The sequence below is a fragment of the Pseudomonas sp. P4_C3 genome (genome assembly GCF_056402075.1).
The window spans coordinates 1-102,980 of the sequence record NZ_JBFUIC010000003.1; the positions used below are offsets into that span (position 1 = coordinate 1).

88 protein-coding genes and 1 pseudogene are annotated in these 102,980 nt (G+C 59.7%); 52 read left to right on the forward strand and 37 right to left on the reverse strand.

The genetic code is table 11. The annotated features are described in order from the left end of the window. The 5 genes from AC1DVH_RS01235 to AC1DVH_RS01255 form a co-directional block, all read left to right on the forward strand. Window positions 1-773: CS1-pili formation C-terminal domain-containing protein (locus AC1DVH_RS01235; protein ID WP_477752301.1), on the forward strand; the 773-nt coding region annotated here is incomplete at its 5' end. 37 nt (window positions 774-810) lie between these two features. After that, complete coding sequence (locus AC1DVH_RS01240) at window positions 811-2,046, forward strand: hypothetical protein (RefSeq protein WP_477752302.1); 1,236 nt, start codon at window positions 811-813, stop codon at window positions 2,044-2,046. A 60-nt stretch (window positions 2,047-2,106) separates the two neighbouring features. Further along, window positions 2,107-2,850: a molecular chaperone gene (locus AC1DVH_RS01245; RefSeq protein WP_477752303.1), complete on the forward strand. Its 744-nt coding sequence runs from the start codon at window positions 2,107-2,109 to the stop codon at window positions 2,848-2,850. Between the two features lie 54 nt (window positions 2,851-2,904). Next, on the forward strand, window positions 2,905-3,381 hold the full coding sequence (locus AC1DVH_RS01250; RefSeq protein ID WP_477752304.1) for a CS1 type fimbrial major subunit: 477 nt from the start codon (window positions 2,905-2,907) through the stop codon (window positions 3,379-3,381). 268 nt (window positions 3,382-3,649) lie between these two features. Beyond that, the gene (locus AC1DVH_RS01255) at window positions 3,650-4,699 is read left to right on the forward strand and encodes a hypothetical protein (protein WP_477752305.1); all 1,050 of its coding nucleotides are present in this window, start codon (window positions 3,650-3,652) and stop codon (window positions 4,697-4,699) included. 597 nt (window positions 4,700-5,296) lie between these two features. On the opposite strand, the gene AC1DVH_RS01260 is transcribed toward AC1DVH_RS01255, so the two are convergent. Together AC1DVH_RS01260 and AC1DVH_RS01265 are read right to left on the reverse strand one after the other, a co-directional pair. Continuing rightward, the gene (locus tag AC1DVH_RS01260) at window positions 5,297-6,079 is read right to left on the reverse strand and encodes a siderophore-interacting protein (protein WP_477752306.1); all 783 of its coding nucleotides are present in this window, start codon (window positions 6,077-6,079) and stop codon (window positions 5,297-5,299) included. Continuing rightward, window positions 6,076-6,651: a PadR family transcriptional regulator gene (locus AC1DVH_RS01265; protein ID WP_477752307.1), complete on the reverse strand. Its 576-nt coding sequence runs from the start codon at window positions 6,649-6,651 to the stop codon at window positions 6,076-6,078. The genes AC1DVH_RS01260 and AC1DVH_RS01265 overlap by 4 nt, the downstream gene beginning before the upstream one ends. Window positions 6,652-7,164: 513 nt before the next feature. Between AC1DVH_RS01265 and AC1DVH_RS01270 the strand changes: the two genes are divergently transcribed. The 6 genes from AC1DVH_RS01270 (at window position 7,165) to AC1DVH_RS01295 (ending at window position 14,079) form a co-directional block, all read left to right on the forward strand. Further along, on the forward strand, window positions 7,165-7,656 hold the full coding sequence (locus tag AC1DVH_RS01270; RefSeq protein ID WP_477752308.1) for a CS1 type fimbrial major subunit: 492 nt from the start codon (window positions 7,165-7,167) through the stop codon (window positions 7,654-7,656). A gap of 109 nt (window positions 7,657-7,765) precedes the next feature. Beyond that, entirely contained in the window at window positions 7,766-10,291 is a 2,526-nt protein-coding gene (locus AC1DVH_RS01275; protein ID WP_477752309.1) for a CS1-pili formation C-terminal domain-containing protein, read from the forward strand. Further along, window positions 10,237-11,508: a hypothetical protein gene (locus AC1DVH_RS01280; protein ID WP_477752310.1), complete on the forward strand. Its 1,272-nt coding sequence runs from the start codon at window positions 10,237-10,239 to the stop codon at window positions 11,506-11,508. The genes AC1DVH_RS01275 and AC1DVH_RS01280 overlap by 55 nt, the downstream gene beginning before the upstream one ends. 44 nt (window positions 11,509-11,552) lie before the next feature. Further along, on the forward strand, window positions 11,553-12,296 hold the full coding sequence (locus AC1DVH_RS01285) for a molecular chaperone (RefSeq protein ID WP_477752311.1): 744 nt from the start codon (window positions 11,553-11,555) through the stop codon (window positions 12,294-12,296). 32 nt (window positions 12,297-12,328) lie between these two features. Further along, a complete protein-coding gene (locus AC1DVH_RS01290) occupies window positions 12,329-12,823 on the forward strand; it encodes a CS1 type fimbrial major subunit (protein WP_477752312.1) in 495 nt (164 codons plus the stop codon). Window positions 12,824-12,858: 35 nt separating this feature from the next. Further along, window positions 12,859-14,079, forward strand: a complete 1,221-nt coding sequence (locus tag AC1DVH_RS01295; protein ID WP_477752313.1) for a hypothetical protein — start codon at window positions 12,859-12,861, stop codon at window positions 14,077-14,079. Window positions 14,080-14,148: 69 nt separating this feature from the next. Here the strand turns inward: AC1DVH_RS01295 and AC1DVH_RS01300 are convergent, their stop codons facing one another. Both AC1DVH_RS01300 and AC1DVH_RS01305 read right to left on the reverse strand, forming a co-directional pair. Then, window positions 14,149-19,068, reverse strand: a complete 4,920-nt coding sequence (locus tag AC1DVH_RS01300; RefSeq protein ID WP_477752314.1) for an NEL-type E3 ubiquitin ligase domain-containing protein — start codon at window positions 19,066-19,068, stop codon at window positions 14,149-14,151. A gap of 165 nt (window positions 19,069-19,233) precedes the next feature. After that, window positions 19,234-22,344, reverse strand: a complete 3,111-nt coding sequence (locus AC1DVH_RS01305; RefSeq protein ID WP_477752315.1) for a transglycosylase domain-containing protein — start codon at window positions 22,342-22,344, stop codon at window positions 19,234-19,236. A 549-nt stretch (window positions 22,345-22,893) separates the two neighbouring features. Here AC1DVH_RS01305 and AC1DVH_RS01310 point away from each other — a divergent pair. Beyond that, window positions 22,894-24,315: an amino acid permease gene (locus tag AC1DVH_RS01310; protein WP_477752316.1), complete on the forward strand. Its 1,422-nt coding sequence runs from the start codon at window positions 22,894-22,896 to the stop codon at window positions 24,313-24,315. Window positions 24,316-24,404: 89 nt separating this feature from the next. Here the strand turns inward: AC1DVH_RS01310 and AC1DVH_RS01315 are convergent, their stop codons facing one another. Continuing rightward, window positions 24,405-25,565 (reverse strand): OpgC family protein, encoded by a 1,161-nt coding sequence (locus AC1DVH_RS01315; RefSeq protein ID WP_477752317.1) that lies wholly within the window; start codon window positions 25,563-25,565, stop codon window positions 24,405-24,407. A 244-nt stretch (window positions 25,566-25,809) separates the two neighbouring features. Between AC1DVH_RS01315 and AC1DVH_RS01320 the strand changes: the two genes are divergently transcribed. The 6 genes from AC1DVH_RS01320 to AC1DVH_RS01345 all read left to right on the forward strand — a co-directional run bounded on the left by AC1DVH_RS01320 (window position 25,810) and on the right by AC1DVH_RS01345 (window position 31,660). Then, window positions 25,810-26,184, forward strand: coding sequence for a GtrA family protein (locus tag AC1DVH_RS01320; RefSeq protein ID WP_477752318.1), 375 nt, complete (start codon window positions 25,810-25,812; stop codon window positions 26,182-26,184). Beyond that, window positions 26,181-27,122: a glycosyltransferase family 2 protein gene (locus AC1DVH_RS01325; protein WP_477752319.1), complete on the forward strand. Its 942-nt coding sequence runs from the start codon at window positions 26,181-26,183 to the stop codon at window positions 27,120-27,122. Before AC1DVH_RS01320 ends, AC1DVH_RS01325 begins: the two co-directional genes overlap by 4 nt. Before the next feature lies 1 nt (window position 27,123). Further along, the gene (locus tag AC1DVH_RS01330) at window positions 27,124-28,632 is read left to right on the forward strand and encodes a glucosyltransferase domain-containing protein (RefSeq protein ID WP_477752320.1); all 1,509 of its coding nucleotides are present in this window, start codon (window positions 27,124-27,126) and stop codon (window positions 28,630-28,632) included. 147 nt (window positions 28,633-28,779) lie between these two features. Further along, window positions 28,780-29,154 carry a GtrA family protein gene (locus AC1DVH_RS01335; protein ID WP_477752321.1) on the forward strand — a complete coding sequence of 125 codons (375 nt, stop codon included), beginning with the start codon at window positions 28,780-28,782 and terminating at the stop codon, window positions 29,152-29,154. Then, complete coding sequence (locus AC1DVH_RS01340) at window positions 29,151-30,116, forward strand: glycosyltransferase family 2 protein (RefSeq protein ID WP_477752322.1); 966 nt, start codon at window positions 29,151-29,153, stop codon at window positions 30,114-30,116. The genes AC1DVH_RS01335 and AC1DVH_RS01340 overlap by 4 nt, the downstream gene beginning before the upstream one ends. Before the next feature lie 5 nt (window positions 30,117-30,121). Then, a complete protein-coding gene (locus AC1DVH_RS01345; RefSeq protein ID WP_477752378.1) occupies window positions 30,122-31,660 on the forward strand; it encodes a glycosyltransferase family 39 protein in 1,539 nt (512 codons plus the stop codon). Window positions 31,661-31,693: 33 nt separating this feature from the next. Here AC1DVH_RS01345 and AC1DVH_RS01350 read toward each other — a convergent pair whose 3' ends face one another. Together AC1DVH_RS01350 and AC1DVH_RS01355 are read right to left on the reverse strand one after the other, a co-directional pair. Continuing rightward, window positions 31,694-33,313: an FMN-binding glutamate synthase family protein gene (locus AC1DVH_RS01350; protein WP_477752323.1), complete on the reverse strand. Its 1,620-nt coding sequence runs from the start codon at window positions 33,311-33,313 to the stop codon at window positions 31,694-31,696. 102 nt (window positions 33,314-33,415) lie between these two features. Further along, the gene (locus AC1DVH_RS01355) at window positions 33,416-34,216 is read right to left on the reverse strand and encodes a helix-turn-helix transcriptional regulator (RefSeq protein WP_477752324.1); all 801 of its coding nucleotides are present in this window, start codon (window positions 34,214-34,216) and stop codon (window positions 33,416-33,418) included. Between the two features lie 124 nt (window positions 34,217-34,340). Between AC1DVH_RS01355 and AC1DVH_RS01360 the strand changes: the two genes are divergently transcribed. From AC1DVH_RS01360 to AC1DVH_RS01380, 5 genes are all read left to right on the forward strand, one after another. Next, the gene (locus tag AC1DVH_RS01360) at window positions 34,341-35,162 is read left to right on the forward strand and encodes a carbon-nitrogen hydrolase family protein (protein ID WP_477752325.1); all 822 of its coding nucleotides are present in this window, start codon (window positions 34,341-34,343) and stop codon (window positions 35,160-35,162) included. Between the two features lie 254 nt (window positions 35,163-35,416). Beyond that, on the forward strand, window positions 35,417-36,742 hold the full coding sequence (locus AC1DVH_RS01365; protein ID WP_477752326.1) for an APC family permease: 1,326 nt from the start codon (window positions 35,417-35,419) through the stop codon (window positions 36,740-36,742). Between the two features lie 153 nt (window positions 36,743-36,895). After that, complete coding sequence (locus tag AC1DVH_RS01370) at window positions 36,896-37,330, forward strand: NUDIX hydrolase (RefSeq protein ID WP_477752327.1); 435 nt, start codon at window positions 36,896-36,898, stop codon at window positions 37,328-37,330. A gap of 23 nt (window positions 37,331-37,353) precedes the next feature. Then, window positions 37,354-37,992 (forward strand): LysE family translocator, encoded by a 639-nt coding sequence (locus AC1DVH_RS01375; protein ID WP_477752328.1) that lies wholly within the window; start codon window positions 37,354-37,356, stop codon window positions 37,990-37,992. Between the two features lie 2 nt (window positions 37,993-37,994). Next, window positions 37,995-38,492 carry an N-acetyltransferase family protein gene (locus AC1DVH_RS01380; protein WP_477752329.1) on the forward strand — a complete coding sequence of 166 codons (498 nt, stop codon included), beginning with the start codon at window positions 37,995-37,997 and terminating at the stop codon, window positions 38,490-38,492. A gap of 34 nt (window positions 38,493-38,526) precedes the next feature. On the opposite strand, the gene metR is transcribed toward AC1DVH_RS01380, so the two are convergent. Next, a complete protein-coding gene (gene metR, locus AC1DVH_RS01385) occupies window positions 38,527-39,444 on the reverse strand; it encodes a transcriptional regulator MetR (protein WP_007985733.1) in 918 nt (305 codons plus the stop codon). A gap of 313 nt (window positions 39,445-39,757) precedes the next feature. Here metR and AC1DVH_RS01390 point away from each other — a divergent pair, with 313 nt between their 5' ends. After that, window positions 39,758-40,792 (forward strand): alpha/beta fold hydrolase, encoded by a 1,035-nt coding sequence (locus AC1DVH_RS01390; RefSeq protein WP_477752330.1) that lies wholly within the window; start codon window positions 39,758-39,760, stop codon window positions 40,790-40,792. Between the two features lie 68 nt (window positions 40,793-40,860). Here AC1DVH_RS01390 and aauR read toward each other — a convergent pair whose 3' ends face one another. From aauR to AC1DVH_RS01425, 7 genes are all read right to left on the reverse strand, one after another. Next, window positions 40,861-42,189 carry a two-component response regulator AauR gene (aauR, locus tag AC1DVH_RS01395; protein WP_477752331.1) on the reverse strand — a complete coding sequence of 443 codons (1,329 nt, stop codon included), beginning with the start codon at window positions 42,187-42,189 and terminating at the stop codon, window positions 40,861-40,863. After that, entirely contained in the window at window positions 42,186-44,087 is a 1,902-nt protein-coding gene (aauS, locus tag AC1DVH_RS01400) for a two-component sensor histidine kinase AauS (protein ID WP_477752332.1), read from the reverse strand. Before aauS ends, aauR begins: the two co-directional genes overlap by 4 nt. 168 nt (window positions 44,088-44,255) lie before the next feature. Further along, the gene (locus AC1DVH_RS01405; RefSeq protein WP_477752333.1) at window positions 44,256-44,990 is read right to left on the reverse strand and encodes an amino acid ABC transporter ATP-binding protein; all 735 of its coding nucleotides are present in this window, start codon (window positions 44,988-44,990) and stop codon (window positions 44,256-44,258) included. Continuing rightward, on the reverse strand, window positions 44,987-45,658 hold the full coding sequence (locus AC1DVH_RS01410) for an amino acid ABC transporter permease (protein WP_477752334.1): 672 nt from the start codon (window positions 45,656-45,658) through the stop codon (window positions 44,987-44,989). Before AC1DVH_RS01410 ends, AC1DVH_RS01405 begins: the two co-directional genes overlap by 4 nt. Beyond that, complete coding sequence (locus AC1DVH_RS01415; RefSeq protein ID WP_477752335.1) at window positions 45,658-46,404, reverse strand: amino acid ABC transporter permease; 747 nt, start codon at window positions 46,402-46,404, stop codon at window positions 45,658-45,660. The genes AC1DVH_RS01410 and AC1DVH_RS01415 overlap by 1 nt, the downstream gene beginning before the upstream one ends. 193 nt (window positions 46,405-46,597) lie before the next feature. Further along, a complete protein-coding gene (locus tag AC1DVH_RS01420) occupies window positions 46,598-47,512 on the reverse strand; it encodes a glutamate/aspartate ABC transporter substrate-binding protein (protein WP_477752336.1) in 915 nt (304 codons plus the stop codon). A gap of 276 nt (window positions 47,513-47,788) precedes the next feature. Beyond that, the gene (locus AC1DVH_RS01425; RefSeq protein ID WP_477752337.1) at window positions 47,789-49,417 is read right to left on the reverse strand and encodes a glucan biosynthesis protein D; all 1,629 of its coding nucleotides are present in this window, start codon (window positions 49,415-49,417) and stop codon (window positions 47,789-47,791) included. A 418-nt stretch (window positions 49,418-49,835) separates the two neighbouring features. Between AC1DVH_RS01425 and AC1DVH_RS01430 the strand changes: the two genes are divergently transcribed. Next, window positions 49,836-50,021 (forward strand): hypothetical protein, encoded by a 186-nt coding sequence (locus AC1DVH_RS01430; RefSeq protein WP_477752338.1) that lies wholly within the window; start codon window positions 49,836-49,838, stop codon window positions 50,019-50,021. Between the two features lie 37 nt (window positions 50,022-50,058). On the opposite strand, the gene AC1DVH_RS01435 is transcribed toward AC1DVH_RS01430, so the two are convergent. The 10 genes from AC1DVH_RS01435 to AC1DVH_RS01480 form a co-directional block, all read right to left on the reverse strand. After that, the gene (locus AC1DVH_RS01435; RefSeq protein ID WP_082562882.1) at window positions 50,059-50,349 is read right to left on the reverse strand and encodes a type II toxin-antitoxin system RelE/ParE family toxin; all 291 of its coding nucleotides are present in this window, start codon (window positions 50,347-50,349) and stop codon (window positions 50,059-50,061) included. Then, window positions 50,327-50,575 (reverse strand): CopG family ribbon-helix-helix protein, encoded by a 249-nt coding sequence (locus AC1DVH_RS01440; RefSeq protein WP_056721085.1) that lies wholly within the window; start codon window positions 50,573-50,575, stop codon window positions 50,327-50,329. Before AC1DVH_RS01440 ends, AC1DVH_RS01435 begins: the two co-directional genes overlap by 23 nt. A gap of 262 nt (window positions 50,576-50,837) precedes the next feature. Further along, a complete protein-coding gene (locus tag AC1DVH_RS01445; protein WP_477752339.1) occupies window positions 50,838-52,322 on the reverse strand; it encodes an APC family permease in 1,485 nt (494 codons plus the stop codon). Between the two features lie 228 nt (window positions 52,323-52,550). Beyond that, entirely contained in the window at window positions 52,551-53,975 is a 1,425-nt protein-coding gene (locus tag AC1DVH_RS01450) for a gamma-aminobutyraldehyde dehydrogenase (RefSeq protein ID WP_477752340.1), read from the reverse strand. Between the two features lie 169 nt (window positions 53,976-54,144). Next, the gene (locus tag AC1DVH_RS01455) at window positions 54,145-54,969 is read right to left on the reverse strand and encodes an ABC transporter permease (protein ID WP_477752341.1); all 825 of its coding nucleotides are present in this window, start codon (window positions 54,967-54,969) and stop codon (window positions 54,145-54,147) included. Beyond that, window positions 54,959-55,906, reverse strand: coding sequence for an ABC transporter permease (locus AC1DVH_RS01460; RefSeq protein ID WP_477752342.1), 948 nt, complete (start codon window positions 55,904-55,906; stop codon window positions 54,959-54,961). Before AC1DVH_RS01460 ends, AC1DVH_RS01455 begins: the two co-directional genes overlap by 11 nt. Before the next feature lies 1 nt (window position 55,907). Beyond that, window positions 55,908-56,945, reverse strand: a complete 1,038-nt coding sequence (locus AC1DVH_RS01465; protein WP_477752343.1) for an ABC transporter ATP-binding protein — start codon at window positions 56,943-56,945, stop codon at window positions 55,908-55,910. Between the two features lie 217 nt (window positions 56,946-57,162). Beyond that, window positions 57,163-58,314, reverse strand: a complete 1,152-nt coding sequence (ydcS, locus tag AC1DVH_RS01470) for a putative ABC transporter substrate-binding protein YdcS (protein WP_477752344.1) — start codon at window positions 58,312-58,314, stop codon at window positions 57,163-57,165. 84 nt (window positions 58,315-58,398) lie between these two features. After that, the gene (locus tag AC1DVH_RS01475) at window positions 58,399-59,898 is read right to left on the reverse strand and encodes a gamma-aminobutyraldehyde dehydrogenase (protein ID WP_477752345.1); all 1,500 of its coding nucleotides are present in this window, start codon (window positions 59,896-59,898) and stop codon (window positions 58,399-58,401) included. 105 nt (window positions 59,899-60,003) lie between these two features. Continuing rightward, entirely contained in the window at window positions 60,004-60,918 is a 915-nt protein-coding gene (locus AC1DVH_RS01480) for a LysR family transcriptional regulator (protein WP_477752346.1), read from the reverse strand. 194 nt (window positions 60,919-61,112) lie between these two features. On the opposite strand from AC1DVH_RS01480, the gene AC1DVH_RS01485 reads away from it, so the two are divergent. The 15 genes from AC1DVH_RS01485 (at window position 61,113) to AC1DVH_RS01555 (ending at window position 77,683) form a co-directional block, all read left to right on the forward strand. Beyond that, window positions 61,113-61,805 carry a tellurite resistance TerB family protein gene (locus AC1DVH_RS01485; protein WP_477752347.1) on the forward strand — a complete coding sequence of 231 codons (693 nt, stop codon included), beginning with the start codon at window positions 61,113-61,115 and terminating at the stop codon, window positions 61,803-61,805. A 288-nt stretch (window positions 61,806-62,093) separates the two neighbouring features. Beyond that, entirely contained in the window at window positions 62,094-63,716 is a 1,623-nt protein-coding gene (locus AC1DVH_RS01490; protein ID WP_477752348.1) for a methyl-accepting chemotaxis protein, read from the forward strand. Then, entirely contained in the window at window positions 63,716-64,252 is a 537-nt protein-coding gene (locus AC1DVH_RS01495) for a chemotaxis protein CheW (protein ID WP_477752349.1), read from the forward strand. The genes AC1DVH_RS01490 and AC1DVH_RS01495 overlap by 1 nt, the downstream gene beginning before the upstream one ends. Next, window positions 64,249-65,538 (forward strand): CheR family methyltransferase, encoded by a 1,290-nt coding sequence (locus tag AC1DVH_RS01500; RefSeq protein WP_477752350.1) that lies wholly within the window; start codon window positions 64,249-64,251, stop codon window positions 65,536-65,538. Before AC1DVH_RS01495 ends, AC1DVH_RS01500 begins: the two co-directional genes overlap by 4 nt. Then, window positions 65,535-66,215, forward strand: coding sequence for a chemotaxis protein CheW (locus AC1DVH_RS01505; RefSeq protein WP_477752351.1), 681 nt, complete (start codon window positions 65,535-65,537; stop codon window positions 66,213-66,215). Before AC1DVH_RS01500 ends, AC1DVH_RS01505 begins: the two co-directional genes overlap by 4 nt. Continuing rightward, a complete protein-coding gene (locus AC1DVH_RS01510) occupies window positions 66,212-68,491 on the forward strand; it encodes a response regulator (RefSeq protein ID WP_477752352.1) in 2,280 nt (759 codons plus the stop codon). Before AC1DVH_RS01505 ends, AC1DVH_RS01510 begins: the two co-directional genes overlap by 4 nt. After that, window positions 68,488-69,498 (forward strand): chemotaxis-specific protein-glutamate methyltransferase CheB, encoded by a 1,011-nt coding sequence (cheB, locus tag AC1DVH_RS01515; RefSeq protein ID WP_477752353.1) that lies wholly within the window; start codon window positions 68,488-68,490, stop codon window positions 69,496-69,498. Before AC1DVH_RS01510 ends, cheB begins: the two co-directional genes overlap by 4 nt. A 48-nt stretch (window positions 69,499-69,546) precedes the next feature. Beyond that, entirely contained in the window at window positions 69,547-70,548 is a 1,002-nt protein-coding gene (locus AC1DVH_RS01520; RefSeq protein WP_477752354.1) for a diguanylate cyclase domain-containing protein, read from the forward strand. 245 nt (window positions 70,549-70,793) lie between these two features. Further along, window positions 70,794-71,889, forward strand: a protein-coding gene (prfB, locus tag AC1DVH_RS01525; protein WP_185754790.1) for a peptide chain release factor 2 whose coding sequence is annotated in 2 segments (ribosomal slippage) — window positions 70,794-70,865 and window positions 70,867-71,889 — 1,095 coding nt in all. Because the reading frame shifts where the segments join, the coding sequence is not laid out codon by codon here. 94 nt (window positions 71,890-71,983) lie between these two features. Beyond that, window positions 71,984-73,486: a lysine--tRNA ligase gene (gene lysS / locus AC1DVH_RS01530; protein ID WP_477752355.1), complete on the forward strand. Its 1,503-nt coding sequence runs from the start codon at window positions 71,984-71,986 to the stop codon at window positions 73,484-73,486. Between the two features lie 98 nt (window positions 73,487-73,584). Beyond that, window positions 73,585-74,301, forward strand: a complete 717-nt coding sequence (locus tag AC1DVH_RS01535) for a TetR/AcrR family transcriptional regulator (RefSeq protein WP_046041074.1) — start codon at window positions 73,585-73,587, stop codon at window positions 74,299-74,301. Window positions 74,302-74,414: 113 nt separating this feature from the next. Next, on the forward strand, window positions 74,415-74,969 hold the full coding sequence (locus AC1DVH_RS01540) for a hypothetical protein (protein ID WP_477752356.1): 555 nt from the start codon (window positions 74,415-74,417) through the stop codon (window positions 74,967-74,969). Window positions 74,970-75,001: 32 nt separating this feature from the next. Then, entirely contained in the window at window positions 75,002-76,279 is a 1,278-nt protein-coding gene (locus AC1DVH_RS01545) for a flavohemoglobin expression-modulating QEGLA motif protein (RefSeq protein ID WP_477752357.1), read from the forward strand. Window positions 76,280-76,442: 163 nt separating this feature from the next. Continuing rightward, window positions 76,443-77,357 (forward strand): alpha/beta hydrolase, encoded by a 915-nt coding sequence (locus AC1DVH_RS01550; protein ID WP_477752358.1) that lies wholly within the window; start codon window positions 76,443-76,445, stop codon window positions 77,355-77,357. Then, window positions 77,354-77,683, forward strand: a complete 330-nt coding sequence (locus tag AC1DVH_RS01555; protein WP_477752359.1) for a hypothetical protein — start codon at window positions 77,354-77,356, stop codon at window positions 77,681-77,683. Before AC1DVH_RS01550 ends, AC1DVH_RS01555 begins: the two co-directional genes overlap by 4 nt. 138 nt (window positions 77,684-77,821) lie before the next feature. Here the strand turns inward: AC1DVH_RS01555 and lptF are convergent, their stop codons facing one another. The 3 genes from lptF to AC1DVH_RS01570 all read right to left on the reverse strand — a co-directional run bounded on the left by lptF (window position 77,822) and on the right by AC1DVH_RS01570 (window position 79,695). After that, entirely contained in the window at window positions 77,822-78,619 is a 798-nt protein-coding gene (lptF, locus tag AC1DVH_RS01560) for a lipotoxin F family OmpA-related lipoprotein LptF (protein ID WP_477752360.1), read from the reverse strand. Between the two features lie 45 nt (window positions 78,620-78,664). Beyond that, entirely contained in the window at window positions 78,665-79,078 is a 414-nt protein-coding gene (locus tag AC1DVH_RS01565) for a DUF4398 domain-containing protein (protein ID WP_223458323.1), read from the reverse strand. 272 nt (window positions 79,079-79,350) lie between these two features. Further along, window positions 79,351-79,695, reverse strand: coding sequence for a pilin assembly protein (locus tag AC1DVH_RS01570; protein WP_414873990.1), 345 nt, complete (start codon window positions 79,693-79,695; stop codon window positions 79,351-79,353). A gap of 200 nt (window positions 79,696-79,895) precedes the next feature. On the opposite strand from AC1DVH_RS01570, the gene ppc reads away from it, so the two are divergent. From ppc to AC1DVH_RS01600, 6 genes are all read left to right on the forward strand, one after another. Then, entirely contained in the window at window positions 79,896-82,526 is a 2,631-nt protein-coding gene (gene ppc / locus AC1DVH_RS01575) for a phosphoenolpyruvate carboxylase (protein ID WP_477752361.1), read from the forward strand. A 288-nt stretch (window positions 82,527-82,814) separates the two neighbouring features. Continuing rightward, window positions 82,815-83,462, forward strand: coding sequence for an adenylate kinase (gene adk / locus AC1DVH_RS01580; RefSeq protein ID WP_477752362.1), 648 nt, complete (start codon window positions 82,815-82,817; stop codon window positions 83,460-83,462). A gap of 93 nt (window positions 83,463-83,555) precedes the next feature. After that, the gene (gene tsaB, locus AC1DVH_RS01585) at window positions 83,556-84,230 is read left to right on the forward strand and encodes a tRNA (adenosine(37)-N6)-threonylcarbamoyltransferase complex dimerization subunit type 1 TsaB (RefSeq protein WP_477752363.1); all 675 of its coding nucleotides are present in this window, start codon (window positions 83,556-83,558) and stop codon (window positions 84,228-84,230) included. A 232-nt stretch (window positions 84,231-84,462) separates the two neighbouring features. Then, window positions 84,463-84,768 carry a hypothetical protein gene (locus AC1DVH_RS01590; protein WP_477752364.1) on the forward strand — a complete coding sequence of 102 codons (306 nt, stop codon included), beginning with the start codon at window positions 84,463-84,465 and terminating at the stop codon, window positions 84,766-84,768. After that, window positions 84,768-85,628, forward strand: coding sequence for a DUF72 domain-containing protein (locus AC1DVH_RS01595; protein ID WP_477752365.1), 861 nt, complete (start codon window positions 84,768-84,770; stop codon window positions 85,626-85,628). The genes AC1DVH_RS01590 and AC1DVH_RS01595 overlap by 1 nt, the downstream gene beginning before the upstream one ends. A gap of 33 nt (window positions 85,629-85,661) precedes the next feature. Then, window positions 85,662-86,483 carry an isocitrate lyase/PEP mutase family protein gene (locus AC1DVH_RS01600; RefSeq protein ID WP_477752366.1) on the forward strand — a complete coding sequence of 274 codons (822 nt, stop codon included), beginning with the start codon at window positions 85,662-85,664 and terminating at the stop codon, window positions 86,481-86,483. Window positions 86,484-86,511: 28 nt separating this feature from the next. On the opposite strand, the gene AC1DVH_RS01605 is transcribed toward AC1DVH_RS01600, so the two are convergent. Further along, complete coding sequence (locus AC1DVH_RS01605) at window positions 86,512-87,132, reverse strand: energy transducer TonB (protein WP_477752367.1); 621 nt, start codon at window positions 87,130-87,132, stop codon at window positions 86,512-86,514. A 93-nt stretch (window positions 87,133-87,225) separates the two neighbouring features. Between AC1DVH_RS01605 and AC1DVH_RS01610 the strand changes: the two genes are divergently transcribed. Continuing rightward, a complete protein-coding gene (locus AC1DVH_RS01610) occupies window positions 87,226-88,008 on the forward strand; it encodes a class I SAM-dependent methyltransferase (RefSeq protein WP_477752368.1) in 783 nt (260 codons plus the stop codon). Window positions 88,009-88,130: 122 nt separating this feature from the next. Here AC1DVH_RS01610 and AC1DVH_RS01615 read toward each other — a convergent pair whose 3' ends face one another. Then, the gene (locus tag AC1DVH_RS01615; RefSeq protein WP_477752369.1) at window positions 88,131-88,769 is read right to left on the reverse strand and encodes a TetR/AcrR family transcriptional regulator; all 639 of its coding nucleotides are present in this window, start codon (window positions 88,767-88,769) and stop codon (window positions 88,131-88,133) included. A gap of 93 nt (window positions 88,770-88,862) precedes the next feature. Here AC1DVH_RS01615 and AC1DVH_RS01620 point away from each other — a divergent pair, with 93 nt between their 5' ends. From AC1DVH_RS01620 to AC1DVH_RS01635, 4 genes and pseudogenes are all read left to right on the forward strand, one after another. Next, complete coding sequence (locus tag AC1DVH_RS01620) at window positions 88,863-89,963, forward strand: efflux RND transporter periplasmic adaptor subunit (protein ID WP_477752370.1); 1,101 nt, start codon at window positions 88,863-88,865, stop codon at window positions 89,961-89,963. Between the two features lie 6 nt (window positions 89,964-89,969). After that, a complete protein-coding gene (locus AC1DVH_RS01625; RefSeq protein WP_477752371.1) occupies window positions 89,970-93,035 on the forward strand; it encodes an efflux RND transporter permease subunit in 3,066 nt (1,021 codons plus the stop codon). A gap of 813 nt (window positions 93,036-93,848) precedes the next feature. Further along, window positions 93,849-94,130, forward strand: coding sequence for a DUF6124 family protein (locus AC1DVH_RS01630; RefSeq protein WP_477752372.1), 282 nt, complete (start codon window positions 93,849-93,851; stop codon window positions 94,128-94,130). Between the two features lie 143 nt (window positions 94,131-94,273). Beyond that, a pseudogene (locus AC1DVH_RS01635) lies at window positions 94,274-95,620 on the forward strand (Fic family protein). A gap of 45 nt (window positions 95,621-95,665) precedes the next feature. On the opposite strand, the gene AC1DVH_RS01640 reads toward AC1DVH_RS01635, so the two are convergent. From AC1DVH_RS01640 to plsB, 4 genes are all read right to left on the reverse strand, one after another. Further along, on the reverse strand, window positions 95,666-96,355 hold the full coding sequence (locus AC1DVH_RS01640) for a DUF4197 domain-containing protein (protein ID WP_477752373.1): 690 nt from the start codon (window positions 96,353-96,355) through the stop codon (window positions 95,666-95,668). A gap of 27 nt (window positions 96,356-96,382) precedes the next feature. Continuing rightward, window positions 96,383-96,781, reverse strand: coding sequence for a YbaY family lipoprotein (locus tag AC1DVH_RS01645; RefSeq protein ID WP_477752374.1), 399 nt, complete (start codon window positions 96,779-96,781; stop codon window positions 96,383-96,385). 133 nt (window positions 96,782-96,914) lie between these two features. Next, window positions 96,915-97,256 (reverse strand): YbaY family lipoprotein, encoded by a 342-nt coding sequence (locus AC1DVH_RS01650; protein WP_477752375.1) that lies wholly within the window; start codon window positions 97,254-97,256, stop codon window positions 96,915-96,917. A 168-nt stretch (window positions 97,257-97,424) separates the two neighbouring features. Beyond that, window positions 97,425-99,917, reverse strand: a complete 2,493-nt coding sequence (gene plsB, locus AC1DVH_RS01655; protein WP_477752376.1) for a glycerol-3-phosphate 1-O-acyltransferase PlsB — start codon at window positions 99,915-99,917, stop codon at window positions 97,425-97,427. 236 nt (window positions 99,918-100,153) lie between these two features. Between plsB and AC1DVH_RS01660 the strand changes: the two genes are divergently transcribed. After that, the gene (locus AC1DVH_RS01660; RefSeq protein WP_007954750.1) at window positions 100,154-100,363 is read left to right on the forward strand and encodes a cold shock domain-containing protein; all 210 of its coding nucleotides are present in this window, start codon (window positions 100,154-100,156) and stop codon (window positions 100,361-100,363) included. A 135-nt stretch (window positions 100,364-100,498) separates the two neighbouring features. On the opposite strand, the gene AC1DVH_RS01665 is transcribed toward AC1DVH_RS01660, so the two are convergent. The 3 genes from AC1DVH_RS01665 to dapE all read right to left on the reverse strand — a co-directional run bounded on the left by AC1DVH_RS01665 (window position 100,499) and on the right by dapE (window position 102,918). After that, complete coding sequence (locus AC1DVH_RS01665) at window positions 100,499-100,876, reverse strand: hypothetical protein (protein WP_204930192.1); 378 nt, start codon at window positions 100,874-100,876, stop codon at window positions 100,499-100,501. Window positions 100,877-100,957: 81 nt separating this feature from the next. Then, window positions 100,958-101,767 carry a putative RNA methyltransferase gene (locus AC1DVH_RS01670; protein ID WP_477752377.1) on the reverse strand — a complete coding sequence of 270 codons (810 nt, stop codon included), beginning with the start codon at window positions 101,765-101,767 and terminating at the stop codon, window positions 100,958-100,960. Next, window positions 101,767-102,918: a succinyl-diaminopimelate desuccinylase gene (dapE, locus tag AC1DVH_RS01675; RefSeq protein WP_223458812.1), complete on the reverse strand. Its 1,152-nt coding sequence runs from the start codon at window positions 102,916-102,918 to the stop codon at window positions 101,767-101,769. The genes AC1DVH_RS01670 and dapE overlap by 1 nt, the downstream gene beginning before the upstream one ends. Window positions 102,919-102,980 lie beyond the last annotated feature (62 nt).

The window sequence follows — 102,980 nt, forward strand, 5'->3', positions numbered from 1 at the left end:
ACCGAAAAGACCTGCAGGACCATGTGCTGCAAAGCGTGTCGGCCACCGCGATTACCGACACTTACGGCATCGGCCTTTCCAGTCAGGCGAACTTCCAGACCGAAGCCATCAACGGCGATGCCTTCGTCCAGCGATCGTCGTTCAACGGCAACTACACCGGCGGATTGAACCTGGACAGCACCGTTGCCGTGGGCGGCCAGCACGTCGTCATGACCAGCCAGCATCAAGGCAGCGGTGCCGGGATGATCATCGACGTCGAGTCCGACCTCGATGAAATTGCCCTGCGCGCCGACGACTTGAGCGGCGGCAGCGCCAGCTTGCGGCCGGGGCGCAACTTCATCCCGATCACTGCCTACAAGAGCAGTTCGGTGAGCTTCGACTTTGAAGGCAACCACCCGCCAGCGGCCAGTATCCAGCCGGCCCGCACCAGCTATCACCTGAACAAGGGTGGCGTGGACTACCGCAAAATCACCATCAGCAAAACCCTGACCGTGCTCGGCCGTCTGGTCGACCCCCAGGGCAAACCGCTCAAGGGCCACCACATCATCAACCACGCCAGCCGCGGGGTCAGTGAAGTGGACGGGTTCTTCTCCATGGAAATGAAGGCCGGTTCGCCGACCCTGGAAGTGCGTTATGGCAATCAGTTGTTGTGCCAGTTCCGGCTAGACCCGAACAGTGCGCGCAATGAGAACGATGTGTTGATGATCGGGGATTTGCGCTGTACGCCGGATACCTTGGCGGATGCAACTTATAAGGCCGAGGCAGCGGGTTGAGCCTTTATAAAATGGACAAGTACGGGATGTTCAAAAAATGTTGATCCGATTGACGCTACTGTGTTTGGGGTTGGGGCTCTTTGTCGCGCCGGTTGGTGCTGAAGTTGTACGACTGAGTGCTGAGTTCAAACCGGACCCGTCGAAACCTAATAGTAATGAATTCAAGAATACGACACCGAATAGTGGGTTTTGCGAGAAGTTTGAAGTCGATTGCAAGCGATGGCAGATCTTCAGCATCGGTACCCTGATCGAACTGCATGCTGATCGCGCGATTCCTGCCAGGCATACCGATCCCCGTCAAGGCGCGATGTTTAATGTACCCGCAGGTTGGAAAGATGTTCCCGTCTTTGACACACACGGTATGGAGTCAGGCGTGGTGCAGGTACGAATCGCCGGCATCGGCGGGCAATACCGGCTGAGTGAGAGGGTTCAGCAGCTGATTGGTAGAGAACTCCCCGCTTATCCCGCTCACTATGCGCTTTGGCGGGAAAATAGCTGGGAGAACGCCCCGAGACCCTGCGGCTACGGGCCAGGGAGCGACTTTGATGACTGGAGTTCTACCTTCTTCTGGACCACTCCAGTTGAAGGCGTGTGCTCAAAGCAGGCGGCCTATGACATCCCGGAGTTTTCCTATAAGAATTTCGACTTCGCGTACCAACTGCGGACCCCCAACCCGTTGAAAATGGCACCGGGCGTCTATACGGCAACGACACTTTATACCGTTGGCCCGGGGGCGGACTTCGACATGGGGAATATCATGCAGCCCACGGACGGCGCTATTCAACTCGACTTCACCCTGACGGTCGATCACGTATTCAATATAGAAATTCCACCGGGCGGCAATGAAGTCGTCTTGGTGCCGCAGGGCGGTTGGCAAGCATGGCTGAATCAAGGCCGAAGACCAACGCGGTTGTTTCGCGATCAAACCTTCAATATCTGGACCTCTGCACCGTTCAAGATGAGCATGGAGTGTGAGCATTACACGGCCAACAGTACCTGCGCTTTACAGGACGATAAAAACAATCAAGTGCCGGTGGATGTATCGGTGAGTTTACCCAGCGGTTTGAGCGACGCTGAACGGCAATCGGTAAGCCGCCGCCGATTACGGGTAGACGGTGTGGGGACCGAAAGATTCGAGCCCGCTCAGTATGTCGATCGCAAACCCGGAACCTTGCACTTTGAAGTGGGCAAAGGTGCCGTGGAAGAGATGTTGCAGCGCGACAGTCTTCGCTATTCAGGCGACATCACGGTTATTTGGGATTCACAAATTTAATCGGCACTTGAGCCGCAGCGTCTCGTGCCCGCTGTCTTTTAATGAATGAGGTTAAGGAATATGAAACGCCTGTTGGCATTGTTCGGTTTTTGTCTGCTTTCTCAAGCGGCTCAAGCCGGGCCGCAGATCAATGTCGGGGTGGTGTACGACTACCTCGATGGCGATAAAAGCATCTATCTGAAACGGGTCTTCAATGGTGGCGACAGCACCGCCTTCGTCAAGGTCAATATCCTCGAGATCGTCTATGACGCCGATGGCAAGGCACGGGAAATCCCGCTGACCTCTCAGGCCGACGCCAGCGCCCGTGATGGCTTGATGGCCAGTCCGGCCAGGTTGATCGTGCCGGCCAATGGCATGCAGGGTACGCGGTTGTTGTACATGGGCGAGCGCGATAAAGAGCGTTACTTCCGCGTGCGCTTCGTTCCGGTAGTCCCGGAGAAAGAAGATGAGTTCGCGGTGTCCACCGAAGAACGCGAAGACTATAAAAAAGGCCTGTCGGCCGGCGTTAACGTACTGGCTGGCTACGGCACAGTGTTTTTCGTGCGACCCATGGAGACCCGCTTTGACAGCGTGATCGATAACGGCACGGGCAACTATCAGATCCGCAACAACGGCAACACGGTGGTGGTGATCGATGAGTTCAAGGACTGTTCAGTGAAAAGCGAGCAGGAGTGCCAACCCACTACCAAACATCACATTCTTTCCGGTCGGACTTTCCAGTTCGATAAACAGCCAGGCCGTGAGTACCRCTTCAATCTGGTTGAGGGCACACAGACCAAGAGCCTGCGCGTGGCAGGGAAATAACAGTGAAGGCGCTCTTGACCTCAACCCAATGGCCTGCAAGCAACGGTGAAGAAAATGCTTCGTAAATTAGTCATGACGACCGTGTTGGTGATGACATCGGCGTTGGGGCCTGTGGCATTGGCCGCACGCTTCGTCGAGCAGTTTGAAGTGTCGGTCACCATTCCGACGGCGACCTTTTATGTACTGCCTGTCGATCCGCAACTGCTTGAGCGCGAACAGCGCTTGAACTGGAACCCGGTCACTTCAACGCTCAGCCCGCTGCGCGCCAACTTTGATGTGAAGAATATCGATGGCGGGATATCGGCGCGCCTGAGTGAACGGGCGTACTTGTCCAATGGCCGTGACGAGATCGACTTGAACGTGGCCTTCAACAAAATCCCCCTGACGATGGACAGCCAACCGGTGGTGGACGACGCCCGGCCGGGCCGCCGGGTGATGCTGGAAATCGCTGCACTGGAAGGCCCGGACGRCTTCAAGGCCGGCGACTACCACGGCACCGTGCATATGATTTTCGAGGCGATGAGCCCTTGAAACAGGCTCGTCGTTCTTTTAGAGGGTTTTAGTGATGGTCTTTGTAAATAGCTTGAATGCTTGGGGCAGGCGAGTGCGATGGGGTGTTTGTGGTCTGTTGTTGGCACATGCCATGCCGTTATACGCAGGTTCCGTAGAGGTCACGGCGCTATTTCGCCCTGATCCGGGCAACCCAATGGTCAATCGGTTTGAAAATACCACGCCCAACCGGGGAAGCTGTGCCGCTAGCGCGGCTTACTGCAAGTCCCTTGGCATATCCAGCTTGATCATGCCCCTGTACTTCAAAACCGAAGTGCCGATTCTGGCCGGGCACAGCGAGCGTCAGGGACCGATGGTCAAGCTTCCCGCCAACTGGCGAACATTGGACGTTGTGCATCAAACAACCGGCGAAACCCGACCATTGAAGGTGCGCATGGCAGCACTCGGTGCCACGTACAGAACGCCTGTGCCCCTTGTCGATATTGTTGGCCCAGGCACCAGCTGGTACGAAATGAACCGCACACTCTGGGGCGGTAGCGCGGCCAAGGATGCCAGGGCCCCCTGTTTATCCACTACGGTTAATCACCAGACCAGCGCCACCGGTGGCTTTTTTTTCTGGCAGACGCCTGTCGAAGCGGCGTGCCCGCTGCAATCGGCATACGACATTCCGGCGGGATTCCAATTCAACGAGGCCGGCCTGGGTATTTTGACCTTTGGCTACCAGATCGAGACCCCCGATCCCTTGGGCATGCCATCGGGGATCTATACCGGCAAGATTGCCTACACGGCCGGGCCGAATATGGACATCGACATGGGGGATGTACTGCTACCTAACGATCCACTGTTGGAAATCAACTTCACTCTGACCGTGGAACACACGCTAAAAGTCGAAATCCCGCCCGGTGGCAACCGTATCCAATTGGAACCCCAGGGCGGCTGGCAAGCCTGGCTCAATCAGGGCCGCAAACCCACGCGGTTGTTCCGCGACCAGACCTTCAACCTCTCGGCCAGTTCACGCTTCAAGATGCAGCTCGAGTGTGGCACGGGCCAGATTGACGATACCTGCGTCATGCAAAACGCCGCCGGTGACCAAGTGCCGCTGGAGGTACTGGTGAGTTTGCCCAACGGCCTGACGAACACCGATGGCGGCGCGGTCAACCGCTTGCCGCTAAAGGTCAGCGGCGCGGGGACCGAGCTGTTTCAACCTTCCTTCTATGTCAACCGACGACCTGGCACCTTGCATTTCGAAGTGCAAAGGGAAGGTGTGGAAGAAATGCTCAAGCGCGAGGGCGATACCTGGTCGGGCACGGTGTCGGTGGTTTGGGATTCGGAAGTGTGAATCGCTTTCCATGACTTGTGCCGGGCGTTCAATAACTCCGTATGGTCAGGTGGGAATCATGTTTCCTGGAAAAAATATAATGGAGCGACAATGAGCCTCAGGTTCGTGCTGATGACTGCACTGGGTTGGTTCTCTGCCGTAACTCGAGACGCTCTCAAGCAACGTCCGGACCTTCCCTCCTATTGGCATGCCCGACTGATTGAATACTCGATAGGAAATGCGCTTGATGGCCGAAGAAATGAAAGTGACGCCGCACGCTTGAGTTTTCTCAGGTTGGCTCAAGCGGTCACCAATGCGCTGCGCTTTTGTCTGCTGGAAATGCCAGGCACGATCCCTCAGCGACTGGCAAAACCGAGAGTCCAGGTTCCTGCCAGACGGCAGCGAAGTTACCCAAGGCTGGTGAAACCCAGGCCAGCCAAATACCCTAAAAAAAGGTACTTCACGGAATTCCGGGGAACACATATAACGAAATATCCGTAGGAGCTGCCGAAGGCTGCGATCTTTTTGATCTTRATCTTCAGCAATCTCCAGATCGCAAAAGCAAGATCAAAAGATCGTCCGAACGCGGCCCGARCCTTCGGACGATCTTTTTAGGCATCACTCCTCGTCGCTGTCATCCAGCCGCCAATAGCCGACGGCTTTGACGAATTGTTCGTTCAAGCTGTGCTCATCGAGCAACACCCGACGAATCTGCCGCGACACTTTGCTCTCGGTCGCCACCCACGCGTACAGGCTGCCGGCTGGCACCTGGATCTGGCGCACGGTGGTCAGCAGATTGTCCTTGCCACCTTCACGCAGCACCCAGATCACATTGACCTCGGCCGCACTCTGCAGCACTTGCTGCTCCTTGCCGTTTTCCACTTCCACGATCACCAACGCACGACGGTTGGCCGCCAGGCCTTCCAGGCGCCGGGCGATGGCGGGCAGGGCGGTTTCGTCGCCGATCAGTAAATAGCTGTCGAAGATGTCTGGCACGATCATCGAACCCCGTGGCCCGCCGATGTGCAGGAACTGCCCGGGTTTTGCCTGCTCGGCCCAGGTCGAGGCCGGGCCGTCGCCGTGCAGCACGAAGTCGATGTCCAACTCTAGGGTGTTCAGGTCATAGCGGCGCGGGGTGTAGTCGCGCATCTCAGGCAGCGGACCGTTGTCCTTGCCAGCACCCAGCACCAGGGTTTCCAGCGCCGCAGCTTGCTCGGCGTTCTGCGGGAACAACAGTTTGACGTGATCGTCCGTGCCCAGGCTGACGAAGCCTGCCAGTTCAGGCCCGCCCAAGGTAATCCGGCGCATGCGCGGGGTCAGGTCGACCACGCGCAACACTTCCAGGCGACGGCGTTTGATTTCGTGCATGACACGGGCAATGGCGGTAATCACTTCAGTCATTCGGCGTTCTCCTGAACGGGTTGAACGGCAGGGCCGTCGACGATGGCTTTGGCGGTGTTGTTGAGCAAGTCGCGTACACGCAGGATTTCTTCCGGACTCCAGCGGCCATGGTGCATTTGCAGGGCGTGGCGCAGGTTGTGCACCGCCTCGTGGATTTCGGCCGGGCGATCATGGCCGCGCAGCGAACGTTTGCTCACATCGATGCGCATCCGCACGCCGTCCAGTGCAACGGCTTGCTCCTGCAAGGAAAGACGTCCGGTGTCGGTGATTGTGTAGCGTTTTTTTCCGCCTACGGCGTCACCCTGGATCAGTTCGCTTTCTTCAAGGAACGTCAGCGTCGGGTAAATCACACCGGGACTGGGACTGTAGGCGCCATCGAACATCCCTTCGATCTGGCGGATCAGGTCATAGCCGTGGCAGGGCTGCTCGGCGATCAGCGCCAGCAGCAGCAGTTTCAGATCGCCGGGGGCAAATACCCGTGGGCCGCGGCCACCGCGTTCGCGGCCGGGGCGCTTCTCGAAGCCGTCGCGGCCGTCACCGTGTTCGCGATGGGGGGAATGATGGTCTCTCATTTCGTCTTCTCTCGTCGTGTTTAGATACAACTTAAGATATATCTTAATTCTGGATCAAGACGTTTTCCGTACGAGGCGACCTCATGCCGACGAGCGGTGGCGTAGTAGAATGTGTGGAATCCATCGAAAAAACCCTACCGCCTGCCTCTCTTTCTACGACACCCGGCTATTCAAGAATTTTAAAGTTATTACTCTAAAGTTTTTTGAACTTATATTCTAAAGGCGTAAAAATCMCCATGTTAATTGGCTAGAACTGCTGTCTGGTTTTTTCAATAAAACTGTATGTAGGTCGCAACTTACAGTCATCGTTTTGTATTTTTATTTTTTGCGGTTTTGTCTTTCTGGTCATGAGGTTGTTTAACTACGAGCTCATAGGAAGTTGCCTGCTTACTTTCCAGAGCGGTAAGTCGATCATGCCCCGGCGTTGAAAGAACACAGCCACCGGACTTTACGGCTATGAGCTGTCTGAACTTTCAATGAACCGAACCTTTAAAAGAAAACAGGTACTGAATGATGTTCAAGAAATTTGCAATCGCTGCCCCACTGGCTGTTCTGGCTCTCCAATCCTCCATGGCTCTCGCCGCGGGCGAGGCTGCTCACTCGATCAATCTCATCGCTCACGTGCCAACCAATGGCTTCTATGTAGTGCCAACCGACCCTGATCTGGTCAACAAGGATCAGGACATGAGCTTCCAGCCAGCCACTGGCAAGATGGGAGAAGTTAATGGTTTCTTCGACGTGCGCAACAATAATGGCTCGGTTCACGCCAGCCTGGAAAGTGCACCTAAATTGATCTCCGGTGCTCAGTCGATTGATTTGAAAGTCGAGTTCAATAACAAGGAGTTGACGCTCACTCCACAAATGGTCGTGGGGGAATCCGAGTCCGACGCGAACTACCGCGCGCCGCTGAAAATCACTGCCAAGGGCACAACCTTCCAGCCGGGCGACTACACCGGTGTGGTCGCAATGACCTTCGACGCCGTTGCTCCGGTCGGCACGCCTTGATCGAGCTTCAAGGCAACAAACGCTAACTGCTCAAGTGGCGTTAACCGGCGGACAACCTGACCGGCCTGTCCGCCGGACTCCAACCCGTTCGTAACCAGAGTAAGAGTTCATGTTCCCGATGACACCCATCGCGGCTGCGCTTGCGCTGTTGTTTTGTGCCAGTGCAGCGGCGGCTCCCGTTTCTTCCGCCGGTACGACACCGCGAAGTCTGTTGGCCCAGGCCAAAGGCCTGCCGGCAGATTTCGAGGAGCATTTCTTTGATGTGCCTCTGGCTGTTCGGGTGGAACTCGATCAGCAACCGCTGGGGGAGGCCATGGTGGTGTTATCTCGTGATGATCGCATCACGTTGCTTGAATTTACCGACACCAGCGAAAACCGCTTCGGCCCCGCCGAGCGGGAAAAGTGGGCCAGTTATCTCAAGCCAGGCGTGCCGCTGGGCACGTGCACCGGTTCGTGTCCGGATCAAGTGTTGGCCGTGCATTACAACCTGGAAAACTCCCTCGTCTCGATCCTCACCGAAAACGCTGAGCGCGACGTCGAGGCCAAGCGTTATTACGAACAGCCCGATGGCGGCAGCAGCGGTCTGATGGTGCGCAACCAGCTCAATCTCAACGGTGGCCAGCAACAGGATCTGGGCGGTCGCTTCGGTCTTGAAGCCAGCGCCAGCCTGGGCAACTGGAGCCAGACATTCAACATGCAACTGGCCCGTCTTGGCGGTCCGGATGACAAGCTTTATCACGCAGTCCATGAGCTTTACACCCAGCGCGAATTGCAAGGCAGTTTCTTTCGTCTGGGTTATTTCACCCCCAATTCCGAAGGATTGACCCGCCAGCCGCGCACGTTCGGCACCAGTCCCGACACCGCTGTCGGCGTCATGTATGGCAGCTCCGACAGCCTCGCCATCAACAGTCCGATGCCCAGCGTCTATCCGATCTACGTCACGGCCAACCGCCAGGGCTCGGTGGAAATCTATCGCGACGGTCTGTTGATCAATACCCAGGCGATGCCCGCCGGTTTGCAGACCCTCGACACTCGGCCGCTGCCGGGGGGGATCTATGAAGTCGAAGTGCGCCTGATCGAGGACGGCCAGATCACCTCGAGCACTCAAGAGTTGGTGTACAAGCCCAACAACTGGCGCAACCTCGACGAGCGCTGGCGCTACAACCTGTTCGCCGGGGAAGAAAGCAAACTGTTGAGCAATTGGAATCAGCAATCCAGCGGCAGCACCACGGCCGGGGCCTCGATCAATTATCTGGCACACCCACGGGTCATCCTGGGGCTGTCGGCGCGCCAGGTTCGCGAAAAACTGCAATACGGCAGTTCCGTCGACTGGACCCTGGCCAATCAGCTCAGCCTGTACGCCAACGTCTACCAGACGCAGGACCACGGCACCGGTCTGGACCTGCAAAGTCTCTATAACTATGGCGCCGGCAGCGTGGTGATCAGCCACAACCGTAGCTGGCTGGACACCACCAATCTTTACGAAACCCTGCCGGATGGCACCCGGGTGCGCCAACGCAATGTGTTCGTCGGTGAGACCAGCAACTCCTCGCTGGCACTCAATCATCGACTCAGCAGCAAAAGCACGATCAATGCCCGGGTATCCCACAGCGAGGGCAACGTCGAAGGCGTCGGCCTCGATTTGGGCTGGAACCAGCGCACCAACCTGTTTGGCAGCGATGGCAACTGGCGGCTGTCGTTGTTCGATCGGCCAGGCAGTTTCAGCAGCGGTAATGACCGCAATCGCGGCGTCGACTTGAGCGTCAACCTGGCACTCGGCGCACCTGGGCAGCAGATCACCGGCAGTATCGGTTCGCGCACGGCCCGGGACGGTGGTCGCGACAACAACGCCTCCATTGGCTGGCGCAAAGACCTGAAAGACCATGTGCTGCAAAACGTCTCTGTGACGGCGCTCACCGATACCTACGGCGTCGGCGTTTCCAGCCTCGCCAACTTTCGTACCGACGCGATCAATGGTGATGGTTTCGTTCAGCGTTCGTCCTTCAACGGCAATTTTACCGGCGGCCTCAACCTGGACAGTACCCTGGTCCTCGGCGGCCAGCAGATGGTGTTGACCAGCCAGCATGAGATGCGCGGTGCCGGACTGATTGTCGATGTGGAGTCGGACATCGACGACATTGCCCTGCGCGCCGACGACTATAGCGGCGGCAGCGCGGCACTGAAGCCGGGACGCAACTTCATCCCGATCACCGCGTACCAGAACAGCTCGGTGAGTTTCGATTTCGAAGGCAACCATGTGCCGGCGGCCACCATCGAACCGGCCCGCACCCGTTATCACCTGAACAAGGGTGGGGTCGAGTACCGCAAGGTGCGGGTGATGAAAACCCTGACCGTGCTGGGCCGGCTGGTCGATTCGCAAGGGCAGCCGCTCAAGGGGCACCACGTGATCAACCACGCCAGTCGTGGCGTGACAGAGGTCGATGGTTTCTTCTCGATGGAAATGAACGCCGGTTCGCCGACGCTGGAAGTGCGTCAGGGCAACCAGTTGCTGTGCCAGTTCCGTCTTGAGGCCGACCGGCATCGCAGCGAAAACAATGTGCTGATGATCGGTGACCTGCGATGTACGCCGGACACCTTGGCCGATATCACCTTCACCGAGCAGAAGGCGGGTTAATCGTGAAAGCAATATTGAACGGGTTAGCTTTGCTGGCGGCGCTGAACCTGTCGATGACGGAGGCGGCGAATCGCGAGATCAGGGCCTTGTTCCAGCCCGACCCGTCGCAGCCGAACAATAACGTGTTCATCAACAAGACCCCGAACAGTGGCTATTGCGCGTCGCATCCGAGCCAATGTGCCATCACCAGGATGTTCAGCATCCAGATTCCTGTTCGGTTCGATTCCACACGCCCCATCATGCCTGGCGACCACATGGCGTTGAAGGTACCGGCCAACTGGCGACAACTGTCGGTCACCAATCGGGATACTCAGGAGACGGAAATCGTCGAGGTGCGCATCATTGGCATCGGCTCAAATTTTATCTTGAGTGATTCGGCCGCCAATCTTGTGGGTGTAACAGGCATCCTCGAAGGACATCAGAAGCTGTGGAACGGCGGCAGTTGGGTCTATGCGCCAGCGCCCTGTCAGTACAGCGGCGTCGGTTACTACAGTCCCACCAGCTATTCATTTTTCTGGAAAGCACCGGTCGAATCGGCCTGCACCAAAGTAGCGGCGTACCAAATTCCATCGATGTACTTCGATAAAGTCGATTTCGCCTATGAGCTGCGCACCCCGAATCCGTTGGGTATGTCGTCCGGGCTGTACACCGGCTCGTTGTCATACACCCTCGGCCCTGGTGGAGATTTCCAGATGGGTTCGATGATGACCCCGGATGACGGCAGCCTGACCCTGGATTTTGTACTGGATGTGCAACACACCCTGAAAGTCGACCTGCCACCGGGTGGAAACAAGGTGGCGCTGGAACCCGAAGGCGGCTGGAACCGCTGGATCGAAAGCGGTCGCCAGCCGACGAGGATCTACCGCGATCAGGCCTTCTTCATCTCGGCGTCTTCGCGCTTCAGCGTGATGATGCAGTGCGATTCGCTGGGCGGTACTCGATGTTATCTGCGCGGCGAGAACGGCAACAGCACACAGGTGGAAACCAGGCTCAGCCTGCCCGCGGGCATCATCGGTCCCGGCAATGGCCCGGTCAATCATGTCTCGCTGATGAATAACGTTTGGATAGGCCCTTTTCAGCCTGGTCATTATCTGGATCGCAAGCCAGGTTCGCTGCGTTTCGAGATGCCGCGGGACGCGATCGACTTTCTGATACGCCCCGGCTTCAGCGGCACGCTCAAGGGCAATATCACCATCATCTGGGATTCGGAAGTGTGAGCGTCCGGCCCTCCATTTTGTTTAATTTTTTTGGGATTGAAGACATGACACGTCTGTTTTTGCTGTCGATGCTCAGTGTGTTTTGCATGGCGGCGAACGCTGGGCCGCAAATCAATGTCGGCACTGTTTATGACTATCTGGATGGCGACAAAAGCACTTACCTGAAGCGGGTCTTCAACAGCGGTGACAGCACCGCGTTCGTCAAGGTCAACGTATTGGAGATCGTGTATGAGGCTGACGGTACGTCTCGGGAAATTCCGGTCGAGACCTCCGCTGACAAGGCATCGCGCAATGGCCTGATGGCCAGCCCCGCGCGACTGATCGTGCCGGCACAGGGTATGCAGGGCACTCGCCTGCTGTACATGGGCGAACGTGACCGCGAACGTTATTTTCGCGTGCGTTTCGTGCCGGTGGTACCGGAAAAGGAGGACGAATTCGTGGTCAGCGGCGAAGAGCGTGAGGACTACAAAAAGACCCTGAGCGCCGGCGTCAATGTCATGACCGGGTTCGGCACGATCTTCTTCGTGCGGCCCAAAGACGCACGTTTCGAGACAGCCATCACTGAAACCGACAGCCGTTATGAACTGCGCAACAACGGCAACTCGGTGCTCGTCATCGATGAATTCAAAAACTGTTCGTTGAGCAAGGAGAGCGATTGTGGAGCCACCACCAAACACCATGTTCTGGCGGGCAAATCTTTCGGCTTCGACAAGGAAAAGGGCCGTGAATACCGTTTCAAGCTGCTCGAAGGCGAACGTAAACAGGACTTGAAGGTAGTGAGCCGCTAACGGCTGTTTCATTGGCGGGATAGGTAATGAATATGAGCAAGCAATGCGCCGTCGTCGTACTGATGGCAATCACTGGACTGACGAGCACCATCAGTTGGGCCGCTCGCGAAGAGCACACGTTCGAAGTATCGCTGACGGTTCCGAGTCGGGCTTTTTACATCATTCCGTCCGAACCGGACTGGATTCACCGGGCGCAGCCACTGCTCTGGAGCTACCCCACATCAACCTTGGGCAGCCTGCGAAAGAACTTCGACGTGCGCCACGACACCAGCGCGATTGAAGCGCGCCTGGAAAGCGTCCCCTACCTGTCGAATGGCAGGCCGGACGACAATATTGCACTGCGGGTCAGGTTCAACGGCGTTGAACTGAGTTCTGTCCTGCGTCAGGTCGTGTCCCGGGAAGAAGCCGCAACGGGCAAGCGAGTGGCGCTGGAGATCGACCCGGTAAAACCGCTCGGGGGATACCGCGCGGGTGATTACGCCGGCAACGTTTTGCTGCTGTTCAACGCCAGGGCGCCAGGAGAATGAAGCTTGTGGCATCGAATCAATCGGGAATGACACGAATGGAAAGTTTTAAAAAATTCACCGGCAAACTGGCGTTGTTGATGACGCTGTGCGTGACCTCGGCGGAGGCGGCGAATCAGGAGATCCGCGCGTTGTTCCAGCCTGATCCGGCGCAACCGAACAGGAACGTGTTCATCAACAAGACACCCAATAGCGGCTATTGCGCGATCCATCCAACCGAATGCGCCGCCACCGGGATGTCCAGTATCCAGGTGCCGATTCGTTTCAATTCCACTGGCCCCATCTGGGCCGGTATCTCGGGTGTGGGGGTAAAAACGCCTGCCGATTGGCGGCGTTTCCCGGTCACCAATCGCGATACCCAGGAAACAGAAACCGTCGAAATACGCATCACCGGCATGGGTTCAAGATATTCCCTGAGTGATTCAGCCGCCAGTCTGGTGGGGGTGACAGACATACTTGAAGGTCACCAAAAGCTCTGGACCAGCGGCAGTTGGGTTTACGCAGCCCCGCCTTGTCTGTACAGCGGTGTAGGAAGCTACAGCGACAGGGCCTATCGTTTTTTCTGGAAGACGCCAGTGCAAGCGGCGTGTACCAAGGTGGCCGCTTTCAACATTCCAGGAGGCATGACGTTCGAGTACTTCGATTTTGCCTATGAGCTGCGCACGCCCAATCCCTTGGGTATGTCGAGCGGGCTTTACACCGGGTCGATGACGTATACCGTCGGGCAGGGTGGAGACTTCGATATGGGCTCAATGGTGCCGGACCAAACTTCGCTGTACCTCCATTTCGTGCTGGATGTTCAGCACACGCTCAAGGTCGATCTGCCACCGGGTGGGAACAAGGTGACGCTGCAGCCCGAAGGCGGCTGGCAACCCTGGATCGAGAGCGGTCGCAAGCCGACCCGCATCTACGCCGACCAACTGTTTTACATCTCGGCTTCGTCGAGCTTCAGGGTCATGTTGCAGTGCATTGGGGGCGGGTTTGTATGCGATTTGCGGAGTCCGACGAACAATCGCGCCAGAGTGCACACAAAACTCAGCTTGCCCGTCGGGATCGACGGTCACAACGGGCCGGTCAAGGAAGTTTTACTTCAACCCAACGCCTGGCTGGGACCCTTCCAGCCAGGGTTATATGTGGATCGAAAAGAGGGTTCACTGCGTTTCGAGATGACCCAGGACTCCATCGACTTTTTGTTCCGTCCCGGATTCAGTGACACGTTCAGCGGCAACATCACCGTTCTCTGGGACTCGGATGTGTAACGCTCGGTAAAAAAAAAGCCAGGCTCCTGAAGACAAGGCACGCCAGGACTACAGGAGCCGGTTACCCGTTTACAGCGCGTATTTATCCAGCAGCATCCGGGTCAGGCTTCGTCCCAATTGCAGTTTATCATCGGCCAGCGTGTTGATGCTTTCCGAGTAGGCCTGCTCGTTGATTTCGCCGGTTTCCCTGCGTTGCTCGAGAAGTCGCAGCTTTTCATCGAACGCCCGATCATTCGAACGGAATCTCAGGTCATAGGTTTCATGCAGGTACTTCTCCCAGAACAGCTGTTGGAGCATGGCGTCAAGCAAACCGTCCCCTTCCTCCAGCGCCAGCACGGTGGTGTACGCCTGTTCGATGGCATTGTCGCTCACGGCCGCGATATTGCGATAAAGCATGCCCTCCGATTGCCACGGCAAGCCAAGGCGCGAAGCCAGACGAGTCTGATACGCCAGGTAAATTTCCACTTCTTCGGCCCTGCTCGGACGTGACAGTGCATCGGCCCGGGCGATGTCATTGACCCGTTGCAAGCGCGCGGCACCCTTGCTCAGGCTCACCAGCCGGGTTTCCAGTTCGGCGGCATTGGTCGAATAGGTATACGCCTGGGACGCAAGCGCCTGCACGCCCATATTGTTGAAAACTTCGGAGCTGGCATCGGCACAGGTGGTGGGTTGCTCGGCGGTCTGAAACAGTTTTTCGCGCAGTGGCGTATCCAGATCCACCGCATCGATCAGTTCCCAGACACGACGGGACAAGGCTGCGCGGGTAGCGCCACCGGCTCTGAAGTCGGCCGAATGCGTCAGGCTGTCGATGATTCTGAAGAAGCCTTCGCTGTTCGGCTCGTTCATCAGATTGTCCCAGGCATCCGCTCTGTAAGTCCCCAAGCCAGGCGAGTTCGCACCCCAAAGCGAGGAGTCATCATCGACCGGCCATTTGGCGCGCGCATTGGCGGCCAGAGGGGCGTAGATGTTCTGGCGCGGCAAGCCCACTGAATCGCGGTATTGGAACAGGATCTGGCGTTGAATATCGTCCAGGGATTCGATATCCAGCCGTGCGCGCGCCACTACTGATGCTTGCCTTGACCCGTTGACGACATTGGGTACGGTCTTGATCGGATTTCCCCGCAGGTCAAGAAAGAACCCCTTTGGACGCTGTTTGCTCAGCAGTCCGTCTGGCCAGGTATCGATGTCGGTGTTTGAAAGATTAAGCACTTTCAGGCGTGGCATGCGCTCGACATTGGGCGCCTGGCGCAGCGGGTTGTGATCGAGCCGCAGGGTCTGCAGGCGTGTCAGATGTTGCAGTTGCTCGACGGCCTCGGTGTTCAGCGCAATATGATTGCCGCTCAGACGCAGGGTTTCGAGCAGGTGCATGCTGGCCACATTGTCCGGCAAGCGGGTCAGCTGACAGCGACGTGCGCTGAGATGGCGTAGCTGGGTAAAGCTTTTCAATAATCCCTTGGAGCCGGACGTAAATGCCATCTCGTCCAGGTTCAAGGTGCTGATCTGTTCGAGGTACGGGCGGATGTCTGGCAATGTCTTCCACCATGGCTCCAGGTTGAAACTCAGGAGCTCAGTGGATAGGTCCAGTGCATAACCCTTGTCGAAGTGAATGCTGCGTTCATCGAACACCAGGGTTTTTCGCTGGAAGCATTCCATCAGGCGATTAGCGATGAAAGTGATTTCCCTGGGCGGTAGGAGCGTATTGTCGGGCTCGAACGGCGTGTGCTTTATCTTCCATGCGTCAAGGATGTTTTCCAGCTCTGTGAGTTCTCGTTCCAGGTTGCTTATCAATTGAACAGGGTCGCTGCCCGAAGGCATGGAACGAATGAAGTTGTCGACCTCATGTTCACGCAGGTGCGGGTACAGATTTTGCACCCGTTGCTCAACGGTCACTGGCTGTCTGGAAAATCCGGGGCCGCATAACAGCAGGCTCGTGTCCAGCTCCGCCACCGGCCGGATGGAAGGCTCCAGCAAGAGCGTGCGGCGTTCGGCCGGTGCCATGGTCTTGGCCATTATCCATTGCTTGAAGGCTTGTCCCTGGCCCAATCCATAACCTATTGATCGGCGTGCCTGCTCCGGTAAGGCGCGCAGCAGCGCTTCATGAAAGTCGACAGCATCGGAAAGCGGGCGATGTTGACCGTCAACCACCTCATACCGGCCGTCTCCGACGCGTATTAGCAGGCGTACGTGAGTGGCATCGTCTGGACCGACACTGCAACGCAAAGGACCATCGGCGGTGCCGTCACGTATTTCCACGCGTAGATCGCCCAAGGCTGCGCTGTTGAATCGCAGCGCGTTGAGCACCAGGCGCTCGGTGTCGGCGGTCAATCGTTCGGCCTGGAAAAAGCCCTCGCTGGCGCGTGTCGAGCGGGTTTCAAAAGCACATTCGCGGACGCGGCTCTTGAGATCCAGTGGGAGGCGTTGCTGTGTGTCGACGATGCGCAGATCGTCTTGCCGGGCATTGGCGACAAGGCGTTCGGCGATGATCGTCGGCAGTTCAGGGTATTGCCGCTGCATGACCTGAACGCGTCGATCGGTACTGCGTGCGCGAGAGCGATAAATGAAATCCGCGACGTTGGTCTTGCGCCCTTCGACCTGGTCGGCCAGGCGATCACGCAGGCGCTGTACCTTCGCTTGCCTGGAGAGTCCCGGTCCGACCAGCGCTTCGAGCTGTGGTTCATCGAGAAACCTGACGACCCGCTCCGTCAGCCTGCCGGCCATCACGTCCGCCAGCCCGATATCCAGCGTCCGTTCCGGTCGGGCATTGGCGTTGCCGTACAGGCGGGAGGGGCCGAGCAGGTCGGATCGTTCATACACCCTCAAGGCATGGTCGGACGGCCAGCCCGGCAGTTCGGTGATCAGTTGCTCGAACCAGTGCGATGACGGGTCTATCGGGCTTCCCGAACGAATCTGCGTGGTCGTGGCGGCGACATCTTCCATCGCCCTGAAGCGGTTTACCGTGTCTTCCAGCAATAGTGGCGGCTCGGCGTTTTCGACGTGCATGCGCCGCAGCGCGTCTTCTTCGGTGCCGCTGATCAAGCGGATGTTTTCCAGTTGCCGTGAGCTCAAGCCATCGGTCATATGCCCCAGCCGTTGCATCAGCTTCGGGCTCTCCCAGGTCAACGGGTTTTCACCTTCATGGCGCCAGGCGCCACGACCGTTATGGGCCAGTTTCGGTGCATAGGCTTCGGGGCGGGTAGGGTGTTCAAGCCGATACTGCGTGGTTTGCGGATCTTTGCGGGTCACATAGTGGCGACCCTCCAAAGGAAGGATGGCCCGGCCTTGATGGCGATGCRGGCCCAGCCGGTCGGGCCTGGAATCTGTTGGCAGCGACAGGTCTGGATGGGCGTAGGGCTCKATATCCGGGTGCCACAAGCGGGTTTCACCGGTGGGCAAGCTCACCGGTTGCAGGCCCTCGACCCATGTAGAAACCTTGAGCCGGAACGCATCGGCGATGCTCGCCCCGGCGGCAAACGCAGCCAGTTGAACCACGTCCGTCAGGACCCCCACAACGTGATCCGCTGCTTCTGCCCATAGTCCCTCGGCCAGGTCCACAGCGCCTTCAATGACATCACTGGTCAGTTGATACGCCGTGTAGGCCAGCATGAGTTCGCCCAGCCCAGGAACGAATGGCGTGGCGATCAACAGGGCAACATTGAAAATATCGGAGACTATTTTCTTGAAGTTGTCCCACCAGGCCCACCGGGCATTGCGATCGGTATCGGCGGTCGACACGGCGATGTCCCGAGCGTCATTGAGAATCTTGTTCAGTTTGTTTTGATAAAGATGTACCCAGAGTTCGCCCGTGATCGGCGCAATCTCGAAATTCAATTGCGGGTTATCGATCGGCACATCCCGCCAGCTTGGGCCCGGATCGAACGTTTCCTTTCGATGCCATTTGACCTCGAACAGACGTTGTTGCAGCCCGCCGAAGAAATGCCCGCGTTGCGAATGGTCAATGAACCGGCTGAAGAACTGGCGGTACGTCATCCCGGTGGAAGCGATCAGCGCGTCGTCGCGCAACTGCCGCGTCAATTCGTTCATGAACGCGACGGTCGAGGGGTATTGCTTGAGTGGGTGCTCTGGATCCTGCGGCACATAAGCGATCACTGGCATCACCTCGCGCGATTGCTCAAGGTCCGCAGTGATCAGCACGATGCCGGTCAAGCGGTTGTCGAGAATGGACAGGTCGGCAAATTGCACCGGCTTGCCTTTCCAGGTGGTGTTGCGCTGGCCCTCCAGCATTTCAATGACCCTGTCGCGGGCATCGGCGTCGATATCGCCGGCCATCGTCGCCTGTTCCACGGCGGCTCTGAAAGCGGCTTTCTCGCTTTCAACGATACGGCTTTGGAGCCAATACTTTGCAAGGCGATCACGAGATAGCAACTGTTCTTCCAGGTATCGGGTGTAGCGGGCGCCGATGTCCAGCTCACGGCACAACGCCTGAAACCTTGCGATGGAGAGCTTGTGTTTGATGGGCAAGACATCGAACTGACCACGCTGATCGGGTTGGCTGATGTAATCCGAGTCCGGTTCGCAGGTTTCGCCAAGCGCGAAGTTGTGCAGTGCGGCGTCGATCAGCGAAACAGTGCGGGTGACGACACCCCCGGACGTATCGATGACATACCAGGGCCGTTCTTTAGGCAGGTAAAGATGCAGATATGTTTTTTTAACGTCGACATCGATATCCAGTTTCTTCAGCGCATCGGCGAGTATGGGCTCGGCAAATTCATAAGCGTTTTGCAACTGGTCGAGAAACCGATCCACCTTGTTGCGGGAAGACCAGAGTTCGAGGCTGGCTTTTTGTAAGCGGGATTGATTGAGCGCGGTGGCTGTCTTGATCCAGGGCGCGGGCGCTTTTTCGGCGCGGCCCAGTTCCCGGACATTTCGCAATGAAGTGCTTTGAAAGACCGGATGAATCCGGCTCTTGATGAATTCGTAGTGCCGGCCTTTATGGTCGGTTGTCGACGTACTTCCTTGTAAGTCAGGCATGTTGTTAATAAACCTTGAGCGTTAATGTGAGTCACCAGCCTAACGCCCAGGGCCCAAAGTAAAAGCCGCGATTTCTGTTGCTTGATCAGCGCCTGCACCGCTAATGCATTGGAATTATCCATGCCGAAAATAATTAATTACCACCTGTGCAGCGTAATGGTTCTGTCAACGCCGCGCGACTTCAGTCGGCAAGCAACCTGTTTTGCTGCCGGGTTGCAGGTATGGCATGAGAATCGGTGCCATGCCTTTGAGTACCTGCACCGGCAACGCCGAGGTGAACTTGAAGGCTTCGGCCGTGCGCCCGGGCACGAATGCGGTCAAGGTACCGAAGTGTGAATCGCCAATGTAGAAGACAAACGTCGCCGTCCGGTTGATGGATTTGGAGCTCAGAATCCGCCCGCCTGAACCAATGGCTTCAATGCGGTTGTCCCCTGTGCCCGTTTTGCCACCCATGGCCAACGGTTTGCCATCCGGCGTTACAAAACTGCCGGACACCCGTTTCGCCGTACCGGCATCCACCACTTGCGACAAGGCTTCGCGCATGGCCGTGGCGACTTCGGACGGCATGACCCGTTTGCCGACGTTCGGGTCATTGATCAATTTGGTTTCATACGGTGTGTTGGCTGCGAAGTGCAAGCTGTCGATACGCAGGGTCGGCATGCGCACACCGTCGTTGAGGATGGTGCCGATCAGTTCCGCCAATGCTGCCGGACGGTCGCCGGAGCTGCCGATGGCGGTCGCCAGCGAGGGCACGAGGTGATCGAATGGGTAGCCGACTTTCTGCCAGCGCTGGTGAATGTCGAGGAATGCTTCGATCTCCAGCATGGTGCGGATGCGACTGTCGCGGGCACCCTTGTGCCGGCTTTTGAACAGCCAGCTGTAGACCTCCTGGCGCTCGAACTGGCTGGCTTTGACGATTTCACCCCACTTGGCGTCGGGGTGATTGAGCAGGTAGCCCATCAGCCACAGGTCCAGCGGGTGAACCTTGGCGATGAAGCCCTGGTCCGGCAAGTCGTAGGAGCCAGGGCCGTAGGCTTCGTAGAGCCGTACGAGACGTTCGTCAGTGAGTTTTTCCGTGAGCTTGGCGCCGGTGAGGTGCGAGCGCACGAAGGCGTTGAAGCTTGCCTGACTGGCCCGTGGCAGCAGGTAGCGGTGCACGGCGGCCATGCGGATCGGGGTCGGGCGCATGCTGTCGAGGAAGGTCTCGAGCCGGTCCTGGGTGTCCTTGTTCTTGTACTTCTTCCAGAACTTGAGCAGGAACGAAGTGCCCTCGCTGTCGGCGAATTCGGCCAGGTATTCCTGGCGCCGCGGGTCGCGGTCGTCCTTGAGCAGTTCGGCACTGCTGTTCGGGCCGGAGTAGGTGGTGTAGCGCACCAGGTCACGCATCAGGCGGATGAACGGCAGGTTGATCGACTCGCGCAGGGCGTCGCGCAGTGTCGGTATGCGGCCGTTGTCTTCCTTGCGGAAGTTGTGGAACACATGCAGGCCGCCCCCGGTGAAAAACGCCTCGCCGGGGCTGGCGGAGTATTTGCGGTCCAGGGCTGCGCCGAGCATTTTTTGCAGGTCGCGGTCCTTGTTTTCGATCAGGTAATCGACCGCCCAGCGGCTCAGGCGGTCCTGCTCCGGCACGTCGACTTTCTTCAGTTCAGGGACGGCCATGCCAGCGTATTTGTCGTGCAGCTCGGAGATGATTTGCAGGTAGGTGGTCAGCACGCGCATTTTCGCGGTGGAGCCCAGCTCCAGTTTGCTGCCTTCGTTGATGTCGAATGGCTGGTCGGTGCTGTCGGTCTGCACCCGTACCCGCGAACCGTCCGGGGTCAGTTCGAACAGGGTGAAGCTGTAGCGCACCTGGGTGGTGCTGGTGGTGGTCAGAAGGCGTTCGCCGATCAGGCCGATTTGCGTGGCAAAAGCGGGGTCGGCGAGTTTTTTCAGGTACTCGGTGGCCTCGGTTTGCAACTCGCCTTGCAGGGTGCTGGTGGCGGACAGATCGAGGCGGTCGAGGTCATACAGTGGGCGATTGAGCATGCCGGCCAGACGGCTGCGCGCGACACTGATGCCCTTGTTGGTTTCAATCGGCTGAATGGTCGGCTGGGTGGCCCAGTCGCGGTAGGTCAATTTGCTGGCCAGGGCGGCGGCGGCGAGCTGGGCGTCGATCACACTGTTTTGCGCCAGCAGGCGAATATGGCTGTCGGTGAGGTCGGCCAGTTCATCGTGACCCTTGGTCAGGTAATGCGAGGGGCGGCGCTGGGCAATCATCAGCGACAGCATTTCACGCAGGGCCAGGCCTTTTTCCGCCATGGTTTTTGGATCGGTCGCAGTGCTGGTCAGGACTTCGTTGGCCTTGCTGAAGTCGGAGCCATACCACACGCGCAAGCCTTCAGCCATGCCATGCACTTCACCGTGGCCCGGTACGGCCGACAGCGGCACGCTGTTGAGGTAGTCGCGAACCACGTTCTGCCGGGCTTCGAGGGTTTGTGGCCCGGCCTGATAGGCGCGTACGGTGGCGGAAATCATCTGGCGAATTTTTTCCGCGCCATTGACCGTCAAGCCATCGGGGGAGTGTCGGTACTTTTCCAGTTGCGTGGCCAGGGTACTGCCACCAGCGGATTGACCGGGCACGTGCAATATCTTGGCCACCTGGGACCACGCCGCCATACCGAACCGTGGCCAGTCCACCGCCGGGTTGGCCAGGGGTTGTTTGGGGTCCAGCAGGAAGCGGTTCTCGATGAACAACAGGCTGTTGACCACCACCGGCGGGATCGAGGCAAAGGTTGAATAAAGCTGCTGCGGGTAGTTGTACTGGTACAGCGGCGCAGCGCGGCAATCGGTGATCGACAGCCCGGCCTGGATTTTCTCGGCATAAGGCACGAACAGGCCTTTGTCGCTGTACTTCAACAGCGCCGGAGAAAAGCGGGTTTGCGCCTCAACGACGAAATCGCGCTTGATCAAGCGCGGCAGGAATTCATCCAGCGAGCTGTAGCCCAGGCGCCGATCGAACGGACCGTCGCCCGGATAGCGAATCGCATCGCTGGGGCCGGGTTTGAGCTCATAGTTCAGGGACGCGGCGTATTTGCTGACTTCCCGGGCCTGGAACTTCGAGGTACGCATTTCCCTCGCAGCCGCCAGCCCCACGACAATCGCGATAATCAACAGCAATAGCCAGAACGCTCCCCATCCGTGTCTGGAACGACGGGGTTTTTCAGGTGGCGGCGCTTCATCCTCACGTTCAGTCGGAACCTCGGTTTTACTCGAATCGGTTTGCCACAAAGCGCCCATAGTCGACTGATCCATTCACGCAGATTGATCGGACTTCACTGAAGCTTAGACGGTGGTTGGCGAAGGTGAAAAAAATGTGAGGGGCAAAATGATGCACGGACTCACCACTAACTGGGCCGGATGGAGCCATTGTGGCGAGGGGGCAAGCCCCCTCGCCACAGTTGTGATAGCAACTGGAGACGGGTGGTGGTCTGTAATGGCTGGAGTAGAGCCTTTCTAAGGTAAATACGGCTTTGGTAGGGGCATGGCGATGCACCATTGTTGTGCAATACTCCGCGCCATTTAAATGGTGGAAATTCCTACAAGATCCAGGTGAAGCCTCTCCAAAAGTCGCATTATTGCCGGGGTTTATGGCTGAATTTAGTGGTTTATAGAGTGAATATCTCTGTCGTCAGCTTTTTATACTGCACGACCCGCTGATCTTGCAGGTTTTGTCCTGCAGGACGGTTCTGCTTACAAAGCAGACCCGGTTACGCGAAGCAGCTGGCTTATCGGTCGGGGGCTTCAACGCTCAGCGGTCATATCCAACAACAAGATGAGGTACCCCTTATGCCCGTAGGCAATCACCAGCCCAACGGCGAGACCGCTCAGGGCGGTCCGCTTAAACGTGAACTCGGCGAGCGGCATATTCGCCTGATGGCACTCGGTGCCTGTATCGGCGTCGGTCTGTTCCTCGGTTCAGCCAAGGCCATCCAAATGGCCGGCCCCGCCATCATGCTGTCCTACATCATCGGCGGTCTGGCGATCCTGGTGATCATGCGTGCCCTCGGCGAGATGGCCGTGCACAATCCGGTCGCCGGCTCGTTCAGCCGTTACGCCCAAGACTACCTCGGCCCGCTGGCGGGCTTTCTGACCGGCTGGAACTACTGGTTCCTGTGGCTGGTGACCTGCGTCGCGGAAATCACTGCCGTGGCGGTGTACATGGGCATCTGGTTCCCCGATGTACCGCGCTGGATCTGGGCGCTCGCTGCGTTGATAAGCATGGGCTCGATCAATCTGATCGCGGTCAAGGCCTTCGGTGAATTCGAGTTCTGGTTTGCCCTGATCAAGATCGTCACCATCATTGCGATGGTATTCGGCGGCATCGGCATCATCGCCTTCGGTTTCGGCAACGACGGCGTGGCCCTGGGGATTTCCAACCTGTGGACCCACGGCGGCTTCATGCCCAACGGCATAACTGGCGTGCTGATGTCGCTGCAAATGGTGATGTTCGCCTACCTGGGTGTGGAGATGATCGGCCTGACCGCCGGTGAAGCGAAGAACCCGCAAAAGACCATCCCCAATGCCATCGGCTCGGTGTTCTGGCGGATTCTGCTGTTCTATGTCGGCGCGTTGTTCGTGATCCTGTCGATCTACCCGTGGAACGAAATCGGTACCCAAGGCAGTCCGTTCGTGATGACCTTCGAGCGTCTGGGCATCAAGACCGCCGCCGGCATCATCAACTTCGTGGTGATCACCGCGGCACTGTCGTCCTGCAACGGCGGCATCTTCAGCACCGGGCGCATGCTCTACAGCCTGGCGCAGAACGGCCAGGCCCCGGCGGGGTTCGCCAAGACCTCGAGCAACGGCGTGCCGCGGCGTGCGCTGCTGCTGTCGATCTTCGCCTTGCTGTTGGGCGTGCTGCTGAACTACCTGGTACCGGAGAAGGTCTTTGTCTGGGTGACGTCCATCGCCACCTTCGGCGCGATCTGGACCTGGGTGATGATCCTGTTGGCCCAGCTCAAATTCCGCAAAGGCCTGAGCGCAAGCGAAGCGGCTGGCCTGAAATACCGTATGTGGCTGTACCCGGTCAGCTCTTATCTGGCGCTGGCGTTCCTGGTGCTGGTGGTCGGCCTGATGGCGTACTTCCCGGACACCCGCGTGGCGCTGTATGTGGGACCTGCGTTCCTGGTGCTGCTGACGGTGCTGTTCTACATGTTCAAGCTGCAACCGACGAATGTTTCGCAAGGTGCGGTGCGTTCGGTTTCGTAAGTTGTAATGCCTGAAAGACAAAAGCCCCGGTCGAAATGATCGGGGCTTTTTGGTTTTGAAGATCAACAGATCGCAGCCTGCGGCAGCTCCTACAGGGGAATGCGGTCTGATTTTGTAGGAGCTGCCGCAGGCTGCGATCTTTTGATTGTCTGGTTCAAACGCTTGTTGAACTCAAGCCAGGTCGCCAGCAGTGCCATCAACCCGGCACCCACCAGCGCCGTGAAAATCTGCATGGCAACAGCGTCGTCGGTCAGCGCGTTGACCATGTCCGCCAAAGGCGCCAGCAGCACGCCCAGACAGAAAATCTCCAGCGAGAAACGGCCCATTCGGCAACTTTGCTGCGCGAGCCAGTTTTGCGTCCATCCGCTGTCGGGAATCAGTTTCGCGGTGACGTAGGCCAGTGCGAGGAAATGCAGCAGGCGCACGGGGGACAGGTCGGTCTTGCTGATGGGGTACAGCAGGTTCTTCAGGCTCGCTGGCACCACGGCATCGTGTAGCTCTGGCCAACGCCACAGGACGGTCATCACGCCCGCGGTCACTACGTACAGCGCCGCACTGACAAACAACGGCTGGCGTAGCAGCGGGCGAGTGTCGGGCAGGCGCGGGCGCTGGCTGTGAATCGCAGCGGCACCGCCGAGTACGAACAGCAATTGCCAGGCAACCGGGTTGAAATACCACACGCCGTCCTTGATGGCGGCCAGGTTCCAGCCCGCCAGTGGCACCATCAGATACAGCGCCAATGACATCGCGACCACCACCCAGGCCTTGCGCACCAGTACGGGCAGTACCAGGGGCAAACCTGCCAATAGCACGATGTACAGCGGCAACGGGTCCATCAGGTTCGGCTTGAAGCGCAACAACAGTTCATCGATCAGGGCCTGCTGCGGGTTGCTGATGAAGTGATGCATGCCCATTTCCTCCACCAGGTCCCGTGTTTCCACATGGCTGTTGGCGAAAAACACAATGCCCATCAGCATCGCCAGCAGGAAGATATGCACCACGTAGAGCACCCATGCCCGGCGCAGGATTTTCACGCAGGCGATCAGAAAGCCTTCGCGCGCCAGGACTTTGCCGTACGCCAATACGGACGCGAAACCTGCCAGAAACACGAAAACCTCGGCCGCATCGCTGAAACCGAAGTTGCGCAGGGTGATTTGTCCCAAAGGGTTGTGAGGCACGTGATCCCAAAAGATGAAGATCAGTGCCAGACCACGAAAAAAGTCGATCCGGTGATCGCGTGCTAACGTCATGACAGCTGGCTCGTAACAGCGGGTGAAAATGGGATTGGCCGCGGGCGCAAAGGCCTCGCGTCCAAGCGGCGGCGCGCAGGGTGGACTGATTCGCGGGCAATTGCAAAACCGGGCTATTACCGAATGTCTCGGGCGTTGCCCCAAGGCTCAACCGCTGGTCAGAAAGGTCCAAAAACCTGCGATTTGTGACAGTAGACAGGCTCAAATACTAATGAGTGCAACGTTCTAAAAACGGGAGTCTCACATGAGACTGTTGTGGAAAGGGCTGTCCAGTTACACGGTGATCGGGGTCGCCAACACCCTGATTCACTGGCAGGTCTTTTTCCTGCTGAGCATGGCGGCCGGACTCAGTCAGGCGTTCAGCAATCTGGCAGCCTTCTGCGTGGCTGCGTCGTTTTCCTTCTACATGAACGCGCAATTTACCTTCGCCGCCAGTGCCTCGGTCGGCGGTTATCTGTTGTTTGTTTCGGGCATGGGGGCGTTGAGCCTGGGTGTCGGCCATCTGGGCGACGTCTGGCGATTGCACGGTTTGCTCACCGTGGCCCTGTTTTCGGCATTGAGCCTGGTGTTCGGCTTCCTGTATTCCAAATACGTGGTGTTTCGCGAGCGTGATCGATGAAAATCTCCCTCATTGTCCCGGTGTTCAACGAAGAACAGTCAATCAATCTGTTTTATCAGGCGGTGCGACGGGAGTTGAAGCTCAGCGGTGCCGAAGTCGAGATCGTGTTCATCAACGACGGCAGCTCCGACCGCACGGCCGAACAGGCTACGGCACTGGCCAAGGCGGATGATCAGGTCATGCTGATCAATTTCTCGCGCAACTTCGGTAAGGAGCCGGCACTGTTTGCCGGCCTGGAACACGCCAGCGGCGATGCCGTGATTCCCATGGATGTCGACCTGCAGGACCCGATCAGTGTCATCCCGTTATTGGTCGAGCAGTGGCAAAAGGGCGCCGATGTGGTACTCGCCAAGCGCCGCAATCGGGACGTCGACGGCTACCTCAGGCGTCACAGTGCGTCGATTTTCTACCACGTGCTCAATCGCATCGCCTAYACCCGCATCGAGGAAAACGTCGGGGACTTCCGGYTGATGGATCGCAAGGTGGTCGACGTSATCCGGTCCCTGCCCGAGCAYCAGTTGTTCATGAAAGGTGTGTTGTCGTGGGCCGGGTTCAACACCGTGGTGGTGGAGTTCGAGCGGGCAGGAAGGGTGGCGGGGAGCAGCAAGTTCAATGKCTGGAAGCTGTGGAACCTGGCSCTGGAAGGCGTGACCTCGTTCAGCACCGTGCCCCTGCGCTTGTGGACTTACGTCGGTGGCGGCATTTCGATTTTCGCGGTGCTCTATGCGGTGTACATGGTGCTGGACAAGATTTTCTTCGGCAACAACGTTCCCGGTTATCCGTCGCTGATGACGGCGATACTGTTTCTCGGCGGCGTGCAACTGATCGGCATCGGCATCCTCGGCGAATACATCGGYCGTATCTATATCGAGGCCAAGCACCGGCCGCGCTACGTGATCAAGGACATCGTCGGCGGTAAAGACTGGGGCGGGCGCTAGCATGGGCCGGTTCAACGACTTCCTCGTTCGCGAGCTCAGCCGGCATCAGGTCTGGCGGTTTTTTCTGTTCGCGACCTTCTTGTATATCCTGCCATTGATCCTCGCGGACTTCCCCTACATCGATGACAACTGGCGCTCGCTGGCGGCGGGCATGGCCTGGGCTGAACAGGGGCGACTGTTCGCTCAGCTGTTCTACAACGCCCTGACTTTCAGCCATGCCGCGCCGAACATCTTTCCCTTGCCCTTGTTGATCGCCACGCTGGCCATGGCGTCGGTGCTGACCAGCCTGACGTTCCATTACTTCCGCCAGCCCAGCGTCGCTTGCTGCCTGGTGCTGTTGCCGCTCTGGTACAACCCGTTCTTCCTGCAGAACCTGTCTTATCAATACGACGGTCCCGCGACGGCCCTGAGCCTGGTGGCGGTGATCTATGCGATCACCTTTCGTCACCCGTGGCGCAGCGTGCAGTGGCTGGTGCCGTCGTTCCTGATCGCACTGGCGCTGGGGTTGTATCAGATCAGCCTGAATGTGTTCCTGGGCCTGTGTTGCCTGGAGTTGCTCAGGGCCGCCAACGATAAAACCACCCCGGTGCCGTGGCGCGACCTGCTGGGCTGGAAAGCCGCCCAACTGATCCTCGGTGGGTTGATCTACAGCGTCAGTGCAGGTCCGTTCATGGACTCCAATCGCACATTGCTGCTCAATTGGTCGGCGCATCCTCTATTGCAGATCCAGATCAACATTGCCCGGGTCCTGGAAAAAGTCGTGCTGCTGTTCAGTAGTGGATGGCTCTGGGTATTCGGCGGGTTGCTGCTGTTGGCGATAGCCGGGGCGGTGCGGCTGGGACTGAACGTAGCGGCGCGTCAGGACGGTGGCCCGAAGAAACTGTTGATCGGCCTGATGTGTTTGCTGACATTGCCGGTGGTGACGCTGCTGGTGTCCGGAGTCGCGTTGTTTTTCCGCGACTTCAACGAAGGCGCCCGCACCTTGATGGGCTTTGCCGTGCTGCTGGTGCTGTTGTGCTATTTGAGTCATCTGGCGCTGGCGTCGATCCATGAACGACTGCCACTGTTGTTGATCATTCCGCTGCTGGCGATGTTGTCGCTGTCGTTCGCCTATGGCCGGGTGCTGACCGTGCAGAAAACCTTTGCGTCCACGGCGCTGGCCAGCCTTGCGTACGACATCGCCAGCCATCAGTCGCTGCGCGAGGCCAGGCGGATCTACATCTCGGTGAGTTATTCCGACTACTGGTTAGTGGCGGCAGCTGGCTCATTCAAGCAGCTGCCGGTGCTGCACTACTTGCTCAATACCGACTATTACATGCTGGCCGAGAATCTGCCGAAAGCGGGGATCACCAACGTGGTGGCGGAGCGGGAGCGGCGCAACGCGACGCGGGTGGGTTATCAGGGCTATCCGCCGCTGGTGGACAGCCAGTTCTACCGGATTTACCTGATCGGTGATTACGGTTTTATCGTGATGAAGGAGCCGACCCCGAGCAAAACGCTACGTTGGTGAATCTGAAGGGTCGTGAAAAGTGTCGACATCGTCAGCATTGCCGCTGGTCTGAAATCCTTGCCAACCTGTTATTTCTGTCAGTAGACCGCTGTTGAGGTATCACTTAGCTTGAGTCCACCTGTAACAGGGATATTGGCGGGAGCCGGCATGAAAGCTTTGTGGAAGGGATTTTCTACCTATGCGGTGATCGGGCTGGTCAATACGTTCATTCATTGGCAGGTTTTTTTTGTACTCGTCAATGCTGCCGAGTTGACCCAAACCACCAGTAATTTTGCGGCGTTTTGTGCCGCTGCGTCATTCTCCTTCTATGCGAATGCCCTTTATACATTTGATGCAAAGGTATCGATATTGCGATACCTGCTGTTTGTTTGCGTCATGGGTGTATTGAGTTTCGGCGTCGGTTTTCTTGCTGATCAGTGGCGTATTCATGGACTGCTGACTGTCACCACGTTTTCGTTGTTGAGCCTGTTTTGCGGGTTCTTGTTTTCGAGCTTCGTAGGGTTTTGCGAGCGCAAGGCATGAAGGTTTCGCTGATTGTCCCTGTGTTCAATGAAGAGCAGGCTATCGGGGTGTTCTATCAGGCCGTGCGTCATGATCCGAGTTTGCGCGAACACCGCATTGAAATCGTGTTTATCAATGATGGCAGTACTGACGGAACATCCGATCTGGCCCATACGATTGCCTTGGTTGACACCGATGTGGTGGTGATCAGTTTCTCGCGCAACTTCGGTAAGGAACCTGCCTTGTTTGCCGGGTTGGAACATGCAACGGGCGATGCCCTAATTCCCATGGATGTGGATCTGCAGGACCCAATCTGTGTCATCTCGCGGCTCATCGAAGAGTGGATCAATGGGGCTGACGTGGTGCTGGCAAAACGACGAAACCGTTTGACCGACAGCTATTTCAAACGTCAATTCGCGAGCCTGTTCTATCGACTACTCAACCAGATTGCATCGACCCGCATCGAGGAAAATGTTGGCGACTTTCGCTTGATGGATAGAAAAGTCGTTGAGGTCATCAAGAGCCTTCCGGAACAGCAGTTATTCATGAAAGGTGTGCTGTCATGGGCAGGGTTCAACACAAAAGTCATTGAGTACGATCGCGCTCCACGGGTGGCTGGAAAAAGTAAGTTCAATTTCTGGAAGCTATGGAATCTGGCACTTGAGGGCATCACTTCGTTCAGTACTGTACCGTTGCGCGTGTGGTCCTACATCGGCGGTATCATCTCCCTGATAGCGCTTTTGTATGCGACTTACATGGTTCTGGACAAGGTGCTGTTTGGCAATAACGTGCCGGGGTACCCGTCTCTGATGACCGCCATTTTGTTTTTGGGGGGCGTACAGCTGATTGGTATTGGCATTCTGGGTGAATACATCGGGCGTATTTACATGGAGTCCAAGCATCGGCCCCGGTATGTGATCAAGGAAATCACCAGAAGTAGTAACGAGCCGGTAGATCGAGCTTCACTGGAGAAGATTACGTGAGTGCGATGGATCGCTTGGTCGATGTTCATGTGAGACGGCAAGCCCTGGTTATCTACAGTCCGGTTTTCATGTTGGTGACCCTGGCCCTTATCGTTCGCCTTCACGGAATTTCAGTACCGGTGATCTGGTATGACGAAGCTTATAGCCTGCTCTTGAGCGAACGTTCGCCAGCGTTGATCTGGTCTACTACGGCGGGTGATGTTCACCCTCCGCTTTACTACTTGATTCTCCATTACTGGACGATGGTGTTTGGCAACGGCGTGTTTTCTGCTCGGAGCCTGAGTACGCTGGCCGATATCGGCACACTGGTGCTGTGTATCAAACTGATGAGTCTGATTGCTACGCGCAGGGCGGCTTTGATCGCCGGTGTGTTACTGGTGTTGCTGCCGATATCGGTGCGTTACAGCCAGGAAGCACGCATGTACGCCTTGCTCGGATTCTGGCTGATGGCCGCCACGGTCGCGTTGGTGTGTTGGAGCCGGCAACCGCATCTCAAACGTTACCCTGTGATGTATGTGCTGCTGATGACAGCGGCTTTTTACACGCACTACTTCGCGGCGTTGTGTGTCCTGGTGCATTGGTTGTATTGGTCGGGGGTGGGGAGTGACGAACCGGTCTTGTTTTCGGTTCGAAAGTGGTTGCTGGTCAATGTCACGATTGTCGTACTGTATTTGCCCTGGCTTCCGAATTTCATTCACCAGACCTCAGGGATGAAAGGCCTCGAATGGATACCACCTACCACGTGGGATATGTTGCCTGGCCTCGTCTCGCAATACACGGTGATGATATCGGCGTCTGAGGGTGGTTTGTGGGTATCGCTGATTATTTCGGCGTTGATGATCATCTGCGCGGTGATGGCATTGCGTTTATGGCGCAGTGATCGACGAGTAATCTTGCTGTTGATTGGTTACTTCTTTGTACCGGTCATCACGTTATTTCTTCTGTCATGGGTTGCCCCACTCTTCTATCCCCGATATTTGGTGTTTACCGCAGTCAGTTTGCCCCTGATCGTCGCGGTTATGTTGGATCGTTTGGCTGAGCGCTCATCTGTTGTTGCGGTCGTTTGCCTGAGTGTTTTTATTGCGGCGGAAGTACATGGGGTATTGAAGGTATATCCGAAGCCAAAGGAATTGAGCGCTGGCTACAGCCAAACATCAGGCAGGCTGGACATTGTGGCGAATGGCCTCAAGCATTACGTCGAGAGCGGTGACGAGATTGTCGTGGACGGATTGTTCTGGTATTTGCCGTTTACTTATTACAACACCACGGGAATTCAGCCGAGGCTTTACATTTCCAGGTCACCAGCAGGTGAGCTGGAAGGCCCCGGCGATTTTGGCGGCTGGCTCCTTATCCCCTCGCGCAAAGACTGGATTTTTTTCAACGATCTTTCAGCATTGAGTCCCGCCTCTAAAAGAGTCTGGTGGATAACGCTTAAGCCCCGCCCGGAAAATGTTATGAAGTTTCCCTCAGAGTGGACGCAGAAACTGACGCTCAAGGGAGGGGCAGTCGAGGCGCGCCTCTTTATACTCGGCGGCGAGCGCTGAAGTCGTCCCAATCCTTCAGCGCTGGAGCCAACGTCAGGCGGCCGCTATTTCACTGGGCTCGAAACTGTCCGCCCGCGCCATCTGCCACATCCGTGAGTAAAACTCGCCATTCACCTCACCGGTCAGCAACTCGCCTGGCTTGAGGAACACGTGCAACTGCGAGAACAGCTTGATCTCGGTCGCCGACATGCGTCGTACCAGGTGCTTGGCCGACAACTGCGACGGATGTTCGAGGCCGGCGGCGGCGAGCATTTCCGCCAGGGCCTTGAGGGTGTTGCGGTGGAAGTTGAACACGCGCTGGGCCTTGTCCGGTACCACCAGCGCGCGCTGGCGCAGGGTGTCCTGGGTGGCGACGCCGGTCGGGCATTTGTTGGTGTGGCAGCTCTGCGACTGGATGCAGCCGATGGCGAACATGAAGCCGCGCGCCGAGTTGGCCCAGTCGGCGCCGATGGCCAGCACGCTGGCGATGTCGAAGGCGCTGACGATCTTGCCGCTGGCGCCGAGCTTGATCTTGTCCCGCAGGTTCAGGCCCACCAGGGTGTTGTGCACGAACAGCAGGCCTTCGCGCATCGGCACGCCGATGTGGTCGGTGAACTCCACGGGTGCGGCGCCGGTGCCACCTTCCTTGCCGTCAACGACGATGAAGTCTGGGAGGATGCCAGTCTCCAGCATGGCCTTGGCGATGCCCATGAACTCCCACGGATGGCCGAGGCAGAACTTGAAGCCCACCGGTTTGCCACCGGACAACTCACGCAGTTGCGCGATGAAATGCATCATTTCGATCGGCGTGGAAAACGCGCTGTGACGCGATGGCGACACGCAATCTTCACCCATCAGGATGCCGCGGGTTTCGGCGATTTCCTTGGTGACCTTGTGCTTGGGCAGGATGCCGCCATGGCCAGGCTTGGCGCCCTGGCTCATCTTGATTTCGATCATCCGCACTTGCGGCGTCCGGGCTTGCGCCGCGAAGCGTTCCGGGTCGAAGCGACCGTCGCTGGTGCGGCAGCCAAAGTAACCGCTACCCAGTTCCCAGGTCAGGTCGCCACCGTTTTCCCGGTGATAGGGGCTGATGCTGCCTTCGCCGGTGTCATGGGCGAAATTGCCGAGCTTCGCGCCCTGGTTCAGCGCGCGGATGGCGTTGGCGCTGAGGGAACCAAAACTCATGGCCGAGATATTGAACACCGACGCCGAATACGGCTGGGTGCACTGTGGGCCACCGACTGTCACCCGGAAACTGCTCGGGTCGCTCAACGGCGCCGGGCGCATGGAGTGGCCGATGAATTCGAAACCCGACTGATACACGTCAATCAGCGTGCCGAAGGGTTTGTCGGCGGTTTCGTTCTTGGCCCGGGAATAGACCAGCGAGCGCTGGGCGCGGGAGAAGGGCAGGGCGTCGCTGTCGGACTCGAGCAGGTACTGGCGGATTTCCGGGCGGATGCCTTCGACCAGGTAGCGGATATTGCCGAGGATCGGGTAATTGCGGCGCACCGCGTGGGGGCTTTGCAGCAGATCGAACAGGCCGATCAGGCTGAGGACAGCGGTGACGGCGGTGATCGGCCAGAGCCAGTCGTATTCAAGAAACGGCAGGCTGGCGAGAGAGAAGATCACGCAGACGGCAAAGAAGGCGTAGCGGCTCAGGAGTGACAGGCTCATACGGTTTCCTTGGGTTCGGACTCGGGTTTAAAGATCGCAGCCTTCGGCAGCTCCTACAAGGGAATGCGATCCATGTAGGAGCTGCCGAAGGCTGCGATCTTTTCAGGCATTTTGTGCCTGCAGAAAAATCGAAAACAGCTCGGACTGGGACTTGATCCCCAGCTTGCTGTACATGTGTTTCTTGTGGACTTTCACGGTTTCGACCGAGATTTCCAGCTTTCGAGCGATTTCTTTACTGGAGCAACCGCTGAGCATCAAACGCCCGACATCCAGCTCCCGGGCCGTCAACTGCGCGCCTTTGAGTTGCTGCACCGAGGCCTCCAACTGTACCCGCCAATCAGCTTGCGGTGGTGCGGGGGCCAGGGCCACGACTTCGTTGATTTCATAGGGTAGACGCTGGCGCAACAGGCCGAGCACCCACGGCTGGATCAACGACAACAAGGCGATCTGCTGGCCGCTGAAGCGCTGCGTGCTGCCCAGGGACAGGCACAGCGTGCGGTCCCCTTCGAGCTGACAATTGAACTGGATTTCATCGGCCACCACATTCAGACGAAAGTAGCGCTGGTAATACTCGGTCAGCTCGAAGTGCTCCGGGGCCACTTCGGACAGGCGATACAACCCGGTGCGCGATTGCTCGCGGCAGGCGATGTAGAACGGGTCGAGCAGGTACAGCCCACGCAGGTAATCCTGGAACAGTTGATCAGGGCTGCCGTCCTCGCCGGGGCACTCGGCAAACACCTGCGGGCGCTGGTCGGCGCTGAAAAGCAGGGCCACCCAGCTGTCGAAGGACACGTACTGGTCCAGCAACCGGACAAGCTGGGTCCAGAAATTAGGCTTGTCCAGGGCGTCGATCAGTTGCCCCACCGAGCGGTGCCAGGCGATGTCGTCCAACGAGAGTGCCATGCATCTACCCCTATCGTGTTACCCCAGCGGCGTAATTCCCCGCCCGGTTGCTTGCTGCGCATACTGGCGCACAGACACCGACCGGGCAATCTTTCTGCCGCCCGGCCCATGACAAGGAATACCCATGAAGGTCGAACTCGCCCAATTGGCAGGCCGTGACAACGACACGGCCTACAACCTCGAACGCACCCTGGCGGCGATGGCTGCGTGCGCAGCCGACACGCAGCTGATCCTGTTCCCCGAAGGCCACTTGATGGGCTTCCCTTCGGCCGAGTCCGTGGCCGAGGTGGCCGAGGCGCTGGACGGCCCGTCCGTCAGTGCGGTAATCGCCGCCGCCCGCGAGCGCAATATTGCCGTGGCCATCGGCATGGCCGAGAACGACAACGGCCGTTTCTACAACACCACGCTGCTGATCACTCCTGAAGGCATCGCGCTGAAGTACCGCAAGACTCACTTATGGGCCTCGGATCGCGGTGTCTACGAGGCGGGCGATCGCTACGCCACCTGCCTGTGGAACGGCGTGCGCGTGGGCCTGCTGATTTGCTACGACATCGAATTCCCCGAAAGCGCCCGCGCCCTGGCGCAGCTGGGCGCCGAACTGTTGATCGTCACCAACGGTAACATGGACCCGTACGGCCCGACCCACCGCACCGCGATCATGGCCCGCGCCCAGGAAAACCAGGCGTTTGCGCTGATGGTCAACCGGGTGGAAGAGGGTGACGGTGGCTTGTTGTTTGCTGGCGGCAGCGCATTGGTCGATCCGCTGGGCACCTTGTTGTTCGAAGCAGGACGCGAGGAAGGGCAGTTTGCGGTCGAGCTGGACCTGAGCCAGCTGACGGCGGCGCGCCAGGATTATCGCTATCTGGATGATCAGCGGCTGAGGTTGCCGGGGGAGGTGGTTGAGCAGGCGGGTGGGTTGCGGGAGCTGCTGATTCCTTCACGCTGATCCTGATTTCTTGTCGACAGGGCTGACGCCATCGCGAGCAAGCTCGCTCCCACAGGGGATCTGCAGTGGATTCAGATTTTGTGATCGACACAAATCCTGTGGGAGCGAGCTTGGTCCGGGCGGCGATCCGACGATGGGGCCCTGACAGACGACACACCTGTTTGACCATTCACCCAAGAACAACAACGCAACACCCGTAACTTGCGCCGAACTCGGCTCTGCCATAAATCCAATAAAATTCGGAGTAGTCGCTCATGGCTCGTTTGCAACGCACCCTGTCACTGGGGTCGGTGGTGCTGTTTGGCATCGCCTACATGACGCCGATCATTGTGCTCGGCACCTTTGGCATCCTTGCCCAATCCACCGCCGGCATGGTGCCGGCCGCGTACCTCGCGGCGCTGGTGGCGATGTTCTTCACCGCCATGAGCTACGGGCGCATGGCCTCGGCGTTCCCGGTGGCCGGCTCGGCCTACAGCTATGTGCGCAAGGCCATCAGCCCGAAACTCGGGTTCATCGCCGGTTGGGCGGTGCTGCTCGATTACCTGTTCCTGCCTATGGCGATCTGGCTGATCGGCGCGGCTTACCTCAACTCCGCTTTCCCGGCAGTGCCACAGTGGATCTGGGTGCTGGCGTTCATCGGTATCACCAGCGCGATCAACATCGTCGGCCTGAAACTGGCGAACGGCATCAACGCCTTGCTGATGCTGGTGCAGTTCCTGGTGCTGGTCGCCTTCGTCACGCTGTGCGTGCATTACGTCGGCGGCGATGCGAGCACGCCGTTGTGGTCGATCAAGCCGTTCTTCAACGGAGACATGCAGATGCCGCTGATCATGAGCGGCGCGGCCATCGCCTGTTACTCGTTCCTCGGCTTCGACGCCGTCAGCACCCTGACCGAAGAAACCCGCGACCCGCGCCGTACCATTCCCCGGGCGATCATGCTGATCACCCTGATTGGCGGGCTGATTTTCGTCGGCGTGTCGTACTTCGTGCAGATTGCTCATCCGTCGTTCCAGTTCGACAGCGTCGACTCGGCGGCTTATGAAATTACCCGCAACATCGGTGGCGACCTGTTCGTGTCGATCTTCCTGATCGGCCTGATCGTCGGCCAGTTCGCCTCGGGGCTGTCGGCCCAGGCCAGCGGTTCTCGGCTGCTATACGCCATGGGCCGCGACGGCGTGTTGCCAAAAGCGTTTTTCGGCACCTTGCACGAGCGCTTCGGCACGCCGATCAACAGCATCCTGCTGTGCGCGGTGGTGGCGTTGCTGGCACTGAAACTGGACGTCACCACCTCGACCTCGTTCATCAATTTCGGCGCGTTCCTGGCGTTCAGCCTGGTCAACCTGTCGGTGATCTTCCATTACTGGATCGGTGGCGAGAAAAAAGGTCCGCGCGAGCTCGTGCTGTTCCTGCTGTTTCCGTTCATCGGCCTGGCAGCGGATTTGTGGCTGATGGTCAGCCTCGATCATCTGGCGGTTTATCTGGGGTTGAGCTGGCTGGCGATTGGCGTGGTGTACCTGGCGGTGTTGACCGGCGGTTTCCGTCGGCAGCCGCCGGAGATGGATTTCCAAGAGGCTGTATGACACCGTTGTAGGAGCTGCCGAAGGCTGCGATCTTTTGACTTTGTTTTTTAGAGATCAAAAGATCGCAGCCTKCGGCAGCTCCTACGCGAGGCTTTTGATCTCAACAGGCGGACATGTGATCCTTGGCGTTTTTGAGCCAAAGGCCTTTTGTTCATGTCGACGTTTTCCATGCCAGCCTCCGGGACTATCCGCATCGCCGCTGCCTTGTTGATCGGCCCTGACGGCCGCACGTTGCTGGTACGCAAGCGCGGCACCACGGCGTTCATGCAGCCGGGTGGCAAGATCGAGCCCCATGAATTGCCGGTTCACGCCCTGGCCCGTGAGCTGGAAGAAGAGCTGGGACTGGACATCGACCCGGCGCAGGCCGTTTACCTCGGCCACTTCTCGGCACCGGCCGCCAACGAACCGGGTTTTGTCGTACACGCCGAGATTTTTCAGCTGCACATCGATGTCGACGTGACGCCTGCGGCGGAAATCGAAGAAGTGATCTGGATCGACCCGTTCACCGACGGCGATCTCAGCCTGGCGCCATTGACACGGGACCTGATCCTGCCGTTTTATCAGGCATCGCTGACCGCGATCGCCTGATCATTACGCAAAGGACCTCGCCCATGATCCCGCTTCAAGACCTGCTGATTTTTGCTGCTGCCGCGTTGCTGATGGTACTGACGCCGGGGCCGAACATGCTCTACCTGATCTCCCGTTCGATTTGCCAGGGGCGCAAAGCCGGGGTGATCTCTTTGCTCGGGGTGGTCGCCGGATTCTTCGTGCACCTGTTTGCTGCTGCCGCCGGCCTGACGGCTGTGTTCCTGGCGGTGCCGATGGCCTATGAGGTGTTGAAGTGGGCTGGTGCGCTGTACCTTTTGTGGCTGGCCTGGCAAGCGGTCAAACCCGGTGCGCGGTCGCCGTTCGAGGCGCAGCAATTGCCACCGGACTCGTCACGCAAACTGATCACCATGGGCTTTCTGACCAGTGCCCTGAACCCGAAAATCGCGGTGTTTTATCTGTCGGTGTTTCCGCAATTCATTACGCCGGAGCATGGCTCGGTGTTCAGCCAAAGCATCATCCTCGGCCTGACCCAGATCAGCGTCAGTTTCTGTGTCAATTTGCTGATCGCCATGTTTGCCGCGGGCATTGCATCCTGGTTCGTCAACAATCCGACCTGGCTGGCGATGCAGCGCTATTTCATGGGCTTCGTATTGTCCGGGCTGGCACTGCGGCTGATGCTTGAGCAAAAACGGATGGCCTGAGCATGTGGATCGAACGCCTGGATGTCAGCCATGCCCTGAACTATCGGGCATTGATGCTCGAAGCCTACGACCTGCACCCGCAGGCCTTCACCTCGAGTGTTCGTGAGCGGGCAGCGATGCCGCTGAGCTGGTGGGAGTCGCGCCTGACCGGCAAGCTGGACTTGGTGCTCGGGGCGTTTGAAGAAGGCAAATTGGCGGGCATCGTCGGCCTCGCTCTAGAGTCTCGGGAAAAGGCCCGGCACAAGGTGACACTGTTCGGCATGTATGTGTCACCGACGGTCCGCCAGCGCGGACTCGGCTATCAGCTGGTTCAGGCTGCCTTGGCCGAGGCGCAGAGCCATGCGGGTTTGCGTCTGATCCAGTTGACCGTCACCGCCGGCAACGATGCCGCGTTCAACCTCTACCAGCGCTGCGGTTTCGTCCAGTTCGGCCTGGAGCCGATGGCGGTGCGGGTGGGTGAGGATTACTTCGACAAGATCCATATGTGGCGAGAGTTGTAAGACCACTGCAAAACCCTGTGGGATGTGTGTTGCTCTAGCGAACTGCGCTAACCCCATCCAGCGTCGAAAACGACGTGTCCTTCGCCGTCAGCAAAAAATCCCGCATGTACGGCGCATCCAGCATGTCAGCACGGATCGCTGCGTACAGTGTGGCGAACAAACCTTTCTCACCCAGTCGCTTGGCCTTCACATAACCCCGCGAACTGTATTCATGCAGCGCCCAATGGGGCATGCCGCACACGCCACGGCCGCTGGCCACCAGTTGCATCATCATCACCGTCAGTTCCGAGGTGCGGACCTGGGCCGGTTCGATGTCGGCGGGTTCGAGGAAGCGGGTGAAGATGTCCAGCCGATCCCGTTCCACCGGGTAGGTGATCAAGGTTTCCGGGAGCAAGTCCTCCGGGACGATATAGGCCTTGCTGGCCAGGCGGTGCTGGTTGGCCACCGCGAGCATCGCTTCATAAGTGAACAGCGGTACATAGGTGATCCCGGCCAGGTCCACCGGGTCGGAGGTCACCACCAGGTCCAGATCGCCACGGGCCAAGGCCGGCAGCGGAGCGAAGGAAAACCCCGAGGCCAGGTCCAGCTCGACTTCCGGCCAGGCGTCGCGGAACTGGTCGATGGTCGGCATCAGCCACTGGAAGCAACTGTGGCATTCGATGGCCATGTGCAAGCGACCGGCGGTGCCACCGGCCAGGCGACTGATGTCTCGTTCGGCGGCGCGCAGCAGCGGCAGGGTGGCATCGGCCAATTGCAGCAGGCGCAGACCGGCGCTGGTGAAACGCACCGGTTTGGTCTTGCGCACGAACAGCGGCATGCCCATGCGCTCTTCCAGTTCTTTGAACTGGTGAGACAGGGCCGACTGGGTCAGGTGCAGGCGATCGGCCGCATCCACCAGGCTGTCGGCTTCGCGCAAGGCGTGCAGGGTCTTGAGGTGACGGATTTCAAGCACCGGGGACTCCATGAGGAAAACTTGTCGATAAATCGAAAAGGTTGAGTTTGTCTCATGTTGGGTTGGCTGTCGACAGTAGTGCCCTCTTTTACACAGGAGCAAGTTCGCTCCCATTAGTGATCAATGTTGTTCAAAAACTCTGTGATCGACATGAATCTTGTGGGAGCGAGCCTGCTCGCGGTGAACGATAACGCGGTCCTTAAGACGACCGCCCGGCACTCTTCATCAAACTGTCATGGAACTGTGGCAGCGCGCTTGAACAAACTTCATCAGACTCGCGCTCTACTGGGGTTCTGCGTTTTGGTGTTTTTTCATGGGTGCTTCATTCTTTTCACGAATCGTATTTTTGGCCGCGTTGTTGTTCGGCCTGCCGTCCTTGGCGGCTTCTCGTTGCGACGTCAATGTTCCGACCGAACGGGTGGATCTGGCCCAGGTAAGCCTGGCGTACCAGAGCATCGGCCGTGCGTCCGATCCGGCATTGCTGCTGGTGATGGGCCTGGGCGGGCAGTTGATTCACTGGCCGGACGAGGTGGTGGTCGCCCTGTGCCAGCAGGGGTTCCGGGTGATTCGCTATGACAATCGCGATGTCGGCCTGTCGACTTGGCGGCAAGCACCGGCCGAAGCCAACCTGACCTTCGAAGTGCTGCGCTACAAACTCGGATTGCCGGTGTCGTCGCCGTACTCGCTGACGGACATGGCTGACGATGGCCTGGGCTTGATGGACGCCCTGCACATCGATCAATTCCACGTGTTGGGCGCCAGCATGGGCGGGATGATCGCCCAGCACATGGCGGCCATGGCACCGCAACGGGTCGAGAGCCTGACCCTGATCATGACTACCTCCGGCGCCGAAGGCTTGCCGGCACCGAGTGCGGCGCTGGTGCAGTTGTTGTCCCGGCGCGGTGCTCCGAGCCGCGAAGTGGCCCTGGAGCAACAGGCCGACTTGCTGGCGGCGCTGGGCAGCCCGATGGTCATCGATGATCGCCAGGTGCTGCTGCATCAGGCGGCGCTGTCCTATGATCGGGCGTTCAATCCCGAGGGCGTGAAACGCCAGATCATGGCCATTCTCGCCGAGCCGAGCCGGGTGGCGTTGCTCAATCAGTTGCGGGTGCCGGCGCTGGTGGTGCATGGCACGGCCGACCCGTTGTTGCCGGTGATGCACGGGGTGCATCTGGCGGCGCATCTGCGAGGTAGCCAATTGATCCTGATTCCGGGCCTGGCCCATCGCTTCCAGGAGGCGTTCAAGGCGCCGTTGCTGGCGGCGGTGTTGCCGTATTTGCGCGAGCACCGTGAAGACACGTCGCACTGGGCGCAGATCGAGCCTGTGGCCGATCGCAACCTTCTCTAACCTCTCAATCCCCTGTAGGAGCTGCCGAAGGCTCGGTCCTACAGAGGTAGTGGGCGATCAGGTTTTGCTCAATGGCTTAGCCCGTATTTTTTCACTTTGTCGAACAGCGTGGTCTTGGCCATGCCCAGTTCCTGGCTGGCCTGGGTCAGGTTGCCGCCGCTGCGTTGCAAGGCATCGCTGAGCAGGTTGCGCTCGAACGCTTCCACCGCTTCGGCAAAGGCCAGGCCTTGATTGCCGCCGCCAGCACCGGGTTTCTTGAATGCCGGCAGGCCCAGGGCAAAGCGCTCGGCAACGTTGCGCAGTTCACGCACGTTGCCCGGCCAGTCGTGGCTCATCAGGTTTGAAACGGTCTGGTTGTCCAGCTCCGGCACCGCGCGGTCGAAGCGCAGGGACGACTGCTGCAAAAAGTGCTCGAACAGTTGCAGGATGTCCTCACGGCGCTCGCGCAATGGCGGCAGTTCCAGGGTCACCACGTTGAGGCGGTAGTACAGGTCGCTGCGGAATTCGCCGGCCTTGCTCGACACGACGAGGTCGGATTTGGTCGCCGCGATCACCCGGCAATCCACCGCTACGCTCTGGTTCGAACCGAGGCGTTCGAGGGTGCGTTCCTGCAACACCCGCAGCAGTTTGATCTGCAAGGGCAGAGGCATGCTTTCCACTTCGTCGAGGAACAGCGTGCCGCCGTCGGCGTGTTCGATCTTGCCGATCCGTCGTTTACCCGCGCCGGTAAAGGCGTTGGCCTCGTGGCCGAAGATTTCGCTTTCGAACAGGTTCTCCGGCAGGCCGCCGCAGTTCAGGGCGACGAACTGCTTGGTGTGCCGCCGACTGAAATCATGCAGGCAGCGCGCGACCAACTCCTTGCCGGTGCCGGTCTCGCCTTCGATCAGCACGTTGGCCGAGGTATCGGCGACGTTGGCAATCAGTTCCCGCAGGTTCTGCATGGCCGGCGAGCGTCCGATGATCCGCCCTTCGAGGGAGTCGCGCTCGGCCAGTTGCCGGCGCAGCGACGACACTTCCCGTGCCAGGCTGCGCTGCTCCAGGGCGCGGCGGGCGACATCCACCAGGCGCTCCGGGGAGAACGGCTTTTCCATGAAGTCGTAGGCGCCTTTCTGCATCGCGCCCACGGCCATGGAGATGTCGCCGTGTCCGGTGATCAGCACCACCGGCAGGCTGCGGTCGCGGGCCTTGAGCCGCGTCAGCAGTTCCAGGCCATCGATGCCCGGCAGGCGAATGTCGCTGACGACAATACCGGCGAAATCGTCGCCGACCCGCTCCAGGGCTTCTTCGGCGCTGCCCACGCCAATGCAGGGAATGTCTTCCAGGGTCAGCGCCTGTTGGCAGCCGAGCAGCACATGGGGGTCGTCTTCGACGATCAATACACTAAGGTCGTTGTTCATATTGGCTCGGCGGGAGTGGGGCTTACCAACGGTAAACTGAGGACGAATGTGGTACCACCGCTGGCCGGGTGCTCGACACCCAGGTGACCGCCGGTGGCGGCGGCCAGGCTGGCGGAAAGGGTCAGGCCAAGGCCCAGGCCCTGTTCGCCGGGTTTGGTGGTGAAGAAGGGTTCGAACAGGTGCTTGCGCGCTTCGGCGTCGATGCCGTGGCCGTTGTCACGCACGCGCAGGCGGTATTTGCCATCGAACGCTTCGCCTTCGAGCCACAGCTCGGGTTGCGGCTGCGCTTGCATGGCGTCGAGGGCGTTGCCAATCAGGTTGACCAGAATCTGCTCCAGGCGGGTCTGGTCGATTTGCACCTGCACATCGGTGAAATCGCGGTGCAGTTGCAGGTGAATGTTTTCCACCCGGCCGCCGAGCAATTGCAAGGCGGCGTCCACGCCTTTGCCGAGGCAGGCCAGGCCCTTGTCGTCCCCGCGCCGGGCAAACGAGCGCAGGCTGGCGGTGATCCGGCCCATGCGGTCGATCAGTTCGTTGATGGTCTTGAGGTTGGTGCTGGCCACGTCGAGCTGACCGCGTTCGAGGAAGCGCACAGTATTGCCGGACAAGGTGCGCAGCGCCGCCAGCGGCTGGTTCAGTTCGTGGGCGATGCTGGTGGACATCTGGCCGATGGCCGCGAGTTTTCCGGCCTGTACCAGTTCATCCTGGGCGCGGCGCAAGGTCTCTTCGGCGAGCCGGCGTTCGCGGATCTGGGCCTTGAGCCGTTCGTTGCTGGCGCGCAGGTCGGTGGTGCGTTCGGTAATCCGACGCTCCAGCTGATTGTTGGCTTCCTGCAAGGCTTCCCGGGCCGCGAGGCGGGTGGCGATCACCTTGCGCCGCTCGTTCCAGGCGATCAACAGAAAGGCACAGAGGGCAAACGCCACCGCCACCAGAATCCCCTGGTTGATCGCTTCGCGGCGCAAATCCTGGAGCGGCGTGAGCAGAGTGAAATTCCACGGCGTATCGCCGAGCGGCCGGGTTTGCGCCAGGTAGCTGATGTTTTCGTCGTCGGACACCAGTTCGCTGTTGGCCGGGAACGTGAGTTTTTCCACGCCTTCGGACAGGGTTTCCCGGGCCAGCGGCTGCAGTTCGTTGAGCGGGAACCAGTAGTACTGCAGGCTGCGGGCGAGTTTTTCCTTGGTTTCTTCGCTCAGCGGCACCACCGATTTCAGACGTCGCGCCGGGTCACTGGACAGAATGATGATGCCGTTCTCGTCGCTGACGAAGGCTTCCAGGCGCGCCCGCTGCCAGCGTTCTTCCATGGCTTCCAGGCGTACCTTGACCACCGCGACGCCGATGATCTTGCCGTGTTCTTCCAGGCCATGGGCCAGGTAGTAACCGGGTTCGCCGTTGGTACTGCCGATGCCGTAGAAGCGCCCGGGCTGACCACGCACGGCGTTCTGGAAATAGGCGCGAAAGGACAGGTCTTCACCCAGGTAGCTGTCGACATCGCGCCAGTTGCTGGTGGCCATGACGCGGCCGGTGGTGTCCATCACGTAGATGGCCCGACTGCGGCTGCGCCGGTTCAGGCCTTCGAGGTAATCGTTGACCGTTTGCCGGTGTTCCGGGGTCGGGTCGGCCAGCAACTGCGAAACGCTGGTTTCGAGCTCCAGCAGGCTGGGCAGGTAGGTGTATTTGCTGATTTCGCTTTCGACGGCACGGGCGTGCAGTTCCAGCTGACGCTGACCGTTCTCGCCAAGGCTGCGAATGCCATAGTGCTCACTGATCCAGAAGCCGATATAGCCCAGGCCGATCATCATGGCGATGATCAGCGGTGGCAGGAACAGATGGCGAATCAGACGGGGTTTCACGGCGAGTGATGGCATTGCTGCGCGATAAAGATTGGGGTCGCATTTCATCACAGATGCCTTGGGTCAACCAGCGATTGCCTGCCTACTCCGACTGTAGGAGCGAGCTTGCTCGCGAAGAACTCAAGGACAACGCGTGCATTCAGGATGAACGCGTCATCGTTAACGACCATCGCGAGCAAGCTCGCTCCTACAGGGTAGGGGCGAGCTACGTTGGTATTAGTGCTGCAGAATCTTGTTCAGGAAGTGCTGCGTACGATCCGCACGGGCATTGATGTCGCCGAAGAACTCCTCTTTCTTGCAGTCTTCGATGATCTTGCCGGCGTCCATGAAGATCACCCGGTCCGCGACTTTACGGGCGAAGCCCATTTCGTGGGTCACGCACATCATGGTCATGCCTTCGTGGGCCAGTTGCACCATCACGTCGAGCACTTCGTTGACCATTTCCGGGTCCAGCGCCGAGGTCGGTTCGTCGAACAGCATGACGATCGGGTCCATCGCCAGCGCACGGGCAATCGYCACACGCTGCTGCTGACCACCGGACAGTTGGCCAGGATGCTTGTGAGCATGGGCCGAAAGACCTACGCGCTCGAGCAGTTGCAGGCCTTTCTTGGTGGCTTCTTCCTTGCTGCGGCCCAACACCTTGATCTGCGCGATGGTCAGGTTTTCGGTGATGGTCAGGTGCGGGAACAGCTCGAAGTGCTGGAACACCATGCCCACGCGCGAACGCAGTTTCGGCAGGTTGGTCTTCGGGTTTGCGATGGAGGTGCCGTCGACCACGATGTCGCCTTTCTGGAACGGTTCCAGGGCGTTGACGCACTTGATCAGGGTCGATTTGCCGGAACCGGATGGCCCGCACACCACGATCACTTCGCCTTTTTTGACCTCGGTGCTGCAATCAGTCAGTACCTGGAAGTCCCCATACCACTTGTTGATGCTTTTGATAGAGATCATACGGCGAACCTTTTTTGCAGACGCTTGACCAGCTGCGAGGCGGCAAAGCTGATGGTGAAGTACACGAGACCGGCGAAAACCAGGAACTCATTGGAGCGGCCAATGWTGTCGCCACTGGCGCGCGAAGCATTGAGGAAGTCCACCAGGCCGACGGCGTAGACCAGCGAGGTGTCCTGAAACAGGATGATGCTCTGTTGCAGCAACAGCGGAGTCATCTTGCGGAACGCCTGCGGCAGGATGATCAGACGCATCATCTGGCCGTAAGTCATGCCCAGCGCCTGGGCAGCGCCCATCTGGCCCTTGGGAATCGACTGCACACCGGCGCGGACGATTTCGCAGAAGTACGCGGCTTCGAACATCATGAATGCCACGATGCAGGAGGCGAACGCGCCGATCGGGGTGTCTTCGCCGGTGATCCAGCGCAGCACGAACGGCACCGCCAGGTAGAACCAGGTGATGACCAGCAGCAACGGGATCGAACGGAAATAGTTAACGTAGGCACCGGCGATGTTCGACAGCAGTTTGCTGTGGGACAGACGCATCAGCGCCAGGATGGTGCCGAGGATAATCCCGCCGACCACGCCCATGGCCATCAGCTTGAGGGTCATGATCATGCCGTTCCACAGGCCCGGCAGGGACGGGATGATGCCCGAGAAGTCGAATTCCATCATTTACCCCCTACGGAAATCAGGCCAGGCACGGCGACTTTCTTCTCGACCATGCGCATCAGCAGCATCAGGCTCATGTTCAGGGTGAAGTAGATCAGCGTTGCCAGGGTGAAGGCTTCGAACAGGTTGGCGGAGAACTCGGCGGTCTGTTTGGTCTGCGCCAGCAGTTCCATCAGGCCGATCAGCGAGGCCACGGAGGTGTTCTTGAATACGTTCAAAAATTCCGAGGTAAGCGGCGGAATGATGATCCGGTAGGCCTGGGGCAGCAGCACGTTCCAGTAGATCTGCGGCAGCTTGAAACCCATGGCGCGGGCCGCGGCTTCCTGGCCCTTGGGCAGGGCCTGGATACCGGTACGCACCTGTTCGCAAACCCGGGCGGTGGTGAACAGGCCCAGGCACACCACGACGCTGAGGAAGGCCGAGGTGGTCGGGTTCAGGTCCTGCTTGTACCACTCTTGCAGGTCGGCAGGCAGCAGATCGGGCACCAGGAAGTACCAGATGAACAGCTGAACCAGCAGCGGCACGTTACGGAAGAGTTCGACGTAGCAGGTGGCGATGCCCGATACGATGCGATTCGGCACGGTACGCATGACGCCCAGGATCGAGCCCAGTGTCAAGGCGATGATCCAGGCCGCGATGGCGATGCCGATGGTCCAGCCCAAACCGGTCAGGTACCAGTCGAAATAGGTCTCGCTGCCCACGCCGGTGGACTTGAAGAACACGCCCCAGTCCCAGTTGTAATTCATTAGGGTCTCCCCTCGGATTCGATCGATGTACAAGTACCCGCTTGGGGAAGCTCCGTTCCCGCCTGTCCTTGAGGGACAGGCACACGCGCTCGGCTCGACAGCCACCGGTTCGAGTGTTTCCAGAAATGCCAGCAGGGAGTGACAACCTCCTGAAAGGGCTTGCGCCCTGTCAGGAGATAAGGTTAGTCAGAAATCAGGATTTCTTGTCGTCAGCCGCTTTATCGGTCGGTTTGGCGATCAGGGCCTTGAGCTCGTCGCTCATCGGGAAGTTCAGGTTCAGGCCTTTTGGCGGGATTGGCTGCATGAACCATTTTTCGTAGATCTTGTTGATCTCGCCCGATGCGTAGGTGGCCTTGATGGCGTCATCCACAGCCTTTTTGAACGGCTCGTCGCCTTTGCGCACCATGCAGCCGTAGATTTCGTAGGACTGTGGAGTACCGGTCACTGCCCAGTCTTTCGCATTCTTGGCCTTGGCTGCTTCACCTGCCAGCAGGGCGTCGTCCATCATGAAAGCCACGGCACGGCCGGTTTCCAGCATCTGGAAGGATTCGCCGTGGTCTTTGGCCGAGATGACGTTCATGCCCATCTGCTTGTCGGCGTTCATCGCCTTGAGGATGCGCTCGGACGTGGTGCCGGCGGTGGTCACGACGTTCTTGCCGGCCAGGTCAGGGAAATCCTTGTACTTGGAGTCTGCCTTGGACAGCAGGCGAGTACCGATTTCGAAGATGCCAACGGAGAAGTCAACTTGCTGCTGACGCTCGACGTTGTTGGTGGTGGAACCGCACTCCAGGTCCACGGTGCCGTTCTGCACCAGCGGGATACGGGTTTGCGAAGTCACCAGGTTGTACTTGACCTGGAGGTTCGGCATGTCGAGGTCTTTTTTCAGCGCTTCGACGACTTTCAGCTGGATGTCGTGGGAGTAGCCGACCGGTTTGCCGGAAGCATCCGCGATGTAGGAAAACGGAATGGACGCGTCACGATGTCCGAGGGTGATGACACCGGACTCTTTGATCTTCTTCAGGGTGCCGGTGAGTTCGGCGGCGAACACTGGCGTGCTGATCAGAGCGGCAGCAATGGCTGCGCCCAGGATATGGGGAATGATGCGCATCAAATTTTCCTCGACATTGTTTTTTTTATGGAGCCAGTTCATCGGCCCTTTTGTGCTGCAAATCACCTGAGCGCTACTGAGAGAGGGCGCAAAGGACATTCGTCGAAGAAGTGTAGAGCATGACTCGTGCCAGACCAGTGCCAATGAATCATGTTATTGATTTATAAGGAAATTAAATATTTATGGCGCGAATATTGAGGTTGGATGATCCGGTTAACCGAACTGACCCGCAGGTCGCGTTCGGAAAACCGAATGGTGGTTGGTGCTACTTGGCTGTCAGGGATATTTGCGCTTGTCCGGGGCTGGCGGGAAGTACTGATACAACCAGGTTTCGCTCAGCGTGCGGTCGTTGGTGCGGATGAACAGGCGCAGCTCGACAGGCTCCACGCTGTCATTGGTCGGGTACCAGTCAAACAGGATGCGGTAGCCCTTGATGTCATCGAGCTTGAGCACGCTGAAATCCTTGACCTCGCCGTTCGAGCAAGTGACCACCGGCTCGATGCCCGCGCCTTCAGGCAAGCGGTCCAGGCCACCGCCGGTGAAGTCCACGGCAAAACGACGGGCCCAGACTGGCGGGTAATGCTCGCCCGGCGCCCAGCCTTCGGTGAAACCGCCCATGCCTGAACGGGTCGCATTGACTCGCGCCAGTGGTGTGCCGACCGGTGGCAGTGCGCTCCAATAGAGTTTGTAGCCGTAGTTCAGCGAATCGCCGGCCGCCACCGGTTTCTTCGGGGTCCAGAAGGCGACGATGTTGTCCAGGGTTTCGCCGGTGGTGGGAATCTCCAGCAGATCGACCGAGCCTTCGCCCCATGGGGTGGTCGGTTCGACCCACAGGCTTGGGCGGCGGCTGTACCAGTCGACGGTGTCCTGATAGCTGGCGAACTCGTGGTCGGTCTGCACCAGGCCGAAGCCCTTCGGGTCGGTATCGGCGAAGGCATTGAATTGCAGGGTCGCCGGGTTATTCAGCGGGCGGCAGATCCACTCGCCGTTGCCGCGCCACATGGCCAGGCGATCGGAGTCGTGGATTTGCGGGTGAATGGTGTCGCACATCCGGCGTTCGTGGGTGCCGCAACTGAACATGCTGGTCATCGGCGCAATGCCCAGTTGGTCGATGGCGGTGCGAGCGTTGACGTGGGCATCGATCTCCATCACCACGCGCTCGGCCTGGCAGTCGATATCGAAGCGGTAGGCACCGGTGGCGCTCGGCGAATCGAGCAGGGCGTAGACCACGAAGCGGGTGCTGTCCTTGTCCGGTGTCTCGAACCAGAACTTGGTGAAGTCGGGAAATTCTTCGCGCTTCTTGGCGTAGGTGTCGATCGCCAGTCCGCGGGCCGACAAGCCGTACTGGCCGGTGGCGTCTACCGCACGGAAGTAACTGGCGCCGAGGAAAGACACGACGTCGTGCTTGTCCAGTTCCGGGGCCTTGAACAGCTTGAAGCCGGAGAAACCCAGGTCGCCCTTGAGCTGTGCGGTGTCGACCGTGGTGTTTTCATAGTTGAACAGCGACGGGCGGAAATGCACCTCGCGGGCCATGCGGGTTTTCGGATCGACGCTGTACATGCGCACCGGCTGCTTGAACCCCATGCCGACGTGGAAGAACTGCACGTCCAGCTGACCCTTGAGCTCTTTCCACAACGAATGATTGCCGTCGTAGCGGATCGCATTGAAGTTCTGCGGCGTCATGGTCGCCAGGGTTGGCGGCAACTGTTGCTCGGTGTCCTGGTAGCGATTGCTGGCGAGCTGTTTGGCCTGGAGCTTCAGCGCCTCGAAATCGAACGCGGTGGCCTCGCCATCAGCGGTGCCGCCACTGGCGGCCCAGGCCTGGGCCGCCAACAGGCCCGTGGCGGACAAACCGGTGTAGGCCGCGATGGCCATGGAGGCTTTGAGCAAGTTCCTGCGGTGCATAAATACAACCTGTCTTGAGCAATCCCGCGCCGTTCCTGGCACGTGCTGGATCAGAAATATCGGTTCGGACATGCCTTCGGCCAAACGCAACGGACTTTTAAACAGATGCCCGACAGCTTAAACCGTTCGATTGCGGAGCAAAATTGATTGATGGCACTGCGCCGGCTCGGCAATGAAACAAGACATGTCGGGAAACAATTCCGACAGGGGTTTCTGATTTACAGGGCATTTCTGCTTTTTTCGACTAATTACTCTAAAAACCGCTTTTCAGCGCCCGGAATATTTCTATTCTGTGCACATGACCGGTTTATGCCCGAAAGACCGGTGCGGTTCAGTCGGCACATTGCGGCTGCTGAAAAGGGGGGAAGGGCGATGCGGTTTTTTGCAGTTTTCTTTGACGTTTAGAAGGACATCGTCCATGTCGAAAGTACAGAACATCACCGAATTGTTGGGAATCCTTCCGTGTCTGACCCTGGGGCGACGAAGACGCCGACTCAATAGCGAGGAAATGAAACTGGTGGAGCGCTATCGGGAGCTCTCGGAGAGCGACAGGATTGCGATGAGGTATCTGGTGGATGCTATGAGGAGTGTTTCGAGGTTTTGAAGCAATGGGGCATCCCGTCCTGGCTGGATGCCCTCATCTACCAATCCTGGGAACGCTCGGATCGCTGATGCAGCACGCGCAGAACTTGTACCTGGCCTTGGGAAAATCGGTAAGGGGCGATAAAGGGAAAACGGCCAAGTACCAACTCTCGGACATCGGGCATGCCTGAAGGCCTGCCCGAGCCGGGAAACTGTTCCAACAGTTCAAAGGATTGCAACATCGTGGAAATGATTTCGAGAGCGGCTTTTGCGCCAACTACCTTTCGGTAGTGTTCGTGAATGGCATCGAGATCGCTATCGGCTTTTTCAGTCAGTACTACGCTCGGCACGTTTTGCCCACTTAGCCTTCACGGCATCCAGATCGGTGAGTTTCCCCGCGTCGGCATCGGCGATGCCGTCACTGATGGCTTGCAGATGCCAGGACTCGGCTTCCACATATCGAACCAATGCACGCTTGAGATGGTACTGACGATCTCTGTCGGTCGCTGCAGCCAATAAATCCAGCTGCTGTGCCAATTGTTCTTCGACGCGAAAAGACAAAACGGGTGAGGCCATGATGGCTCTCCTAGGGTGTATACGCTGTAAACGACGTAAACACCCTAGGCCGAGCCAGGGGTTTCGTCAACCGCAGGCGTGCATGGGCTGCACGAAACTCTAGTGCGGCGAACACGAACGAGAGAGAGGGATGTGTTGCCAGATGCTAGCGCAACGAGATGGGGTTAACCGACTCAACGCCCGTCTGGGGGGATATCCATATTCAATCCTTGTCGGTTTTTTGGAGCGCCCCGGCACCACGAAGGCACCGGGGCGAATGCCGTTACCGGCTGACTTTCCAGGCATCCCCCGCAGGCGCCGTGCCATGGTCATACGGCTTGGCGATCCACATGTAGAGCAGACCCAAACCAATCACGATGGCAGTGCTCAGGACCATCGCGTAGTTGATGTACCACGCGGCATCCGGCGTGCGTGGCCAGGCCATGTTGATGATGGCACCGACACCATAGACCAGTGCGCCGATGTTCACTGCCCAGCCCCAGGCGCCGAGGGTGAATTTGCCGCTTGGTTTCCAGCCCTTCATGCGGGCGTACAGGGCCGCGAGCACGATCATCTGGAACGCCAGGTAGATGCCGATGGCCGCGAAGCTGACGATGGTGGCGACCGCGTCTTGCAGGAAGAAACCGAGGATGATGATCAGCGCCGGCAGGACACCGGACACGAACAGCGCGGCAACTGGAACCTGAGTCGTAGGGGAAATCTTTTTCAGCAGTCGGCTGCCGATGACCATTTCATCACGGGCGTAGGAATACAGCAGACGACTGGCCGCCGCTTGCAGGCTGATCACGCAGGAGATGAAGGAAATCATCACCACGCCCATCACCACTTTCGAACCCACCGGGCCGAAGGCGTTGTTGAGGATGGTGGTGACTGGATCCTTGTCGGTACCGTTGATCACGGCCTGCATGTCCGGCACGGCCAGGATCAGCGCCACGCAGGCGAACATCGCCGCGATCCCGCCGATGTAGATGGTCATGCGCATGGCCACCGGGATCTGCTTGCTCGGGTTCGGGGTTTCTTCGGCCACGTCGCCGCAGGCCTCGAAGCCGTAGTACAGGAACATCCCCGCCAGCGAAGCGGTGAGGAACGCTGGCAGGTACGAGCCGTCGACACTGATATCAAAGGTGTTGAACAACACGCTGATGGGTTGATGACGCTCGAAAATCAGCAGGTAAACGCCGACGATCACCGCGCCCACTAGCTCACAGAGGAAGCCGAACATGGCGATCCGCGCCAGCACTTTGGTGCCGCTGAGGTTGACCAGAGTGGCAAACAGCGTCAGGAACAGGGCGATGATGATGTTGGTGTTGTCGCTCGGTTCAAAGCCCATCATGGCGGCGAGGTACGGACCGGCACCTACGGCAACCGCCGCGATGGTCACGCACAGGGCGATGGAGTAGATCCAGCCGACCATCCACGCCCAGCGCTTGCCCACCAAGCGGCGAGCCCATGGGTACACGCCGCCGGAAATCGGGAACTGCGAAACCACTTCGCCGAAGATCAGGCACACCAGCAACTGGCCGCAACCGACCAGCAAGTAAGCCCAGAACATCGGTGGCCCGCCCGCGGCCAGGCACAGGCCGAACAGGGTATACACCCCGACGACCGGGGATAGGTAAGTGAAGCCCAGGGCGAAGTTTTCCCACAGGCTCATGCTGCGGTTGAAGTTGGAGGTGTAGCCCAGCTTGCGTAGTTGCTCGGCATCGCTGTCGGCAAGGGCTGCAGAGAGATCGGGTGATGCACTCATGTGTAGTTACTCCGGAAAATCGGCAGATTTCGGATGTCCGAAACCGTGACGGGGCCTTGAAGGCACCGCCCGGATCGGTGGTTATTGTTTTGTCTTCTTTGGGGTGGAGCCTGGTGGTGCTGGGTGCCGGTTTCTTCCTTGAAGTTGCGGTGACGCCATCGCGAGCAAGCTCGCTCCTACATGGACTGCGCAGTMCMTGTRGGAGCGAGCTTGCTCGCGATGCTTTTTCTAGTGCTTGAACATCACATGCCGCACAACGGTGTAGTCCTCCAACCCGTACATGGACATGTCCTTGCCATAGCCGGACAGTTTCTGACCTCCGTGAGGCATTTCACTGACGAGCATGAAGTGTGTATTCACCCAGGTGCAGCCGTACTGCAAACGGGCCGACAGGCGATGGGCACGGCCGACGTCGGCGGTCCACACGGAAGAGGCCAGGCCGTACTCCGAATCGTTGGCCCAGCCCAGCACCTGTGCTTCATCGCTGAATCTGGTCACCGACACCACTGGCCCGAACACTTCGCGGCGCACGATCTCGTCGTCCTGCTGCGCGTCGGCCAGCACGGTCGGTTCGAAGAAGTACCCGTCGCCGTCGACAGCTTTACCGCCAGTGATCAGGCGGATATGCGGCTGGGCTACGGCGCGTTCGACGAAACCGGCCACGCGGTCGCGGTGTTGCGCGGTGATCAGCGGGCCGAGTTCGGTCGATGGATCATCCTGCAAGCCGTACTTGATGCTGCTGACGGCCGCTCCGAGTTTCTCGACGAACTTGTCGTAGATGCCTGCCTGGGCATAGATGCGGCAGGCGGCGGTGCAGTCTTGCCCGGCGTTGTAGAAACCGAAGGTGCGGATGCCTTCGACGGCGGCGTCGATATCGGCGTCGTCGAAGATGATCACCGGGGCTTTGCCGCCCAATTCCATGTGCATGCGTTTGACGCTGTCGGCAGTGCTGGAAATGATGTTCGAGCCGGTGGCAATCGAGCCGGTCAGCGACACCATGCGCACTTTCGGGTGGGTGACCAGAGGGCTGCCGACGGTAGGGCCACGACCGAACACCAGGTTGAGCACACCAGCCGGGAAAATGTCCGACGCCAGTTCGGCCAGGCGCAGGGCGGTCAGTGGGGTTTGTTCCGACGGCTTGAGCACCACGGTATTACCGGCGGCCAGGGCCGGGGCGATTTTCCAGGCGACCATCATCAACGGGTAGTTCCAGGGCGCGATGGAGGCGATCACGCCCACCGGGTCGCGGCGGATCATCGAGGTGTGGCCGGGCAGGTATTCGCCACCGGCCGAACCGCTCATGCAGCGGCTGGCGCCGGCGAAGAAGCGGAACACGTCGGCAATCGCCGGGATCTCGTCGTTCAGCGCGGCGCTGTAAGGCTTGCCGCAGTTGTCCGATTCCAGTTTGGCCAGCTCTTCGCCATGGGCCTCGATGGCATCGGCGAGTTTGAGCAGCAGCAGCGAACGCGCTTTCGGCGGGGTCTGCGACCAGCTGTCGAACGCGGCGTCGGCGGCGCGTACGGCTGCATCGACCTGGGCTGCGCTGGCTTCGTTGATTTCCACCAGCACACGACCCTGTGCCGGGTTGAACACCGGTTGGGCGGGGCCTTCGCCGCTTTGCAGTTGGCCGTTGATCAAGAGTTTGGTTTGCATGGCTCTGTCCTCACTAACACTTTTATTTTGCTGCCTGAACCGGATCTAAATGTAGGAGTGAGCCTGCTCGCGATAGCGGTCTTACAGTCGACATCACTGTTGAATGACAGTCAGTCATCGCGAGCAGGCTCACTCCTACAGGGATTCGGTTCCTTCAGTGGTTATTTGGTTACTTCCCGCCGCTACCGGCAACGCTTTCGCCGCCCCGGGTCAGGTAATACGCACCAAGAATCGGCAGCATGGTCACCAGCATCACCAGCATCGCCACGACGTTGGTCACCGGCACGTCCCGTGGGCGGCTGAGCTGGTTGAGCAGCCACAGCGGCAGGGTGCGTTCATGGCCGGCGGTGAAGGTGGTGACGATGATTTCGTCGAACGACAGGGCAAACGCCAGCATGCCGCCGGCCAGCAACGCCGAGCCGAGGTTCGGCAGGATGATGTAGCGGAAGGTCTGCCAGCCGTCGGCGCCGAGGTCCATCGAGGCCTCGATCAAGCTGTGGGAGGTGCGGCGCAAGCGGGCGATGACGTTGTTGTAGACAATCACCACGCAGAAGGTCGCGTGGCCGACGATGATGGTGAACATCCCCGGCTCGATGCCCAATGTCTTGAAGGTCGCCAGCAACGCGATCCCGGTGATGATCCCCGGCAGGGCAATCGGCAGGATCAGCATCAGCGAGATGCCTTGCTTGCCGAAGAAGTCCCGGCGGTACAACGCGGCGGACGCCAGCGTGCCGAGGACCATGGCGATCAGGGTGGCAATCGAGGCGATCTGCAACGACAGCTTGATGGCTTCGAGCACGTCCGGCCGTGAGAACGCCACGCTGAGCCACTTCAGGGTGAAGCCCTTGGGCGGAAAGCTGAACGCAGCGTCTTCGGTGTTGAAGGCGTACAGGAAGATGATCAGGATCGGGAAGTGCAGGAACAGCAACCCGCCCCAGGCGGCAATGCGCAGGCCGAGAGAGGCCTGCCCTTGAGATGAAGATTCAGAGTGCATCGAAGGCCCCCAGTCGTTTGACGATGGACAGGTAGATGGCGATCAGCACGATCGGCACCAGGGTGAACGCTGCGGCCATCGGCATGTTGCCGATCGCGCCTTGCTGGGCATACACCATGCTGCCGACGAAGTAGCCGGGCGGGCCGACCAGTTGCGGTACGATGAAGTCGCCCAGGGTCAGCGAGAAGGTGAAGATGGAACCTGCGGCGATACCCGGGATCGACAGCGGCAGAATCACTTGCGTAAAGGTCTGGCGCGGCTTGGCACCGAGGTCGGCGGAGGCTTGCAGCAGCGACGGCGGCAGGCGCTCCAGCGAGGCCTGGATCGGCAGGATCATGAACGGCAACCAGATGTAGACGAATACCATGAAGCGCCCCAGATGCGAGGTCGACAAGGTGCTGCCGCCAACGCCCGGAATGCCCAGCACCAATTGCAGAACCGGTTCCAGCCCCAGGTGCTGCACGAACCACTGCGCCACGCCACCCTTGGCCAGCAGCAGCGTCCAGGCGTACGCCTTGACGATGTAACTGGCCCACATCGGCATCATCACCGCGATGTAGAAAAACGCCTTGGTCTTGCCCGTGGTGTAGCGCGCCATGTAGTAGGCAATCGGGAACGCGACGACGGCGCTGGCCATCGACACGACAATCGCCATGCCCAGGGTGCGCAGGATGATGTCGAAGTTCGACGGCTGGAACAGCGCGGTGAAGTTCGCCAGGGTCAGGTCAGGGGTGACCGCCATGGTGAAGTCATCGAAGGTGTAGAAACCCTGCCACAGCAGCACCAGCAACGAGCCCAGGTAGATCGCGCCGAACCACAGCAGCGGTGGCACCAGCAGCATCGACAGGTATAGGTTTGGCCGGCGATACAGCAGGTTGGAGAACCGGCGCAACGGCGAGCCGCCCGACTGGGTTTGGGAGATAGCCAGGGTGTTCATGTCACACCCCGCCCGCAACGGTGTCGTGCAATGCAATCATGGCTTCACGCGCCCAGCGTGCACTGATGCGTTGGCCGGTCTGGTGTTGTGCGCTGGTGTCCTGCCATTGGTTGTTGGCCTGGCTGATGTTCAGGGTCTGGCCGTTTTCCAGTTTCAGCTCGTAGCGGGTGGCGCTGCCCTGGTACTGGATATCGTGGAGCAAGCCGGTGACTTCGATTTCGTGGCTGGCCAGCGGGCCTTCGGCGAAACGCACATGCTCCGGGCGAATCGAGAACGGCTGCGGGTTGCCACTCAACTGCCTGGCCAGGTCGCCGCGAATCACGTTGGAAGTGCCAACGAATTCCGCCACGAAGGTGGTGGCCGGTTTCATGTACAGGTTGCGCGGACTATCGACTTGTTCGATGCGGCCCTTGTTGAACACGGCCACGCGGTCGGACATCGACAGTGCTTCGGTCTGGTCGTGGGTGACGAAAATGAAGGTGATGCCGAGCTGGCGTTGCAGCTTCTTCAACTCGCCCTGCATTTGCTCGCGCAGTTTCAGGTCGAGTGCACCGAGGGGTTCGTCGAGCAGCAGCACCCGTGGACGGTTGACCAAAGCGCGGGCGAGGGCCACACGCTGGCGCTGACCACCGGAGAGCTGCACCGGCTTACGCTCGCCGTAGCCGCCGAGGGCGACCATCTCCAGGGATTCTTCGGCGCGCTTGAGGCGTTCAGCCTTGCCGATGCCTTTAACCTTCAAGCCGTAGGCGACGTTGTCGCGAACGTTCATGTGCGGGAACAGCGCGTAATCCTGGAACACGGTGTTCACGTCACGCTGGTACGGCGGCAGGCCGGCGGCCTCTTCGCCATGAATCCGGATGGAACCTGCGCTCGGTTGTTCAAAACCGGCGATCAGGCGCAAGCAGGTGGTTTTGCCCGAGCCGGAAGGCCCCAGCATGGAGAAAAACTCGCCGTCCTGGATGTCGATGGAAACCCGGTCAACGGCTTTCACTTCGCCGAACTGACGGGAAACGTTGGTGAACTGGACTGCAAGCGTCATGGTGCGGTGCTCCAAAAAGGCGAAGGCCGTCGCAGCGGCCCTGCCTGGACTTCTGAAAAAACGAACATCTTTTATCTGCCAGCCGAGCGCGGAAGCGGCAACGACGGTGATCAAATGTGGGAGCGAGCTTGCTCGCGATGGCGGAGTGTCAGTCGATAGAGATACTGACTGTAATGCCCTCATCGCGAGCAAGCTCGCTCCCACAGGGGAGGGCGGGTTACCTGCCGCCCATGATCGCGATGTAGTCCTGGGTCCAGCGGCTGTACGGTACGAACTTGCCGCCTTCAGCTTGCGGGGTTTTCCAGAAGGCGATCTTGTCGAACTGGTCGAATCCGTTGGTCTTGCAGCCTTCGGCGCCGAGCAGTTCGCTCTCCTTGCACGCCGCCGGAACCGCTGGCAACGAGCCGAACCACGCCGCTACGTCACCCTGGACTTTCGGTTGCAGCGACCAGTTCATCCACTTGTAGGCGCAGTTCGGGTGCTTGGCCTCGGCGTGCATCATGGTGGTGTCGGCCCAACCGGTGGCGCCTTCTTTCGGGATGGTCGAGGCGATTGGCTGCTTCTCGTTCATCAGGCCGTTGACCTGATACGGCCACGCGCCGGAGGCGACCACGCCTTCGTTCTTGAAGTCGCTCATCTGTACCGTGGTGTCGTGCCAGTAGCGGTGGATCAACGGCTGCTGGGCGCGCAACAGGTCGAGCACGGCCTTGTATTGGGCTTCGGTCAGTTCGTAGGGGTTCTGGATGCCCAGTTCCGGCTTGGCGGTCTTCAGGTACAGCGCCGCGTCGGCGATGTAGATCGGGCCGTCATAGGCCTGCACACGGCCCTTGTTCGGCTTGCCGTCCGGCAGGTTTTCCGCATTGAACAGCACGCCCCAACTGGTGGGCGCGGTCTTGAACACGTTGGTGTTGTACATCAGCACGTTCGGGCCCCACTGATACGGGGCGCCGTAGGTCTGCTTGTTGACCACGTACCACGGTCCATCCTTGAGGCGCGGGTCGAGGTTTTTCCAGTTCGGGATCAACGCGGTGTTGATCGGCTGTACACGCTTGCCGACGATCAGGCGCAGAGAGGCATCGCCGGATGCGGTGACCAGGTCATAACCGCCCTTGGCCATCAGGCTAACCATTTCATCGGAGGTGGCCGCGGTCTTGACGTTGACCTTGCAGCCGGTTTCCTTCTCGAAACCGGTCACCCAGTCGTAGGCCTTGTCGCTCTCGCCACGTTCGATGTAGCCGGGCCAAGCCACAATATCCAGTTGGCCTTCGCCCGCCCCGACAGCTTTGAGCGGCTCGGCGGCCTGGACACTGGCACTGGCCAGCAGCGCGGTGGTGATTGCACTGAGCAGTGCGGTCTTGTGCACGAACATGGGAATTCCCTCTTCTTTAATTATGGTCGGGGCAGTGTCTTGAACGTGGTGAAGCATGCCGTTGGTGGCTTGTTATAAGCGTAGTCAGAGATGCTCGCCATGGCGGGCCATGATGTGCCGCACCACGCTGTAGTCCTGAAGCGAATCGCTGGACAGGTCTTTGCCGTAGCCCGAACGCTTCAGGCCGCCATGGGGCATTTCGCTGACCAGCATGAAGTGGCTGTTGATCCAGGTGCAGCCGTACTGCAAGCGCGCCGCGACCTGCATGGCCTTGTCGAGGTTCTGGGTCCAGACCGACGAGGCCAGGCCGTATTCCGAATCGTTGGCCCAGTCCACCGCTTGTTCCAGTTCATCGAAGCGAGTCACGGTGACCACCGGCCCGAACACTTCGCGCTGGACGATTTCATCGCCTTGCTTGCAGCCGGCCAACAGGGTCGGCTGGTAATAGAAGCCGGCACCGGAATGCACGGCTGCGCCGGTCACCCGCTCGATGTGCGGCTGGCCGAGGGCGCGTTCGACAAAACTGGCCACGCGGTCGCGCTGGCGGGTGCTGATCAGCGGGCCGATTTCATTGTCGGCGTCGCGTTTGCCGGCGAAGCGCAGGCTGCTGACGGCCGCGCCGAGTTCGACCACCAAACGGTCATGAATCCCGGCTTGGGCATAAATGCGGCAGGCAGCGGTACAATCCTGGCCTGCGTTGTAATAGCCGTAGGTGCGCACGCCTTCGACCACGGCCTGAATGTCGGCATCGTTGCAGACGATCACCGGGGCCTTGCCGCCGAGTTCGAGGTGGGTACGTTTGAGGGTTTTGGCGGCGGCTTGAAGAATTTTCTGGCCAGTGACGATATCGCCAGTCAGCGACACCATGCGCACTTTAGGGTGATTMACCAGGTGGCTGCCGACGCCTTCGCCACCACCGCAAACGATGTTGATCACACCCCGTGGCAGGATCTCGGCCAGCGCTGGCGCCAGGGCGAGGATCGACAGCGGCGTGTGTTCCGACGGCTTGAACACCAGGGTGTTGCCGGCGGCGAGGGCCGGGGCGATTTTCCACGCGGCCATCATGATCGGGTAGTTCCACGGCGCAATCGACGCCACGACCCCGATAGGATCGCGACGGACCATGCTGGTGTAGCCCGGCAGGTATTCGCCGCTGAGTTGGCCGGTCTGGCAGCGCACGGCACCTGCGAAGAAGCGGAACACGTCGACCGTGGCATTCAGGTCATCCTGACGGGCCAGGTGCAACGGCTTGCCGCAGTTCATGGATTCTAGGCGGGCCAGCAGGTCGGCATTTTTTTCGATGGCGTTGGCGATCTCCAGCAACAGGTTCGAACGCTGTTGTGGCGTGGTGCGTGACCAACCGGCAAAGGCTCGGTGGGCGGCGAGGATCGCGGCTTCGACTTGCTCGGTGCTGGCTTCGGCGATCCGGGTCAGGACTTCCCCGGTGGCGGGGTTGAGAATCGGCTCGACGCAGCCTTGACCGGCGACTAATTCACCATCGATCAACAATGCGGTGAACAACGGGGTCTGCGCGCCAGCCATTTTTCGGGTTCTCGTTTTTTGTGTGGCTTCTTGTGTAGACATGGCAGCGCTCCCAGTGGCTGGGGCCCGGCCGTCTTTATTAGATGCAACAAGACTAGTTCGCGGACCCGAGGACAACAAATACTAAATACTGAAGGTGGCGTTCGATTAAATAGATGGCTTGCGCCCGCCTTGGGGTTGTTCGCGGGCGACCGTGAGAAACGGGTCCACCAGCGCCGGCCGCGCGGTACCGCGACGCCACGCCAGGCCGACATCCAGGGTCTGGCTGAGGTCGGCAATCGGCCGCGCTTCGATGATGTCGCCCTCCAGTGACCACGGGCGATAGGTCATGTCGGGCTGGATCGACACGCCCAATCCGGCGGCCACCAGGCTGCGCACCGCTTCGGTCGAAGCCGTGCGCAGGGTGATGCGCGGTTGCAGTGAGGCTGCTGACCACATGCGCTGGGCGTTGCGGTCCATTTCATCGACGTTCAGTTGAATCAAAGGCTCGCGGGCCACGTCGGCGAGGTTGATGCTGTCGTGTTCCAGCAACGGGTGCTGGGCCGGCAGCCATAGCCGGTGCGGTGAGTGGGTCAGCACTTCGGTCTGCAAGGCGTGGCGGTCTTCGAGGTTGGACAGGATCAGTACGCCGACATCGATCTCGCCGCTGACCAGCAAATGCTCGATGTAGGGGCGCTCATCCTCCATCACGCGGATTTCCACGTTGGGGTAGGCGCGCTGGAAGCGGGTGAGCAAATCCGCCAGGTAATAACCGGCCACCAGGCTGGTCACGCCGACGATCAACTGTCCGGCGACCTGATCGGTGCTCTGTTGCAGGCTGCGCTTGGCGTTATCCACCGTGGCCAGGATCAAGTGCGCCTGACGCAGGAATTGATGGCCCTGGTGGGTCAGGGTCATGCCCTTGGCATGGCGGCTGAACAGGCTGACGCCGATTTCCTCTTCCAGTTGCTGGATCGCCAGGGTCAGGGTCGACTGGGAAATGAACGCGGTTTGTGCGGCGGCGGAGATAGAGCCAGTCTCGGCCACGGCGATGAAATGACGGATCTGACGCAAGGTCATCATGGGAAAGCACCCGGTGGGCTGTTTTTATCGATTGGTGAGAGTGTATATCGTTTTTTCTGATAGGTAGGCGCAAGCGGCAATGCGCGCATTGAGGGGATGCAACATCTGGAAGCACTCTCGCCGACGGGACGTGGGCACTTTCGATCTAGGCTGGTGGCCTTGGTTTCAGGTTAAACGTCTTGTGGAGGCGGCAAATGAACACCCGTGGATTGCTCGATCAACTACTCAAATCCGGCCAGGACCTGTTGCAGAACAAGGCCGGTAGCTCCCAGCAAAAGGGTGCGAGCGGTGGCACCAGTGTCCTCGGTAGCTTGCTCTCCGGCGCGAGTGGCGGGGCATTGGCGGCAGGCGCCATGGGCTTGCTGCTCGGCAGCAAAAAGGCCCGTAAAGTCGGGGGCAAGGTTGCGGTCTACGGCGGTCTCGCCGCGTTGGGCGCGCTGGCTTACAAAGCCTACGGCAACTGGCAAGCGCAGCAGGGCGGTGCGGCCGGTACGGAACCGCAAACCCTGGACCGCGTGCCGGCCGCGCAAGTCGAGCTGCACAGTCAGGCGATTCTCAAGGCGCTGGTGGCGGCGGCCAAGGCTGACGGTCATGTCGATGAGCGTGAGCGTGCCTTGATCGAAGGCGAATTCACCCGGCTCGACAGCGATCAGGAACTGCAACACTGGCTGCACGCCGAGCTCAACAAGCCGCTGGACCCGAGCGATGTCGCCCGCGCCGCCCGCTCCCCGGAAATCGCCGCCGAGATGTACATCGCCAGCGTGATGATGGTGGATGAGGAAAACTTCATGGAGAAGGCCTACCTCGACGAGCTGGCGCGCCAGCTCAAGCTGGAGCCGGGGTTGAAGGCCGAGCTGGAGAAGCAGGTTCGCCAGGCTTCCCTGTAAACCTTCAGTCCGCCATCGCGAGCAAGCTCGCTCCCACAGGGGGATCTTCAGTGATCACAGATTTTGTGTACGCCAGAGATTCAATGTGGGAGCGAGCTTGCTCGCGATGGCGTTTTCGGCCACAACACCTCCCCAATGACTATTGCACGGTCCCTTTCTGCCCAATCATCCCAGGCACCCATCCCGCCTTTTTTCAACGGGATGAGAAGCGGTGCGCACCGTCTTATAAATGAAACACCACCCTCGGCTATACTCCCCGCATTTCGAATCAGGCCCCGAGGATTGACTGTGAAGAACTGGACGTTACGCCAACGCATTTTGGCGAGCTTTGCGGTAATTATCGCCATCATGTTGCTGATGGTGGTCGTCTCGTATTCCCGGCTGTTGACGATCGAAAACAGCGAGGCCAGCGTGCGTGAGGACGCTCTGCCAGGGTTGTATTACAGTTCGATGATTCGTGGCGCGTGGTCCGACAGTTATGTACGCATTCAGGCCATGCTCGGCCTGGAGGAAGGGCAGGGCTTCAGTGCCGAGGATGCCGCGAACTTCAAGGGCTTCGCTGAGCGGTTGAACGAGCAGATGGACCTCTACCGTGCAACGATTACCGACGAAGAAGACAGGGTCGATTACGCAGCCTTCGAAAAACTTCATGAGGACTACCACCGGATTCTGGCCGAGGTGATCGAGTTGTATAAACGCAACCAGAACGCCGAGGCCGTCAACATGTTCAAAGGTGAACTGACCCCGACCTGGATAGCGGGTCGAATGAAGGTCAATGACATCCTGCGTCATAACAAGACTGTGGCGGACAGAGAAATCGCGGCCATTGATGATGCGGTGCTCACCGCCAAAGTCATCATGGGCATTTCCCTGGCGATCGCGGTGCTGGCCGCCGCCCTCTGCGGCCTGTTGTTGATGCGCGCCATCATGGCGCCGATGAACCGCATCGTGAAAATCCTCGAAATCATGCGCACCGGTGACCTCAGCAGCCGCCTGAATCTGGAGCGCAAGGACGAATTCGGCGCGGTAGAGACCGGCTTCAATGACATGATGACCGAGCTCACATCCCTGGTGTCCCAGGCCCAGCGTTCGTCGGTGCAGGTGACCACGTCGGTGACCGAGATCGCCGCGACGTCCAAGCAGCAACAAGCCACCGCCACCGAAACTGCCGCCACCACCACGGAAATCGGTGCGACTTCCCGTGAAATCGCCGCCACTTCCCGGGATCTGGTGCGCACCATGACCGAGGTTTCCACCGCCGCCGATCAGGCTTCCGTAGCCGCCGGTTCCGGCCAGCAGGGCCTGGCACGCATGGAGGAAACCATGCACTCGGTGATGGGCGCAGCCGATCTGGTCAACGCCAAACTGGCGATCCTCAACGAGAAGGCCGGCAACATCAATCAGGTGGTGGTGACCATCGTCAAGGTCGCCGACCAGACCAACCTGTTGTCGCTCAACGCCGCCATCGAGGCCGAGAAGGCCGGGGAATACGGACGCGGTTTTGCCGTGGTCGCCACCGAAGTGCGGCGTCTGGCGGACCAGACGGCGGTGGCCACCTATGACATCGARCAGATGGTTCGCGAGATCCAGTCGGCGGTATCGGCCGGGGTCATGGGCATGGACAAGTTCTCCGAGGAAGTGCGTCGCGGCATGTCCGAGGTGCAGCAAGTCGGCGAGCAGTTGTCGCAGATCATCCATCAGGTTCAGGCGCTGGCGCCGCGGGTGCTGATGGTCAACGAAGGCATGCAGGCCCAGGCCACCGGCGCCGAGCAGATCAACCACGCGCTGGTGCAGTTGGGCGATGCCAGCAGCCAGACCGTCGAGTCTCTGCGTCAGGCCAGTTTCGCCATCGATGAGCTGAGCCAGGTGGCCGTCGGGCTGCGCAGCGGCGTTACGCGATTCAAAGTCTGATGAGCGAAATCTCGGCCAAACGCTCTGCCGTGAAGCAGGCGCCGCATGCATTGTTTCTGGTGTTCCGCATCGGCAGCGAGCGCTATGCGTTGCAAGCCATCGAGGTGACGGAAGTGCTGCCGCGCCTGCCCTTGAAGCCCATTCCCCATGCACCCGTCTGGGTCGCCGGGGTGTTCGCCTATCGGGGCACCGTGGTGCCGGTGATCGACTTGAGCGCACTGACGTTTGGTACGCCTGCGCAGGCCCGTACCAGCACGCGACTGGTGCTGGTCAACTATCGCCCGGATGAAACTACCGAAACACAGTTGCTCGGATTGATTCTGGAACAGGCGACCGACACCTTGCGCTGCGATCCGGCGGATTTTCAGCCCTACGGTCTGGACAATCGCCAGGCGCCTTACCTCGGGCCGGTGCGCAAGGACGAGCAGGGCTTGCTGCAATGGGTACGGGTCAGCGATCTGCTGGACGAACAGGTTCGCGCCTTGTTGTTCCCCTCGCCGCCACTGGATCCGGCGCTGTTGGAGGAGCGGCCATGAACAGCGATCAGCGTTTTTTCGACTTCCTCAAGGAGCGTATCGGACTCGACGTGACTTCCGTGGGGCTGGCAATCATCGAGCGAGCGGTGCGCCAGCGCAGCATTGCGGCGCAAGCACCCTCGGCCGATGAGTATTGGCGCACCTTGCAGGGCTCGCGGGACGAACAGCAGGCGTTGATCGAAGCGGTGATCGTTCCGGAAACCTGGTTCTTCCGTTATCCGGAATCCTTCGCCACCCTGGCGAAACTGGCGAGCAAACGTCTGGCTGAAATCAACAATCTGCGTGCGCTGCGGATCCTCAGCCTGCCGTGTTCCACTGGCGAGGAACCCTACTCGATCGCCATGGCATTGCTCGATGCCGGGCTCAAGCCGCACCAGTTCAAGGTCGACGGCATGGACGTCAGCCCGCTGTCGGTGGAAAAAGCCGGGCGCGCCTTGTACGGCAGGAATTCCTTTCGGGGCGACGACATTGCGTTTCGCGATCGCCATTTCATTGCCGAGGGTGACAGCTATCGCCTGAACCCGTGTGTGCAGGAGCAGGTGCGCTTGCAGGTCGGCAATCTGCTGGATCCGGCCTTGCTGGCCGGTGACCCGCCATTCGATTTCGTGTTTTGTCGCAACCTGCTGATTTACTTCGACCAGCCGACCCAGAAGCAAGTCTTCGAAGTGCTCAAATGCCTGACCCACGTTGACGGCGTGCTGTTTATCGGTCCGGCCGAAGGCAGTCTGCTGGGGCGTTTGGGGATGCGTTCGATCGGTATCGCACAGTCCTTCGCGTTCAGTCGACAGGGGACTCCGGACTTCGAACCCTTGCCGGCATTCGTTCCAGCACCATTGCCTGTGCCGCAACCGCTACGCAACCCACCGCCTGCGCCAGTGCGCAGTCGCCCATTTGCCAGTGTTGTTCCGCTGGCTTCTGCGCCGAAAACGTCTGGCACCGATACGGCCGTGCTGCTGGCGAACATCGCCGCGCTGGCCGATGAAGGCAAAAGCGCCGAGGCGAGGGCCGCTTGTGAAAACTATTTGCGCGGTCATGAACCGGTAGCCCAGGTGTTCTATTGGCTGGGACTGCTCAGCGATGTCGCCGGAAACGTCCTCGAAGCCCAGGGCTTTTATCGCAAGGCGTTGTACCTCGAACCGCAACATCCCGATGCGTTGATGCACTTGGCCGCATTGCTGCAGGCCCAGGGCGACGCGACGGGGGCCAGACGATTGCAGCAGCGTGCCGCCCGCAGCGAGCGCGCCGCCGACAGTGAGCGCGCCGCCGACAGTGAGCGTAAACGATGATCGCCACCGACACCTTTAGTGTCACCCGGGATGCCCAGGCCATCGACGACTGCTGGAACCGTATTGGTATCCACGGTGACAAGTCCTGCCCGTTGCTGGCCGAACATGTTCATTGCCGCAATTGTGCGGTGTATTCGGCGGCCGCCACACGCTTGCTCGATCGCTATGCGTTGCAGCAGGAGGATCGCGGGCCAGTGTCCGTCACGGTCGAGAGCGAGGTGAAAACCCGCTCGTTGTTGATGTTCCGTCTGGGTGAAGAATGGCTGGGCCTGGCCACGCGCAATCTGGTCGAGGTGGCGCCGCTGCAGGCGATTCACTCCTTGCCGCACCAGCGCTCCCGAGCCTTGCTCGGCGTAGCGAATGTGCGCGGCGCCTTGGTTGCCTGTCTGTCACTGGTGGAGCTGCTCGGCCTCGACGGCGCCAGCAACGTCGCACCCGGCACTCGGGTCATGCCGCGCATGCTGATCATTGCGGCCCACGGCGGGCCGGTGGTAGTGCCGGTGGACGAAGTCGACGGGATTCACGCCATCGACGAGCAAATCCTCGATACCGCATCGCGCTCGGGTGCTCAGGCCAGCGCCAAATACACCCGTGGCGTGTTGCAATTCAAAGGTCGCAGCCTGCGTTGGCTGGATGAAGAACAGCTGTTGTCCGCCGTGACCCGGAGCCTCACATGACCCCCGAGCAAATGCGCGACGCCTCTTTGCTGGAGCTGTTCAGCCTGGAGGCCGAAGCCCAGACCCTGGTCTTGAGTGTCGGCCTGCTGGCGCTTGAGCGCGACCCGACCCTGGCCGATCAACTTGAATCGTGCATGCGTGCGGCGCACTCACTCAAGGGGGCGGCGCGGATCGTTGGCGTCGATGCCGGGGTCAGCGTTGCCCATGTGATGGAAGATTGCCTGGTCAGTGCCCAGGAAGGGCGTTTGTTGCTGCGTCCCGGGCACATCGATGCGTTGTTGCAAGGCACCGATTTGCTGATGCGCATTGCCACGCCAGGCAGCACGCCGGGGGACGCGGACATCGACGCCTATGTGGCATTGATGGCGCGGATACTGGACCCGACGGCGCCGTTGATTGCACCAGCAGAACCGGTGATGGCCGAACTTCAACTCGAAGCACCCGCGCCCAAGGTCGAGTCGTTGGCGCCTGCCGACGAACAGCCATCGGCGCCAGCCCCGCGCAAGATCACACGCACCACCGAAAACGGCGAACGCGTGCTGCGTGTCACCGCCGAACGCCTGAACAGCCTGCTCGATCTGTCGAGCAAATCCCTGGTGGAAACCCTGCGGCTCAAACCGCACCTTGCGACCATGCAGCGCCTCAAGCGCATGCAGAGCAACAGCCTGCGTGCACTGGAGAGTCTCAACGTGCATCTCAAGGATCATGCCTTGAGCCTGGAGGCCCGGGAAGCCCTTGAGGATGCGCGCCGCTTGCTCGCGCAATCCCAGCAACTGCTCATGGAAAAGAACACCGAACTCGATGAGTTCGCCTGGCATGCCAGCCAGCGGGCACAGGTGTTATACGACACGGCGCTGGCCTGTCGCATGCGGCCGTTTGCCGATGTGCTGACCGGTCAGGTGCGTATGGTCCGTGATCTGGGGCGCGATCTGGGCAAACAGGTGCGACTGGAGATTGAAGGCGAGAAGACTCAGGTTGATCGCGACGTGCTGGAAAAGCTCGAAGCGCCGCTGACTCACTTGTTGCGCAATGCGGTCGACCACGGCATCGAAACCCCGGAACAGCGCCTGCTGGCGGGCAAGCCGGCGGAAGGTTTGATTCGCCTGCGCGCTTCGCATCAGGCCGGCCTGCTGGTGCTGGAATTGAGCGATGACGGTAACGGCGTGGACCTGGAAAAGGTCCGTCGCAGCATCGTTGAACGTAGTTTGTCGCCCGCGCAAACCGCCGCGCAGTTGAGCGAAGAAGAGCTGCTGACGTTCCTGTTCCTGCCCGGTTTCAGTTTGCGCGACACGGTCACCGAGGTGTCCGGTCGCGGCGTCGGCCTGGATGCGGTGCAGCATATGGTCCGGCAGTTGCGCGGCGCGGTGGTGCTGGAGCAGACGGCGGGCGAGGGCAGTCGTTTCCACCTTGAGGTACCGCTGACCCTGTCGGTGGTGCGCAGCCTCGTGGTGGAAGTCGGCGACGAAGCCTATGCCTTCCCGCTGGCGCATATCGAGCGCATGTGCGACCTGGAGCCGGCGGATATCGTGCAGGTCGAAGGCCGCCAGCATTTCTGGCACGAAGGCCGGCATGTCGGCCTGGTGGCGGCCAGTCAGTTGCTGCAGCGTCCGGCCAGTCAGAACAGCGGGCAAACCCTGAAAGTCGTGGTGATTCGCGAGCGCGATGCGATCTACGGCGTGGCAGTGGAACGGTTTATCGGTGAGCGGACATTGGTGGTGTTGCCGCTGGATGAGCGTCTGGGCAAGGTGCAGGACATTTCCGCCGGGGCCCTGCTCGACGACGGTTCGGTGGTGCTGATCGTCGATGTCGAAGACATGCTGCGTTCGGTGGATAAATTGCTCAACACGGGGCGTCTGGAGCGCATTGCCCGCCACAGCAATCAGGTGGTCGAGGCGGCCCGCAAACGAATTCTGGTGGTGGATGATTCCCTGACCGTGCGTGAGTTGCAGCGCAAGCTGTTGCTCCATCGCGGCTACGACGTGGCGGTTGCGGTGGACGGCATGGACGGCTGGAACGCGCTGCGTTCGGAGGATTTCGATCTGCTGATCACCGACATCGATATGCCGCGCATGGATGGCATCGAACTGGTCACGCTGCTGCGTCGGGACAATCGCCTGCAATCGCTGCCGGTGATGGTGGTGTCCTACAAGGATCGTGAAGAGGACCGGCGTCGTGGACTGGATGCCGGGGCCGACTATTATCTAGCCAAGGCCAGTTTTCATGACGACGCCTTGCTCGATGCGGTGGTCGAGCTCATCGGAGGAGCGCGGGCATGAGAATCGCAATCGTCAACGACATGCCCATGGCGGTGGAGGCCCTGCGCCGCGCCCTGGCATTCGAGCCGGCCCACGAGGTGGTCTGGGTTGCCGGCAATGGCGTCGAGGCGGTGCGCCAGTGCGCGCTGGACACGCCGGACCTGATTCTGATGGACCTGATCATGCCGGTGATGGACGGCGTCGAGGCCACGCGGCGGATCATGGCCGAGACCCCGTGTGCCATCGTCATCGTCACTGTGGATAGCCAGCAGAACGTGCACCGGGTGTTCGAGGCCATGGGCCACGGTGCGCTGGACGTGGTCGACACCCCGGCCATCGGCACTGGCAATGCCCAGGAAGCGGCCGCGCCGTTGTTGCGCAAGATCCTCAACATCGGCTGGCTGATCGGCGACAAGGGCAACCGCCCGCGTCCGGCGCCGACACCGTTGCGCAGCACGGGCTCACGCCAGAGCCTGATCGCCATTGGCTCATCCGCCGGTGGGCCGGCAGCGCTGGAAGTCTTGCTCAAGGGACTGCCGAGTGATTTCTCTCCGGCCATCGTGCTGGTGCAGCACGTTGACCAGGTGTTTGCCGCCGGCATGGCTGAATGGCTCGGCAGCGCCAGCGGCCTCAATGTGCGCCTGGCCGAGAACGGCGAGCCGCCGCAAAGCGGCACGGTATTGCTGGCCGGCACCAATCACCATATTCGCTTGCTGAAAAACGGCACGCTGGCCTACACCGCCGAGCCGGTCAACGAGATCTACCGGCCCTCCATCGATGTGTTCTTCGAGAGCGTGGCCAGTTACTGGAACGGTGACGCCGTGGGGGTTTTGCTCACCGGCATGGGGCGTGATGGCGCCCAGGGGCTTAAACTCATGCGCCAACAGGGCTTCCTGACCATCGCACAAGACCAAAACAGCAGTGCGGTGTACGGCATGCCGAAGGCGGCCGCGGCCATCGACGCTGCCGTGGAAATTCGCCCGCTGGACAAGATAGCACCACGATTGCTGGAGATTTTCGCCAAATGAGCACCTTTTTCCTCATTCCTGGCTCAAGTAGTACTCAGGTGACCGCACATGAATGAATTACAGCTCGACGGCTATAAGACCGACGAAAACGCCGCCATGGTGTTGCTGGTGGACGATCAGGCCATGATCGGCGAAGCCGTGCGCCGCGGTTTGGCGAACGAAGAGAATATCGATTTCCACTTCTGCGCCGACCCGCACCAGGCCATCGCCCACGCGGTCCGCATCAAGCCGACAGTGATCCTGCAGGATTTAGTGATGCCCGGCCTTGACGGCCTGAGCCTGGTACGTGAATACCGCAATCACCCGGCGACCAAGGACATTCCGATCATCGTCCTGTCGACCAAGGAGGATCCGTTGATCAAGAGCGCGGCCTTTGCGGCCGGAGCCAACGATTATCTGGTCAAGCTGCCGGATAACATCGAACTGGTCGCACGCATCCGCTATCACTCGCGCTCCTATATGACCCTGCTGCAACGGGATGCGGCGTACCGTGCGTTGCGGGTCAGCCAGCAGCAGTTGCTCGACACCAACCTGGTGCTGCAACGCCTGATGAACTCCGATGGCCTGACCGGGTTGTCGAACCGTCGGCACTTCGATGAATACATGGAACTGGAGTGGCGCCGTTCGCTGCGCGAGCAAAGCCAGTTGTCGTTGCTGATGATCGATGTGGATTACTTCAAGGCTTATAACGACAGCTTCGGCCACCTGGAAGGCGATGAAGCCCTGCGCAAGGTCGCCGCGGCGATCAAGGACGCCAGTGCCCGGCCTTCGGACCTGCCGGCCCGATACGGCGGTGAAGAGTTTGCCCTGGTGCTACCCAACACTTCCCAGGGCGGTGCACGGCTAGTGGCGGAAAAGCTGCGCATGACCGTGGCCGCCCTGAAGATCCCGCACATTTCACCGAACGAAGGTTCGAGCCTGACCATCAGCATCGGCCTGTCGACTATCACGCCGAAAGCAGGCAGCAACTGCCGCGACCTGATCCTGGCGGCGGACAAGGGGCTGTATTCGGCGAAGAACAATGGGCGTAATCAGGTTGGGGTGGAGTGATCTCCCCTATTTCCTGAGCGACGCAAAGCCCTGTGGGAGCGAGCTTGCTCGCGATGACGGAGTGTCAGTCCATGGAACTATCGACTGACACWMCGYCATCGCGAGCAAGCTCGCTCCCACAATGGCCTCAATCGCCGTAAAGAACGTCTGCAACCCTGCCTTTTCGGCCAAGCGGACTGCCGTTACCGACCGTTTCCCGGTATACTCGCCGGCTTTCAAAAGTTCGCCAACGAGTGCTGCCCGTCATGGAAATCAACCCGATCCTGAACACCATCAAGGACCTGTCTGAGCGCTCCGAAACTATTCGGGGGTATCTTTGACTACGATCAAAAGCATGAGCGTCTGACCGAAGTCAATCGCGAGCTTGAAGATCCGAGTGTCTGGAACAAACCTGAATACGCCCAGGAACTGGGCCGCGAGCGCGCTGCGCTGGCGCAGATCGTCGATACCCTGGACGAGTTGAACACTGGTCTGGCCGATTGCCGCGACCTGCTGGACATGGCCGTTGAAGAGAACGACGAAGGCGCAGTGGGCGATGTCGTCGCCGAGCTGGCCCGTCTCGAGGAAAGTCTGGCCAAGCTGGAATTCCGCCGCATGTTCAGCCACGAAATGGACCCGAATAACGCCTACCTGGACATCCAGGCCGGTTCCGGCGGCACCGAAGCCCAGGACTGGGCCAACATTCTGCTGCGCATGTACCTGCGCTGGGCCGACAAACGCGGTTTCGACGCGACCATCATGGAACTGTCGGCCGGTGAAGTCGCCGGGATCAAGGGCGCGACCGTGCACATCAAGGGCGAATACGCGTTTGGCTGGTTGCGGACCGAGATCGGCGTGCACCGTCTGGTGCGCAAGAGCCCGTTCGACTCCGGCAACCGTCGCCACACCTCGTTCTCCGCGGTGTTCGTCTCGCCAGAGATCGATGACAAGGTGGAAATCGAAATCAACCCGGCAGACTTGCGGATCGACACCTATCGCTCCTCCGGTGCCGGTGGTCAGCACGTAAACACCACCGACTCGGCCGTACGTATCACCCACGTACCGACCAACACCGTGGTCAGCTGCCAGAACGAACGTTCCCAGCACGCCAACAAAGACACCGCCATGAAAATGCTGCGGGCCAGGTTGTACGAGCAGGAAATACAGAAGCGCAACGCGGCGTCCCAGGCGCTGGAAGACACCAAGTCCGATATCGGCTGGGGTCATCAGATCCGTTCGTACGTGCTCGATGCCTCGCGGATCAAGGATCTGCGCACCAACATCGAACGCAGCGACTGTGACAAGGTGCTCGATGGCGACATCGACGAATACCTGGAAGCGAGCCTGAAATCGGGGCTGTAATACGCTGACACACCGCGATCCCTGTAGGAGCCGGCTTGCCGGCGATCCCCGACCGCAGGCCGGGGACAACGAACCAGATGGAATATTTAAAGACATGAGCGACCTAGAACTCGACCCGCAAGCCCTGCAACAGGAAGAAAACTCCCTGATCGCCCTGCGCAAGGAAAAGCTTGCTGCCGAGCGCGCCAAGGGCAATGCCTTCCCGAACGACTTCCGCCGCGAAAACTACTGCGAGCAACTGCAGAAACAGTACGCGGACAAGACCAAGGAAGAGCTGGCAGAGGCTGCGATCCCGGTCAAGGTTGCCGGTCGCATCATGCTCAACCGTGGCTCGTTCATGGTGATCCAGGACATGACCGGGCGCATCCAGGTCTACGTCAACCGCAAGACCCTGTCCGAAGAAACCCTGGCCGCGGTGAAAACCTGGGACATGGGCGACATCATTGCAGCCGTTGGCACCCTGGCCCGTTCCGGCAAGGGCGACCTGTACGTTGAAATGACCAACGTGCGCCTGCTGACCAAATCCCTGCGCCCACTGCCGGACAAGCACCACGGCCTGACCGACACCGAACAGCGCTACCGCCAGCGCTACGTTGACCTGATCGTCAACGAAGACGTGCGCCAGACGTTCCGCGTGCGTTCGCAAGTCATCGCGCACATCCGTAGCTTCCTGATGAAGCGTGACTTCCTGGAAGTGGAAACGCCGATGCTGCAGACCATTCCTGGCGGCGCGGCAGCCAAGCCGTTCGAAACCCACCACAATGCGCTGGACATGGGCATGTTCCTGCGTATCGCGCCGGAGCTGTACCTCAAGCGCCTTGTTGTTGGCGGGTTTGAGAAAGTGTTCGAGATCAACCGCAACTTCCGCAACGAAGGCGTTTCGAYTCGTCACAACCCTGAATTCACCATGTTGGAGTTCTACCAGGCCTACGCCGACTACGAAGACAACATGGACCTGACCGAAGAGCTGTTCCGCGAACTGGCGCAGCTGGTTCTGGGCAGCACCGACGTGCCATACGGCGACAAGGTGTTCCACTTCGGCGAGCCGTTCGTGCGTCTGTCGGTGTTCGACTCGATCCTCAAGTACAACCCCGAGCTGACCGCTGACGACCTGAACGACATCGACAAGGCTCGCGCCATCGCCAAGAAGGCCGGCGCCAAGGTGCTGGGCTTCGAAGGCCTGGGCAAGCTGCAGGTGATGATTTTCGAAGAACTGGTCGAACACAAGCTGGAACAGCCGCACTTCATTACCCAGTACCCGTTCGAAGTGTCGCCGCTGGCCCGTCGCAACGACGACAACCCGAACGTCACCGACCGTTTCGAGCTGTTCATCGGTGGTCGTGAAATCGCCAACGCCTACTCCGAGTTGAATGACGCGGAAGACCAGGCCGAGCGCTTCATGGCCCAGGTGGCCGACAAGGACGCCGGCGACGACGAAGCCATGCACTACGACGCCGACTTCGTTCGTGCGCTGGAGTACGGCATGCCGCCAACGGCGGGTGAGGGCATCGGTATCGACCGTCTGGTGATGCTGCTGACCAACTCCCCGTCGATCCGCGACGTGATCCTGTTCCCGCACATGCGGCCGCAAGCGTAAGTGTTTCAATTAAAAAGCCGCCTTTGAGGCGGCTTTTTATTGCCTGTCTGGTACAAACGTATCAACTTGTTACTTTCATCTGAGAGGAAATACCTGTCGTGATTCGTGCAATGGCTCAAGAAGGTGCAGCGGGTATCGCCACTGCGGTCGCTGAAAGCGTTCAGTACCAGGGCCGCAAGGCCAGCCGACAGGGCAGCGAACAGCGACGACAGGAAATCCTGGATGCCGCCATGCGCATTGTCGTGCGTGACGGCGTACGGGCCGTACGGCACCGTGCGGTGGCCGCCGAGGCGCAAGTACCGTTGTCGGCGACCACTTACTATTTCAAGGATATCGATGACCTGCTCACCGATACCTTCGCCCAATACGTGGAACGCAGTGCGGCGTACATGGGCAAGCTTTGGGTGAACAACGAGGGCCTGCTGCGCGAGATGATCGACAGTGGCGATGGCAGCCCGCAGGCGCGCTCGAAACTGGCGGATGACATTGCACGGCTGATGACCGATTACGTTCACCGGCAACTGGTCAATCGCCGTGAACATTTGATGGCCGAACAGGCGTTCCGTCAGGAGGCATTGCTCAACCCGCGCCTGGCCGAACTGGTGCGCTCGCATCAGCAAATCCTCTTGCAGGGCTCTTGCCAGCTGTTCCAGGTGCTGGGCTCGCGCGAGCCGCATCAGGATGCCAAGGTGTTGACGGCGATTATCGGCCGGATGGAATATCAGGGCCTGCTCAACGTAGACGAGCCTGCCGCCGAAGAGGAAATGCTCGGCATCCTGACACGCTACATGCACCTGGTGCTGGCGTCGGTGTGACGCGATCCCCTGTAGGAGCTGCCGCAGGCTGCGATCTTTTGAAAAACAAGATCAAAAGATCGCAGCCTGCGGCAGCTCCTACAGGTCAGCGGTGTGTTCATAGGGAGTATTGAATGAAAGCCTGGCGTGTCGTTGTGATCGCCTTGTCGTTCCTGCTGCTCAATGGCTGTCTGGTGACCTTCAGGGAGCCGCTGCCCACAAGCGAACCCGCGCCCAAAGGATTGCTCGGCAAATGGACCAGCACCAATGCCTGGGGCGAGCCGCTCAACCTCGAACTGACCCGCATCGGCGACAACCGCTATCAGGCCGTCAGCTACTACCGGGCCAGGCCCAGGGAACGTGAAGCCTATCCGTTTACCCTGTCGCGCCATGGCAATCGCTGGTATCTGTCGGCGAGGGTGCCGGCGCAATTCGGCGGGCATTTCACCATTGGGGGGGTTGAGCTGACCGACAAGCATGAGTTGGTGGTGTACAACCTCGACCTCGACCAGATCAACCAGGCCATGAAGCAAAAAGCCCTGAGCGGTGAAAGCTTCCAGACTAACGACGGCTACGGCGTATTGATCGACAGCAACATGGATCAAGTCGCGGCCTACCTCGACGACCCGGCCAATTCCGATGTGTTCGTCGAAGCGGTGCGCTACCAGCGTCAGGCCAAAGCCAAATAACCGGCACCAACGGGTTTCTACAGGAGTTTCGCGTGGACGATTACCAACAGTCGATACGCATTTTGTCCGATCGCATCGTGTTGGCGCAGACACCGATCCGCGTCCTCGATGCGGTCAAATGGGACGACAACATTCGCAAGGGTTTCCTCAAGGCCAAGGGCAAGGAAATGCCGGCGGTAGACCGCGACTACTACCTCAACCGGCCGCTGGCGTTCGATTCCAGCAAAGTGAAGCTGGAGTTCCAGAACATCGAGCGCGACATTACCCGCCAGCTCGGTCAGTTCAACCCGGTCGGCCAGATCATGCGGCGCATGTGCAAGGAATACCGCATGGTGGTGCGTATGCTCGAAGCGCGTGGCACCGAGGATTTCGGCCTGATTTCCCAGGAGTTGTACGGCGCCGCGTCCGACGCATTCCACGCCGGCGACCCGACGCTGTCTGACCTGGGCATGATGTTGTCCGAATACCTGAACAACATCGACGGCCGTGGCGACCTCAAGGACGAACCGAAGACGTTGACCGCCAAGGACGCCGTCAGCCTGCTGCAACACCGCTTGAACAAGGTGTTCGGCGAGGCCGAGGAAACCATTCGGGTGTTCGAGTCCGACGGCATCGTCGCCGATGCGGCGGCGGGCGCCGACTACATCAAGATCCGCGCCGACGCGATGTTCAACGAGCGCGACGTGCGGGCGCTGGAAGTTCATGAAGGGCTGGTGCATGTCGGCACCACCCTCAACGGCCTGAACCAGCCGATCTGCACCTTCCTCGCCAAGGGCCCGCCCTCGTCGACGGTGACCCAGGAAGGCCTGGCGATCCTGATGGAAATCATAACCTTCGCCTCGTACCCGAGCCGCCTGCGCAAACTGACCAACCGCACCCGCGCCATTCACATGGTGGAGGAGGGCGCGGACTTCCTGCAGGTGTTCGAGTTTTTCCGCGAGCAAGGTTTCGAGATGCCCGAGAGCTACAGCAACGCCAGTCGCGTTTTCCGTGGCTCGGTGCCGACAGGTCTGCCATTTACCAAAGACTTGTCCTACCTCAAGGGCTTCATCATGATTTACAACTACATTCAACTGGCCGTGCGCAAAGGCAAGCTGGAGCAGATACCGCTGTTGTTCTGCGGCAAGACCACCCTGGAAGACATGCGCACCTTGCGCCAGTTGGTGGACGAAGGCCTGGTAGTGCCGCCCAAGTACCTGCCGGAACAGTTCCGCGACATGAATGCGCTGTCGGCGTGGATGTGCTTCTCCAACTTCCTCAACCACCTGAGCCTGGACCGGATCGAGGCGGATTACTCCAATATTTTGTGAGCAACTGGCCCCCCCTGTGGGAGCGAGCTTGCTCGCGATAGCGGTGGTTCAGCCAACATCCATGTTGGATGTCATGCCGCCATCGCGAGCAAGCTCGCTCCCACAGGTTAATCGTTTGCCACAGGATCCAGTTCCAGCCCCATTTCTTGCGAGGTTTCAACGGATGAGAATCCTCGGCATCCTCTGCCTTCTCCTGGCCTTGAACGGTTGCAGCTCACTGCTGTTCTACCCCGAACCCGGCCAGTTGTTCACCCCGGAAAAGGCCGGGCTCGAATACCGCACCGTCACCCTGATCACCGCCGATGGCCTCAAGCTGAATGCATGGTGGCTGCCGGCGAAGCAGGGGGTCGAGGTCAAAGGCACGGTGCTGCACTTGCACGGCAACGGCGGAAACCTGCCCATGCACCTCGGCGGGAGCTTTTGGTTGCCGAAAAATGGTTACCAGGTGTTGCTTGTGGACTATCGCGGTTACGGCTTGTCCGAAGGCGAAGCCAGCCTGCCGGCGATCTATCAGGACATCGATGCGGCCTTCAAATGGCTCGACCAGGCGCCGGAGGTCAAAGGCAAGCCGCTGATCCTGCTCGGCCAGAGCCTCGGTGGCTCGATGGCCGTGCATTATCTGGTTCAGCACCCGGAACGCCAGAAGCAGCTCAAGGCCATCGTCCTCGATGGCGCCCCCGCCAGTTACCGCAGTGTCGGCCGGTATGCGTTGAGCAATTCATGGGTGTTCTGGACGTTCCAGGTGCCACTGTCCTGGCTGGTACCGGACGGTGACAGCGCGATCAACTCCATGGCGCAGCTTAAAGATGTGCCGAAACTGCTCTACCACAGCATCGACGACCCGATCGTGCCTCTTTCCAACGGCATCCGGTTGTATCAAGCTGCGCCGCCGCCGCGGGTGCTGCAACTGACCCGTGGCGGTCATGTGCAGACGTTCGCCAACCCGGTCTGGCGTAAAGTCATGCTGCGTTATCTCGATGACCCGCAGCATTTCAACGGCCTGCGCCGCCTGGGTGAAATCCCCAATTACCCGGCACCCCCGAATTCTGAAGATGAACCACCAGAGAGTCCGCAATGAGTGAAGAACGTAACGCCATCCCGCTGATCATCACCGGTATCTGCAGCATCCTCGGCACCGTCGGTGCCCTGTGGTGGTACGGCTACCTGCACTTCGCCAAGCCCGAGGATGCGTTGCTGCTCAACGAATTCACCATGCTCAAGACCATTCCGGGCGAAGACTACAAAGTCTCTCTGGAACCGGCCGCCCAGGTGGCGCAGTGCATCGATGGCGTGCTGGTGCTGTTCGATATGGATCAGAAAGGCCTGACTGGCGTGCTGGTCGACAGCAAGAAAAAAGCCGTGCGCTGCATGGGGCAGGAGACGCCGCAGAAGCTGGAGCAGTAAACCGGGTCTGTGGCTATCAAAGTACCCCTGTGGGAGCGAGCTTACTCGCGATGGCGGAGTGTCAGACAACACACGTGTTGAATGTCAGGCTGTCATCGCGAGCAAGCTCGCTCCCACATTGGTTTGTGTTGTGGCTGATTATTGGGTGTATGAACTCACCGCCGAACGCGGCATCACCGGCTGATTGTCATTGGAAATGGTCACCTCCACCCGACGGTTCATCGCCCGGCCCGAGGTGCTGCTGTTATCCGCCACCGGATACTCTTTGCCGTAACCCTGGGCGACGATACGCGCCGGATCAACGCCCATCTTCACCAGTGCCACACGCACGGAGCCCGCGCGACGCTCCGACAGCGACTGGTTGTGCGACGCCGTACCGGTGCTGTCGGTATAGCCCTCGACAATCACTTTGCGCTCGGGGTTTTCCTGGAGGTATTGCGCCAGTTTGTTGATGTTCGCCAGGCCGTTGGCTTTCAGCTCGGCCTTGTCGGTGGCGAACAGCACATCCCCGAAGGTCACCAGCGTCCCGCGATCGGTCTGCCTGGCGTTTAGGCTGTCCTTCAACTGTTTGATCTGCTGGTCGCGGGCGTCGAGGCGGGCCTGAGCCCGTTGCGCCGAGGTATCTTTCAGACTGGCCTCGGCGGTGCGCAGGACGATGGTCTGCTTGGCCACTTCGACGCGCTGGTTGGTCAAATAGGCAAGTTGGTCAACCGTGGCCGCGTCCTCCTTGTCCCTGTAGGCCTTATCGGCCTTGTCCAGATAGTCGCTGGCTTCCTTGGTTTCCAGGRCCGCAACCTTGGCTGCTTGCGGATCTGTTTGCAGGCCGGTGTAGTTGGTGCGGGCCTGTTCAAGGTTGGCGTTGGGTGGTGTGGAGCAGGCCGCCAGGACTACGGTGACAGCCAGCAGGGCAGGGATCATCAATTGATCAGGTTTCATGATTTCGTCCTTTTAGTGGAGTGGGAATGCGCAGTGCCGCGCCGCTTACTGAACGGTGCGCTGGCTTTCCTGACGCAATTCCTGGACGCCTTTCTGAGCGTCCTTCACTGATTGTTCGGCCTTCATCGCCTGGGCCTTGCGCTCGGCCACGCGAGCGTCCCACTCGGCCTGTTCGGCGAGCATCCGGGCCTGGTCGTATTTCTTGTCGTGCATGGCGATTTCGGCTTGCTTGAGCTTGTCCTGGGCCGACTTCATTTCCACGGCGGCGAACTCGGTGCCACCGGCGCTCACGGCGTCGTTGACGGCCGATTGGGTGACCGCGTACTGCTCGGTCGGCGGGTTACCGGCGCAGCCGGCCAGGACGAGGCAACTGCCCAGGGCCAACGCCGCCAGTTTGAGGCTTTGCGAACAGGTAAATGAGGGGGTTCCGGTTCGGGTTTTCATGGTCTTCAACTCCATTGGGCCAGCTCCTGAAAAACGTCGAAATCCACCCTGGGCAAGGCGCTGAAACCATCAATTGAGGGGCGTTTTGAAACACTCGTCCCAGGCGTGGTTACTTGGGTTGACCCGAGGCTTTTTTTGAAAGTTCAGAGAAATTGACCCGGCACGGAAAAACCTGTGATCAGATGTGCAGGGCTCTAAATCAAGGTTTTTTGTGACGCAAAGCGATATTCCCGGACCTTGATGGCCCGGGAACAGGTATTTTTTGCAGCTTGGAAAAGTGCAGTCGATCAGTGCTTCTGTTTGTCGTCAGGCACCGACAAATCGTGCAAATGCCGACGTGACAGCGCCAGAAAGCGCGGGGTCGGTCCGATGTCTTCGTACAGTGGATCGCCTTCTTCATCGGTGGCGACCACGGTCGAACCTTTGACGTACGGGAAGCTTCTTTCCAGCTCTTCCAGCGCGGCGCCGATCAGGTCGCCGAGCAGTTCTTCGGGATGCCGCTTGGGGTACATCTCGACGAGCGCGGCCAGCCGTGCGGCAGACTCCACGTCCAGATGAATCGAGTAGCCGGTGTCGGTCAGGCGACCTTTGGCGTTTTCTTCCCAGTGGTGGGCAAGCTCGCGGATTTTCATATTGACCTCATTGCGCTCCCGCTCGTGGCAGGCAGGGTGAGTGTCCGGCATTGGCCGGCGACAGCCATTGTGCGGCTTATCTTCAGACTAGCTTCAACAGGCAAGGTTTACAGTCCCTTCGTCGTCTTGCTTGTAAGAACCCGTCTGGGGCGGCACTCTTTAGGTTCTTAGCCGCCCGGATTTTTGCTGGAGACCTGCTGATGACCGATATTGATGCACGCTTGCGCGAGGACGTTCACCTGCTGGGTGAGCTGTTGGGCAACACCATTCGTGAGCAATATGGCGAGGGTTTTATCGACAAGATCGAGCAGATCCGCAAGGGCGCCAAGGCTGACCGGCGCGGCTCCATGGACGCCGAACTCAGTGCCAGCCTCAACCAATTGACCGAAGACGAATTGCTGCCGGTGGCGCGGGCGTTCAACCAGTTTCTCAACCTGGCCAATATCGCCGAGCAATATCAGTTGATTCACCGCCGCGAGGAATCCCAAGAGGCGCCGTTCGAAGCCCGGGTGCTGCCGGAGTTGCTCGCGCGTCTGCGCGCCGAGGGGCATGGCGCCGACGCGCTGGCCCGGCAACTGGGCCGGCTGGAGATCGAGCTGGTACTCACGGCGCATCCCACCGAAGTAGCACGCCGCACGCTGATCCAGAAGTACGACGCCATCGCTGCGCAATTGGCGGCGCAGGATCACCGTGACCTGACCAGTGCCGAGCGCGAGCAGATCAAGATCACCTTGCAACGCCTGATCGCCGAAGCCTGGCACACCGAAGAAATTCGCCGCACGCGTCCGACGCCGGTGGACGAAGCCAAGTGGGGTTTCGCGGTGATCGAGCATTCGCTGTGGCAGGCCATTCCCAATTATCTGCGCAAGGCCGATCAGGCCCTGCACACCGCCACCGGCCTGCGCTTGCCACTGGAGGCGGCACCGATTCGTTTCGCCTCGTGGATGGGCGGCGACCGCGACGGCAACCCCAACGTGACCGCTGCGGTCACCCGTGAAGTTTTACTCTTGGCGCGTTGGATGGCGGCCGATTTGTACCTTCGGGATGTCGATCGCCTCGCCGCTGAACTGTCGATGCAGCAGGCCAGCGATGAATTGAAGGCCAAGGCGGGTGACAGCGCCGAACCTTACCGGGCCGTGCTCAAACAGCTGCGCGAACGCCTGCGGGCGACGCGCAACTGGGCACACGCCGCCTTGTCGACGTCGATCCCGGCACCGACCGATGTGCTGCAAGACAATCGCGAACTGCTCGATCCGCTGGAGCTTTGCTACCACTCTTTGCACGAGTGCGGCATGGGCGTGATCGCCGACGGGCCGTTGCTCGATTGCCTGCGCCGGGCAGTGACGTTCGGTCTGTTCCTGGTTCGTCTGGATGTGCGCCAGGACTCGTCGCGGCACACCGCGGCAATGACCGAAATCACCGACTACCTTGGTCTGGGAAGCTACGAGGACTGGAGCGAGGAAGAGCGCATCGCCTTTCTGATGCGCGAATTGAGCAATCGTCGTCCCTTGTTGCCGGCGTACTTCAAACCTTCCGCCGACACCGCCGAGGTCTTGGCGACCTGCCGGGAAGTCGCCGCTGCGCCAGAGGCATCCCTCGGTTCCTATGTGATTTCCATGGCCGGTGCGGCTTCCGATGTACTCGCCGTGCAGTTGTTGCTCAAAGAGTCCGGTGTGTTGCGGCCGATGCGCGTGGTGCCGCTGTTTGAAACCCTCGCCGACCTCGACAATGCCGGCCCGGTGATCGAAAAGCTGCTGCTGTTGCCGGGCTATCGCGCGCGCCTGCAAGGGCCGCAGGAAGTGATGATCGGCTACTCCGACTCGGCCAAGGACGCCGGCACCACGGCGGCGGCCTGGGCGCAGTACCGGGCACAGGAGCGTTTGGTGGACATCTGTCGTGCGCAGCAAGTGGAACTGCTGTTGTTCCACGGTCGCGGCGGCACCGTGGGGCGAGGCGGCGGCCCGGCCCATGCGGCGATCCTGTCGCAGCCACCGGGTTCGGTGGCGGGTCGTTTCCGCACCACCGAACAGGGCGAAATGATTCGATTCAAATTCGGCCTGCCGGACATCGCCGAACAGAACCTCAACCTGTACCTGGCCGCCGTGCTGGAGGCGACCTTGCTGCCGCCGCCGCCACCTACGCCCGAGTGGCGCCATTTGATGGACGAACTGGCGGCAGACGGTGTCAGCGCTTACCGCGCCGTGGTGCGGGAAAATCCGCAGTTCGTGGAGTATTTCCGCCAGTCCACGCCGGAACAGGAGCTCGGCCGTTTGCCACTGGGCAGTCGTCCGGCCAAGCGTCGAGCCGGGGGGATCGAAAGCCTGCGGGCGATTCCGTGGATTTTCGGCTGGACCCAAACGCGCCTGATGCTGCCGGCCTGGCTGGGTTGGGAAGCCGCCCTGAGCAAAGCCCTGGAGCGCGGCGAAGGCGAACTGCTGGGGCAGATGCGTGAGCAGTGGCCGTTCTTCCGCACCCGCATCGACATGCTGGAAATGGTCCTGGCCAAGGCCGATGCCGACATTGCCCAGTCCTACGATGAGCGTCTGGTGGAGCCGAATCTGTTGCCATTGGGTGCGCACTTACGCGACCTATTGTCGCAGGCGTGCACCATCGTTCTCGGCCTGACCGGGCAGTCGCAGCTGCTGGCACATAGCCCGGCGACCCTTGAGTTCATCCGCTTGCGCAACACTTACCTCGACCCGCTTCATCTATTGCAGGCCGAGTTGCTGGCCCGTTCAAGAGTGCAGGACGTGGCGCAGGGCAGCCCGGTAGAACAGGCCTTGCTGGTGTCTGTGGCGGGGATTGCCGCCGGTTTGCGTAACACCGGCTAAGATTTTTGCCGTGGGGTCAGGCATCCGGCAGGTGAGCCGGATGCCGCCGTATGACGGGTTGAAAAGTGCTGTCAGGCGACAGTTAATGATGGGGTTGCGACTTGGCAAACTGCGCGCAATGGTCGCAAGAGGCAGCGGTTTCTCCGACTTTTGGCGTCTTGTGTGGGCGCACCCTGCTGTGTATCTTGATCAGCCTTTGGCCGTTTGGGCGGTCACGACCCTATTTTTGAGATTGGCCCCACGAGGCGAATCTGACGTTATCCATATAAAAAATTGAGGAGCACATCGATGCGCGTCATTCTGCTGGGAGCTCCCGGGGCCGGTAAAGGTACTCAGGCTAAGTTCATCACCGAAAAATTCGGCATTCCACAAATCTCCACCGGCGACATGCTGCGTGCAGCGGTCAAGGCCGGCACCGAGTTGGGCATCAAGGCTAAAAGCATCATGGATGCCGGTGGCCTGGTGTCCGATGACCTGATCATCGCACTGGTCAAGGACCGCATCGCCCAGTCCGACTGCGCCAACGGTTTCCTGTTCGACGGCTTCCCGCGCACCATTCCCCAGGCTGAAGCCCTGGTGACTGCCGGCGTCGAGCTCGATGCGGTGGTTGAAATCGCCGTCGAAGACGAAGAAATCGTCCAGCGTATCGCCGGTCGTCGTGTTCACGAGGCCAGCGGCCGCGTGTACCACATCGTCTACAACCCGCCGAAAGTAGCTGGCACAGACGACATCACCGGTGAAGAGCTGGTACAGCGCAAGGACGACACCGAAGAAACCGTGCGTCATCGCCTGTCGGTCTACCACTCCCAGACCAAGCCGCTGGTGGACTTCTACCAGAAACTGTCGGCTGCCAATGGCAAGCCGCAGTACAGCCACATCGAAGGCGTCGGTTCGGTTGAAGCGATCACCGCCAAGGTGCTTGCGGCCCTGAGCTGAAAAGTCTGATCTGCTACATCATCCACGGCCCGCTTGCGGGCCGTAGTTGTTTATACTGACGCACTTTTTCTGACCTCTCTTGTGGATACATCGATGAGCACCTTGCTGGCCCTGGACACCGCGACTGAAGCTTGCTCCGTTGCCTTGCTGCATGACGGCAAGGTCACGAGCCATTACGAGGTGATCCCGCGCCTGCACGCGCAGAAGCTGTTGCCGATGATCAAGCAGTTGCTGGCCGATGCTGGCACCACCCTGCAAGCGGTCGATGCCATCGCGTTTGGCCGTGGCCCGGGCGCTTTCACCGGCGTGCGCATTGCCATCGGCGTGGTGCAAGGCCTGGCGTTTGCCCTGGATCGCCCGGTGTTGCCGGTGTCGAACCTGGCCGTGCTGGCGCAACGTGCATTGCGCGAACACGGCGCCACTCAGGTCGCCGCCGCCATCGATGCGCGCATGGATGAAGTGTATTGGGGTTGCTACCGCGAAACGGCCGGGGAAATGCGCCTGGTGGGTGCGGAAGCGGTACTGCCGCCGGAGTCCGCTGGATTGCCGGCCGATGCCAGCGGCGAGTGGTTCGGTGCAGGCACCGGATGGGGCTATGGCGAGCGTATCGCCGTCAGCCTGAGCGGGCAGGACGCGGGCATGTTGCCCCACGCCGAAGACCTGCTGACCCTGGCGCGATTTGCCTGGGAGCGCGGCGAGGCGATCGTGGCTGATGAGGCGCAGCCGGTTTATCTGCGCGATAAAGTGGCGACGCCTAAAGCTCGATAATTTGCTGGACCGGGCTGGTCCAATCGCGAGCAAGCTCGCTCCCACAGGTTCTGCGCAAATCCCTGTGGGAGCGAGCTTGCTCGCGATGCGATCTACCGGTTTTCACCAATCGTGATTTTCTAACCCCGGCTTTTAAACCTTTTGCCTTTTATGTGTTCTAGTTATCACTCGGCGGTTTGCGATGTGGGAAATGCGCCACTAAACTGCCATCACTGATTCCGAGTATGCACGCATGCGTATAGACGGCGCCTCCTCTCAGTCCTACCCCATCAAGCGCAAACCTCGCCAAGGCCGCGTGGTGGAAGACGACGCCATTGATATCGAAGGCGAGCTGGAATTCCCGACTGAAGAGCAAGTGGCTGCCCGCGCTGCCAAAGCCTCTGCGCAAAAACTGAGCAATCTCCCCGCCCGTCAGCAAGATCTGATTTACCACCGTGCCATGAGCAAAAGCGTGGCGACAGCCCTGGCCAGCTACCTGAGCACCGCCGGTTTCGTCGATTGGGAAGCGGATGTCCTGGGTCTCGACCTGTACATCTGATGTTGCTGCCGTATTACCTCGGTTGTCCTTCCTGGAGCGAGAACGCCTGGCGCGACTACCTGTATCCGCCGGACGCCAAACCTGCCAATTTTCTTGATCTCTATTCCCAGGTTTTCAATGCCGTGGAAGGCAACACGACCTTCTATGCGAGCCCGGCTGCCAGCACCGTGCAGCGTTGGGCCGAGACCATGCCCGAACACTTTCGCTTTACCGCCAAGTTTCCCGGCGAGATCAGCCACGGTGGAGACCTGCGCGAGCAGTTGACCGCCGCCGAAACCTTCGTGCAATTGCTCAGCCCTCTCGGTGAGCGGGTGTCGCCACTGTGGTTGCAGTTGTCGAAAAGCTTCACGCCCCAACGATTGCCCGAACTGGCCGGATTTATTGATGCCCTGCAGCGGCCGCTGGCCGTGGAAGTGCGGCATGACGAGTTTTTCGCCAAGGGTGACAGCGAGCGAATGCTCAATCGTCTGCTGCTGGATCGCGGAGTCGAACGCATCTGTCTCGATCCCCGTGCGCTGTTCAGTTGCACCTCGACCGAGCCCTCGGTGCTCCACGCCCAATCGAAGAAACCCCGTGTACCGCCGCGTCCGGCGGCATTCACGCAATTCCCGCAGGTGCGTTTTATCGGCCATCCGACGCTTGAGGCCAACGATACGTTCCTGGAACCCTGGGTCGAAAAAATCGCGGTGTGGATCGAAGAAGGCCGCACGCCGTATATCTTCCTGCACACGGCCGACAACCTGCTGGCCGCGAAGCTGGCGCAGCGCTTTCACGCCAGGCTGATGCTGCGTTTGCCTGGCTTGCCGGCGCTGCCTGAGCTATACAGAGAACCCGCCATCGAGCAACTTGGCCTGCTCTGAGGCGGATTCTTTCCCCCTTAAGGAGCCTGCCCAATGGATGCGCAAACCCTTCGAGCCCAGGCGTTCAAAGCCCTTCATGAGCGCCCCGGCGCATTTGTGATTCCCAATCCGTGGGATGCCGGTTCGGCGAAAATACTCGCTAGCCTCGGCTTCCAGGCGCTGGCGACCACCAGTGCCGGTTATGCCTTTTCCCAGGGCCGTGCCGATGGCGGATTGACCCTCGACGACACCCTGATGAACGTTCAGGCGATTGTCACCGCCACCGACCTGCCGGTTGCCGTGGACCTGGAAAACGGCTTTGCCGACAACCCGGCCGACTGCGCGAAAAGTATCTTGCGCGCGGCAGAGGCCGGAGCCGTCGGTGGCTCGATCGAAGATGCCACCGGCCGCGAAGAAGGCCCGATCTACTGTTTCGAACATGCTGTGGCGCGAATCGAGGCCTCTGTCGCCGCCGCTCGCAGTTTACCGTTTCCCTTCACATTGACCGCCCGGGCGGAAAACTTCCTGCACGGCAATCCCGATCTGGCCGACACCATCCGCCGCTTGCAGGCATTCGCCGAGGCCGGTGCCGACGTGCTCTACGCGCCTGGCTTGCGCAGCGCCGAGGACGTGCTGGCGGTGGTGCGCGCCGTGGCGCCAAAACCGGTGAATGTGTTGATGTCAGGTGGCTTGAAGCTGACGGTGGCGCAGTTGGGTGAGATGGGCGTCAAACGCATCAGCGTCGGTTCGGCGCTGGCATTGGCGGCCTATGGTGAATTCTTCCGCGCCGCCGAAGAAATCCAGACGTCAGGCACGTTTGGTTTCACGTCCCGGTCGATGCCGTATCAGAAGGCCAATCAGTTCTTTAAAGGCTGAGGGATGGAGAAGGAGGCGCGGCTGAGGATCAGGCGGCGATACGCAGGTTCTGCAGGATGATTGGACGGGCCCAGCCATTATCGAAATCGAGTTGTTTCTGCTGCTCCACCCGTTCTTCCGGTGAGAACGGCGGGAATGGCTTGTCGAGCAGGTCGAGTTCGAATTCGGCGATGGGCAGGTGCAGCGGACGCGGTTGCGGGGCAGGGCCTGCTTCGTATACCGGTTGACCGGCTTTCAGCACGATCGGGCGAACCCAGCCGCTTTCGAAGTCTTGCTGTTTTTGCTGGGCGACGATTTCATCCGTCGGGAACGGTGGGCGTGGTTTGTCTGCCAGGTCCATTTCGAATTCGGCAATCGGCAGGAACAGTGGCTCGGGCGGGCGGATTACATTGTCTTTCACCTCGCATTCGCGCTGGGACACGATGTGCTCCAGCAGCTCGCTGCCGACGGTCGGTTCGACAGGGCTTTCGAGATCGACCGGTGGAAAGTTCAGCGATTGCGGCAGCACTTCACCCGACTGTTCAGCCAGCGCCCGGGCAAAGAAATCCTGCCAAATGTGGCTGACGCCGCTCAGTGCCTGGGTGTTTCGCAGATTGTAATCGCCGTAGGGCGAGATAAAACCTGTGATTGTGGGTTGAATGTCTGACATTTCTCTCGGTCGACGCTCAGCTCTGGCAAAATGCTCGATAGTTTTGTTATCGGCCGTTTTTGCCGATCATTAATTTTTTGAGCGTGTTTTCCGATGATTGATCAACCTGCGGCCTGCCGCATCCATGTCCAGGCCCTCGACGCGGCTTTCCAGCCACAAGCCGAGCAATGGGCCGAGCGCCTGGGCCTGCCGATGCAAGTGGCGGACGGCGAATTTGCCTTGCAGGTGGGCGACCAGGGTTTGCAGTTGCAACAGCTGGGGCCGGATGCGCCGGGGCCGGTGCGGGTGGACTTCGTCGAAGGCGGTGCGGCCCATCGTCGGTTGTACGGCGGCGGCAGCGGGCAGATGATCGCCAAGGCTGTTGGCATCGCTCAAGGCGTGCGTCCGCGGGTGCTGGATGCCACGGCGGGGCTGGGCAAGGACGCGTTCGTGCTGGCCAGCCTCGGTTGCGAGATGAGCCTGATCGAGCGTCAACCGCTGATTGGTGCCTTGCTGGAAGACGGTCTGGCCCGTGGCGCGGAAGATTTCGACGTGGCGCCGATCGTGGCGCGCATGCGCTTGCTCAAGGGCAACTCGATCGAAGTGATGCGCAACTGGGAAGGCGAGCCGCCGCAGGTGATCTATCTCGACCCGATGTTCCCGCATCGTGAGAAAACTGCGCTGGTGAAGAAGGAAATGCGCCTGTTCCGGCCGCTGGTGGGTGATGACCCGGATGCGCCGGCATTGCTCGAAGCCGCCTTGGCCCTGGCCAGCCACCGGGTGGTGGTCAAGCGCCCGCGCAAGGCGCCGTGCATCGACGGGCCGAAGCCAAGCCACGCGCTGGATGGCAAGTCCAGTCGGTATGACATCTATCCGAAGAAGGCGCTCAAGCCGTAGACCGAGTTGCTCCCATCGCGAGCAGGCTCGCTCCTACAGGGATCTGCGGTGTTGCATAGAGCCAGTGTAGGAGCGAGCCTGCTCGCGATGGCGTCAGCCCGGTTACCAACAATCCATCAGGCTCACTCAGGCCGATAAGCCCGCATAAACAACCCCACCACCTCCCGCACATGGCTCTCCGCCGCCTCGCCAACCAGAGGCTCGCCGCAGCCATACAGCAAACGGAAATTCCCCGCGCCCTTGAGCAGGCAGAAGAAGTGTTCGGCCGCATTGTGCGGTTTGTCGATGGTCAGCACGCCACTTTCATCGATCTTGCTCAGCAGGCGTTCCATGCCATGCAGCATGCGCTCCGGCCCGGCTTCGAAGAATATCTGCGACAGCTTTGGGTCCTGGCTGCCCAGGGTCATCATCAAGCGGTGCAGGTTCACTGATTCATCACTGTTGATCAGTTGATGAAAACCGCGCGCGATGTTCAGCAGCACGGTTTCCACCGCCACACCTTCCGGTAATTCGAAGAACAGTGGTGGCAACTGCTCCTCGCACTTGGCCATCACGGCGGCGGAGAACAGCGTCTCCTTGTCGTTGAAGTGGCTATAGACCGTCAGCTTCGACACACCGGCCTCGGCTGCGACGGCATCCATGCTGGTATTGGCATAACCCTTACTCAGAAACAGCGCTTTGGCCGCATCGAGAATTGCCTGGCGCTTGACCAAATCCTTGGGTCTGCCTGGGCCATTGGGTGCTGAAAGATTGTTTGGCATATTCGTTTTTATTACTGGACTGGTGAGTTTGCTATTAATAACATACTGCTCAGTATAATTATTCAAAGCACCATTAGCGAAAGGTCCTTCACCATGTTCCGCTATGCCTTGTCCCTCGCGTTGCCAGTCACCCTGGCTTTTTTATTGTCTGCGTGTGGTCACGAAGAGGCACCGCCAGTCAGCGTGCGCCCGGCCATGGTGGTCCAGCCAGAGCCTTCGGCGCAGGCCATGGAAAGCTATCCCGGTGAAGTTCGCGCGCGGTATGAGCCGGACTTGGCGTTCCGTATCGGCGGTAAAGTCAGCCGACGACTGGTCGAGGAGGGGCAGCGGGTCAAGGCCGATCAACCCTTGGCGGAGCTCGACCCTCAGGACGTGCGCCTGCAACTGGAGGCCACCCGGGCCCAGGTCGCCGCCGCTGAAGCCAATCTGAACCTGGTGCGTTCCGAGCGTGATCGCTACAAGACCCTGATGGAACGCCAACTGGTCAGCCGCTCGCAGTACGACAACGCCGAAAACCTCTACCGCTCCGGCGAAGCGCGCCTCAAGCAAATCAAAGCCAAATTCAACGTTTCCAATAACCAGGCCAGCTACGCCGTGTTGCGTGCGCCGCAGGACGGCGTCGTGGCCAAGCGTCTGGTGGAGGTCGGGCAAGTCGTGGCCGCCGGGCAAACGGTGTTCACACTGGCGACCGATGGTGAGCGCGAAGTGTTGATCAGCCTGCCGGAGCAGAACTTCGGCCGCTTCAAGGTCGGTGAACCGGTCTCGGTAGAGCTCTGGACCCAGCCCGACCAGCGTTTCGAAGGGCGTATCCGTGAGCTGTCCCCAGCGGCCGATCCAAAGTCCCGCACGTTCGCGGCGCGCATCGCCTTCGCATCCGGCAAGGTTCCGGTGGAACTGGGGCAGAGCGCCCGGGTGTTCGTGCAGGCCGCCGACGTGGTCCCTCTGTCCGTTCCGCTGTCTGCGCTGACTGCAGAAAACGGCGTGACCTATGTCTGGGTCGTCAGTGCCAACAACACCTTGAAGAGAACCCCGGTGCGAATCGGTGCCTTTGGCGAGAAAACCGTACCGGTGCTTGAAGGGCTCAACGCCAGCGACTGGGTGGTGGCCGCCGGTGTCCATGTGCTTCTCGAAGGGCAGCAGGTGCGCCCGGTGGATCGCTCCAATCGCGTGGTCAATCTGGCGGACAAGGAGTAAGCCCCGATGCGCTTCAACGTTTCCGAGTGGGCGCTGCGTAATCGCCAGATCGTCCTGTTCCTGATGCTGTTGCTGGCCATTGTCGGCGCACTTTCCTACACCAAGCTCGGCCAGAGCGAGGACCCGCCGTTCACCTTCAAGGCCATGGTGATTCGCACCAACTGGCCGGGAGCGACCGCCGAGGAAGTCTCGCGCCAGGTCACCGAACGCATCGAAAAGAAACTGATGGAAACCGGCGAGTACGAGCGCATCGTGTCGTTCTCCCGTCCAGGCGAATCACAAGTCACCTTCATCGCTCGCGACTCCATGCATTCGGTGGAGATCCCGGACCTCTGGTATCAGGTGCGCAAGAAGATCAGCGACATCCGTCATACCCTGCCGCCGGGGATTCAGGGGCCGTTCTTCAACGATGAATTCGGCACCACTTTCGGCAATATCTACGCCCTGACCGGCGCGGGGTTCGACTACGCCGTGCTCAAGGATTATGCCGACCGCATCCAGATCCAGCTGCAGCGGGTCAAGGATGTGGGCAAGGTCGAACTGCTGGGGTTGCAGGACGAGAAAGTCTGGATCGAACTCTCCAACGTCAAGCTCGCCACCCTCGGCTTGCCGCTGGCGGCCGTCCAGCAGGCCCTTGAAGAACAGAACGCGATGTCCACGGCGGGTTTCTTCGAAACCAGCAGCGAGCGCTTGCAGCTACGGGTGACGGGGAATTTTCAGACGGTCGACGAGATCAAGAACTTCCCGATCCGCGTCGGTGATCGCACCTTCCGCATCTCCGACGTGGCCGACGTGCGCCGTGGTTTCAATGATCCACCGGCACCGCGCATGCGCTTCATGGCGCAAGACGCCATTGGCCTGGCGGTGGCGATGAAGGATGGCGGTGACATTCTGGTGCTGGGCAAGGCGCTGGAAGTCGAGTTCGCCCGCATCCAGAAAAACCTCCCGGCCGGTATGGAGTTGCGCAAAGTCTCCGACCAACCGGCCGCGGTGAAAACCGGTGTCGGCGAGTTCGTGCAAGTACTGGTCGAGGCGCTGGCCATTGTGTTGCTGGTGAGCTTCTTCTCCCTGGGTGTGCGCACCGGCATGGTGGTGGCCCTGGCGATTCCGCTGGTGCTGGCGATGACGTTCGCGTGCATGTATTACCTGGGCATCGGCTTGCACAAGATCTCCCTTGGCGCGCTGGTGCTGGCCCTGGGTTTGCTGGTGGACGACGCGATCATCGCCGTGGAAATGATGGCGATCAAAATGGAGCAGGGTTTCGACCGGGTCAAAGCAGCGAGTTATGCCTGGACCAGTACCGCGTTCCCGATGCTCACCGGTACGCTGATCACTGCGGCCGGTTTCCTGCCGATCGCCACGGCGCAATCGGGCACGGGCGAATACACCCGTTCGATCTTCGAGGTGGTCACCATCGCGCTGTTGGCGTCGTGGGTGGCCGCCGTGGTTTTCGTGCCGTATCTGGGGGAAAAACTCCTGCCGGACCTGGCGAAGATTCACGCCGCCAAACACGGTACCGGTCAGCCCGATCCGTATGGCACACCGTTTTATCAGCGCGTCCGGCGTCTGGTGGAGTGGTGCGTACGCTGGCGCAAAACCGTGATCCTGGCGACCGTGCTGTTGTTCATCGCCTCCATCGTGCTGTTCAAGTTTGTGCCGCAGCAGTTCTTCCCGGCATCGGGTCGCCTGGAGTTGATGGTCGACCTGAAACTGGCCGAAGGCGCTTCGCTGAGCAATACCGCCGACGAGGTCAAACGCCTCGAGGCGCTGCTCAAGGACAAGGCGGGGATCGACAATTACGTGGCCTACGTCGGTACCGGTTCGCCGCGTTTTTACCTGCCGCTGGATCAGCAACTGCCGGCGGCGAGCTTCGCCCAGTTTGTCGTCCTGGCAAAAAACATCGAGGAACGCGAGGCCCTGCGCATCTGGTTGATCGCCACGCTCAATGAACAATTCCCGGCCTTGCGCTCGCGGGTCACGCGTCTGGAAAACGGTCCGCCGGTTGGTTACCCGGTGCAGTTCCGCGTGACCGGGGAGCACATCGAGGAGGTGCGGGCGCTGGCGCGCAAAGTCGCGGCCAAGGTGCGCGAGAACCCGCATGTGGTCAACGTCCACCTGGACTGGGAAGAACCGAGCAAGGTGGTGTACCTGAACATCGATCAGGACCGCGCGCGGGCGCTGGGCGTGAGCACGGCGAACCTGTCGAGGTTCCTGCAAAGCTCCCTGACCGGTTCCAGCGTCAGCCAGTACCGCGAAGACAACGAGTTGATCGAGATCCTGCTGCGCGGCACCTTGCATGAGCGCACCGAACTGTCGTTGCTGCCGAGCCTGGCGGTACCGACCGATAACGGTCGCAGCGTCGCGCTGTCGCAGATCGCGACCTTGGAGTACGGCTTCGAAGAGGGCATCATCTGGCACCGCAATCGCCTGCCCAACGTGACGGTTCGCGCCGACATCTATGACAAGGAGCAACCGGCGACGCTGGTGCAGCAGATCATGCCGACCCTCGATCCGATCCGCGCCGAACTGCCCGACGGCTACTTGCTGGATGTCGGCGGCACGGTGGAGGACTCCGCGCGCGGACAGAATTCGGTGAAAGCCGGCGTGCCGTTATTCATCGTGGTGGTGTTGACCTTGCTGATGCTGCAACTGCGAAGTTTCTCGCGTACGGCGATGGTGTTTCTGACGGCACCGCTGGGGCTAATTGGTGTCACGCTGTTCTTGCTGGTGTTCCGCCAGCCGTTTGGTTTCGTGGCTATGCTGGGGACCATCGCGTTGTCCGGGATGATCATGCGTAACTCGGTGATTCTGGTGGATCAGATCGAGCAGGATATCGCCGCCGGGCTCAAGCCTTGGCAGGCGATCATCGAGGCGACGGTGCGGCGGTTCCGGCCGATTGTGTTGACGGCGCTGGCGGCGGTGCTGGCGATGATTCCTTTGTCGCGCAGTGTGTTTTTCGGGCCGATGGCGGTGGCGATCATGGGGGGGTTGATCGTTGCCACTGCGTTGACGCTTTTGTTTTTGCCTGCCCTTTATGCCGCTTGGTTTCGGGTTCGCAAAGAGTCGGTTTGAGGGTCTGACCTTGGCGGCCTTCGGGCCGACCAGATTCTTGGGTGATTGAGTACATATCCGTTTCTGCGGTAACGGCCACTTATGGTTTCGCCCTTACGGCGACTCACTTTTTTTAACAAGCGCCTCAAAAAAAGTAAGCAAAAAAAGCGCTCGCCCCGAACGTCCAGCCCCTCGCTTAGGCTCGGGGTTCCTTCGCTCCGGCATTCATCCGGGGGCATTGCCCTCCGGTCGGCTTCGCTTCGACCTACATGCAATGAGTTCGACTGCGTCGAACGGCGCTGCGCGCCAGTCCCCGGATGAACACCTCCACTCAGCCTTCCGAGGGGGCGGGCAGATCAAAAGCAGCCGAGGCGGCCTACCGGCCGACCTGTTTATTTCTTTCGTACGCATTTCAAACTGTGGGAGCGAGCCTGCTCGCGAAGGCGGCCTGATAGCCGACCTTTTTCTACCGAATGTACTCGGTCAAATTGTGGGAGCTGGCTTGCCTGCGAAGGCGGCCTGACAGCCGACCTGTTTCTACCGAATGTACTCGGTCAAATTGTGGGAGCTGGCTTGCCWGCGAWGGCGGCCTGCCAGCCGACCAATCYCTCACAGATGTACCCGATCCAATTGTAGGAGCGAGCCTGCTCGCGATGACGGCTTATCAGTCAAAAGTGTTTATCGCCCAATCAAACATTCAGACCATTCCCACAAGACTTTCAGCTTGCCCGTCGGAAGCACGATCTCTAGCCTTTTCCCGTCGCTGCCAATTCAGCGGCCGGGACTGCAAGCCCGCGAATAGTCGTTAGGCGCCTACTTTGGGAGCTTCGCAAAATGATCAAAGACAGTCCTGAATACTCTGCCTCCGAATCCGAAAAGCAAACGAGAACTTCATACCGCCCCTGCCCAATTTTCACCATCCGCCCAGGCGTCAATTCCGAAACCCTCCTTGTCCACGCCTACGAAACCCTTGCCTCAGCCAATGTAATGGCAACCGAACTGTCGTCCATCCTGACCGGCCCAACCTGCAATCTGGTGCTCGGTATTCAGCAGATGATTGTCCTGGCGCAGCTATCAGTGAATCGCGTCCTCGATCAGCTGGATCCGCAGCAATAGCAAAAGGAAAAAGCCCGCTGAGCCTGTACCGGCCAGCGGGCATTCATTGTTCCTACATTGATCTCGGACCCGTCTGATATTGAGGCTAAAAAGCTCAGGTGTTGTACTCAGAGCCCGGTTTCACGCATGTTTGAGACAGCGCCATGAAAAATCCACCCACATTGAGAGGGCGGTCCGATCCGGTGTTTGATCGGCTGTTGCGATCACCCCACAAGGAACGCCTTTCGCAATACCTCGCCTTGCTCAAGCCCCTGGACGATCAGGGGCGTTACCTGCCATTCGATTCATTGCGCTACCGCTGGGCCCCTGGGCTGGATTCAAACCTGTGCTGGGCCTTGGTCAAGAAAGCGCGGACTGCACAGTATTCGAGCCTTTTGCCATTGGGTGAACCAGCGTGCTGGCTGAAATTCATGCTGACGCCGCAGGCGCAAAAAGCCATTTCCGTAGTGGATCGTCAGGCGACAACCGCAGTGCTGGAATACATGACCGGCCAGATTGGCGAGCGCGCTCATTTCAGCTATTTGCTCAATGATCTGATCGAAGACGAGGCCATCAGCAGCAGCCAGCTCGAAGGTGCGGCCACCACGACGCGGGTGGCCAAGGACATGCTTAAGCGTCATCGCTCGCCGCGCACGCCGGATGAGCGAATGGTCATCGGTAACTTCAAGATGATGAACTTCGCCTGGGAGCAGCGTTACGAGCCACTGAGCGTTGAGCTGATTGCAGCCATGCATCGAGTTGGCGTCGAGGGTATCGACGATTCGCGGTACTCGCCTGGAGCATTCAGGACCAACGATGACGTCGTAGTCCAGGATGGCCAGGGCAACACCGTGCATTCGCCACCGCCTGCAACAGGGCTCGTGTCACGTTTTCAGGTGCTGGCCAAGTGGATCAACCAACCTCACAACAACCCTCATCAAGCGGACTACCTTCATCCATTGATCAAAGCCATCGCGCTGCATTTTGTCTTGGGTTACGAGCATCCTTTTCGCGACGGCAACGGTCGGGTAGCGCGCGCGTTGTTTTACTGGTTCATGTTCAAAAATGACTTCTCGGCGTTTCGCTACATCGCCATCAGTGTTTTGTTGCGCAATGCGCCATTGAAGTACGGGTGGTCGTATTTGAATACCGAGGCGGATGACCTGGATCTGACGTACTTCATCGATTTCCAGTGTTCGGTGGTGTTGCGGGCTGTAGGCAGTTTTACCGGGGTGTATCGGAAAAATCTGGACGATGCGCAGTAATTTGATTGCTGGTTGCGTGAAAGTGGTTTTCTCGACCAGCTCACCGAGAAACAGCGGGCGTTGTTTCAAGTGGCCAGGAGCGGAATGGCCAAGGAGTTCACGGCGGTCAATGTGAAGGAGAATCTGGGTTGTTCCTACAACACGGCGTCAGCCACGCTAAATGGGCTGGTCGCGTTGAAGTTGTTCGAGAAACGCAAGATTGGGCGGGAGTGGGTGTTCTTTCTAAGACCCGTATCAGCGGCCTGAACCTTTGTGGGAGCAAGCCTGCTCCCACAGGTTTTGTGTCGCGGCTCAGAGCGTACCAAACACCTTCTTCGCCAAACTGGTCGCCGCAGCCGCCGGGTTCTGGCGGATGGTTTCTTCCTGTTTGCCGATCATTTCGAACAAGCCATTCAAGGCCTGCTCGGTGACGTAGTTTTCGACGTTGGCGTTTTTCGCATCCACTACGCCCATGGTCGCCGCTTGCCCGGCAAATGAGTTGTACTGTTGGGCCAGGCCAACCTTGTCGGTGGCTTGCTTGACGATGGGCAAGAACTTGGCGCGGATCTGTTCGCGGCTGGTCTTGTTCAGGTATTGGGTGGCCGAGTCGTTGCCGCCGCTGAGGATGCCTTTGGCGTCTTCAACGGTCATTTTTTTCACGGCATCGACAAGGATTGGCTGGGCCTGGGTGACGGCAGTTTCGGCTGCCTTGTTCATGCTGGCTTCCAGCTCATCGACCTGATCGCCCATGCCGAACTGTTTCATTTTGCTGGCGACCTTGCCCAGTTTGCCCGGCAGTTCGATTTTCACGTCCGGGTTGTTGCTGAAGCCGCCCGGGGTGCCGAGCTGTTTTACGGCCAGTTGAGCACCTTGGGTCAGTGCGTCCTTGAGCCCGCCGGTGGCGTCTTTTTGCGACAGGTCGCTGAGGGACAGCGCCAGGGCGCTGGCGGAGATCATCAAGCCTGCGCACAGGCCGGCAAAGCGGAGGGTAGGGTGGAGCATGGCAGCTTCCTTGTTCAAAAATGAGAATTAGCGAACAGCGTCGACGCGGATTTTCAGCGGTTGCGGGTCTTTGCCATCAAGCTGCACGGCATGGTTTTCGGTGGTGATGAACATCAGCTTGCCGTCGACTTCGATGCGCGCGCTGACCGAGTAGCGATGGCCTGGTTTGACCTGCGCCGGATCGTAACTCAGATGAAACGGCAGTGGCACCTGGCCTTTGACTTGACCTTTCTGTTCGTCGAGGACAGTGGCCGGTGCGTCGGCCAGGGACACGTCCTGCAAGCTTACGCTCAGGGTGGCGGTGGGCGGCAGGGCGCTGCGTTGCAGGTAAAAGACTTCGCCGTCGAGGCTGGCTTTCGGGGCAGATTGCATGGATTGGCAGGCGCCGAGCAAAACCGTAAGCCCGAGGAGAGAGAGTTTTTTCATGAAGCGGATCCTTGTCGTGGCGCCTGAAGAAAACCGGCGCCAACGACAATTTAGCGGATTTTGCCGGCGATAGCCCCGGTAACATTTTGCAATATGGTGCCAGGGATTTCGCCCAACTTGCCTCGGGGCGTTCTCAGACGCGGCTGACCAGCACTTCCTGCCCCTTCACATAATCGACACCCAATTCCACCCGGTGTTGTTGAGTGGTGGTGAAGATCAGACGGTCTTCGTGGGTGATGYTCGCGCTGATTGCATAGGTATGGTCGGGCAGGACATCGGCAAGCTTGTACGTCAGGTTGAAGTTCAGCCCGACATTTTCTGCATTGGGAGTGATCTGTACGGTCAGTTCCTTCGCGGCGACATCTTGCAGGCTGACATCCAGCAGGCGGACATGAAGCGTTGAGTTGGGCAGCAGTCCAATCTTTTCGAGATAATGTACTTTGCCACCAATGGTCTTTACGGATTCGTTGCTCATATTGATTTCCTTATCGATTGATCGTCGGTATTGACGAGCGCCCAGCATAGGTTCGAGGCAGCGATTTCTATGTAGGGGAATTCCTGCAAGCAGGGGCGAAGAGGGCGTGGCATGAGTCAGAAGCGTCCTTGCGTCAGCCATTAACCTGCGTGCAGTGATCCGATGAAATCAGAGCGGTGTTACCAACTCCGCCGCATCTTCACTACGATGCAACGCCACCTGCCGAATCGACAAGCGAATCTCCGCCGGCAACACCCGTTTGGCCGCGCCTTCGGCCAGTTCGCCAAGCAGTTCGTGATAACTCAACTTGCCGGCCTCGTCGCGCTTGAGCACGTCGAGGTCGAGCATGGTCTGGATGAAGTGGCGGAACAGGCTCTTGTCGAAGAATTCCGGGGCGTTCAGGCCATGCAGGATCGACAGGCGCTGGGCCATGACCGTGCACAGGTCTTCCAGTTCTTCGGCGCTGATGCTGTTCTGGCCACTGTTGAGCAGCAGGGAGACGGTCATGTAGAAGCGTTGCAGGGTCTGGGCGATGCTTTTCGACAGCAGCGTGAGCAGTACGAAATGCCGCGAGCTTGGCGCCGGGCGCAGGTACACATCGTTCTCGAAGCGCAGCAGGCCTTGTTCGACGAAGGCTTCCAGCCATTGATCGATCACCTCATCCAGTTCGTCCAGCGACCAGCGAATGAACAGCTCCGCTTGCAGGTACGGGTACAGCGCACGGGTGTAGCGCAGGATCTGTTCGCGGCTCATGCGCGAGGCGCTCTGGAAGAAGCTCGCCAGCAGTGCCGGCAGGGCGAAGATGTGCAGCACGTTGTTGCGGTAGTAGGTCATCAGGACGGCGTTCTGCTCATCCAGATACAGGATTTTGCCCAACGCATCGCTCTGCTCCGAGAGCAGGTCCATGTCCTTCACGTGCTCGATCAGCGCCCGGCCATCGCCTTCTGGCAAGGTGGTGTGCGGCGAATAGGGGACCTTGCGCAGCAGCGCCAGGTACAGGTCGAGCACCCGCGCCATGGCCCGGTCGTCCAGGGCCAGGCGGCTGGTGGACAGCAACGCCAGTGCCACCAGGTTGACCGGGTTGATCGCCGCCGCTTCGTTCAAATGCCGGGCGACTTTCTCACCGAGGCGGTTGGTGGTTTCGTTGAGCCAGGCGGGTCTGAACTGCGGGCCGAGTTCTTGTTGGCGCCAGTCCGGCTGCTCGCCGTCGAGGAATTGCGCCAGCTTGATCGGCTCGCCGAAGTTCACCGCCACCTGGCCGAAGCGCTGTTTGAGCGCGCCGATGACTTTGAAAATATCGAAGATCGACTCTTTCTTCTTGGCCGCACCGCGCAACTCGCCAAGATAGGTTCGACCTTCCAGCACGCGCTCGTAGCCGATGTATACCGGCACGAAGACGATGGGCATGCGCGACGAGCGCAAGAAGCTGCGCAGGGTGATCGCCAGCATCCCTGTCTTGGGTTGCAGCATGCGCCCGGTGCGCGAACGGCCGCCCTCGACGAAGTACTCCACCGGGAAGCCCTTGGTGAACAGGGTGTGCAGGTATTCGTTGAACACCGAGGTGTACAGCGGGTTGCCCTTGAACGTGCGGCGCATGAAGAACGCACCGCCGCGACGTAGCAGGCCGCCGATCACCGGCATGTTCAGGTTGATGCCGGCGGCAATGTGCGGCGGGGTCAGGCCGTTGCGGAACAGCAGGTATGACAGCAGCAGATAGTCGATGTGGCTGCGGTGGCACGGCACGTAGATCACTTCGTGACCCTGGGCGACCTTCTGCACGCCTTCGATGTGATTGACCTTGATACCGTCGTAGATCTTGTTCCAGAACCAGCTCAGCACCACTTCCATAAAACGGATCGCAGTGTAGGTGTAGTCCGAGGCGATTTCGTTGCCGTAGCGTAGCGCTTGAGCTTTGGCCTTCTCCGGTGAAATGTTCTCGCGTTCGGCTTCGTCGAGGATCGCTTGTTTGACCTGCGGCTGGTTCAGCAGGCCTTTGACCAGGTTGCGGCGGTGGGAAATGTCCGGGCCGATCACCGCCGCCTTCAGGTTGCGGAAGTGTACCCGCAGGATCCGCTGGGCCATGCGCACGGTGCGTTCATGGCCCTTGTCGTGCTCGATCAGTTCGCGCAGGTGGATCGGCGCGGAGAACTGCACGCGGGTCTTGCGTCCCAGCACGATGACGCTCAGCAATCGGCGCAAGCGCCCGGTGACCGCCCAGCTATCGGCGAACAGAAGTTTCCATGGGCTGTTTTCGCTGTCCGGCGACTGGCCCCAGAACACGCTGACCGGAATGATCTGCGCATCTTCGGCGGCGTTCTGGCTCAGGGCGCTGACCAGGCGGGTCAGGGTCGGCGGCGCACCGCGCTTGTCCTGGCGGCCGAGCCAGTCCGGGTCCGGCGTCAGGTAGAAGAACGCGGCGGGTTCCAGCAGGTTGCCCACCGATACCGGCAGCACCGGGCGTGGCAGGCCGGCCTTGCTGCATTCGGTGTCGACCACGGCGAGGTCGGTCAGCGAAGGGTTTTGCAGGACGTAGAACACCGGACGACTGCGGTCGAGGTTGAGGGTGAACGACGACTGGTTGATCGTCTCCGAGCGAACCCAGAGGTACAACAGTCGGCGCAAGGTGCCAAACACAAGACGGCGAAACGGGGAGCGGGTCATACGGCTTCTGCGTGAGTGAATAAAACCGAGCGTTTGCTTGGGAGGGCGATAGTGTGCCGGATTCATCGAAAATCGGCAAAAAAGCGGGTAAGTAAACTCTTGTTGAGAGTTTTAACGTCTGTCATATACTCGGCGCTCTGTCGCCGTTGCCCTCATGGGACCGGTATGCGCAGGCTGACGTTCCCGAGGCTTTCCTGCGAAAAGCCCGATCAATAATAAAAAGGGAGTATGAACAAATGGCAACACGCGAAACCGGCAACGTGAAGTGGTTCAACGACGCCAAGGGCTACGGCTTCATTCAGCGCGAGGACGGGGTGGACGTGTTCGTGCACTACCGCGCGATTCGTGGCGAAGGGCACCGTTCCCTGACCGAAGGCCAGCAGGTCGAGTATGCGGTGGTGGAAGGGCAGAAGGGGTTGCAGGCTGAGGATGTTGTAGGTCTGTAACCAGAATCTTCAGAACACCCAAAAACACTGTGGGAGCGAGCTTGCTCGCGATGACGTCCTTTCAGCCAACATAGATGTTGAATGTCAGTCCGCTATCGCGAGCAAGCTCGCTCCCACAGGTTCGGTGTTCAGGTTTTAAGCAGTTTTCCAGGTGATCTCTTCTTCACCATCGGCGCTGATGCGAATCCAGCGATCCGCCGTCTCCTCACCTTCCTCCTCGATCCAGCTACCCGGTGCGCAACGCACTTCCACGTTCAGCGCGGCAAACGCAGCGCGGGCGCAGGCGATGTCGTCGTCCCACGGGGTCTGGTCGCTTTCCAGGTACAGGCTGTTCCATTTGCCGACGGCTTTTGGCAGCCAGGTCACTGGCACGTTGCCGGCCTTGCACTTGTAGGTCTGGCCCTTCTGGACCCAATCGGTGCACGGACCCAATGCCGCACCGAGCCAGGCGGAAATGGCTTTGTGGTCGACGTCGGCGTCTTTCAGGTAAATCTCGATATCGGGTTGGCGCATGGATGTCCTCACTGCGGGTCTGAAAAATCCATTCGCGGATTTAGCCGGTCTTGAGCCGTTGCCCGAGACCAAAAATTTAAGTTATTGAAGAACAAAATAATCGTAGCGCATCGACACGGTGACCTCGAACGGCTCGGCCTGCTCGATAACAGCAGCACGGCGCTCGGCACTGGCGCGCCAGCCGTGGGGCGTCATCGCCAACAGGTTCGCCCGGTCCTGACCGCTTTCCAGCGTCAGCTTGAATTCCAGGGTTTCACTGTGGGTCAGCACCATGCCATCCGGTACCAGGGCCAGGTGCTTGTCGTCAGTGTATTCACGGACTTCGTCGTACAGCCGCTCACGCAGTTCCATCAGGTGGCCGCTGGTTGGCCCGACTTTCATCAGGCCACCGCCAACACTGAGCAGGCGCTTGGCTTCTTCCCAATCCAGCGGGCTGAAGACACTGGCCAGGAACTGGCAACTGCCGGAAGCCAACGGCACCCGGGCCATACTGGCGATCAACCAGGTGAGCTTCGGGTTGCGTTTGCAGGCGCGTTTGACCGCTTCGCGGGAGATGTCCAGGGCATACCCTTCGGCATCTGGCAGTGCCTTGGCGATTTGCGCGGTGTAGTAACCCTCGCCACATCCGATGTCCAGCCAGTGCTGTGGCGCTACACCTGCCGCCAGCTCCGCCAGACGCTTGGCTACCGGGGCGTAGTGCCCGGCATTCAGAAAGTCGCGGCGGGCTTCGACCATCGCCTGGTTATCCCCAGGGTCGCGGCTGTTTTTGTGCTGCACCGGCAACAGGTTCAAGTAACCCTGGCGCGCGCGGTCGAAACGATGTCCGGCGGGGCAGACCACGCCATTGTCCACCGCATTCAGCGGCTCACTGCAGATCGGGCACGCAAGCATCAGGCGAGCAACTTGATCAGGGTCTGGTAGTAGATTTCGGTCAGTACGTCGAGATCCGCTGCCAGCACACGCTCGTTGACCTGGTGGATGGTCGCGTTGACCGGGCCCAGCTCAACCACTTGGGTGCCCATGGTCGCGATGAAGCGCCCGTCGGAGGTCCCACCGCTGGTGGACGCCTTGGTTTCACGACCGGTGATGTCCTTGATGCTCGCCGACACCGCGTCCAGCAGCGCGCCCGGTTCGGTGAGGAACGGCAGGCCGGACAGCGCCCAGTCGATGTGCCAGTCCAGGCCATGTTTGTCGAGAATGTCGGCGACGCGCTTTTGCAGGCCTTCGACCGTCGATTCGGTGGAGAAACGGAAGTTGAACACCGCCACCAGGTCACCCGGGATCACGTTGGTCGCACCGGTACCGGAGTTGACGTTGGAGATCTGGAAACTGGTCGGCGGGAAGAAATCGTTGCCGTGGTCCCAGTGCTCGGCTGCCAGTTCGGCCAGGGCCGGGGCAGCGAGGTGGATCGGGTTCTTGGCCAGGTGCGGGTAGGCCACATGGCCCTGCACACCGCGCACGGTCAGCTTGGCGCCGAGGGAGCCGCGACGGCCGTTCTTGACCACGTCACCCACCAGGGTGGTGCTCGACGGTTCGCCGACGATGCACCAGTCCAGACGCTCCTTGCGTGCGGCGAGGCGTTCGACCACGGCCTTGGTGCCGTGGTGCGCCGGGCCTTCTTCGTCGCTGGTGATCAGAAAGGCGACTTTGCCTTTGTGATTCGGGTAGTCGGCGACAAAGCGCTCGGAGGCGACGGTCATGGCGGCGAGGCTGCCTTTCATGTCGGCGGCGCCACGGCCGCAGAGCATGCCGTGTTCGTCGATCAGCGCGTTGAACGGCTCGATCTGCCAGGCCGCCACCGGGCCGGTCGGGACCACGTCGGTGTGGCCGGCGAAGCACAGCACCGGACCGTCGTCCTGGCCGTGGGTGGCCCAGAAGTTATCCACATCTTCGATGCGCATCGGTTCCAGGGTGAAACCGGCATCGCCCAGGCGCTGCATCATCTGCTTCTGGCAATCGGCGTCGATCGGCGTCACGGACGGACGGCGGATCAGGTCGATGGCGAGTTGGAGGGTCGGCGAAAGGTCGGCGTGGGCCGTCATGGAAAGCTCCGATGTGTGCAGCACGATAAACCTGTAGGAGCTGCCGAAGGCTGCGATCTTTT

What these genes read in the sequence shown, in the direction of transcription:
- AC1DVH_RS01645 (WP_477752374.1), bottom strand. Translation starts at nt 96,781, where the DNA reads ATGAAAAAACTCTCTCTCCTCGGGCTTACGGTTTTGCTCGGCGCCTGC.
- AC1DVH_RS01565 (WP_223458323.1), bottom strand. Translation starts at nt 79,078, where the DNA reads ATGGAGTTGAAGACCATGAAAACCCGAACCGGAACCCCCTCATTTACC.
- AC1DVH_RS01315 (WP_477752317.1), bottom strand. Translation starts at nt 25,565, where the DNA reads ATGACGTTAGCACGCGATCACCGGATCGACTTTTTTCGTGGTCTGGCA.
- AC1DVH_RS01595 (WP_477752365.1), top strand. Translation starts at nt 84,768, where the DNA reads ATGTTGCTGCCGTATTACCTCGGTTGTCCTTCCTGGAGCGAGAACGCC.
- AC1DVH_RS01505 (WP_477752351.1), top strand. Translation starts at nt 65,535, where the DNA reads ATGATCGCCACCGACACCTTTAGTGTCACCCGGGATGCCCAGGCCATC.
- AC1DVH_RS01590 (WP_477752364.1), top strand. Translation starts at nt 84,463, where the DNA reads ATGCGTATAGACGGCGCCTCCTCTCAGTCCTACCCCATCAAGCGCAAA.
- adk (WP_477752362.1), top strand. Translation starts at nt 82,815, where the DNA reads ATGCGCGTCATTCTGCTGGGAGCTCCCGGGGCCGGTAAAGGTACTCAG.
- AC1DVH_RS01455 (WP_477752341.1), bottom strand. Translation starts at nt 54,969, where the DNA reads ATGCACTCTGAATCTTCATCTCAAGGGCAGGCCTCTCTCGGCCTGCGC.
- AC1DVH_RS01310 (WP_477752316.1), top strand. Translation starts at nt 22,894, where the DNA reads ATGCCCGTAGGCAATCACCAGCCCAACGGCGAGACCGCTCAGGGCGGT.
- AC1DVH_RS01260 (WP_477752306.1), bottom strand. Translation starts at nt 6,079, where the DNA reads ATGACTGAAGTGATTACCGCCATTGCCCGTGTCATGCACGAAATCAAA.
- AC1DVH_RS01270 (WP_477752308.1), top strand. Translation starts at nt 7,165, where the DNA reads ATGTTCAAGAAATTTGCAATCGCTGCCCCACTGGCTGTTCTGGCTCTC.
- AC1DVH_RS01450 (WP_477752340.1), bottom strand. Translation starts at nt 53,975, where the DNA reads ATGCAAACCAAACTCTTGATCAACGGCCAACTGCAAAGCGGCGAAGGC.
- AC1DVH_RS01415 (WP_477752335.1), bottom strand. Translation starts at nt 46,404, where the DNA reads ATGAATTACAACTGGGACTGGGGCGTGTTCTTCAAGTCCACCGGCGTG.
- AC1DVH_RS01660 (WP_007954750.1), top strand. Translation starts at nt 100,154, where the DNA reads ATGGCAACACGCGAAACCGGCAACGTGAAGTGGTTCAACGACGCCAAG.
- AC1DVH_RS01485 (WP_477752347.1), top strand. Translation starts at nt 61,113, where the DNA reads ATGAACACCCGTGGATTGCTCGATCAACTACTCAAATCCGGCCAGGAC.
- AC1DVH_RS01240 (WP_477752302.1), top strand. Translation starts at nt 811, where the DNA reads ATGTTGATCCGATTGACGCTACTGTGTTTGGGGTTGGGGCTCTTTGTC.
- AC1DVH_RS01500 (WP_477752350.1), top strand. Translation starts at nt 64,249, where the DNA reads ATGAACAGCGATCAGCGTTTTTTCGACTTCCTCAAGGAGCGTATCGGA.
- AC1DVH_RS01610 (WP_477752368.1), top strand. Translation starts at nt 87,226, where the DNA reads ATGATTGATCAACCTGCGGCCTGCCGCATCCATGTCCAGGCCCTCGAC.
- dapE (WP_223458812.1), bottom strand. Translation starts at nt 102,918, where the DNA reads ATGACGGCCCACGCCGACCTTTCGCCGACCCTCCAACTCGCCATCGAC.
- AC1DVH_RS01665 (WP_204930192.1), bottom strand. Translation starts at nt 100,876, where the DNA reads ATGCGCCAACCCGATATCGAGATTTACCTGAAAGACGCCGACGTCGAC.
- AC1DVH_RS01445 (WP_477752339.1), bottom strand. Translation starts at nt 52,322, where the DNA reads ATGAGTGCATCACCCGATCTCTCTGCAGCCCTTGCCGACAGCGATGCC.
- AC1DVH_RS01360 (WP_477752325.1), top strand. Translation starts at nt 34,341, where the DNA reads ATGAAGGTCGAACTCGCCCAATTGGCAGGCCGTGACAACGACACGGCC.
- AC1DVH_RS01615 (WP_477752369.1), bottom strand. Translation starts at nt 88,769, where the DNA reads ATGCCAAACAATCTTTCAGCACCCAATGGCCCAGGCAGACCCAAGGAT.
- AC1DVH_RS01480 (WP_477752346.1), bottom strand. Translation starts at nt 60,918, where the DNA reads ATGATGACCTTGCGTCAGATCCGTCATTTCATCGCCGTGGCCGAGACT.
- ppc (WP_477752361.1), top strand. Translation starts at nt 79,896, where the DNA reads ATGACCGATATTGATGCACGCTTGCGCGAGGACGTTCACCTGCTGGGT.
- AC1DVH_RS01670 (WP_477752377.1), bottom strand. Translation starts at nt 101,767, where the DNA reads ATGCTTGCGTGCCCGATCTGCAGTGAGCCGCTGAATGCGGTGGACAAT.
- AC1DVH_RS01265 (WP_477752307.1), bottom strand. Translation starts at nt 6,651, where the DNA reads ATGAGAGACCATCATTCCCCCCATCGCGAACACGGTGACGGCCGCGAC.
- AC1DVH_RS01330 (WP_477752320.1), top strand. Translation starts at nt 27,124, where the DNA reads ATGGGCCGGTTCAACGACTTCCTCGTTCGCGAGCTCAGCCGGCATCAG.
- AC1DVH_RS01555 (WP_477752359.1), top strand. Translation starts at nt 77,354, where the DNA reads ATGAGTGAAGAACGTAACGCCATCCCGCTGATCATCACCGGTATCTGC.
- AC1DVH_RS01420 (WP_477752336.1), bottom strand. Translation starts at nt 47,512, where the DNA reads ATGCGCATCATTCCCCATATCCTGGGCGCAGCCATTGCTGCCGCTCTG.
- aauS (WP_477752332.1), bottom strand. Translation starts at nt 44,087, where the DNA reads ATGAAATGCGACCCCAATCTTTATCGCGCAGCAATGCCATCACTCGCC.
- cheB (WP_477752353.1), top strand. Translation starts at nt 68,488, where the DNA reads ATGAGAATCGCAATCGTCAACGACATGCCCATGGCGGTGGAGGCCCTG.
- plsB (WP_477752376.1), bottom strand. Translation starts at nt 99,917, where the DNA reads ATGACCCGCTCCCCGTTTCGCCGTCTTGTGTTTGGCACCTTGCGCCGA.
- AC1DVH_RS01600 (WP_477752366.1), top strand. Translation starts at nt 85,662, where the DNA reads ATGGATGCGCAAACCCTTCGAGCCCAGGCGTTCAAAGCCCTTCATGAG.
- AC1DVH_RS01495 (WP_477752349.1), top strand. Translation starts at nt 63,716, where the DNA reads ATGAGCGAAATCTCGGCCAAACGCTCTGCCGTGAAGCAGGCGCCGCAT.
- AC1DVH_RS01340 (WP_477752322.1), top strand. Translation starts at nt 29,151, where the DNA reads ATGAAGGTTTCGCTGATTGTCCCTGTGTTCAATGAAGAGCAGGCTATC.
- AC1DVH_RS01255 (WP_477752305.1), top strand. Translation starts at nt 3,650, where the DNA reads ATGCCCCTGTACTTCAAAACCGAAGTGCCGATTCTGGCCGGGCACAGC.
- AC1DVH_RS01510 (WP_477752352.1), top strand. Translation starts at nt 66,212, where the DNA reads ATGACCCCCGAGCAAATGCGCGACGCCTCTTTGCTGGAGCTGTTCAGC.
- AC1DVH_RS01370 (WP_477752327.1), top strand. Translation starts at nt 36,896, where the DNA reads ATGTCGACGTTTTCCATGCCAGCCTCCGGGACTATCCGCATCGCCGCT.
- AC1DVH_RS01640 (WP_477752373.1), bottom strand. Translation starts at nt 96,355, where the DNA reads ATGCTCCACCCTACCCTCCGCTTTGCCGGCCTGTGCGCAGGCTTGATG.
- AC1DVH_RS01350 (WP_477752323.1), bottom strand. Translation starts at nt 33,313, where the DNA reads ATGAGCCTGTCACTCCTGAGCCGCTACGCCTTCTTTGCCGTCTGCGTG.
- AC1DVH_RS01425 (WP_477752337.1), bottom strand. Translation starts at nt 49,417, where the DNA reads ATGCACCGCAGGAACTTGCTCAAAGCCTCCATGGCCATCGCGGCCTAC.
- AC1DVH_RS01605 (WP_477752367.1), bottom strand. Translation starts at nt 87,132, where the DNA reads ATGTCAGACATTCAACCCACAATCACAGGTTTTATCTCGCCCTACGGC.
- AC1DVH_RS01390 (WP_477752330.1), top strand. Translation starts at nt 39,758, where the DNA reads ATGGGTGCTTCATTCTTTTCACGAATCGTATTTTTGGCCGCGTTGTTG.
- AC1DVH_RS01320 (WP_477752318.1), top strand. Translation starts at nt 25,810, where the DNA reads ATGAGACTGTTGTGGAAAGGGCTGTCCAGTTACACGGTGATCGGGGTC.
- tsaB (WP_477752363.1), top strand. Translation starts at nt 83,556, where the DNA reads ATGAGCACCTTGCTGGCCCTGGACACCGCGACTGAAGCTTGCTCCGTT.
- AC1DVH_RS01305 (WP_477752315.1), bottom strand. Translation starts at nt 22,344, where the DNA reads ATGGGCGCTTTGTGGCAAACCGATTCGAGTAAAACCGAGGTTCCGACT.
- AC1DVH_RS01520 (WP_477752354.1), top strand. Translation starts at nt 69,547, where the DNA reads ATGAATGAATTACAGCTCGACGGCTATAAGACCGACGAAAACGCCGCC.
- AC1DVH_RS01540 (WP_477752356.1), top strand. Translation starts at nt 74,415, where the DNA reads ATGAAAGCCTGGCGTGTCGTTGTGATCGCCTTGTCGTTCCTGCTGCTC.
- AC1DVH_RS01620 (WP_477752370.1), top strand. Translation starts at nt 88,863, where the DNA reads ATGTTCCGCTATGCCTTGTCCCTCGCGTTGCCAGTCACCCTGGCTTTT.
- AC1DVH_RS01295 (WP_477752313.1), top strand. Translation starts at nt 12,859, where the DNA reads ATGGAAAGTTTTAAAAAATTCACCGGCAAACTGGCGTTGTTGATGACG.
- AC1DVH_RS01280 (WP_477752310.1), top strand. Translation starts at nt 10,237, where the DNA reads ATGTACGCCGGACACCTTGGCCGATATCACCTTCACCGAGCAGAAGGC.
- AC1DVH_RS01290 (WP_477752312.1), top strand. Translation starts at nt 12,329, where the DNA reads ATGAGCAAGCAATGCGCCGTCGTCGTACTGATGGCAATCACTGGACTG.
- AC1DVH_RS01550 (WP_477752358.1), top strand. Translation starts at nt 76,443, where the DNA reads ATGAGAATCCTCGGCATCCTCTGCCTTCTCCTGGCCTTGAACGGTTGC.
- AC1DVH_RS01625 (WP_477752371.1), top strand. Translation starts at nt 89,970, where the DNA reads ATGCGCTTCAACGTTTCCGAGTGGGCGCTGCGTAATCGCCAGATCGTC.
- aauR (WP_477752331.1), bottom strand. Translation starts at nt 42,189, where the DNA reads ATGAACAACGACCTTAGTGTATTGATCGTCGAAGACGACCCCCATGTG.
- AC1DVH_RS01275 (WP_477752309.1), top strand. Translation starts at nt 7,766, where the DNA reads ATGTTCCCGATGACACCCATCGCGGCTGCGCTTGCGCTGTTGTTTTGT.
- AC1DVH_RS01630 (WP_477752372.1), top strand. Translation starts at nt 93,849, where the DNA reads ATGATCAAAGACAGTCCTGAATACTCTGCCTCCGAATCCGAAAAGCAA.
- AC1DVH_RS01345 (WP_477752378.1), top strand. Translation starts at nt 30,122, where the DNA reads ATGGATCGCTTGGTCGATGTTCATGTGAGACGGCAAGCCCTGGTTATC.
- AC1DVH_RS01375 (WP_477752328.1), top strand. Translation starts at nt 37,354, where the DNA reads ATGATCCCGCTTCAAGACCTGCTGATTTTTGCTGCTGCCGCGTTGCTG.
- AC1DVH_RS01430 (WP_477752338.1), top strand. Translation starts at nt 49,836, where the DNA reads ATGTCGAAAGTACAGAACATCACCGAATTGTTGGGAATCCTTCCGTGT.
- AC1DVH_RS01570 (WP_414873990.1), bottom strand. Translation starts at nt 79,695, where the DNA reads ATGAAAATCCGCGAGCTTGCCCACCACTGGGAAGAAAACGCCAAAGGT.
- AC1DVH_RS01440 (WP_056721085.1), bottom strand. Translation starts at nt 50,575, where the DNA reads ATGGCCTCACCCGTTTTGTCTTTTCGCGTCGAAGAACAATTGGCACAG.
- AC1DVH_RS01335 (WP_477752321.1), top strand. Translation starts at nt 28,780, where the DNA reads ATGAAAGCTTTGTGGAAGGGATTTTCTACCTATGCGGTGATCGGGCTG.
- ydcS (WP_477752344.1), bottom strand. Translation starts at nt 58,314, where the DNA reads ATGTTCGTGCACAAGACCGCACTGCTCAGTGCAATCACCACCGCGCTG.
- AC1DVH_RS01365 (WP_477752326.1), top strand. Translation starts at nt 35,417, where the DNA reads ATGGCTCGTTTGCAACGCACCCTGTCACTGGGGTCGGTGGTGCTGTTT.
- AC1DVH_RS01355 (WP_477752324.1), bottom strand. Translation starts at nt 34,216, where the DNA reads ATGGCACTCTCGTTGGACGACATCGCCTGGCACCGCTCGGTGGGGCAA.
- AC1DVH_RS01285 (WP_477752311.1), top strand. Translation starts at nt 11,553, where the DNA reads ATGACACGTCTGTTTTTGCTGTCGATGCTCAGTGTGTTTTGCATGGCG.
- AC1DVH_RS01380 (WP_477752329.1), top strand. Translation starts at nt 37,995, where the DNA reads ATGTGGATCGAACGCCTGGATGTCAGCCATGCCCTGAACTATCGGGCA.
- AC1DVH_RS01460 (WP_477752342.1), bottom strand. Translation starts at nt 55,906, where the DNA reads ATGAACACCCTGGCTATCTCCCAAACCCAGTCGGGCGGCTCGCCGTTG.
- AC1DVH_RS01465 (WP_477752343.1), bottom strand. Translation starts at nt 56,945, where the DNA reads ATGACGCTTGCAGTCCAGTTCACCAACGTTTCCCGTCAGTTCGGCGAA.